The organism is Actinomadura violacea (assembly GCF_017573465.1).
Lineage (GTDB): Bacteria > Actinomycetota > Actinomycetes > Streptosporangiales > Streptosporangiaceae > Spirillospora > Spirillospora violacea.
In genome coordinates this window covers 167,622-266,773 of record NZ_JAGEPF010000016.1, presented here as the reverse complement: position 1 = coordinate 266,773, position 99,152 = coordinate 167,622, and the positions used below count along the sequence as shown (strand labels likewise).

General features: G+C 71.0%; 120 protein-coding genes (1 of these 120 only partly in view). 39 read left to right on the top strand and 81 right to left on the bottom strand.

What is annotated here, in order from left to right:
* On the top strand, positions 1–258 hold a 258-nt coding region (locus tag J4709_RS26865), incomplete at its 5' end, for a TetR-like C-terminal domain-containing protein (protein ID WP_208244573.1).
* Between the two features lie 299 nt (positions 259–557).
* On the opposite strand, the gene lepB is transcribed toward J4709_RS26865, so the two are convergent.
* From lepB to J4709_RS26835, 6 genes are all read right to left on the bottom strand, one after another.
* The gene (gene lepB, locus J4709_RS26860; protein WP_232384086.1) at positions 558–1,073 is read right to left on the bottom strand and encodes a signal peptidase I; all 516 of its coding nucleotides are present in this window, start codon (positions 1,071–1,073) and stop codon (positions 558–560) included.
* 321 nt (positions 1,074–1,394) lie between these two features.
* A complete protein-coding gene (locus tag J4709_RS26855; protein WP_208244572.1) occupies positions 1,395–3,419 on the bottom strand; it encodes a TniQ family protein in 2,025 nt (674 codons plus the stop codon).
* The gene (locus tag J4709_RS26850; protein WP_208244571.1) at positions 3,416–4,705 is read right to left on the bottom strand and encodes an AAA family ATPase; all 1,290 of its coding nucleotides are present in this window, start codon (positions 4,703–4,705) and stop codon (positions 3,416–3,418) included. The genes J4709_RS26855 and J4709_RS26850 overlap by 4 nt, the downstream gene beginning before the upstream one ends.
* Positions 4,702–7,110: a transposase gene (locus J4709_RS26845; RefSeq protein ID WP_208244570.1), complete on the bottom strand. Its 2,409-nt coding sequence runs from the start codon at positions 7,108–7,110 to the stop codon at positions 4,702–4,704. The genes J4709_RS26850 and J4709_RS26845 overlap by 4 nt, the downstream gene beginning before the upstream one ends.
* Positions 7,107–7,970, bottom strand: coding sequence for a TnsA-like heteromeric transposase endonuclease subunit (locus J4709_RS26840; protein WP_208244569.1), 864 nt, complete (start codon positions 7,968–7,970; stop codon positions 7,107–7,109). Before J4709_RS26840 ends, J4709_RS26845 begins: the two co-directional genes overlap by 4 nt.
* Positions 7,971–8,258: 288 nt before the next feature.
* Positions 8,259–9,617, bottom strand: coding sequence for an NsdA family TPR-like regulatory protein (locus tag J4709_RS26835; protein ID WP_208244568.1), 1,359 nt, complete (start codon positions 9,615–9,617; stop codon positions 8,259–8,261).
* A gap of 215 nt (positions 9,618–9,832) precedes the next feature.
* On the opposite strand from J4709_RS26835, the gene J4709_RS26830 reads away from it, so the two are divergent.
* The 4 genes from J4709_RS26830 to fxlM all read left to right on the top strand — a co-directional run bounded on the left by J4709_RS26830 (position 9,833) and on the right by fxlM (position 15,676).
* Positions 9,833–10,006 carry a hypothetical protein gene (locus J4709_RS26830; protein WP_208244567.1) on the top strand — a complete coding sequence of 58 codons (174 nt, stop codon included), beginning with the start codon at positions 9,833–9,835 and terminating at the stop codon, positions 10,004–10,006.
* Positions 10,007–10,084: 78 nt separating this feature from the next.
* A complete protein-coding gene (locus J4709_RS26825; protein ID WP_208244566.1) occupies positions 10,085–13,171 on the top strand; it encodes a lantibiotic dehydratase in 3,087 nt (1,028 codons plus the stop codon).
* Complete coding sequence (locus tag J4709_RS26820) at positions 13,168–14,403, top strand: lanthionine synthetase C family protein (RefSeq protein WP_208244565.1); 1,236 nt, start codon at positions 13,168–13,170, stop codon at positions 14,401–14,403. The genes J4709_RS26825 and J4709_RS26820 overlap by 4 nt, the downstream gene beginning before the upstream one ends.
* Positions 14,404–14,461: 58 nt before the next feature.
* Entirely contained in the window at positions 14,462–15,676 is a 1,215-nt protein-coding gene (gene fxlM, locus J4709_RS26815) for a methyltransferase, FxLD system (RefSeq protein WP_208244564.1), read from the top strand.
* A 186-nt stretch (positions 15,677–15,862) separates the two neighbouring features.
* Here the strand turns inward: fxlM and J4709_RS26810 are convergent, their stop codons facing one another.
* The 22 genes from J4709_RS26810 to J4709_RS26705 form a co-directional block, all read right to left on the bottom strand.
* The gene (locus J4709_RS26810) at positions 15,863–16,243 is read right to left on the bottom strand and encodes a hypothetical protein (RefSeq protein WP_208244563.1); all 381 of its coding nucleotides are present in this window, start codon (positions 16,241–16,243) and stop codon (positions 15,863–15,865) included.
* Between the two features lie 166 nt (positions 16,244–16,409).
* Positions 16,410–17,213 (bottom strand): C1 family peptidase, encoded by an 804-nt coding sequence (locus J4709_RS26805; protein ID WP_208244562.1) that lies wholly within the window; start codon positions 17,211–17,213, stop codon positions 16,410–16,412.
* A gap of 144 nt (positions 17,214–17,357) precedes the next feature.
* On the bottom strand, positions 17,358–18,395 hold the full coding sequence (locus J4709_RS26800) for a glycoside hydrolase domain-containing protein (RefSeq protein ID WP_208244561.1): 1,038 nt from the start codon (positions 18,393–18,395) through the stop codon (positions 17,358–17,360).
* 28 nt (positions 18,396–18,423) lie between these two features.
* Complete coding sequence (locus J4709_RS26795; protein ID WP_208244560.1) at positions 18,424–18,750, bottom strand: putative phage holin; 327 nt, start codon at positions 18,748–18,750, stop codon at positions 18,424–18,426.
* Entirely contained in the window at positions 18,747–18,950 is a 204-nt protein-coding gene (locus J4709_RS26790; protein ID WP_208244559.1) for a DUF7620 family protein, read from the bottom strand. The genes J4709_RS26795 and J4709_RS26790 overlap by 4 nt, the downstream gene beginning before the upstream one ends.
* Entirely contained in the window at positions 18,947–19,252 is a 306-nt protein-coding gene (locus J4709_RS26785; protein WP_208244558.1) for a hypothetical protein, read from the bottom strand. Before J4709_RS26785 ends, J4709_RS26790 begins: the two co-directional genes overlap by 4 nt.
* The gene (locus J4709_RS26780) at positions 19,249–20,424 is read right to left on the bottom strand and encodes a hypothetical protein (protein ID WP_208244557.1); all 1,176 of its coding nucleotides are present in this window, start codon (positions 20,422–20,424) and stop codon (positions 19,249–19,251) included. Before J4709_RS26780 ends, J4709_RS26785 begins: the two co-directional genes overlap by 4 nt.
* A gap of 9 nt (positions 20,425–20,433) precedes the next feature.
* Positions 20,434–21,324, bottom strand: a complete 891-nt coding sequence (locus J4709_RS26775; RefSeq protein ID WP_208244556.1) for a hypothetical protein — start codon at positions 21,322–21,324, stop codon at positions 20,434–20,436.
* Positions 21,324–21,698 carry a phage tail fiber protein gene (locus tag J4709_RS26770; RefSeq protein WP_208244555.1) on the bottom strand — a complete coding sequence of 125 codons (375 nt, stop codon included), beginning with the start codon at positions 21,696–21,698 and terminating at the stop codon, positions 21,324–21,326. The genes J4709_RS26775 and J4709_RS26770 overlap by 1 nt, the downstream gene beginning before the upstream one ends.
* A gap of 144 nt (positions 21,699–21,842) precedes the next feature.
* Positions 21,843–22,484, bottom strand: a complete 642-nt coding sequence (locus J4709_RS26765; RefSeq protein ID WP_208244554.1) for a hypothetical protein — start codon at positions 22,482–22,484, stop codon at positions 21,843–21,845.
* Between the two features lie 10 nt (positions 22,485–22,494).
* Positions 22,495–23,418, bottom strand: coding sequence for a hypothetical protein (locus tag J4709_RS26760; protein ID WP_208244553.1), 924 nt, complete (start codon positions 23,416–23,418; stop codon positions 22,495–22,497).
* Positions 23,415–24,575 carry a siphovirus ReqiPepy6 Gp37-like family protein gene (locus tag J4709_RS26755; protein WP_208244552.1) on the bottom strand — a complete coding sequence of 387 codons (1,161 nt, stop codon included), beginning with the start codon at positions 24,573–24,575 and terminating at the stop codon, positions 23,415–23,417. Before J4709_RS26755 ends, J4709_RS26760 begins: the two co-directional genes overlap by 4 nt.
* A gap of 54 nt (positions 24,576–24,629) precedes the next feature.
* Positions 24,630–25,562, bottom strand: coding sequence for a phage distal tail protein (locus J4709_RS26750; RefSeq protein ID WP_208244551.1), 933 nt, complete (start codon positions 25,560–25,562; stop codon positions 24,630–24,632).
* Positions 25,563–25,586: 24 nt separating this feature from the next.
* Positions 25,587–31,016, bottom strand: coding sequence for an aggregation-promoting factor C-terminal-like domain-containing protein (locus tag J4709_RS56200; RefSeq protein ID WP_372442152.1), 5,430 nt, complete (start codon positions 31,014–31,016; stop codon positions 25,587–25,589).
* 51 nt (positions 31,017–31,067) lie between these two features.
* Positions 31,068–31,445: a hypothetical protein gene (locus J4709_RS26740; RefSeq protein WP_208244550.1), complete on the bottom strand. Its 378-nt coding sequence runs from the start codon at positions 31,443–31,445 to the stop codon at positions 31,068–31,070.
* Between the two features lie 68 nt (positions 31,446–31,513).
* Positions 31,514–31,936 (bottom strand): hypothetical protein, encoded by a 423-nt coding sequence (locus tag J4709_RS26735; protein ID WP_208244549.1) that lies wholly within the window; start codon positions 31,934–31,936, stop codon positions 31,514–31,516.
* Between the two features lie 141 nt (positions 31,937–32,077).
* Complete coding sequence (locus tag J4709_RS26730; protein ID WP_208244548.1) at positions 32,078–32,656, bottom strand: phage tail tube protein; 579 nt, start codon at positions 32,654–32,656, stop codon at positions 32,078–32,080.
* Positions 32,657–32,750: 94 nt separating this feature from the next.
* The gene (locus tag J4709_RS26725; protein WP_208244547.1) at positions 32,751–33,164 is read right to left on the bottom strand and encodes a hypothetical protein; all 414 of its coding nucleotides are present in this window, start codon (positions 33,162–33,164) and stop codon (positions 32,751–32,753) included.
* Positions 33,165–33,203: 39 nt separating this feature from the next.
* A complete protein-coding gene (locus J4709_RS26720) occupies positions 33,204–33,749 on the bottom strand; it encodes a hypothetical protein (RefSeq protein ID WP_208244546.1) in 546 nt (181 codons plus the stop codon).
* Between the two features lie 29 nt (positions 33,750–33,778).
* Positions 33,779–34,111, bottom strand: a complete 333-nt coding sequence (locus tag J4709_RS26715) for a hypothetical protein (protein WP_208244545.1) — start codon at positions 34,109–34,111, stop codon at positions 33,779–33,781.
* Between the two features lie 6 nt (positions 34,112–34,117).
* Entirely contained in the window at positions 34,118–34,498 is a 381-nt protein-coding gene (locus tag J4709_RS26710) for a hypothetical protein (protein ID WP_208244544.1), read from the bottom strand.
* 2 nt (positions 34,499–34,500) lie between these two features.
* Positions 34,501–34,842 (bottom strand): phage head completion protein, encoded by a 342-nt coding sequence (locus tag J4709_RS26705; RefSeq protein WP_208244543.1) that lies wholly within the window; start codon positions 34,840–34,842, stop codon positions 34,501–34,503.
* Between the two features lie 74 nt (positions 34,843–34,916).
* Here J4709_RS26705 and J4709_RS26700 point away from each other — a divergent pair, with 74 nt between their 5' ends.
* On the top strand, positions 34,917–36,296 hold the full coding sequence (locus J4709_RS26700) for a PIN-like domain-containing protein (RefSeq protein ID WP_208244542.1): 1,380 nt from the start codon (positions 34,917–34,919) through the stop codon (positions 36,294–36,296).
* Here J4709_RS26700 and J4709_RS26695 read toward each other — a convergent pair.
* From J4709_RS26695 to J4709_RS26640, 12 genes are all read right to left on the bottom strand, one after another.
* Positions 36,290–36,688, bottom strand: coding sequence for a head-tail connector protein (locus J4709_RS26695; RefSeq protein ID WP_208244541.1), 399 nt, complete (start codon positions 36,686–36,688; stop codon positions 36,290–36,292). The genes J4709_RS26700 and J4709_RS26695 overlap by 7 nt on opposite strands.
* Positions 36,688–37,068, bottom strand: a complete 381-nt coding sequence (locus J4709_RS26690) for a hypothetical protein (protein WP_208244540.1) — start codon at positions 37,066–37,068, stop codon at positions 36,688–36,690. The genes J4709_RS26695 and J4709_RS26690 overlap by 1 nt, the downstream gene beginning before the upstream one ends.
* Complete coding sequence (locus tag J4709_RS26685) at positions 37,065–37,406, bottom strand: hypothetical protein (protein ID WP_208244539.1); 342 nt, start codon at positions 37,404–37,406, stop codon at positions 37,065–37,067. Before J4709_RS26685 ends, J4709_RS26690 begins: the two co-directional genes overlap by 4 nt.
* A gap of 141 nt (positions 37,407–37,547) precedes the next feature.
* On the bottom strand, positions 37,548–38,135 hold the full coding sequence (locus tag J4709_RS26680; RefSeq protein WP_208244538.1) for a hypothetical protein: 588 nt from the start codon (positions 38,133–38,135) through the stop codon (positions 37,548–37,550).
* Positions 38,132–38,668: a hypothetical protein gene (locus J4709_RS26675; RefSeq protein WP_208244537.1), complete on the bottom strand. Its 537-nt coding sequence runs from the start codon at positions 38,666–38,668 to the stop codon at positions 38,132–38,134. The genes J4709_RS26680 and J4709_RS26675 overlap by 4 nt, the downstream gene beginning before the upstream one ends.
* A gap of 1 nt (position 38,669) precedes the next feature.
* Positions 38,670–39,731, bottom strand: a complete 1,062-nt coding sequence (locus tag J4709_RS26670) for a major capsid protein (RefSeq protein ID WP_208244536.1) — start codon at positions 39,729–39,731, stop codon at positions 38,670–38,672.
* 48 nt (positions 39,732–39,779) lie between these two features.
* Positions 39,780–40,724: a hypothetical protein gene (locus J4709_RS26665; protein WP_208244535.1), complete on the bottom strand. Its 945-nt coding sequence runs from the start codon at positions 40,722–40,724 to the stop codon at positions 39,780–39,782.
* A 107-nt stretch (positions 40,725–40,831) separates the two neighbouring features.
* Positions 40,832–42,454, bottom strand: a complete 1,623-nt coding sequence (locus tag J4709_RS26660; RefSeq protein ID WP_208244534.1) for a phage portal protein — start codon at positions 42,452–42,454, stop codon at positions 40,832–40,834.
* Between the two features lie 46 nt (positions 42,455–42,500).
* Positions 42,501–42,869 carry a hypothetical protein gene (locus tag J4709_RS26655; protein WP_208244533.1) on the bottom strand — a complete coding sequence of 123 codons (369 nt, stop codon included), beginning with the start codon at positions 42,867–42,869 and terminating at the stop codon, positions 42,501–42,503.
* The gene (locus tag J4709_RS26650) at positions 42,866–43,912 is read right to left on the bottom strand and encodes a YaaC family protein (RefSeq protein WP_208244532.1); all 1,047 of its coding nucleotides are present in this window, start codon (positions 43,910–43,912) and stop codon (positions 42,866–42,868) included. The genes J4709_RS26655 and J4709_RS26650 overlap by 4 nt, the downstream gene beginning before the upstream one ends.
* A 150-nt stretch (positions 43,913–44,062) precedes the next feature.
* Positions 44,063–44,554, bottom strand: a complete 492-nt coding sequence (locus tag J4709_RS26645) for a hypothetical protein (protein ID WP_208244531.1) — start codon at positions 44,552–44,554, stop codon at positions 44,063–44,065.
* Between the two features lie 70 nt (positions 44,555–44,624).
* On the bottom strand, positions 44,625–45,908 hold the full coding sequence (locus J4709_RS26640; RefSeq protein WP_208244530.1) for a PBSX family phage terminase large subunit: 1,284 nt from the start codon (positions 45,906–45,908) through the stop codon (positions 44,625–44,627).
* A 205-nt stretch (positions 45,909–46,113) separates the two neighbouring features.
* On the opposite strand from J4709_RS26640, the gene J4709_RS26635 reads away from it, so the two are divergent.
* On the top strand, positions 46,114–46,344 hold the full coding sequence (locus J4709_RS26635; protein WP_208244529.1) for a hypothetical protein: 231 nt from the start codon (positions 46,114–46,116) through the stop codon (positions 46,342–46,344).
* An 89-nt stretch (positions 46,345–46,433) separates the two neighbouring features.
* On the opposite strand, the gene J4709_RS26630 is transcribed toward J4709_RS26635, so the two are convergent.
* The 4 genes from J4709_RS26630 to J4709_RS26615 form a co-directional block, all read right to left on the bottom strand.
* A complete protein-coding gene (locus J4709_RS26630) occupies positions 46,434–46,988 on the bottom strand; it encodes a helix-turn-helix domain-containing protein (protein ID WP_208244528.1) in 555 nt (184 codons plus the stop codon).
* Positions 46,989–46,994: 6 nt separating this feature from the next.
* Positions 46,995–47,444, bottom strand: coding sequence for a P27 family phage terminase small subunit (locus tag J4709_RS26625; protein ID WP_208244527.1), 450 nt, complete (start codon positions 47,442–47,444; stop codon positions 46,995–46,997).
* A gap of 130 nt (positions 47,445–47,574) precedes the next feature.
* A complete protein-coding gene (locus J4709_RS26620) occupies positions 47,575–48,291 on the bottom strand; it encodes a hypothetical protein (RefSeq protein WP_208244526.1) in 717 nt (238 codons plus the stop codon).
* Entirely contained in the window at positions 48,278–48,982 is a 705-nt protein-coding gene (locus J4709_RS26615; RefSeq protein ID WP_208244525.1) for an adenine nucleotide alpha hydrolase family protein, read from the bottom strand. The genes J4709_RS26620 and J4709_RS26615 overlap by 14 nt, the downstream gene beginning before the upstream one ends.
* 337 nt (positions 48,983–49,319) lie before the next feature.
* Here J4709_RS26615 and J4709_RS26610 point away from each other — a divergent pair, with 337 nt between their 5' ends.
* The 6 genes from J4709_RS26610 (at position 49,320) to J4709_RS26585 (ending at position 53,197) form a co-directional block, all read left to right on the top strand.
* Positions 49,320–50,066, top strand: a complete 747-nt coding sequence (locus J4709_RS26610) for a DUF2786 domain-containing protein (RefSeq protein ID WP_208244524.1) — start codon at positions 49,320–49,322, stop codon at positions 50,064–50,066.
* Between the two features lie 383 nt (positions 50,067–50,449).
* Positions 50,450–50,599 carry a hypothetical protein gene (locus J4709_RS26605; RefSeq protein WP_208244523.1) on the top strand — a complete coding sequence of 50 codons (150 nt, stop codon included), beginning with the start codon at positions 50,450–50,452 and terminating at the stop codon, positions 50,597–50,599.
* 24 nt (positions 50,600–50,623) lie between these two features.
* Complete coding sequence (locus J4709_RS26600) at positions 50,624–51,133, top strand: hypothetical protein (RefSeq protein ID WP_208244522.1); 510 nt, start codon at positions 50,624–50,626, stop codon at positions 51,131–51,133.
* Between the two features lie 65 nt (positions 51,134–51,198).
* The gene (locus J4709_RS26595) at positions 51,199–52,320 is read left to right on the top strand and encodes a DUF3560 domain-containing protein (protein ID WP_208244521.1); all 1,122 of its coding nucleotides are present in this window, start codon (positions 51,199–51,201) and stop codon (positions 52,318–52,320) included.
* Between the two features lie 149 nt (positions 52,321–52,469).
* Complete coding sequence (locus J4709_RS26590; protein ID WP_208244520.1) at positions 52,470–52,982, top strand: hypothetical protein; 513 nt, start codon at positions 52,470–52,472, stop codon at positions 52,980–52,982.
* A complete protein-coding gene (locus tag J4709_RS26585; protein ID WP_208244519.1) occupies positions 52,979–53,197 on the top strand; it encodes a hypothetical protein in 219 nt (72 codons plus the stop codon). The genes J4709_RS26590 and J4709_RS26585 overlap by 4 nt, the downstream gene beginning before the upstream one ends.
* Before the next feature lie 3 nt (positions 53,198–53,200).
* On the opposite strand, the gene J4709_RS26580 is transcribed toward J4709_RS26585, so the two are convergent.
* The 8 genes from J4709_RS26580 to J4709_RS26545 all read right to left on the bottom strand — a co-directional run bounded on the left by J4709_RS26580 (position 53,201) and on the right by J4709_RS26545 (position 56,903).
* Positions 53,201–53,470 (bottom strand): DUF2829 domain-containing protein, encoded by a 270-nt coding sequence (locus J4709_RS26580; RefSeq protein ID WP_208244518.1) that lies wholly within the window; start codon positions 53,468–53,470, stop codon positions 53,201–53,203.
* A 20-nt stretch (positions 53,471–53,490) separates the two neighbouring features.
* On the bottom strand, positions 53,491–54,108 hold the full coding sequence (locus J4709_RS26575; protein WP_208244517.1) for a hypothetical protein: 618 nt from the start codon (positions 54,106–54,108) through the stop codon (positions 53,491–53,493).
* Positions 54,074–54,544 (bottom strand): hypothetical protein, encoded by a 471-nt coding sequence (locus tag J4709_RS26570; protein WP_208244516.1) that lies wholly within the window; start codon positions 54,542–54,544, stop codon positions 54,074–54,076. Before J4709_RS26570 ends, J4709_RS26575 begins: the two co-directional genes overlap by 35 nt.
* A complete protein-coding gene (locus tag J4709_RS26565; RefSeq protein ID WP_208244515.1) occupies positions 54,544–54,984 on the bottom strand; it encodes a hypothetical protein in 441 nt (146 codons plus the stop codon). The genes J4709_RS26570 and J4709_RS26565 overlap by 1 nt, the downstream gene beginning before the upstream one ends.
* A complete protein-coding gene (locus tag J4709_RS26560) occupies positions 54,981–55,541 on the bottom strand; it encodes a 3'-5' exoribonuclease domain-containing protein (RefSeq protein WP_208244514.1) in 561 nt (186 codons plus the stop codon). Before J4709_RS26560 ends, J4709_RS26565 begins: the two co-directional genes overlap by 4 nt.
* A gap of 6 nt (positions 55,542–55,547) precedes the next feature.
* Entirely contained in the window at positions 55,548–56,003 is a 456-nt protein-coding gene (locus tag J4709_RS26555) for a hypothetical protein (RefSeq protein WP_208244513.1), read from the bottom strand.
* 163 nt (positions 56,004–56,166) lie between these two features.
* Positions 56,167–56,379 carry a hypothetical protein gene (locus J4709_RS26550; protein WP_208244512.1) on the bottom strand — a complete coding sequence of 71 codons (213 nt, stop codon included), beginning with the start codon at positions 56,377–56,379 and terminating at the stop codon, positions 56,167–56,169.
* A complete protein-coding gene (locus J4709_RS26545; RefSeq protein WP_208244511.1) occupies positions 56,376–56,903 on the bottom strand; it encodes a hypothetical protein in 528 nt (175 codons plus the stop codon). Before J4709_RS26545 ends, J4709_RS26550 begins: the two co-directional genes overlap by 4 nt.
* A 98-nt stretch (positions 56,904–57,001) precedes the next feature.
* On the opposite strand from J4709_RS26545, the gene J4709_RS26540 reads away from it, so the two are divergent.
* Positions 57,002–57,331: a hypothetical protein gene (locus J4709_RS26540; protein ID WP_208244510.1), complete on the top strand. Its 330-nt coding sequence runs from the start codon at positions 57,002–57,004 to the stop codon at positions 57,329–57,331.
* Positions 57,332–57,492: 161 nt separating this feature from the next.
* Here J4709_RS26540 and J4709_RS26535 read toward each other — a convergent pair whose 3' ends face one another.
* On the bottom strand, positions 57,493–57,735 hold the full coding sequence (locus J4709_RS26535) for a MerR family transcriptional regulator (RefSeq protein ID WP_307801573.1): 243 nt from the start codon (positions 57,733–57,735) through the stop codon (positions 57,493–57,495).
* A gap of 592 nt (positions 57,736–58,327) precedes the next feature.
* On the opposite strand from J4709_RS26535, the gene J4709_RS26530 reads away from it, so the two are divergent.
* The 3 genes from J4709_RS26530 to J4709_RS26520 are packed head-to-tail and all read left to right on the top strand — an operon-like array spanning position 58,328 to position 59,630.
* A complete protein-coding gene (locus J4709_RS26530) occupies positions 58,328–58,627 on the top strand; it encodes a hypothetical protein (RefSeq protein ID WP_208244508.1) in 300 nt (99 codons plus the stop codon).
* Complete coding sequence (locus J4709_RS26525; RefSeq protein WP_208244507.1) at positions 58,624–58,962, top strand: PadR family transcriptional regulator; 339 nt, start codon at positions 58,624–58,626, stop codon at positions 58,960–58,962. The genes J4709_RS26530 and J4709_RS26525 overlap by 4 nt, the downstream gene beginning before the upstream one ends.
* Positions 58,959–59,630, top strand: a complete 672-nt coding sequence (locus J4709_RS26520; RefSeq protein WP_208244506.1) for a hypothetical protein — start codon at positions 58,959–58,961, stop codon at positions 59,628–59,630. Before J4709_RS26525 ends, J4709_RS26520 begins: the two co-directional genes overlap by 4 nt.
* Positions 59,631–59,815: 185 nt before the next feature.
* Here J4709_RS26520 and J4709_RS26515 read toward each other — a convergent pair whose 3' ends face one another.
* From J4709_RS26515 to J4709_RS26420, 19 genes are all read right to left on the bottom strand, one after another.
* Positions 59,816–60,700, bottom strand: a complete 885-nt coding sequence (locus tag J4709_RS26515) for an IBR domain-containing protein (RefSeq protein ID WP_208244505.1) — start codon at positions 60,698–60,700, stop codon at positions 59,816–59,818.
* Positions 60,701–60,750: 50 nt separating this feature from the next.
* Entirely contained in the window at positions 60,751–61,179 is a 429-nt protein-coding gene (locus tag J4709_RS26510; RefSeq protein WP_208244504.1) for an Lsr2 family DNA-binding protein, read from the bottom strand.
* Positions 61,179–61,955: a phosphatase domain-containing protein gene (locus tag J4709_RS26505; RefSeq protein WP_208244503.1), complete on the bottom strand. Its 777-nt coding sequence runs from the start codon at positions 61,953–61,955 to the stop codon at positions 61,179–61,181. The genes J4709_RS26510 and J4709_RS26505 overlap by 1 nt, the downstream gene beginning before the upstream one ends.
* Positions 61,955–62,356 (bottom strand): DUF6283 family protein, encoded by a 402-nt coding sequence (locus tag J4709_RS26500; protein ID WP_208244502.1) that lies wholly within the window; start codon positions 62,354–62,356, stop codon positions 61,955–61,957. Before J4709_RS26500 ends, J4709_RS26505 begins: the two co-directional genes overlap by 1 nt.
* 104 nt (positions 62,357–62,460) lie before the next feature.
* On the bottom strand, positions 62,461–62,982 hold the full coding sequence (locus J4709_RS26495; RefSeq protein ID WP_208244501.1) for a hypothetical protein: 522 nt from the start codon (positions 62,980–62,982) through the stop codon (positions 62,461–62,463).
* Positions 62,979–63,248, bottom strand: coding sequence for a hypothetical protein (locus J4709_RS26490; protein ID WP_208244500.1), 270 nt, complete (start codon positions 63,246–63,248; stop codon positions 62,979–62,981). The genes J4709_RS26495 and J4709_RS26490 overlap by 4 nt, the downstream gene beginning before the upstream one ends.
* A complete protein-coding gene (locus tag J4709_RS26485; RefSeq protein WP_208244499.1) occupies positions 63,245–64,474 on the bottom strand; it encodes a hypothetical protein in 1,230 nt (409 codons plus the stop codon). The genes J4709_RS26490 and J4709_RS26485 overlap by 4 nt, the downstream gene beginning before the upstream one ends.
* Positions 64,475–64,559: 85 nt before the next feature.
* The gene (locus J4709_RS26480; protein ID WP_208244498.1) at positions 64,560–64,979 is read right to left on the bottom strand and encodes a hypothetical protein; all 420 of its coding nucleotides are present in this window, start codon (positions 64,977–64,979) and stop codon (positions 64,560–64,562) included.
* Between the two features lie 316 nt (positions 64,980–65,295).
* Positions 65,296–65,592 (bottom strand): hypothetical protein, encoded by a 297-nt coding sequence (locus tag J4709_RS26470; RefSeq protein ID WP_208244496.1) that lies wholly within the window; start codon positions 65,590–65,592, stop codon positions 65,296–65,298.
* Positions 65,589–66,080, bottom strand: coding sequence for a hypothetical protein (locus J4709_RS26465; RefSeq protein WP_208244495.1), 492 nt, complete (start codon positions 66,078–66,080; stop codon positions 65,589–65,591). Before J4709_RS26465 ends, J4709_RS26470 begins: the two co-directional genes overlap by 4 nt.
* Before the next feature lie 27 nt (positions 66,081–66,107).
* Positions 66,108–66,944, bottom strand: a complete 837-nt coding sequence (locus J4709_RS26460; protein WP_208244494.1) for a deazapurine DNA modification protein DpdA family protein — start codon at positions 66,942–66,944, stop codon at positions 66,108–66,110.
* 70 nt (positions 66,945–67,014) lie between these two features.
* A complete protein-coding gene (locus J4709_RS26455) occupies positions 67,015–67,305 on the bottom strand; it encodes a hypothetical protein (protein WP_208244493.1) in 291 nt (96 codons plus the stop codon).
* Entirely contained in the window at positions 67,302–67,853 is a 552-nt protein-coding gene (locus J4709_RS26450; RefSeq protein WP_208244492.1) for a hypothetical protein, read from the bottom strand. The genes J4709_RS26455 and J4709_RS26450 overlap by 4 nt, the downstream gene beginning before the upstream one ends.
* Positions 67,850–68,230: a hypothetical protein gene (locus J4709_RS26445; protein WP_208244491.1), complete on the bottom strand. Its 381-nt coding sequence runs from the start codon at positions 68,228–68,230 to the stop codon at positions 67,850–67,852. The genes J4709_RS26450 and J4709_RS26445 overlap by 4 nt, the downstream gene beginning before the upstream one ends.
* Positions 68,230–68,679, bottom strand: coding sequence for a hypothetical protein (locus J4709_RS26440; RefSeq protein ID WP_208244490.1), 450 nt, complete (start codon positions 68,677–68,679; stop codon positions 68,230–68,232). The genes J4709_RS26445 and J4709_RS26440 overlap by 1 nt, the downstream gene beginning before the upstream one ends.
* Positions 68,676–69,140: an HNH endonuclease signature motif containing protein gene (locus J4709_RS26435; RefSeq protein ID WP_208244489.1), complete on the bottom strand. Its 465-nt coding sequence runs from the start codon at positions 69,138–69,140 to the stop codon at positions 68,676–68,678. The genes J4709_RS26440 and J4709_RS26435 overlap by 4 nt, the downstream gene beginning before the upstream one ends.
* Positions 69,137–70,156 (bottom strand): RecT family recombinase, encoded by a 1,020-nt coding sequence (locus J4709_RS26430; RefSeq protein ID WP_208244488.1) that lies wholly within the window; start codon positions 70,154–70,156, stop codon positions 69,137–69,139. The genes J4709_RS26435 and J4709_RS26430 overlap by 4 nt, the downstream gene beginning before the upstream one ends.
* Positions 70,153–70,368, bottom strand: coding sequence for a hypothetical protein (locus tag J4709_RS26425; RefSeq protein ID WP_208244487.1), 216 nt, complete (start codon positions 70,366–70,368; stop codon positions 70,153–70,155). The genes J4709_RS26430 and J4709_RS26425 overlap by 4 nt, the downstream gene beginning before the upstream one ends.
* Positions 70,365–71,690, bottom strand: coding sequence for a YqaJ viral recombinase family nuclease (locus tag J4709_RS26420; RefSeq protein WP_208244486.1), 1,326 nt, complete (start codon positions 71,688–71,690; stop codon positions 70,365–70,367). The genes J4709_RS26425 and J4709_RS26420 overlap by 4 nt, the downstream gene beginning before the upstream one ends.
* Positions 71,691–71,900: 210 nt before the next feature.
* On the opposite strand from J4709_RS26420, the gene J4709_RS26415 reads away from it, so the two are divergent.
* Complete coding sequence (locus tag J4709_RS26415) at positions 71,901–72,134, top strand: helix-turn-helix domain-containing protein (RefSeq protein WP_208244485.1); 234 nt, start codon at positions 71,901–71,903, stop codon at positions 72,132–72,134.
* Positions 72,135–72,148: 14 nt separating this feature from the next.
* Here J4709_RS26415 and J4709_RS26410 read toward each other — a convergent pair whose 3' ends face one another.
* The 3 genes from J4709_RS26410 to J4709_RS26400 all read right to left on the bottom strand — a co-directional run bounded on the left by J4709_RS26410 (position 72,149) and on the right by J4709_RS26400 (position 73,790).
* Positions 72,149–73,009: a hypothetical protein gene (locus tag J4709_RS26410; protein ID WP_208244484.1), complete on the bottom strand. Its 861-nt coding sequence runs from the start codon at positions 73,007–73,009 to the stop codon at positions 72,149–72,151.
* 305 nt (positions 73,010–73,314) lie between these two features.
* A complete protein-coding gene (locus J4709_RS26405; RefSeq protein ID WP_208244483.1) occupies positions 73,315–73,521 on the bottom strand; it encodes a hypothetical protein in 207 nt (68 codons plus the stop codon).
* Positions 73,518–73,790 carry a hypothetical protein gene (locus J4709_RS26400; protein WP_208244482.1) on the bottom strand — a complete coding sequence of 91 codons (273 nt, stop codon included), beginning with the start codon at positions 73,788–73,790 and terminating at the stop codon, positions 73,518–73,520. The genes J4709_RS26405 and J4709_RS26400 overlap by 4 nt, the downstream gene beginning before the upstream one ends.
* Positions 73,791–74,048: 258 nt before the next feature.
* Between J4709_RS26400 and J4709_RS26395 the strand changes: the two genes are divergently transcribed.
* Together J4709_RS26395 and J4709_RS26390 are read left to right on the top strand one after the other, a co-directional pair.
* Complete coding sequence (locus J4709_RS26395; RefSeq protein ID WP_208244481.1) at positions 74,049–74,531, top strand: helix-turn-helix domain-containing protein; 483 nt, start codon at positions 74,049–74,051, stop codon at positions 74,529–74,531.
* Between the two features lie 220 nt (positions 74,532–74,751).
* Complete coding sequence (locus J4709_RS26390) at positions 74,752–74,952, top strand: hypothetical protein (protein ID WP_208244480.1); 201 nt, start codon at positions 74,752–74,754, stop codon at positions 74,950–74,952.
* Between the two features lie 72 nt (positions 74,953–75,024).
* Here J4709_RS26390 and J4709_RS26385 read toward each other — a convergent pair whose 3' ends face one another.
* Positions 75,025–76,785 carry a recombinase family protein gene (locus J4709_RS26385; protein WP_208244479.1) on the bottom strand — a complete coding sequence of 587 codons (1,761 nt, stop codon included), beginning with the start codon at positions 76,783–76,785 and terminating at the stop codon, positions 75,025–75,027.
* Positions 76,786–77,131: 346 nt separating this feature from the next.
* On the opposite strand from J4709_RS26385, the gene J4709_RS26380 reads away from it, so the two are divergent.
* The gene (locus J4709_RS26380) at positions 77,132–78,091 is read left to right on the top strand and encodes a DUF8094 domain-containing protein (protein WP_208244478.1); all 960 of its coding nucleotides are present in this window, start codon (positions 77,132–77,134) and stop codon (positions 78,089–78,091) included.
* A 33-nt stretch (positions 78,092–78,124) separates the two neighbouring features.
* Here the strand turns inward: J4709_RS26380 and J4709_RS26375 are convergent, their stop codons facing one another.
* From J4709_RS26375 to J4709_RS26355, 5 genes are all read right to left on the bottom strand, one after another.
* Positions 78,125–78,616, bottom strand: coding sequence for a flavin reductase family protein (locus J4709_RS26375; protein ID WP_307801569.1), 492 nt, complete (start codon positions 78,614–78,616; stop codon positions 78,125–78,127).
* 23 nt (positions 78,617–78,639) lie between these two features.
* Positions 78,640–79,206: a CGNR zinc finger domain-containing protein gene (locus tag J4709_RS26370; protein WP_208244477.1), complete on the bottom strand. Its 567-nt coding sequence runs from the start codon at positions 79,204–79,206 to the stop codon at positions 78,640–78,642.
* A gap of 24 nt (positions 79,207–79,230) precedes the next feature.
* Positions 79,231–80,247 (bottom strand): TrmB family transcriptional regulator, encoded by a 1,017-nt coding sequence (locus tag J4709_RS26365; RefSeq protein WP_269757422.1) that lies wholly within the window; start codon positions 80,245–80,247, stop codon positions 79,231–79,233.
* Between the two features lie 281 nt (positions 80,248–80,528).
* Positions 80,529–81,794: a TrpB-like pyridoxal phosphate-dependent enzyme gene (locus J4709_RS26360; RefSeq protein WP_208244475.1), complete on the bottom strand. Its 1,266-nt coding sequence runs from the start codon at positions 81,792–81,794 to the stop codon at positions 80,529–80,531.
* The gene (locus tag J4709_RS26355) at positions 81,791–82,300 is read right to left on the bottom strand and encodes a flavin reductase family protein (RefSeq protein ID WP_208244474.1); all 510 of its coding nucleotides are present in this window, start codon (positions 82,298–82,300) and stop codon (positions 81,791–81,793) included. The genes J4709_RS26360 and J4709_RS26355 overlap by 4 nt, the downstream gene beginning before the upstream one ends.
* A gap of 234 nt (positions 82,301–82,534) precedes the next feature.
* On the opposite strand from J4709_RS26355, the gene J4709_RS26350 reads away from it, so the two are divergent.
* The 18 genes from J4709_RS26350 to J4709_RS26265 all read left to right on the top strand — a co-directional run.
* Positions 82,535–83,437, top strand: a complete 903-nt coding sequence (locus J4709_RS26350) for a hypothetical protein (RefSeq protein ID WP_208244473.1) — start codon at positions 82,535–82,537, stop codon at positions 83,435–83,437.
* Positions 83,438–83,491: 54 nt separating this feature from the next.
* Positions 83,492–83,749, top strand: coding sequence for an acyl carrier protein (locus tag J4709_RS26345; RefSeq protein WP_208244472.1), 258 nt, complete (start codon positions 83,492–83,494; stop codon positions 83,747–83,749).
* Positions 83,750–83,752: 3 nt separating this feature from the next.
* A complete protein-coding gene (locus J4709_RS26340; protein ID WP_208244471.1) occupies positions 83,753–85,243 on the top strand; it encodes a class I adenylate-forming enzyme family protein in 1,491 nt (496 codons plus the stop codon).
* On the top strand, positions 85,236–86,510 hold the full coding sequence (locus J4709_RS26335) for a type III PLP-dependent enzyme domain-containing protein (RefSeq protein WP_208244470.1): 1,275 nt from the start codon (positions 85,236–85,238) through the stop codon (positions 86,508–86,510). The genes J4709_RS26340 and J4709_RS26335 overlap by 8 nt, the downstream gene beginning before the upstream one ends.
* 2 nt (positions 86,511–86,512) lie before the next feature.
* Positions 86,513–86,764 (top strand): acyl carrier protein, encoded by a 252-nt coding sequence (locus J4709_RS26330; protein WP_208244469.1) that lies wholly within the window; start codon positions 86,513–86,515, stop codon positions 86,762–86,764.
* A complete protein-coding gene (locus J4709_RS26325) occupies positions 86,761–87,936 on the top strand; it encodes an acyl-CoA dehydrogenase family protein (protein ID WP_208244468.1) in 1,176 nt (391 codons plus the stop codon). Before J4709_RS26330 ends, J4709_RS26325 begins: the two co-directional genes overlap by 4 nt.
* Entirely contained in the window at positions 87,929–89,023 is a 1,095-nt protein-coding gene (locus tag J4709_RS26320; protein WP_208244467.1) for an acyl-CoA dehydrogenase family protein, read from the top strand. The genes J4709_RS26325 and J4709_RS26320 overlap by 8 nt, the downstream gene beginning before the upstream one ends.
* On the top strand, positions 89,020–89,616 hold the full coding sequence (locus tag J4709_RS26315; RefSeq protein ID WP_208244466.1) for a 4'-phosphopantetheinyl transferase family protein: 597 nt from the start codon (positions 89,020–89,022) through the stop codon (positions 89,614–89,616). The genes J4709_RS26320 and J4709_RS26315 overlap by 4 nt, the downstream gene beginning before the upstream one ends.
* On the top strand, positions 89,613–90,557 hold the full coding sequence (locus J4709_RS26310) for a hypothetical protein (RefSeq protein WP_208244465.1): 945 nt from the start codon (positions 89,613–89,615) through the stop codon (positions 90,555–90,557). Before J4709_RS26315 ends, J4709_RS26310 begins: the two co-directional genes overlap by 4 nt.
* Positions 90,554–92,092 (top strand): amino acid adenylation domain-containing protein, encoded by a 1,539-nt coding sequence (locus tag J4709_RS26305; RefSeq protein WP_208244464.1) that lies wholly within the window; start codon positions 90,554–90,556, stop codon positions 92,090–92,092. The genes J4709_RS26310 and J4709_RS26305 overlap by 4 nt, the downstream gene beginning before the upstream one ends.
* Before the next feature lie 57 nt (positions 92,093–92,149).
* Entirely contained in the window at positions 92,150–93,142 is a 993-nt protein-coding gene (locus J4709_RS26300) for a DMT family transporter (protein ID WP_208244463.1), read from the top strand.
* Positions 93,139–94,422, top strand: coding sequence for a glutamate-5-semialdehyde dehydrogenase (locus J4709_RS26295; protein ID WP_208244462.1), 1,284 nt, complete (start codon positions 93,139–93,141; stop codon positions 94,420–94,422). Before J4709_RS26300 ends, J4709_RS26295 begins: the two co-directional genes overlap by 4 nt.
* A gap of 23 nt (positions 94,423–94,445) precedes the next feature.
* Positions 94,446–94,730 carry an acyl carrier protein gene (locus J4709_RS26290; RefSeq protein ID WP_208244461.1) on the top strand — a complete coding sequence of 95 codons (285 nt, stop codon included), beginning with the start codon at positions 94,446–94,448 and terminating at the stop codon, positions 94,728–94,730.
* Positions 94,727–95,035 carry an NIPSNAP family protein gene (locus J4709_RS26285; protein WP_208244460.1) on the top strand — a complete coding sequence of 103 codons (309 nt, stop codon included), beginning with the start codon at positions 94,727–94,729 and terminating at the stop codon, positions 95,033–95,035. The genes J4709_RS26290 and J4709_RS26285 overlap by 4 nt, the downstream gene beginning before the upstream one ends.
* A gap of 5 nt (positions 95,036–95,040) precedes the next feature.
* Positions 95,041–96,183, top strand: a complete 1,143-nt coding sequence (locus J4709_RS26280; RefSeq protein WP_208244459.1) for an amidase — start codon at positions 95,041–95,043, stop codon at positions 96,181–96,183.
* A gap of 414 nt (positions 96,184–96,597) precedes the next feature.
* A complete protein-coding gene (locus J4709_RS26275; protein ID WP_208244458.1) occupies positions 96,598–97,461 on the top strand; it encodes an SAM-dependent methyltransferase in 864 nt (287 codons plus the stop codon).
* Positions 97,462–97,565: 104 nt separating this feature from the next.
* Positions 97,566–98,891, top strand: a complete 1,326-nt coding sequence (locus tag J4709_RS26270) for an acyltransferase family protein (protein ID WP_208244457.1) — start codon at positions 97,566–97,568, stop codon at positions 98,889–98,891.
* A 169-nt stretch (positions 98,892–99,060) separates the two neighbouring features.
* Positions 99,061–99,152, top strand: the 5' portion of a protein-coding gene (locus tag J4709_RS26265; RefSeq protein ID WP_232384083.1) for a PucR family transcriptional regulator. The gene runs 1,117 nt beyond the window's last position; the window shows 92 of its 1,209 coding nt (coding positions 1–92); the start codon lies at positions 99,061–99,063; its stop codon lies off the right edge, out of view.

Below are 99,152 nucleotides of genomic sequence, written 5' to 3'. Positions count from 1 at the left end.
GTGCTGCGCCTGACCGTCGCCCTGTCGAACCGGGGCGAACGGGGTCTGCAGGCACGCGACGACTTTCTCGCCGAACGCACCCGGTTCGTGCAGGCCATGCTCGACCGCGCCGCCGGACGCGGCGAGCGTCCACCCGACGTGCTGGACGTGCTCGACCACGTCATGGCCCCGATGTACATCCGCGTCCTGTTCGGCGCGGGCCCGCTCACCCCGGACTACATCGCCGGGCTCGTCGACCGGCTGCTGGCGCAGCCCTGATCTCCACCTTGGCCCGCGGTGCGGTCACCGGTCATCCGACCGGGTGAGGCTAGGAGACCGGGGCGGACGAGCATCGCTGCGAGAAGTCGCGGAAAGCGGCCCGGAGCGTGTTCCTTGGCGTGACATTCCGCGCCGATGCGCGTGGGTGGGTGGAGGTTGATCTCGCTGCCGGCCAGGCGGAGGCATCGGCGCCGAATCATCACGCTATGTCACCGGCGGCGGGAACTCACAGCATGAGCCGAACGTGAATACCGCTGTCCGGTACCTCTGGGGCACCTCACTGGTCGAGAGTTTCGGGCCTACAGCGCCTTCCACCGGTCGAGTGGCCAGACGATCGCGAAGGCTTGGCCGACGACGCTACTGATCTTGATCGCGCCGCCTCCGGGGTCTTGGTTGTGGGCGCGTGAGTCGGCCGATGCGCTGGGTTGATCGCCCATCACCCAAAGCCGGTCTTTGGGGACGGTGATGTCGAAGGGCTGGTCGCAGGGGCTGTTGCCGGGGTAGAGGTAGGACTTCTCGTCGAGGAGCTTGCCGTTGACTCTGACGGGGGTGCCGGCGCCGACGCATTGGACGCGGTCGCCGGGCAGTCCGATGACGCGTTTGATGTAGTCGGTCTCGCCGGGCATGAGGCCGAACGCTCCGCCGATGGAGCGCAGAGCCTCGGAAAACGGGTTCGAGGGGGCTGGAGCGGTGGATTCCTTGGCCCAGGAGTCCTCGCCCTTGAACACCACGATGTCCCCGTATCGAACGTCGCGTGTGTGATAGACGATCTTGTTGACCAGGGCCCGGTCTCCGATGCCCAGGGTGTTCTGCATCGACCCCGACGGGATGGAAACCCCTGGACCGCGAACGTCTTGATGGCCAGGGCCAAGGCCAGGGCCACGAGGATCAGGATGGGCAGTTCCTTCCAGAAGGAACCGCTCGCCTTCTTGTTTCCGGTGGTCTGGGCGACGTCGCCGGCTCGGGGAGCGACGGGCTGTTCCGGGGCTTGGTCGTCGTCGAGCATCGGGTTCCTTGGAAGTGGAACGCTTGACTTGAGCACCGCAAGCTCGGCTGGTCACAGGATCCCGAAGGGGCCCGATCGGCTGAGGTCCCATTCGTGGGCCTCAGGGGGAGTTTCGTCAGCATCCTTATGCTCACTGGCCACTTCCGTGATCGATCTTTGCGGCGAGCTGCTGAGAATAGGGGGTCAGCAAGGAGATGAGGGCGGCGGTTGGGCTGGCGGGTTCACGGCGCGCCCGGTAACGCGCCTGCTGGAGGCCGAACACGAGCATGTTCGTTTTGCCTTGGTTGGCCCTGCGCTGTTCAGCCATGACGAGCGGGGCGAGGCGGTGGTCGCCTTGGGTGACGGCGGCCCAGACCAGCACGGAGGCCAGGCGGCGTTTGCGGTCCTGCCACCAGGAGATGTGGGTGTGCGGATGGGCCGCGAGGAGTCGGGAGAGTAAGTCGTGCCAGTCGTCTGGAGGGATTTCCCAGCCGTGGAGGGCGGCTCGCCGGTGACCGTAGTCGATCAGGTCGGTGGTGGTGTTGAGTGTGCGGGCGAAGGCGTCGATCGCGGCGGCGAGCCGGGCACCGTTATGGGGATCGTCAGTCCACGCCCGGACCGGAACGGTGGAGGACATGACGCGTCCAGGGGGGATGCCCAGCAGCCCGCCGGCCCGGAACTGTGAGCCGCCGGTGGACATCTGCACCAGCCTGATCGCGGCGGTGCGCCGCAGGTGGACCGCGCTGATCCCGGTCAGGTCAGGGAAGGACTCATCGAACCACTCGTCGGTCATGTGCTGGGGGATGTGCCGGTGGTCGAACCGGCAGTCGCCGGTCGGGACGATGACCAGGTGGCCCATGCGGCGGTGGTAGGCGCGCAGGGCGTCGGTGCCGTTCCGGCGGGCATTGTCGCTTTTGAGGTTGTGGCCTCGCGGCGTCGGCTGGTGCAGGGCCTCAAGCCGGGTTTGGATCGTGGCGCGCAGAGCCGGGGAGCAGGTCGCCGATGCGCGGTGGGCGAATGCGCGCCAGGCGGCGGTGTCGGCGGTGGCGGCCAGGAGCGGTTCCAGCCGGTCGGCGCAGGTGCCCGTTTCTCCGGTGAGGATGCCTACGGCGGCGGTGAACAGCCCGGCGCTGGCGAGGGGGTCGGTGGGCGGGGCGTCGTAGATGACAGCGAACGCCGTCCGGTGGTGGCCGTGGTCGCTTGGCCGGTACTGGCGGCGGCGGCGTTGCTCGACGTGGTCGGCGAGCGCGTCGGCGAGCGGGGCAGGGCCTGCTAGGGCGGCGGCCACGGGCCAGGTACAGCGGATCAGTCCGGCGACCAGCCGCAGATCCAGGACGTACTCGGCTACGGCTACGTGCACGCCCATGCTGTGCACCGTGGCCGGGCTGCCAGCCGACAGCAGTGCCAGGAGCCGCTGTTGAACAGCCAGGGCGTGGGTGAGCGGTGCGGCGTCGATGACCTGCGGGGCGGCGGTGTCGAGCCGGTGCCCACACGCCGGCGGTCGTGCTCGAGCAGCGTGTGCGGCGGCCGAGTCACCGGCGGGGGCCCGGCATTGGGCGGGATGCAGCACCTCGCAGGGCCGGCTGATGAGGCCGCCACCAGCGGCCCCGATCGGCTGCTGGCAGGCCGGGCACCGCGTGGTCAGCAGGCATCGGTGGAGGGGGCAGGCGAACACCAGCGGCAGCCGCCAGAGCTTCTTCCATGCTCCGCCGTGGCGCTGTTGCAGCTCGCTTGCGTCGCCGGCCAGGCACGCGGGGCAGTACCGGACCGGGCGGGTGAACACCCAGCGGTCCAGTGAGGCGATCTTGCCGGCCTGTTGCATCCACAAGCCGGATCTGCCGCCGGGCAGGGGATGCAGGACGACGTCGGCGGGTGGATAGCGGTCGGCCAGACTCGCCAGGCACAATGCCTGGGCTTCGCGGGGCGTCAGCGAGCACGCCCGCGCGAGGCGGGCGGTCTCTTCGGCGCTGGTGCGCAGCAGCATCCGAACCGGAATCGACGCCGCGCCGAAGGACTGCAGCCCGGTGAGCTCGGCCAACCGCTGCGGTGTCTGCTCTAGCCGGTGAGCCAGCCGCAGGAGATACCCGCTGATCTCTTCATCTGGGAGCGGAACGAGGCTGCGCGGCAGCGGTTGGGTGCTTACCTGGCCTGGGTGAGGGGTCGCCGCGGTCGTCATCGGCGCGTGGCCGCTGGTGTGCCGCCGTCGTCGAAGGAGGTGTTGCGGGGGCGTTTGCGGCGCGGGACGCGCGATGGCGGGGCGGGGATCGCGGGCACCTCGCCGGCGGCGGGGTCGCGGACCGGCAGGTGGTCCAGGCTGATCGTCACGCTGTCGAGCAGGCCTGTGGTGAGACGTTCCGCGCCGCTGTCGATGGCCTGGCTGCAGCCGTCCTCGATGAGGCGTTCCAGCAGCCCGACGATGCCGTCGGTGCGGCGGAACAGGTACTCGGGCATGCCGGCGCTGGTGAGCATGGCCGGCTCGGCCTTCAGCAGGCGGAGCTGGTCTTGGATGCCGGCCAGATGATGGACCCAGGCGTCGATCTGCGCGGCAGTGTCGTAGCGGAAGGGGCCCAGCTCGATCAGGTCGAAGCGCCGCTCGGTCTGGGTGCCGGCGGCGTCGTTGCGGCTGCGGAACCGGCCCGTCGCCGGCGGGAACACCCACTGGCCGCTGCGAGCGTCGTAGCGGGAATCGCGCAGCAGCCCGGACTGGGGAATGCCGACCCCGACCAGGACCAGGGTGACCGACATGCTCATCAGGCTGCGGATCAGGTCCAGCACGTCCTGGTCGGCCTCGCGGTGCATCTTCAGCCGGGTGATGTCGTCCAAGATCAGCGCTTTGGTGCCGTGCGCGTGCAGGGCCGCTTTCACGGTCCGCACCAGCTGCGGCAACGTCATGTTCTTGTGCGGCTCCCCGTAGAAGTCCAAGATCGCCTCGCAGGTGCTCTTGGGGGTGGCCGTTACCGGGGTCTGGACGTAGGCGACGGGGGCGTGCAGATCACGGGTGCCCGGCAGCGCGTCCGGGTTGAGCTGGTGATGCAACTCCAGCCACCATTCCTCGAACAAGGCCGCGACCTCGCAGACCGTCTCGGTCTTGCCCTGGTAGCCGCCGCCGTTGACCATCACCCCAGCGCGGGTGGACGGCTTGCGCTTGAGGGCGTTGGTGCGGATGCGGGAGGCCACCACCCGTGCCACCGCGGCGCTCATCGGTGTCTCCTGGACGGCCAGGTTGGCGTGGGTGGCGCACCGGTGCAGGTCGTAGAGGCCGCGGGTGCGAGGGCTGGCCGCTTGATACTGCGCAGGCGACCATCGTGGCGCGGGCGGCGCATCGTGGCGGGTCAGCCGCCACCGCCTCCAGCCATCGGCGCATTCGCGGTCGAGCAGCACCGCGGGCGGCAGGAACGAGGCCGCCGACCCGGCTGAGTCACCGCCGGCCGGTCCCGTGGGCCCGGCGCTGGAGTCGTTCATCGGGCTTGCCGCCCATCACCTCGGCCAGACTCTTGATCAACGGCACCATCGCCGCTCGGATCGCCGCCGCGGCTGACACCCGAACCGCTGCCGTCGTGCTCGCCGGTGCCGTGCTGGCCGGTGTCGTGCTCGCCGGCGGGCAACCGAAACGGGCTGGAGCGCCGCAGCGTCTCTCCCAGCCGGGGCGGCGGTGTCACCCTTCGACCCGCCATCACCTGCTCGCGCCGCCGCCTGCGGTCGGCGTCCACCGCCTCCACCGCCTGAACGTCCCGGCGGACACGCCGTATCTCCACAGCCCCGTCACCACCGGTCCGGTGACCATCAGGCCCGTCACCAGCAGCTCGGTCACCGGGCGAGACGTCGGCCAGTGTGGACGCGGCGGGCCGGTCGCTGTCGGCCGCTCGGCCCTGCGCTGCCTCGCGGGCGTGCGCTCGGCGTTGGTTCTTGGACATCTGGGTCGGCCACGACGCGACCGGAATGTGGCCACCGATCAACTCCAGCAGCAGCGGCAGCAGCTCGGCGTCCGAACGCGGCGCCAGCCCGCGTGCTTTGACAGCGCGCAGCAGGTCAACGACGCGGGCGTCGCCGAACGCGGGGACCTCGCCGTCCGGCGCGAGCCCGTTCCACCGCAGGGTGTGCCACTGCCCGGTCCCCGGATCCTGGAAATAGGCATAGCGGCGATCACGCGGATCCCGGCGCACCACCCAGCTCCCGCCGAACCGACCGCCCCGCTGCGACGGCCCGTCCCGGTAAGGATCAAGGGCCTGCCCGTCGTACCACAGCCCCTTCACCTTCACGCCGCGCCCGCCGTGGATCTTCAACCGGTGCGCCGGCAGCAGCTGGTAGAACAACTGCGGGTCGGGGATCTGCATGCTGAACCCGCCCTGGCCCATCGCGACGGCGAACAGCGTGTTCGGGCTGTTGCGCCCGCCCGGATCCCACGCCGGCGCATGCTCACCGAGCTCACGGTTCTGCCACACCTTCACGATCCATGTGGCGATCAGATGCTCCATCTCTGTGATGGTCAGCACCGCATCGCCTTCGGGGTCGGCGCCCCGGTCGGCGACGTCGACGCCCCGAAATCCCGGCAGCAGCTCTAGCAGCAGCGACTGGATCGCCGCGAACGCCCGCTCGCACGCGGCCTTGTCGACCGGCCGCAACACCCGCGCCGGAAGGATGTTGGCGCCCAACACCCGCTGAACCTCCACCAGCTGGTGGTTCTTGTACACCGCGCCGTGGTCGGTGGTCACCGTCTCGGGCGTGAAGAACGGCAAGCCGGCCACCCGGTGGCCGGCGAACTCGGCCACCACCGCCGCCGGAACGCCCGGATAGGGCCACTCCATCTCCTCTCCCCAGCCCTCCCGCAGCGGCAACGGCATCATCACATCGCGCAGCACCATCGCCACATCCGTCGCGGTATCCGACACCAGTGTCAGCCGGAACGCCACCAGCGAATGGGTGTACACGTCCAACGCCAGCGTCAACGTCACCGCGGCCGGCTCACCGAAGACCTCCTCACGCACCAGCACCGCCAGCTGCGTGGTGTCCAGCGCCACCACCTGACCCGGCCGGTGCACCACCACATGCTCACCGCAATAGCGCACCCGGGCCGCCGAGCGCTCATACCGCTGCCGGGCGCCGCCGCGCCCGAACCACTCCAGCCACACCAACCGCAGCGTCTCCGAACACGGCACCGCCACCTGCGGCCCGAACCGCTCCCGGACGTACTGGTGGATCAGCCGCTCCCGGGTCTTCATGCTGACCCGCGAGCGATGCAAGGTCTCCTGCCGGACTGCGAAGATCGCCTCCCGCACATCCTCGCCCACGCTCGGATGTCCGCCCCGCCGCCGCACCCAGCTGCCGTTCGCGCAGCCGAACACCCCCAGCCGCCGACACCGCGCCGCCCACCGCTCCAACGTCCGCAGCGACACCCGGTTCAACCCCAGATGAGCAGCCTCCTGCTCACCCAACCCCCTCAACTCGGCGACCTTGGCCCGGCGCCGATCCTGCAGCGTGCAGCATCCCGGGTCGAACCCGGGCCGCGGCTCACCCGGCAACGCCGCAAGCGCCGACCCGCTGCGATACCCGGTCTCCACCTCCATCAGATGCGCGAACCGCAACCGCACCACCGCACGCTGATGATCGGTCAAATCCTCCAACCCGGCCGGCTGCACACCCCGGCCCGCGTCCCACCCCGCCGAGGTCGGCGGACAGGCACGGCAGTCCGGATGATTGACCAGCGCCGCAACCGTCGTGGACATCTCCGCCGAACCCGCCCCGCCAAGACCACCATCCCGGCGGCGCAGCCGGACACGGCCCGTGTGCGGTTCCAACAGACTCACCACCCACTCCTGCCCAGCCACCACCACCACTGTGCCCTCGGCCAACTCCAACAGCCCGCTCACAACGAGCACCCGCCCGCTCGCCCGGCCCACACCAGCGCCCGGTCCCCCAACGGCCGGGCCAGGTCAGTCCCCAACCGGCGACGCCACAACAGATGCAACAGATGCGCCCGCCCCAGCGCCGGGTACCTCGCCGCCGTCACCACCTGAGCCAACGGCGCCGGACCATCCGCCACCGCCGCCAGCAGCTCCTCGGCGATCCCCAACGGATCGGTCAGCTCACGGCGCTGCGCCGACAACGCCTCCACCGACGCCCACACCTGCGGCCGCCACCCGCACACCACCACATACCGCCACCCGCAGACCAACGCCGCCTCCGCCGACGCGGCGAACCGAACCCGATCCCCCTCACCGACCCGGCCGACAGGACGCACATCGACCAGCCACACGACCTCGCGATCAGTCTCGCGGGCGACCACCAGGAAATCGGGAACATGCTCAGCGGAACCACCCGTACACAAGAACCGCAACCGCAACGGCTGAGACAGCACATCCACCACATCGGCGGCAAAATCCATCACCAGCAGCAACCGCTGCTCGGCGATGCTCTCGAAACCGTGGTGTCGACCGGTACTCACCAAGAATGCCAAGCCCGGCCGATGCCGCTGGGTAGTCCGCCAGGAGAACGCCCGCACCGGTTCGCACCCCGTCAACGGGAACCCGCCCATATCCTGCACCGGGCACACGACCTGCCCACCGGACACCCGCCACGTCACCAGCCACCGCCGAGCCCAGCCCGACCTCTGATCCAGCACCAGCCGGTCGCGATCCGCCACCACGTACTGATCAGCAAGCAGATCCGTCCAACGGCACTCATCCGAACGGATCACACCTGCACAACTCACCCCGTCAGCAGATGACATACCCAAGAAATACAACGCACAGTGACCATATGTAACTGAGCGGTCAAGATAGTGGTATGTCCCGCAGGCCGCAGAGATTCATCACGCCGGCCTCGCCAACGAACCCTGGGTGAACTCGCCAACGATCTCCGGAAACCCACGGGAAAGGCGAGCCCGTAGAAAGATCATCCGCCAACCATCGCTGGGCGTCACAAAACCGCTCGGCCTGGCCAAGTCGAGCACCTCAAGGCCGAAGGCAGCTGTATCCCCGCGCTGACCGCTCTACTGGCGGCAGCGCTCGAAGAACGCTTAGGCGGCGACGTAGTCCAGGAAGTTGCGGACGATGGGGATGTGCTTGTGCCCGCTCAGGCCCTCACGTAGATCATCGAGGGTGTCGGACGCTCGCGCGGAGTCGACCCCGCCCATCAGCTTGACGACTTTGTGTCCGACGTCGACTGCGGCGTCCACGTCATCGAGCAGGAGGTGCGCTTCGGCCTGCCGGGCGAGGTAGATCGCGGTGCCGCGGGTCTCTCGCTGGGTGTCGTACTGGTCGGTGTGGGTGACGGCCGCTGTGAAGTGTTCGAGCGCCCGCCGCGGCTCGTTCAAGCTGAGCGCGGAGCTGGCGGCGACCTGGTGCAGCTCACCGTGGGTGATCCACGTCATGGACGGCAGGTCCTCGTCCGACGGCGGAGCGGAGGCGTAGGCCGCGAAGGCGGCGTCGACCCGCCGCCATGCGCTGGTCGGTTCCTCTGCCTTGGAATGCGCGCGGGCCGCGCGGGCGTGCAGCATCGCTGTTACGCGCGGCGAGGTGATCTTTCGGTGGTCGTCGAGTGCGCTGTCGACCAGGTGGAGTGCGCCGCGCGCGTCGCCCTTGGCGTAGCGGAGGTTCGCCCAGAAGGCGAGGATGACGGCGCCGCTGGTGGGGTCGGCGGCCGAACCCGACGCCCGTAGGCCGGTCAGGAAATGCTGCTCGGCTTGGGCGATGCGGCCGGCGTCGTAGGCGCACCAGCCGGCCAGCCGGGCGGCTTCGGCGGCGCAGCTGAACAGCCGCCGGCCAACCTCCTCGGAGTAGGAGGCGTTGCGCAGCAGATCGGTGATCAGGCGGAGCTCGACCAACGCCGCGGTGTAGACCTGCCCTGCGCCCACGATGTCGTCCAGGTGCCGCAGCGCGTGCAGTCGAGCGTCGAACAGTTCAGGAGCTTCGGCTCCGACGCGTCGGCCCCGGTCGCCGACCGCGACTGCCGGCGCGGCCGTGACCCACTGCGCAACGGAGGCGGCCAGGGCGCTGGCGGTGACGACGAGAAAGCCTCGACGGTCCAGGTCCACAGACCCTCCCATATCGGTCAGCAGATGCAACGTACCCGCCGGAGTCCACTCCGACTCCAGCACAGCCCCGTCGCGAGGGAACGCCAGCATTAGGAAGTCGGGCCAGCCGAGCCGGTCGACCTCGACCGGCGGGATGCCGTGTAAGCGCGCGATGGCGAGCTGCGCGGGCCGTCCGGGCGGGTGCCGCTTCCACCTGGTCAGCTTCTCCTTTCGGACGGCCATCCCCCCATAACCGAGGGCGCGGTGCTGGTCGGCCACCCGCCGCAGGTAAGCGGCTGCGGTCAGGTTGTTGTGCGCCAGCAGCGCCGACAGCGGATGATCCCAGAGTGTCGCGGCCGTCATTGGACGCCTCCCGGATACCGGATGCCCGGACACTTCGAGTCTCCGAGAAACGGGCCCTGCCGCCAAGCCTGTCCTGCGAGAAGGCAACCCGAAGCAACCGGAAAGCAACTCGGGGCAACGCCTTAACCCTTGGCTGGCTCCTGCGCCGCGGTGACCGTGGAGGCACCCAGGCGAGGCCGAACCCGAGGCCCCGCCAGACCTGAGAGGAGACGCTGATGCGCCTCGACAGCACCCTCCCCGCCCGCCCCGCCGACGACGCCGCCGACGGCTTCATCCTGGACGTCCGCGTCGTCCAGGACGACGCGTCCCGGCCCGCCGGCCAGGTGCCGTGCGACACCAGCAACGGCTGCCCGGCCACCTGCGACAGCTCCTGCAACAGCGCGGTCTGATCGCACACCCTCCTGGGGGCGGGTCGGCATGGCCCGCCCCCAGGCCCGCCGCCGAGTCGCACCGATTGGGAGGACGGCATGACCAACCCCGACCCGCTGTACCGGCCCGCGCCCGGCGGGCTGCTCCGAGCGGTCCGCAGCCGCGCCCAGGCGTTGCCGCTCGGCTGGCCCGACCTGACCGGTGCCGCCGACCCGGACGGGTGGGCGGCGTGGCTGAGAAAGGCGTGGACGGGCGCCACCGCCGAGGCCATCGGCTGCGCCAGCCCATCGCTCACCCGGCGGGTCGAAGAGATCCTCGCCGGCAAGGAGGTGCCGCCCCGGCAGATCCGCCGCGCCGTGGTGTCGGTGACCCGGTACCTGCTGCGCGAGGCGTCGAGGCCGACACCGTTCGGGCTGTTCGCTGGCGTCGCCGACGTCGACTTTGGCCGGTGCGCCGACGTGCGGTGGGGCAGCGGGCACCGCGTGCTCGCCCGCCCCGACGCCGAGTGGCTCAACGACATCATCACCGGGCTGGAGCGGTGCCCGGCGCTGCTGGAGCGGCTGCCGGTCGTCATCAGCACGCTGCGCCAGGCCCACGGCGACCGGCTGTCGGTCCCCTCCGGCGCGGGCCGAGTCGAGATCCGCCATACCTGCGTCATCAGCGCCGTCGAGGCACTGGCCCGCACGCCCGTGCCGTTCGCCGACCTTGCCGCCCAGCTCTCCGAGGAGTTTCCGAGGGTCGCGCCGTCGACCGTGACCGGCATGCTGGCCGAGCTGGTCGAGCAGCGGGTGCTGGTGACGGCGCTGCGGCCACCCGCCACCGTCGCCGATCCGCTCGGTTATCTGGTCGCCCAGCTGCGCCGTGTGCACGCCGGCGATGTCGATGCCGTCGCCGGCGTCCTGGCCGAGATGGAGGAGATCGGCACCGACCTCGCCCGGCACAACGGCGCCGATCCGGCTGGACCGCGGGATGCGGGAGAGCGCGCCGCGATCGAGAAGCGGATCCGGGGCCTGTCGGCGGCGGGCCGGAGCCCGCTGATGGTGGAGCTGCGGTTGGACTGCCGTGTTCGGCTGCCCGACAGCATCTCCCGCGAGATGGCGGCCGCCGCGTCGGCGCTCATCCGTCTGACGCCTCAGCCCGGCGGGTTCGCAGCCTGGCGGCAGTACCACGAGGCGTTCCTCGACCACTACGGCACCGGCACGCTGGTGCCTCTCGCCGACGTCCTCGACCCGGGCACCGGCCTTGGTCTCCCCGGCGGGTACCCGGGCTCGCCGCTGCCCGAGCCGCCCGCATCCGTAGCGGCCCAGAGCCGGCCGGTCGGTCGCGACGCCGCACTGCTCGCCCTCGCTCACCGCGCGGTCATGGGCGGAACCGGCGAGGTGGTCCTGGACGACGCGGCGATCAGCGCGCTCGGCGCCGACATGGACCAGGTGCGGATCCCGGCGCACGTGGAGTTGACCGCCCGCATCCATGCGACCGGCCGCGCCGCGCTCGATCGCGGGGAGTACACCCTCACCGTCGCGCCAGCGCGCGCCGCCGGGACGATGACCGGCCGGTTCGTCCGCGCCGGCTCACCGCTGGGCGCGGTGTTCGCCGCCGTGCCCACCATGGTCGACGGCGCCATCGCCGCGCAGGTATCGACCCCGATGGCCTACCCGCACGCCGACAACATTGCCTCCACCAGCCAGTTCCTACCGCACCTGATCCCGCTCGGCGAGCACCGGCCCGACGCCGACGCCCGCATCCTCGGCGTTCAGGACCTGGCGGTCACCGCCGACTTCGACCAGCTGTACCTGGTCGCGCCGCGGCTGGGCAAGGTCGTCGAGCCGCACGTCTTCCACGCGCTGCGGCTGGACAAGCAGCCCCCACCGCTCGCGCGGTTCCTGGTCGCGCTGGTGCGCGGCCGCGCCGCCACCCTCACCGAGTTCGACTGGGGGCCTGCGGCCGAACTGCCCTACCTGCCGCGCGTCCGCTACCGCCGCAGCGTCCTGGCGGCCGCGCGGTGGCGCATCACCGCCGCCGACTTGCCCGCCCCCGACGCCGATTGGGAGGACTTCCGTGGGGCGCTGGAGCGGTGGCGGTGCCGCTGGCGGGCGCCGCAGACAGTGGAGCTCCGCGAGGACGATCGGGTGCTGCGCCTGGACCTGGACGAACCCACCCACACGGTGATCCTGCGCCGGGAACTCGCCCGGACCGGGCACGCGCAGCTGGTGGAGGCCGCGGATCCGGCCGGTGACGGGTGGCTTGACGGCCACCCCCACCAGGTCGCGGTCCCGATGCTGTCGACCCGCCCGCCGGCGCCGTCCCCACTGCGGCGCGGCCGGCTCGTTCCGCTCACCAACACCGCCGGGCAGCTCCCCGGCGCGGCGGGCACCCGGTGGCTGTCGGCGCGGCTGTACGTGCCGCCCGACCTGCAGACGGTCATCCTCGCCGAGCACCTTCCATGCCTCCTGACCGACCTGACCGACCTGGGCGAGTTGCGCGACGGTGAGCGCGAGGCGGTGCCGGTGTGGTGGCTGCGCTACCGCGACCCCGCCGACCCCGACCACCTCCGGATACGGGTCCGCGTCGGCGACCAGCGCGCCTACGGGGCAGCGGCCGCCGCGATCGGGTCATGGGCGGACGTGCTGCGCCGCCGCGGGCTGGCGCGGCGGCTGCAGCTGGACACCTACCAGCCCGAGGTCGGCCGGTACGGCGCCGGCCGGGCGATGGAGGCCGCCGAGCGGGTGTTCGTCGCCGACTCCGTCCTCGTCCAAGCCCAACTCGCCCTCCCGCCCGGAACGGCGGAACCGCCGGCGCTGGCCGCAGCGAACATCACGGCGATCGCCGCGGCGTTCACCGGCGACACCCAGTCCGGCATGAACTGGCTGATCAACCGCCCGACCGCCGCACCCGACGAACCCCCCGGAAGGGACACCCGCGCCGATGCCGTCGCCCTGGCGACCGGCGCCCGGCCGCTGCCCGCCGAGCAGACGGCGACACCGCTGTGGGAAGCGCGCCGCACCGCCCTCACCGCCTACCGCCGCGCCCTCCCCGCCGACACCGATCTGGACCAGGTGCTGGCGTCCCTGCTGCACATGCACCACATCCGCGCGATCGGACCCAACCGGCCCGCGGAACGGCAGGGCCTGCATCTCGCCCGCGCCGCCGCGCTGGCCTGGCGCGCCCGGACCCCGCAACCATGAGCCCGAACCCGCAAGGCACGGTGCTGGACGACCCGTGCGCCGTCCCCGTCGATCCGCCCGCCGATCCGCCCGAGGGCTGGTGCCACTCTCTCGGGCGAGGCGTGCCCGGCGTCCTGCTGCTGCACGCCGCCCGCGCCCGCGCCGGCACCGGCGCCTGGGAAACCGTGCACCGCTGGGCCGCCGCCGCGACCGCCACCCCGATCCAGGAGGCCGGCGGCGGCCTGTTCGCTGGAGCCGCGGCCGTCGCCTACGCCCTCGCCCACGCCAACCATCCCGGCTACACCGCGGCGCTGCGCATCCTGGACTCCCACATCACCGCCGTGGCCGCCGACCGCGTACGCGCCGCCCATGACCGCATCGACCGCAGCGAGTTGCCCGCGCTCGCCGAGTTCGACCTGATCAGCGGATTGACCGGCATCAGCTGCTACCTCCTGCACCGCGATCCCCACGGCGAACCGGTCCGCGCCGTCCTGCACTACCTGGTTCGGCTCACCCACCCGGTGAGGCCGCACGGGCTCGGCTCGGCGGTTCCGGGCTGGTGGACCCCCCACGACCTCACCGACCAGCCCTCACCCGCCATGCCCGGCGGGCACGCCAACCTCGGGATCGCGCACGGCATCACCGGGCCGCTGGCGCTGCTGGCCACAGCTCACCGGCGCGGCGTCACCGTCCCGGGCCAGACCGACGCGATAGACCGGATTTGCCGCTGGCTGGACACCTGGCAGCAGAGCTCCAGCACCACCGCGTGGTGGCCCGGCCACATCACCGCCGACGAGCACCGCACCGGCCGCGCCCGCCAAGACGGCCCCGCCCGGCCGAGCTGGTGCTACGGAACGCCCGGCATCGCCCGTGCCCTGCAGCTCGCCGCGCTTGCACTCGACGACCACGCCCGACGACGGACCGCCGAGGACGCCCTGTACGGCTGCGTCACCGACACCCGGCAGGTCGCCCAGCTCACCGACCCGTCGATCTGCCACGGCCGCGCCGGGCTCGTCCTCGCGGTGAACCGAGCCGCCGCCGACGCCGCCACCGACGCACTCGCCGCCCAGCTGCCGCGCCTACGAAGCCGCGCGATCACCCGGCCGATCACCGACCGGCCGCCCCGCGGCCGCTGCCAGCCGGGACTGCTGGACGGTGCCACTGGGACCGCTCTGACCTGCGACACGGGCCTTCATCAGGGCCTGCCGGAGGCGCCATGGCCGTGGGACGCGTGCCTGCTGATGCCCGGATGACCCGCCGCCCTGTCGAACCGCCCGTGATCACAACGTGCAGCGACCTACACTGCCAGCGATGAGCACCGACACCGTCAACCCCGACAGCGCCCGCGCCCGCCTGGTCAAACATCTCACCGGGGCAGGTGACCTGCGCACACCCGCCATCCGACACGCCTTCAGTGCCGTGCCCCGGCACCTGTTCGTGCCCGGGACCCCGCTCGCGGACGCCTACGCCGACAAGATCCTGGTGACCAAACGGGACGTCGACGGGACGGCGCTCAGCTCCGCGAGCCAGCCCAGCATCGTCGCGCACATGCTGGAGCAGGCCCAGCCCGCGCCCGGCGCACGGGTCCTGGAAATCGGCGCCGGCACCGGCTACAACGCCGCGCTCCTCCGCGAGCTCGTCGGAGAGCGCGGGCACATCACCACCATCGACGTGTTCACCGACGTCGCCGACGACGCCCGCCGCAACCTCACCGCCGCCGGATACGACGACGTCGACGTGCTCACCGGCGACGGCGCTGCCGGCGCCCCCGACACCGCCCCGTTCGACCTGATCGTGGTCACCGCCGGAGCATGGGACGTCCCCGCCGCCTGGTGGGCCCAGCTCGCCCCAGGCGGCCGCATCGTGGTGCCGCTGCGCTGGCGCGGCCTCACCCGCTCCCTCGCGCTCGACCACCAGCCCGCCGGGTCCGGCGGGCCCGCCCACCTGGTCTCCCGGTCTATGTACCTGTGCGGCTTCATTCCCATGTCCGGCACTAGCGACGGCGGCCGCACCGTCGCCCTCGCCGACAACGTCACGCTGCTCGCCGACCAGGACCAGCCGATCACCACCGATGCGCTGACCGGCGTCCTGGACACCCCGCGCAGCGAGACCTGGTCAGGCGTGGTGATCCCCGGAGACCAGAGCACGGAGGACATCTGGCTCCGCATGTCCATCACCGAACCCGGCACCTGCCGCATCCATGCCGACGGCAGCGCGATCGACAGTGGCCGGGTCACGCCGGCGACCAGGATCAACCCCGCTCTCGCCGACGGCGACTCGATCGCCTACCTGGCCTCCCGCCGCGTCGCGGACGGCCCGCCCTCCCGCTGGGAGCTCGGCGCCATCGGCCACGGGCCCCGCGGCGCGCAACTCGCCGACCGCATCGCCGCCACCGCCCGGGACTGGGACCGCGACCGCGACGCCCAGCCGCGCATCACCCTGTACCCGGCAGACACACCCGACGAGCAGATCCCCGCCGGCCTGGTCATCGACAAGCGCGACAGCCGGATGGTGTTCAGCTGGTGAGCACCACCGCCGCTCGACCAGACTGACCGGGGCGGGCGCCGCAGGCCCAACACGAACGCAACCGGTGGCCACGGGTCGAGGCTGGCCGCAGGCGGGCCCTGAAACGACGATGTGGCCCCCGTTTCGGTCCCGGATTGCTTCCGGGACCGAAACGGGGGCCATTGGCCGTGCACGAGATCGTAGAAGCTAGGCGGCGCGGCGGTACGGCAGCGCGCGCGGGACCCTGGAGTAGTCCGGTGCCACCAGGGCCGTGACGTTCGGGCGCACGCCGAACAGCGCGGCGCCGGCGGCCACGACCGCCATCACCATGGTCACCTGGTCGGCGGTCCAGCCGAGTCCGAACGCCAGCCCGATCGTGATCGCCGCCTGGATGAACCCGACGACGGCCGGGAGGATCTGGTCGCGGGCCACCATGCATGCGGTGACGATGCCGAGGATCGCCGCGGCGCCGGCGTTGACGGCGGCGGTCTGCTTGTCGGTCCAGTCGAGGCCGAAGGCGACGAGCATCTGGATGATGGCGGAGACGAGGCCGAGGATGGTCGCGGGGTCGCGTCCGAGGATCTTCACTGTTCCTCCTGGAGGGGGCGGGCGGTTGCTGCCGCCCGTGTCTGTGCAGCTCGCACAGAGGTCTGTATGGCTGCCACAGCGGCCTGTGCTGATCACAGACGGCTGCGGGGGGTTGGCGCGTGACGCGCCGAGCTTGCGGGTTGCGGTAGCGGTGCGGGCGCCGGGCTCACAGGCCCGTGGCCGCCAGCCACTTCTTCATCGCGGCCGCCAGCTCCGCATCGCTCGGATCCACGTCCGGGCCCGGAGCAGGCGCCGGGCCGGGAGGGACGGGCGTGGGGTCGGGTGCGGGAAAGGGGTTGGGGTCACCGGTGAGGGCGTGCAGTTCCTCACCGAGCCCGTACAGGTCCACGCCCAGGGGGTCGACGCCGTTGGCGTCGAGCCATTCGGGGAGGATCGCGACCCACGCTTCGTCGACGACGCGGCGGAACACTGGCCACGTCATCTTGATGACCTTGCCCCAGGTGACGATCCAGACGCCGGTGTCGTCGTAGCCGACGATCACCACGGCGTGGCCGCCGAGGCTGCGGCCGCCAGCGCGCGTCCAGTCCTTGCCGTTGTCGAAGTCGGTCATCATCTGGGCGGTGACGTCGATGCCGAGTCCCACCGTCCCGAGCAGATAGACGGCGGTCTTGACCTCGTCCAGGTCGGACGGCTCGACCTCGGCGAACGCGAGCGCCTTGTGTCCGGCGATGCCGGTGCGGCGCCAGTCGGCGTAGACGTCCTGCAGGATGCAGCCGATGTCGCTGCTCGGGTCGTCGGGGTTGTAGCCGCTGACGCGCTCGTACACGGGCAGCACGTCGTCGTCGGAGACGGTGACCGTGAAGCCGGACCCGTAGGTGGAGGTCGCCTGGAGGGCGTGGGCCTCCATCGCGATGGCGCAGTCGCCGATGCGGTCGTTGAGGTACATCGGCCAGAGCCCGATGTGCTCGAACCAGTTGACCGAAGCGGGCGCCGGCGTTGTGACGCTCATGTGGGGGCGAAGCTTGACGCGGGCCTTGGTGCGAGCGGCCGGGCGCCGACCGGGCCGGAAGGTGATGGGCAAGGGTCCTCCGTGCATGAAGACGGCCCCCGGCGAGTGCCGGAGGCCGTAGAGGATGAAGGGGGTAGGTGGTGGTCAGCGCCAGAAGAAGACCTTCGCGCTTCCGCCGGTGTTGACCACCGCGTCGGCGCTGCCGTGCTGGACGAGCTGGAACCGCACGCGGTGGTCCTTGCCGATGGTGTCGGCGCCCAGCGAGTACACGATGTGGGTCTGCTCGCCGGCCGATACGTAGTCCTGGACGGGCCCCGCCTCGAACTTGCTGTCGTCCTTGGCGTCGATCTCGACCACGCGGCCCTGGATCAGCGTGCCCGCGGGCACACCGGAGACCGTCACCGCGACCGTCATCGAGTAGCGGGCTGAGCCCCAGAGGATGCTCGGGCCGCCGCTGTCGGCGTGCTGGTGCTTGCTGTCGGCGTAGTCGTGCTGCCAGCTCACGTTCGTCCACTTGCCGGGCGCGAGCTTCTGGGGCTTGGTGGTGCCTACCGACACGTACTCCGGCATGGGGTCCTGGTCCTCCTTGGCGGGCGAGACGCCGACGCGCCACTGCCCGTAGTCGTCCTTGACGGCGCGGTCGTAGTCGAGGCCGACGCCGTTGATCGTGTGGTCGTTGGAGTACTGCTGGAGCTGGGCGCGCGCGTCCCACCGGCCGCCGGACCAGGCGTAGGTCTGCCAGCCGTAGGCGATCTTCCCGGCGTCGAACGCCCGGTCGATCGGCCCGTACCCGGCGTACAGCCCGACGCGGTCGCGGCCGAGGACGGACGCGGCGCCGTCCAGGTAGGCGTTGATCGCGCCCTGCTGCGAGGCGGAGGCGTCCCAGTCGACCGCGAAGTAGATCGGCCGGTCGTCGGGCATGCCGCATGCCTCGGCCTGCGCGGCGGCGGCCTGCGCGTCCGCCGTGCCCGCGGCCCTGCCGTCCAGCGCCCGGTTCGCGGCGGTCTCCCACACCACCACCAGCCACAAGCCCGCGGCCGAGAGTTCGCTCGCTTCGGCGCGGGTCAGGTTCTTGCCGGTGGTGTCGTGCGAGAGGTAGCGGCACGCGAACTTCGCCCCGGCGCGTTTCAGCGCGGCCGCGCCGGGGCGGCCCCACGCGTAATCGACCCCGAAGGTGCTCATGGTGTCCTCTCTGGTCAGGATCGGCATGTCAGTTGTCGGTTCCGTCGCGGTGGAAGGCGCGGCGGATCTGCCGGCGCCACAGCAGGCCCAGCCGCCAGATCATCAGGGCGGCGACGACGCTGTAGACGACGGTTCGGCCCACCTCTTCGCCCGTCGTGGGCGGCGGTGGCGCGGCCATCGACCGGTAGGCCAGCCAGCCGAGGATCAGGGCGACGGTGGCGGTGAACGACATCAGGTGCCGGCCCTCTCCGTTTCTCCACCAGGCGGCGGTCAGGTGGTAGGCGATGCAGAACCCCGTGGAGGTGGCCAGGCCCAGCCACAGCGCCACGGTCCCGGCCACGTGCACGGCGCTCATCGACGTCCCTCCTCGAAAGCCCGCTCGATCGCCTCCGACAGGTGATTGCGCTGCCGGATATCCCGGATCCGTTCCGCGAGCCGGTGCCCGGCCTCGTCACGGCGGCGGGTCTCTTCCAGCCGCTCCGCAGTTCGCTCCAGTGCCTCGTCGGCGCGGGACCGCTCCCCCTCGTCGGGTCGTTGCTTCCACGGCCACCTCATCGCCGCGCCCGATTCACCAGGGACTGCAAGAGCTGCGCGTTCAGGTCCGTGCCTTCGGCGATCGCCGACAGCCGCCCATCGAGCGCGTCGATCCTGGCTTCCGACTCCTTCCACGCCGCCTCCCACTTGTCCGCGCGTTCTTTCTCGTCCTGGAGCACGCTGCGAGGGACCAGCTGGCCGGTGAGGATCGCTCGGAACACCAGCCCGGCGCCCATGAGCAGCCCGCCGACGAGACCGCCGGCGAGGAGGGTCGGCCAAGGCACAGCCGTCGCAGCGGTTGCCAATGCCTGCAGCGCGGTCATCCGACCTGCACAGTGATGTCGGGGTCGGTGGTGATGGTGCCGGCGGACACCGAGGACGCCCTCTTGATCGTGGGGGTGTCGCTCGCCTGAACGTCGCGGATCCGGATGTTGGAGCCGCCGCCGATGTAGATATGCGGCGCGCCGGCCGCGGTCTTGTTCGGTTGCGAGCCGTCGCCGTCGCTGAACATCGGGCCGTCGACCAGGATGTTGGTTCCGCCTGTGATCGTGAGGATGCCCTTGTCGTAGGCGGGGTTGGTGTGGCCGGTCGAGTTCGGCTGCGACATGCCGCCGTAGAACCAGCAGTCGCGGACCCGGACGAACTTCCCGCCGGTTATGAGCAATTGCGAACCCCACGTGGGATTGCCGGCTTGGGCTTGAGCGTCGAACCTGATGCCGTCCATAACCACGCCTCGTCCGCCGTCGAGACGAAGCCCGCAAATGTTCGATTTAGCGGTGATGAAGATGGGGCCGACGACGGTCTTGCTCATGTTTGGCAGCCACACGTGATACCGGTTACCGCCCCCCATGTTCGGGGAGTCGATCAGCATCCCGTCCGTCCAGTACGTGTTGTCGCTGCCCCACAATTTAAACGGGGTGTCGTAGCTGTTGTTGACGTCCCAGAACCCCGAGAACGTGACGGCCGTGTGCGCACCCCACATCACGTGTTTGAACAGGTTGAACGCGAGGTTCTCGAAATGCGACGCCCACAGCACGGGACCCGCATTGTCGTGATCCACAAAAAACGTCGTGCCTGAGTCTCCTTCAAAACTCAGGTTGCCGATGTAGAGGCCCTTGGTTTGACCCGAGGGAAGGTCGAGCCATCCGGATCCTGGCACGCTTATTCGGACGCGCTGGTTGTAGCGGAACTCGTTGCCTGTGAGTGGGCCCGTGAACGCCAAGCCGTTGAACGCCTGGCGAGTCTGTTTGAACTCCATGGACCGCTGCCCGAGCACGATCGCGGGCTTGTACGTCTGCTGCGCCACATACGACAGCGCCTGGGTCAGTTTGGCGTCGTCGGTGGCGCCCGCGAAAGCGTCCAGGGGGACGCCGCGCGCGGCGGCCTCGGTGTTGATGCGGGCCTTGATGGCGCCCAACGCGTTGTTGATCGCCGAGCCCCAGGCGTCGGTGCTGCCGCCGGGGACGGGCAGGGTGATGTCGAACGGGACGGCCACGTGTCTCCTCTAAGCCAGGCGCCAAGCGCCGCCGGTCATCTCCCGGACGTCGGCGGGCCGCCACTCCCCGCCTGCTTGGACGTAGAGCGGCGAGATGCCGGTGTCGATGGTCAGGGCCGCCTCGATGGCCCAGTTCGCGGCTGCGCGCCGGCGGGTGCGGGGGGCGGCTTGCATCTCGGCCTCGGCGTCCCACGTCCCGGTCGCGTGGTGGCGGGCATGCGGGTCTGCGGTGAGGGATGCGTCGACGGCCCACATGCCGGAGGCGGCATGGCTGCGCGCCCCGATCGGGGTGGCCGTGTTCGCGACGGCCAAGGCTCCGTAGTGGAGTGTCGGCCAGGTCGGTGCGGTGTTGGGGCTGCCGAACCGGATCGCGTCGATGGTTGCCCCGACCGTGCCGGCCAGCGACACCAGGGGCTCGCTTTCGTCGTCGCCGGCGTGGACGGTCACTTGGGCGTCGGTGCCGTCGACGACGATCTCCGGGCGTAGTTCCTCGCCTGCTGGGAGCGCAGTGGTAGCGGTCGCGATGATGGTGTTGCTCGCGTCGCGGAGTCGGAGGATGCCCGCCAGGGTGATGTCGACGCGCCAGCGCAGAGCGGTGTTGCCACTGCCGTATGCCTGGCAGAGCGGCGCGCCGGCCGATGGCCAGGCGTTCATCTCCAGGTAGGTGCGAATGGCGTAGGCATCGAGGGTGCCGATGGTGGCGGAGGACCACACGAGTTGCGCCGGGCCGGAGGGTTGCTGGTCCAGGCGTATCCGGGGAGGGTGCAGGCCGGAGGCGTCGACGTGCGCGGCTCCGGCCGTCGCGGTGTCGAAGTGGGTGTCGCCGGGTCCCGCGGTGGTGGTGTCGAGGGCTATCCCATCGGCCAGGCCGTGCCCGTACCAGCGTGCGATGAGACTCATCAGGCGATGGTCAGGGCGAGGGCGCCGACGTCGAAGGGGATGTCGTCGCCGTCGTTGCAGTTGATGATCTTGGAGAAAGGGCCGTAGAGCATGCGCAGGCCTGAGTCGTCGTAGAGCTCGCCGCCAACCACGCTGATCTCCGGCATCGCGGTGAAGCCGAAGGCCGCGTTGTTGCGGGCGACCTTGTTCGCCTGGGGCCCGAAGGTGACGACTTGGCGGCCGTAGCCGCCGCCGGCGACCTCGATGCCGGGCGTGGCGTCGTCGCCGAGTTCGGTCACGAGCGCCAGGTGGAGCGGGAGCTGCGGGGCGAACGCGGCGTTGCCGGTGATGAGGTCCAGGAGCTTCCCGGACAGGGTGACGGTGAGGCTCGACATCTGTCGTCTCCTGGGGCTAGTTGCCGTAGGGGCCCGAGCCGTAGGGGCCCGCTCCGTACGGGTGGGGGTTGGGAGGCGGCGGAGGCGTGACCGGTGGGCGCCCGGCCGCTCGCCAGACGCCGTCTTTGAGGACGTAGATGACGATCACGCGACGGCCACCCACAGGTCGGTGTCGAGGGCGTAGGCGCCACCGTTCGGCGGTGCCGGAGAGGCCCCGATCCACATGGCTGGCCGGTCTCTGTCCGGCGCGGTGCTCGCGCGAGTCGGCCACCCGTCCGCGGCCTTGAGCACGAATTGCAGGCCAGGTGCGGGTAGTTCGCTGAGGTCGAGGTACCGGCCAGTGGTGGCGACGCGCGCCAGGACCGGCGCGCCGGACAGGTCGCTGTACAGGCCGCTGCTGGCTACCTGGGCGAGCGCGGCCAATGCCTCTTGAGCGGCTGCGGCGGCCGCGGCCGCGTCAGCGACTTTGGCGAGGGTGTCGCCGAGGTCGGTTGCCACAAGCGCGAAGCGGACGCCGGCGCCGCCGTCGATCCACACGAGCCAGACGCCGGGCGGGCCCTGGAATCGTGGGATGGCGCCGGGGGGCAGCTCGCCGAGTCCTGTGGCGGACCGGATTGTCGTGGTGGCTGCCCCGTCCTCGTCAAGGAGGTCGTCATAGGGGGCGCCACCGGCGGCTTGCGACCAGCAGGTCAGGGGCTTGTCGGGGTCGAGCAGGACGGCGTTGTCGGCGCCGAGCTTGAACGCGTAGTCGCTCGGGGTCTGCCCGAACCAGTGTCTGTCTGCCACGTCTCCCCCGTCAGTCGAGGAACCAGGAAAGGACCGCCTGCACGGTGCGTGAGGCGGGGAGGTCGTTGACCAGGGGCCGGACGCGGACGTCGCCGCCGGTCTCGACGTTGACCGCGAGGGGGGACTGTCGGGCGACCTTGCCGTAGCCGAAGCCGAGCACCTCCAGAGGCGGCCGGTACTGCGCGGCGAGGTTGAACACGCAGGAGCCGTCGTCGTCGGCGACGCCGAGGCCATTGGTGGCCCACCGCTTCACCGACAGCCGGAGCTCCACCCGCTTGTCGCGGGTCCGGATCCGGGACACGCCGGATGGCGCCCAGGCTTCGGCGTTGCTGCCGTTGGGCGCCAAGTTCACCCAGCCGGTGTCGGCGAACGGGTCGTAGACCTTCCAGCCGGTCCCGGTGCCAGCGAGGATGACGCCGTTCTCGCAGATCAGCCGGTCCCGCCATGGCGTGGGCCGGTACCCGGGCAAGGAAGGGGCAACGGGCCAGCCGGTGAACCACCTCGCGTCGACCATGTCCTCGGGCTGGACGCCGGCGGCGCCGGCCTTGACCTTGCCCGCGCCGATCGGGATCTCCCACACGTCGGTCCAGGACTGCACGAGGGGCGGCAGGCTGGTCCCGCCGGGCTTGTACTCGGCGGTGATCCGGTCGTTGGCCGGGTCGTTGCGCAGGACGACGTAGTCCAGACGGGTCGCGCCGGTGTTGTTCGGCGGGACGGTGAGGAGCTTGTCGGCGTCGTTGAGGTACTTCTGGCCTCGGACGAACGCCTCACCCGGCGGAACGGTGACGGTGCCCGAGCCGTTGGCGGTGGGCCGCAGCGCTGGGCTGCCCCAGGACGCGCACACTCCGTCCGGCGCGGCCCACATCATCATGCGCGAGAACTCGTCCTCGGTGTTGATCTTGCTGGAGCCGTAGGGATAGGAGAACTCAGTCACTTCGGCACTCGCGTTTCGATGAGGCGGAGCTTGCGGTTGATCGCGGCCAGCAGCTTCATCAGCGCGCTGTTGGGCTTCTGGGAGTCGGCGGCGTCGGCGGTGCCGATCACGGGCCGGACGGTGTCGCCGGTCGAGGTGTCGGAGTTGAGGGTGACCTCGCGGACGGTGTCGGTGATCAGCTCGCCGCGGACCATCACCGACCCCTGGTCGCCGACGCCGTAGTCGATGCCGTACCGGTAGCCGTCGATGTCGATCGGAGACAGCGCGAGGGAGGCTTGCCGCGCTCCAGCGGTGAGGGCTTCTTCGGCGGCTTGGTCCATCTGCGCGGCCAGGTCCACCGACCCGGTGTCGACGTCGGTCTTGTCGACGAACTGCTCGATCCGCAGGCCCGGCACGAGCGGGTCCGCGCGGGTGTACTCCTTCACCACCCGCGGGGAGCTGGTGCCGCCGGCGACCACGATCGCGCAGGTGCAGGTCGGCGGCGTCTTGGTGTAGGAGACCTCCGACAGGTTCCCCCGACCGAAGCTCCAGGTGAGCCCGGAAGCGCGTGGCTGGTAGACCTCGAAGCGGCGCTGTGGGCCGACCTGCACGATCCGGAACCCGAGGCCGGCGGAGTTGCCGATGTCGGCGAGGACGTCCAGGAGGTTGGCGAACTGGTTGATCTGCTTGGTGACGGTCGGGCCGCGGCCGAGGTCGTCGGCCAGGACGAGCCCGGCGACGCGGCGGGCGGGGCGGGCGGCGGGGCCGATGTTGACGTTGACGAGCTGGCGCATCACTGTCTCGGCGGGTCCGGACACCTTGTAGGTGCCGTCGGTCTGGTGCGCGTCGTCCTGGGCGGGGTTGGGCCACACCGTGGCCTGTTTGAGGAGCTGGTTGTCGTCGACTCCCGACACCTTCAGCGTCCCGGCGTCGCCGTCGTCGCTGGTCTGGGTGGAGTCGACCGATTGGATGTCGCCGGACATGATCCGGGCGCCGTTGAACCGGATGATCAGCCCGTTGCCCTCGATGAGGTGGACGGCTTTGTCGCTGGCGGCGGAGATCGACAGGGTCCAGGCGCCGACGGCGTTGTGCCGCGGGATGGCCTGCATGGTGACGTAGTCGCTGAGGGCTCCGAGCGGCGCGAGGTCGTCGGCGCGGCGGATCTTCAGGGCGAACACCGGCCGCACCACCTCCTTCCGGTGGTCGTGCGGTCTGGTGCGTGCTGGCGCGGGTCAGGCCGATAGGTAGCGCGGCTGGAGCCGGACCTTCACCGTGGTGGCGCTGGTGGAGCCGGCCACGACGAGGTCGACGGTGTTGCTGCCGCGGAGCAGCGGCCACAGCACGGCGGCCTCGTCGATGTTCGGCCAGAGGTTCTCGGTGCCGTTCAAGATCGCGGTCTCGATGCGTTCGCGGCAGTCGATGACCGCGACGTCGGCCGCGGACAGGTTCCGGGTGAGGGTCCAGGACCCGCCGGTCGGGTGGCGGAACGTGGCGGCGCTGATCGGCCCGGAGATCGTCCAGACCGGGAAGGCCGGGACGTCACCGGGGTTGGTGATCTTCACGCCGGTCCCGAGGACCTGGGAGTCGCTGACGACCCACGGGACACCAGAGGGGAAGAACGGGGTGTCGTCGCCGACGCCTCGGAAGGTGCGGGTGAACTCAGGTCCGAGCCAGAACGGCGACTCGCACGTCCAGGTGAGGCCGTAGGTGATCCAGCGGCGCCCGGCCGAGTCGGCGTCTTCGGCGCCCTCGGCTCCGGAGGCGTAGATCGCGGTGATCGACCGGGACGACCCGTCGGCCTCGGTGAGGGTCAGGGTGCCCCGGCCGTCACCGTCCAGCGGTGATAGATCCCGCAGCAGCCGGCGCTTGCGCTCCAGGAACGCGGGCCGGCCGTCGTCGGCGTAGATCGCGATCGGAATCATGATCTCGCGGGCGTTGGCCTTGGTGTCGCGGCGCCGGTTCCCGTGGATGCCCGGCGACTCGTCCTCATACGCCTTGAAGGTCGGCATGTCCAAGCCTCGGGCGCCCGGCTGCACCAGGTACCCCGATGGCCAGTCCGACAGGATCGTGACTTGCCCGAGGGGACTCTCCCAGGCCACGGTCGTCAGTTCAGGGGGCGGGCCATGCGTTCCGATGTCGGTGATCTGCTGGGTGTAGATCGGCATGCGGCCCGCCTCCCTTCGTGCGGGTCACAGCAGTGACCTGTGCAGGACGTAGACGTCGTGGAGCGCGTCGGTGACGGCCTGCTTGGTCGCCTTGTCGGTGACCTCGTGGATGTGGAGCTGCTCGATGGCGATGCCGCCCCGCCGGCTTCCGTCTCCCGGCGTGGCCGAGGCCGGGACCGCCGAGACGGTTGCCGGTACGATCAGGCCGCTCATCCGCTCGGCGGCCGTCTTCACCTCCACTAGGGAGGAGTCGATGCCGACCGCCAGGCCCGCGCCGACCTGCTCGCCGAGGTCGGCCATCACCTGCGACGGCGAGTGGATCTTCAGCTCCTTCTTGATCTTGTTTTGGATGGACTTGGCGAGCTTGGCCATGGCCTTCTCGATGGCCTTCTGCTGCGCGGTCAGGCCGGCGAGGAACCCCTTGCCGGCTTGGGCGCCCGCGTCGTACATCGCGTCCGCCGCGGACTGTCCGACCGCTGTGGACTCCTTCCCGATCGCTGCCTGCGCCGAGTTCAGCTGCTTGACCTGCGTGGGAGTTGCGGAGGCCAGCGCCTGGGCGTAGGCGGCGCCCCGGTCGGGACCCGCGGCGATGATCTGGGAGATCAGGTCCTTGGACACCCCGAGCTTGGCGAGCTTGTCCAGGTTGGCCTTGTACGCCTTCAGCTGCGTCAGGCGGGTCTGGAGCCCGCCGATGATGCCTTGCGCGTTGAACACGTCCCCGGTGGCATACAGGCCGGTCGAGTCCTGCTGTAGGCCGGTGGGTAGCCCGGTGAGGCCGGCGAACTCCAGCGCGTTCTTGCCGGTGTCGGTCGCGAACTGCTTGGCGGTCTTGATCGTCGCGGCCAGCTTGTCGCGCTGCTTGGCGTAGGTCTGCAGGGCCTTGCTCGCCTTGCCGAGATACGACACCAGCCGGTCATCGACCGACGAGCGGATCCCCTTGAACGCCTTCTTGATGTCGGCCGCCAGATCCGCCAGCACCGACTTGATCTTGCTGACGCTGCCAGCCAGGTCGGAGGTGATGTGCTTCAGGTCCGACCGGACGGGCTTGAGGCGGCTGCTGGTCGTGCCGGAGGCGTACCCGCCCGTGATCTGCGCGCCGATCCGCATCGACTCCTCATGCGGATAGACCGTCTCCCCGCCGCTGAACCGGACGAGCTCGGGGCCCTCCTCTCCGACCCAGGCCAGGCCCGGCGCGGCGCCGGTCGTGCCCTTGGCGTACCAGCCCGTGGCCTGCGAATGGCCCCACGCTCCGGCTGGTGACCCGTACCGGCCCGCGATATAGCCCAGGCCCCAGTTGATCTGCGTCGCCCAGTTCGTCCGCCAGTCCCGGCCGGCGGACGCCATCTTGCTCGGCGGCAACGCCTGCGGGATGCCGTATGCCCCGCTGCTGGGGTTGGTCGCGTTCCATCTCCAGCCGGACTCCCGCTCCCACAACTTGTCGAGCGGCGCCCACTGGCTGCCGCCCCACCCGAACTCGCCGAACTGGGCCCTGGCGTATGCCTTCGGAGTCCCGCCGCCGTACCCGGTAGGTGCTCCGGAACCGATGTGGCGGTACACACCGCCCGGCCTCCAGGACGCGAACCGCACCACGTCCCCTGTGTGCGGGGCGTGGATCAGCGCTTTCGAGCCTCCCTGGCCGGTGACCATCATGACGTGGCCCCTGTGCGGGAAGTACAGGTCGCCGGCGACGGCGGCTTCCTTGGTGGTCGGCGTCCCCGAAGCGATCTGGTCGTAGGTGACGCGCGGGATCGAGACCCCGGCCGCCCGCCATGCTGCCTGGGTGAGGCCCGAGCAGTCCCAGGTGTCAGGGCCGGTCGCACCCCACCGGTACGGCTCACCAAGCTGCTGCTCGGCGAACTGGACAGCCTTGAATCCCGAACCGCCGGCGAGCGCCTGCTGAATCAGGGTCGCCGCGATCGCGGTCTGCCCGCCGGCGTAGGTGACCGCGCCGGCCAGCATCGACTGGTTGGCCTTGCGTGCCTTGGCGAGTGCTTCGTCGGCCTCGTCGTTGTAGTGGTAGCTGCGCCGATACGGCGAGGTGATCAGCCCGTTCGGGGCGCCGCCGCCCGCATACCCCGGAATCCAGGACTCTGCGCCAGCCGGCAACGTCCATTTGGGCGCGACCGGCTTGGGGATCCCACCGCCGGCGTACCCCTTCCCTTGGAAGACGGTGCCTTTGTTGCCTTCGTCGTTCCACGCCGCGAGGGTCGGGAGATGCTTGGCGGTCGCGGCGGCGTTGATCACCATCTCGCCCGGTGAGATCCGGGTCAGCAGCCCGTCTCCGCGCGGGTCACCTGAGCCGGTGACCAGGCCGCCGCCCGCGTTCCCTACGAGCCCTCTGAGGAGGTCGCCCACGACCGGGGCGTTGATCAGCCCTTCGAGGCCCTTCATCGACAGCTTGCCCTTGGCGTTCACTGTCACGTCAGTGCCGGTGGTCTTCGGGATGCTCACCAGCTGGTCGACGTACTTGGCGGCCTCCTTGCGGGAGAGCCCGAAGTGGGTGGCCATCTCCACCAGGCCGTCGCGTTGCTTCTTCAGCACCGCGACGTTCTTCGCCGACACCTGGTTGGTCGACACCAGGTCATCGGCGAACCGCTGGATCACCTGCGCGGCGTTGATGATCTGCTGCCGGTTGTCCAAGGCCGCCGCGCTGTTGCCGTAGAACGCGCGGCCGTTGCGGTCCAGTGCTTCCCGGCCGGAGTTCAGGGCGTTGCGGTAGTCGATCGCTTCCTGCTCGCTGGACATGAACGCGTGCGCGTTGTCGGCGAGCTGCTGGTTCTGCTGTCGCAGCTTCTCGGTGAACTGCTGTGTCTGGAAGGCACTCGACCCGACCAGCGACGTGTACTGCGGGAACAGGCTCTTGACCCTGTCGATGCTGAGACCGCCCTGCTGGAGCAGCGTCGACATATGCCCGAACGCGGCCGCGGCCGCATCGACTTGCCCGCCCTGCACCATGGTCTTCAGCGCAGTGTCGATCCCCTTGACGTCGTTCTTGTACTTCGACAGGGCGGTGTCGTAGCCGCCGAGGGTGATCGCATGGGTGAGGTCCGCGAACGGATGGTCGAGGAACTTCTGCTTGAAGGTCGGGTCGGCGATCTCCTGCGCGGCCCGCTGGAACTCCTCGATGGAGTCGCGGCCGGTCAGCATGGATCCCTTGAATTGCTTCGCCCATGCGCCGGTGTACTGCCCGGTCCGCGCCAGCGTCTCCAGCGACTTGACCATGTCGTCTGTGGACTGGGTGGTGCCCATCAGCTTGTTCTGCAGGGCGTTGACGCCGTACCCGACGGCGGCGACGGTCCCGATGATGGCGCCGAGGCGGGTGAGGCCGAGCAGCGCGATCCGGGTGGTGACGGCTTCGCCGCGCACGCCCATCATCGCGGCGCCCAGGATCCGCAGTGCCGCACCGAGCCGTCCCATCCCGCCGGCCGCTGCGCCGGCCGCGGCCCCGCTGCCCAGCAGGCCCGTGACCAGGGAGGTGATTCCGAGCATCCGTGACGCTTTCGCGGCGATCAGGAGCGCCGCGCCGAGCTGGAACAGCCCTGGCGCGTCTCGCGCGATCGACGCGACGCCCTCGGCGAGCGGCTTGATCCCGGCCAGGTACAGGGTCGTGACCGGGGCGACGTCCTTCCCGACCTCCAGCAGCGCCTTCCCGATCGCCTCGATGTCGCCTTCGACGATGCGGCCGTTGGTCTTGGCGTACTCGATGAACTGGGTGAAGCCGTTGGAGCCGATGAGGGACTTGCCCCAGTCCTCGAACTTCTGGGCGCCGTGGTCGAGGTGGTCGAGGACGGCTTGGATCTCGGGCTCGAACGCCATCAAAACGGCGGCCATGCCGGTGATGGTGTGCCCGAAGATCGTCCCGAACCGGGTGATCGCGACGGGCGCCTCGATCCCGAGGCTGCGGAAGAACTCGGTGTAGAACGGGCCGTCGAGCGCCTGCTCGGCCTTCTTCTCCAGCAGCGTGAAGCCCTGGGCGGCACCGGTCACCAGCGGCTTGGCGCGGTCGAGGTTGTCGCTGACCAGCCCGATGCCGCGCGACAGGACCGGCAGGACGTCCGGCTCCAGCTCGCGGACCCAGTCCTTGTAGACCTTCGTGAAGGCTTCCCAGTCCTTCATCAGGGTCCGCTCGGCCGGCGACAGCTGCCCCATGACCTTGGCGAGCTTGGTCTGCGCCGTCGAGGTGGCGTTGGTCGCGGCGGCGGCCTGCTGCTGCGCCATGCGGTCCTGGATCCGCTGCGCGGTGATCTGCCGCTGCGCCGCCGCGACCTGCTGGAGCGCCTGGGTAAGCTGCTGCTGCGCGGTCTTGACCTGCTGGCTGCCGTTGATCCCGGCGCGGTCCGCGGCGGCCTTGTCCTGCCGGAGCCGCTTGGTCGCCAGCCGCTGCTCGTCGAGCTGCTGGAGCGCCTCGTCCACTGCGAGCCGCGCCTGCTCGCGCTGAAGCTCGGTCGCCTTGGGGTCGGCGAGGGTCTTGCTGAGGTTCTGGCGTGCCTCCTGAAGCGACAGGGCCGCGCGCCGTTCCGATAGGGCCCCGTCTGTCACCTGGTTGTTGAGGTCTTCCATGGCGCGGCGGGCGTCCATCCGCGCCTGGGTGAGCGCCTCCTCGGCCTGCCGCGCCTGCGCCTTGGCGTTGGTGAGCTGCTGCTCGGCGCCGACCATCTGCAAGGCGCGCAGCCGCGCCTGGTCGGCGGTGTTCAGGCCGGTCGAGGTGGAGGTGTTGACGGCGTCCTGCGCGGCCTTCTGCGCTTGGAGCGCCTCCCCCACGTGTTTGACGGCGGGGATCGCGACGGCCGCGAACCCGGCGGTGCCCGCTCCGGCGGCGAGCGCCGCGGAAGCGACCGCACCGAGACCGGCGGCCAGTGCCGTACCGACCGGGATCGCGGCCAGCGCCGCGAGCTGCATCCCGAGGCCGGAGATCGCCGAGGAGGCGGCGCCGGTGTTGACGCCCGCGTTGATCTGGATGCCGCGGCCGAACAGCCGGTCCGCCTCGGCGTGCAGCGCCGCCAACCGAGCGAGCGCCGCAGCGGTGTCAAGGTCGACGTTGACATGGACGGTGACCGGGCCCAGGCTCGCGAGCCGCGCCCGCACCTCCTCGAAGGAGGCTTCGTCGAGCTCCAGCCGCACCCGGACGGTCGCCTCCGGGATCCGGAGGGTCTGGAGCCGCGCCTCGAGTTCCGCCTTGAGGTTCCGCGCCAGCTCCCGCCCGGCGGCGCGACCGACCTTGCCGGCCTCGTCGGTGACGCGCTGCTGGGCGTCGCGGACGGCCTGGACGACGTCACCGACGACGAACCCGGCCTTGGCTCCCTGGGACATGGCCTTGCCGAGCTTGCGGCCGAGCTGCGCCCCGACCTCGGCGACCTTGGAGTCCAGGCGGTCCTTGATCTGCCGCCCGAACTCGGTCGGGTTGACCTCCGGGAGGATCTGCATCCGTACCCGGCCGCCGTCGTGATCGGCCATGCCCGCGCCACCCCCTTCCCGGTCTGTTGGGTGGTGGCGCCCGCGAGCGGGCTAGTGCCCGAAGCGAAGGTTGTGGGCGCCGGGCGGGGGCCGCAGCTGACGCAGGTAGTCCATGCGGGCCGCCTGCATCCTCTCGGCGTCGGCGTCCTCGCGGGCCTTCAGCCGTTCGGCGGTGACGTCGGCACGAGTGCGGGGCGTCTTCACCGGCGGGAAGGTCGGTAGGTCGTCTGGGAGCCGGAAGCCGACCCATGCAATCTTCAGGAGGGTTTGCAGGTAGGTCGTCTGCGTGGCCTGCAACATCTCCATGTCGCCCCAGCGGCGGTCGTCGACAACGCCGGCGAGGCGAGTCTTCACGGCGGAGGTGGGCGGCAGCCACGCCCACATGCCGTACAGCTCGATCAGCGGTATCTTCTGCTGCCGCCACTCCACCAGGACGTCTCTGCCTGGGAAGTAGTGGGCGAAGTCGGCGTGCAGTAGCGCGCCGTGCTCCTCGACGGCTAGGAGGAGCTGCGCGACTTTCCCGCCGCGGTCGGCTTCTTGGTCGCCGCGGCGGCCGGCGAACTGTCCTCGCCCTCGTCCTGGTCCTCGTCGTCGGGCGCCTGGGCGGGCTCGACCGCCAGGACTTCCTGGATGATCTCGCGGATGTCGCCGGTCTGGAGCTTGAGGCCGGCCAGCGCGGCCAGGCGCTCGTCGGCCTCGTTCGGCCACGTCTCGGCGACCGCCATGCGGAGCACCTCTCCGTCGCCGGGGTATTCGTCGTCGAACACCTTCTTCGTGAGGTCCTCCGACCAGAACGCCATGAGCGGGATCTCGACGATCTCGCCGTCGAGGCCCTCGATCGGGTAGGTCTCGCCGCCGAAGGCCTCGGCGCGCTCGCGGCGCCGCTCGGCGAGCTTGTAGGACTTGCGGGGCTTGGGCATGGTGCTCCTCGCGGGTTGCGGGCGGGCGCGGACGGTGCCGGCGCGGATTCGAGGGTTCGCGGGTTCTGGGTTGGTAGTGGTGCAGTGGCCGGAGGCGCCACCCGCGAAAGGACGCCTCCGGCCACTGGTCTCGGGCCGGGGCTAGGCCGGGATGGGGACCTTGGAGATCATGCGGCGCACCGGGCTGCCGCCGGAGACGGGGACCATCGCCGTGAAGGTGAGGCCGTAGGAGTGCAGGTTGTCGGCGTTGTCGGAGATGTTGTCGCGGTCGGACACTTCGGCCTTCGGCACGATGTACCTGAAGTGCCTGCCGCTCTGGGAGTCGATGACGTCCAGTCCGAGCGCGATGGAGACGATCGAGGCGGTCTCGGGGTCGTCGAACGCGACGCCGGCTTCGTCGCCGGCGCCGATGACCTCCATGTCCGCCACCGGGACGCTGTAGTAGAGCGACAGGGCCATGGCGGTGGTCTCGGTCAGCACGAGCTTGAAGGTGGTGGTGCGGTCCTTGGGCTCGCGGCGGATCGGGCCGGAGATGCCCCATCCCATGTGCGTGACCATCTCCTGCGCGAGGGCTTCGGTGAGGCCCTCGTCGGTGATGATGCCGGCGTCGCCCCAACCGGCCGGCCACGCGGACGTCAGGTCGGTGGGGGCGGTGGTGCCGATCGCGGCGAAGTAGGCGAAGCCTTTCGACCCCACGGTGACGTTGCTGGTGTTTCCCATCCGCTCCTCCAGGTTGCGGGCATGAAAAAACCCGCCGTGAGCGGCGGGATCGGTGGTGCTCGCGGGTTGGCCAGGGTTCGCGGGTTAGGCCAGGTCAGGTCAGGCGCAGCGGCAACGTGGCGGTGACGCCGAGCCTGATGATGTTCTGGGACACTTCGGGGCGCGGCCGGGGGCCGGTGATGTCCTTGACGCGGCCTGCGGCGGCTCCGTGCGCGCGGTAGCCGCGCATCGCGGCGAGCGCGGCGACCGACCGGGCGGCGGTGGTCGCGCCGGACTCGGGGGTGGCCGCCCAGATGTCGAGGTCAATTGTCGGCTCATCGATGAGGTATCCGTCGGACCAGGTGTCGGCGGTGCGGAGACCGCCGATGCGGGTCACATCGATGATCGGTAGCCGGGCGTTGAACTCCTCGACGGGCGGGAGGCTGTTGCAGGACCACACGCCGTCCAGGACCTCGGTGAAGTAGTCGATGACGATCAGCTCGGCGTCGGGCCACACGGTCAGGTCCACGCCGCGTCTCCTCTCCTGGGCGGCAGGTCGAACGTCCCGCTACTCGGCTGTGTCGTCGGTCTCGGTGAACCGCCAGAGCCAGAGCGTCTTGGGCCCTCGCGCCGGGTGGTGCCGGTCGCGGACCTTGGACCAGGTCGCGGTTGCGCTGGTCTCGTTGCCGCATTTGGTCGAGACCTTCGTCCACCCGTCGAAGCGGTAGATGTCCCCGCCGTGGCGAGCATTCTGCGAGTAGGACACTGCTGCGGCCACGTGCCAGTACGGCCATCGCGTGGCCGCCACCTCCCGCCATAGCCGCAGGGCGACCCGGGTCGCCCAGCGGGCGTCCGGGGCCGAGCAGAGGCGGGCGAGCTCCACGACCTGGTTGCGGCGGAAGCTGTGGACGGTCGGTGACACGATCGAGCACGAGACAGCGACGGCGGCCGGCGTGCCTCCTACGTCGAGCAGCCAGGCTTGTGAGCCGAAGGGGCGCCGGACCGGGCCGAGGCTGTGCCGCCAGGCGGTGAGAAGGGTGTTCGCCTGCTCAAGCGGAATGGTGGCCCATCCCGCGACGTGCAGGGGGAACGTCCCCTGGGTGAAGGTGGTCATGCCGCCCTCGATGGTTCGTCGCCGACGCGCTACGGGCTGTCGGGGGCGAAGCGGGCGATCAGGTTGGCCCTGGACAGGCTGTGGGCTTCGTCCTCGGGCATGCCCTGGCCGACGGCGTATCGTGCCCAGTCGCCTTTCGAGGCTCCGCGGTCCGGGAGAGGGATGCTGTCCGGGCCGGGCTCGGCCGCGGCCGGCGGGGACGCCGCGGCTGCGGCTTCGGCGTCGGCGTTGTCCCATGGACGGCACAGGCCGTCGCGGATGAGCTGGGCGGCGTGGGCGTCGTCGTCGATGGTGACCTCGTCGCCGGGGAGATAGCGGGTGCCGTCGATCGTGCACCAGAACGCGACGCGCAACTGCATCATCAGGGATCAGGCTCCTATCGCTGCTTGGAAGGCGGCGCCGGTGATGACGCGGAACGCCGGGGTGCCGGGATGGTGGACGCGGGCGACCGGGTGGTCGGCGCCAAGCCAGTACAGGGCCGCCTTTGTGCTCGGCGTGATGATGTGCGGGCGGGTGCCCCACTCGATGTAGGGGGCGTAGCGGGCATCGGTGTCGTTGCCGTACTGCACCCACCGGCCGGCGCCGTCCCGCTCGATGCTGATGGTGGCGACGAGCCGGCCCCAGTTCACCGGGCAGGCCTTCACCGCGGCGGCCTCCGCGGCCTCGGCGACGCTGTCCACGGCAGCCTGGACGCCCTCAGCGAAGATCAGCCCGGCAATCGCGGCCTCGTCGAACTCCCAATCCGGCACGGTCAGCCTCCGGCCGTGTAGGTGGCGGTCAGCTCGATGTGGTGCTCTCCACCGCTGGTCGGGTCGGGCCAGCGCTGCGGCTCGCCGTCGATCTCGTAGGTGTGGTCGTTCCACTCGATGCGGTCGGTCGCGGTGACGTCGGTGCCGGGGTGCAGGTACACGCGGATGTGGGTGACGACGGTGTCGCGGCCGCCGGTGGTCTCACCGGAGCCGTTCGGCTGGACGCACGCCTCCACCGTGACCCGCGACGCGCCGGCGCCCCAGTCGTAGGTGACGGCGTTGCCGTACCCGGTGACCAGAAGCCCGCGGACGATGGTGACCAGGTCCGTGACGATGGGAAGCATCCCGGCCCCTCCCGGCGCTTCGCGCCCCCGAAAAACCGAGGCGGGCGGTTAGTACAGCGCTCTACGCTCGCTATGTGACTGACGAGGCTTCTGACGACGGCGCGCAGACCGCCGATGCGTCATCTCTCCGCGGCCTGTTCCCCTGGCACTTCGGTCCGCCTGCCGGGGCCGAGCTCGAACGGTTCTTGACGCAGGGGCTGGTGGTGTTCGACACCAACGCCCTGTTCGACGCCTACCGGCTGAATCCGCAGGGACGCGAGGAGTTCCTACGCACCCTCGACCTGCTCGGCAACCAGCTCTGGGTGCCGCATCGTGTCGCGGAGGAGTTTATGAAGAACCGTCTCGGCGTCATCAGTGAATGCGCCGGCGCCGTCGGCAAGCTCGCCCAGGAACTCAAAGGCTCGTTTAACAAGATCAAGGACGAGCTCGATAACTTCCGAGGCCGGCGCGGTCTGGAAAAGGCCCTTGTCGATGATCTAGTGAAGCAGCTCGGCGAGGTCCAGCAGCAGATCGTCGAGAAGATCGGCGAGTACTACCGGTTCGACCTCAAGGCGGCTGACTGCCTGGCCGAGGACCCGATCCTCTCGGAGATCGAGAAGCTGCTGGAGGGACGCATCGGGCCGCCGGTCAAGAACATGCAGCAGGTGCGAGAGGACGCCGCCTACAGGTATGCGCGGCGCATCCCTCCCGGCTACGCCGACGCGGAGAAGCCTCCCGAGCAAGCCATTGGCGACTACGTGCTCTGGGTCCAACTTCTTCAGGAGGTCGAGCGACTTCCCCGTCCAGTCCTGTTCGTAACCAACGAGAAGAAGAAGGCCGAGGACTGGGCCGTCAAACAGCCGGGTGGCCGATCGCCGCTTCCTCGCCCGGAACTCTCAGCTGAGGTGTGGCAAAGGGCCGGCCAACCCTTCCATATCGTCGACGTGCGGTCGTTCCTCGAACTCGCTAACGAGTTCTTGGACGCACATGTCAGCGACGAAACGATCACGCAGGCCGAGGAGATGGGCGACGAAGCCGAGGAAGAGGCCGAGGTATCCAGTCCTCTTGAGGAGCAGCTCGCGTTCGTGCTGGCCGAAGAAGAAGGCCACCAGGTTATCCGCCTGCCTTCCTTCGACTTCGTGGAGGCCGCTAACCGCCAGGTGCGCCAGATTGGCACCTCGGCTGCGTTCGAACGTGCCCTACAGCGACACCTCAACTCCCGGACAGCGGTGGAACGCGCACTGCAGAAGCACCTCGACTCTCGGGCCGCGGTCGAACGCGCCGTACAGCGCCAGCTCGACTCTCGGGCCGCAGCCGAACGCGCCGTACAGCGCCAGCTTGACGCCACGGAGGCGATCGAACGCGGGTTGGGTCGGCTCGGGAAGCTCAATCAGGGGCGTCCGGCAGAGCAGCCCGACTCTACGCTGGAGCACGCCGAGGAGGAGTCAGAGCCGCCAGAGGATGAGCCTCAGTAGGTGCGTGGGCTCACGGGGAGGAGCCGCTCGGTCTTGAGGATCGTCAACGCCCGGTCAGCGTACTTGGAAGATGTCCGCGCCTTGGACTCGCTGATGAGCCGGTTGCGGGAGTAGCTGATCGACCCGACGCTGACGTTGGTGAACTGGGCCTTGCCGCCGGTTTCGTCGCCGCGCTCTCGGATGTAGTGGGCTTGGGCGCAGGTGGCGCGTTTGATGGCGTCGGCGATCCGCGGGTCGGTCGGCAGGTGGTCGTCGTCGACGTCGTAGACGGCTCCGATGAGGAGTTCGTCGATGTCCTCGGACGCCTGCTGAAGGTGTCGGTCCGCGCCGGGCCATACCGGGATCGTGACGAGGTAGTTCTCAAGATCGCTGATGGTTGCGTAGACAACCATCAGCGGCCTGTCAGGATCGGGGGCCGCATCGGTACGGGCGGCTGCTCCGTGTTCGGCAGGGCCGAGCCCGACGGGCGGGCGAAGGGGGCGGCCTGCGCGGCGCGCGCGGCCGCGAGGTTGCCGAGGGCTCGGCGGATGATGTGGGCGAGCTGCTCGGGGGCGGGGTGCAGGTCTGGGGTGATGATCGGGTCGTGGTGCAGCCACTCCCCCAGGGCGAGGGACTGCACCGACAGGGAGATCCACAGCATGGGCGTCGGCTGGGCGGCTCGGGTCTGCTGGTGGATGATCTGGACCTGGTGGTCAACCTCGCAGCCGGCCAGCTCTGTGTGCGCGGCGATCGCGGCGACGACGACCTGTTCGACGCGGTCGGTGAGCCTCACAGCGGCATCTCCAGCAGCGCCACCTTGACGTCGGCGACGGCCGACAGGTTGACGTACATGAGGTCTTTGCCGCCGGGCTGCTCGTAGTCGTCGTCGAACGGCCCGAAGAACGCCGTCGTGCCGGCGGCGACCGGTTCGGGCGGGGACGTGACCGACTGCCCCTTGACCTGGCGGCCGATCACGGGGGTGACGTCGATCGACGCGGCGGCGCCGTTGACGACCATCAGGAAGCATCGGCCGGTGTTGCGGAACGAGACACCGGCAGCGTCCGGGGTGACCGGGGCGGGTGCGGCGCCGGTCGCGGTGAGCCGGGTGGCGACGAGGGACGTACGGGCCATGGGTGTGCCTCCTGGAGGCGGTCGTGACCAGAGAAGAAAGGGGGTGCCGGGCCCAGCCGGCGGGCACGAGGCCGGCGCGGCTCGGGGGTTCCGGTGAGGCGCAGCCCGCAGCGCGGGCCCGGCACGACAGGGGGCGGGCCGTCAGGAGACGACCACGAGCGGAACCTTCGCGGCCGTGGTCTGCGCACCGGTGGCCGCGGGGGCGGCGGCGCCCAGCCCGGCCCCGAACGTGAACCCGGCCGCCTTGGAGCCGATGTGGACGGTGGCGGTCGAGGCGAGCGGCGCGGCGCCGGTGAGGGTCTGGACGGTCGCCGCGGCGGACATGGTCGCGGCGATGTACCAGCCCGCCGACTTGATCGGCACCGGCTTGGCGAGCGCGAGCCTCTTGGTGGTGTCGGCCGCCCAACCGGCCGCGGCCTGGTCGGCGGTCTGCGCGAGGAGCTTGCCGTCCGGGTCGTACAGGGCGTGCCACCAGTGCGTGTAGGTCACGCCGGCGGTGTCGCCGGAGGTGAACGCCAGGTTGGTGACCAGGTCGCCGCGTGCCAGCCAGATCCGGGCCCCGATCGCGACGCCTGAGGCGGGGGCGGCGAGGTCGGCGGACGCGGCCCACACGGGGATGTTGGTGCGGACGAACGCGGCGTCGCGGTCGACGCCGGGCAGGGCGTTGAACGGGTCGTCGAACGCCGGGGAGTCGGCCAGGACTCCGGTGTAGCGGCCGTGGACCGTCACTGGCCGGCCTCCTTCTTCTCGTGCTGGTCGACGAGCTCGACGAGCTCGTTCTTGGTCTTGCCGCCGAGCTCGTCGTCGGTGATGCCGAGCTGCTTGGCGTAGGCGGTCCACGCGGCGACGGGCGCGTTCTTCGCCGGCTTGCGGAGCTGCTCCGCCGCGTCCCCCGCACCATCACCCGTGCTGCCGGAGGCGGCGGCCGCCTTGAGGGCGTCGGTGAGGGAGGAGGAGTCGAAGCCCTCGGCGGTGTCCTCCGTCGGGTCGGGACGCTCACTGGTGCTCGGCGCCTCGCCGTCCTGGGTGGGCTGCTCGGCCTCGGGGCCGGCCTCGCTGCTCGGCTCGGCCGGGGCGGTGACGCTGTCGGCGTCGTCGGTGCCGGCCCGCTCCCGCACGGGGGTGATCTTGTAGTTGTGGCGGCGGAAGTACGCCAGCTCCGCCTTCTGGGTGTCGTCCACGCGGGCACGGCCGTCGACGAAGGTGACGCCGCCGACCGTGCCCTTGTAGCCCGCCAGGGGCGTTTCGATGTCGAAGCGCATGTCAGACCTTCACGTTCCGGAAGACGCCGCAGGCCTTGGTGTTCTTCAGGACCGGCGCGACGGGGCCCATTTCGACCTCGCCGGACTTGACGGCGCCGGAGGTGGTGTAGTCGGGCAGCCAGGTCTCCACCAGGGGCACGCCCGCCATGGACGCGCCGTGGAAGGAGTCCATGCCGAAGCAGACGGCATAGATGTCGGTCAGGCCCGTGACGGTGGCGCCGCCGCCGGCGCCGTCGGGGTCGCGGGCCTCGATCGGGATGATCGGCGCCGCGCCGTCGAGGCGGTCGCCGATGTCGACCAGCGTCCACGGCCCGTACCGCTCGATCTGCCGGCCGAGGTCGTCGCGGGTGGCGGTGAACTGGCCGGCGCGCCGCGCCATGCTCTTGAGGCGCGTGATGGAGCGGGTGTTGCCGAGGATCGCGCGGACGCCGGGCGGGAGTGCGCCGGGCGCCCCCAGGTCGATCGAGCCGACCGTGGACGGGACGAGGCGGGACAGGAAGTCGTCGAACTCGTCCAGCCGCGTGAGGGCCTTGTCGGCGGTGTCCACGCTCGCCGACGTCCAGTCGGTGTACATGGGGTCGCCGCCCGGGAAGTACTCGGTGGCGGTGCCGGTGAGGGCGAGGTCGAGGCCCTCGAAGCCGTCCTGGTCCTCCTCGGTGGCCGGGTCGCCGAGGATCAGCGCCTGCTGGAATCGGCCGCGGACCGATGCCATCAGCTGCTGCATCTGGAAGTTGACTTCCGTGGTGGCGGGGTTGCCGAGGCGGGCGATGACCCGGTCGATCGTGACCGCGCCGCCGAGCGGCTTGAGGTCCACGCTGTAGCGCTGGCGCTTGGCCTGGCCGGGCGTGTACTCGGTGTTCAGCCGCCGGAAGTTGGCCTGCGCGGCCTCGATCAGCCGCGTGTAGGCGTAGGTGAGGCTGGACCCGCCGCCGGTGCCGGGGGTGACGACGTCGTCCCAGACCATCTGGTCCAGCAGCCAGCTGTAGCGCCGGAAGTTGTCGATGACCATGTAGTTGACGTCGTCGTCCGCGTTCACCTGCGCCTGGGCGAGGGTTACGGGCACGTTGTTCTCCTTCGGTTCGCAGGCCGGCGCGGCGCCCCTAGGTGTGGGCTACCTGGCCTGGTCGTAGTGCTTCTTGACGGCCTCGTTGAGAGAGGCGGGCCGCTTGCGCTGCGGCTTGTTGCCGGTGTTCATCTCGCCGCCGGACCGCTCGGCGGCGCGGGGCTTGGCCTTGCGGAGCCGCTCGTTCTTCTCGACGGCCGTGTCGATCGCGTCGGCGATCTTGCTGCTGAAGTCGTCGGCGTCCGGGTCCAGCCCGGCGACGGACTTCAGGAAGCGAGCGCTGTCCAGCAGCGCGCGCGGGTTGGCGTCGTGGTCGTCGGCCGCGAGATACACCGCGAGCTGGACGGCGGCCTCGCGGTAGTTGGCGTGTGCGGTGTCGGCGCGCTTGCGTTCGGTCTCGGTCTCGGCCTCCGCCGCCTGGAGCTTGCTGCCGAGGTTCTTGGCGACCTCCTCGGGCGACGGCGGTGTGTCGTCCTTCTTCAGCCCGAGGGCTTTGGCCAGCGCATCCATCTGCTTGGTCTGCGTGGCCTGCATGTCGTCGAGCTGCTTTTGCAGCGCGGCGGTGGCCTTCTCCGCGGCCTGCCGCTTGGACCGCTCGTCCTTGAAGTCGTCACGGATCGCGGCGATGGTGCGTTCGGTCTTGTCGTCCCCGGCACGGGCGCGGCGGTCGCGGGTGCGGCGCGGCTTGTCCTTGCCGGCCTTGCCGTCCCCACCGTCCCCGCCGTCGTCGTTGTCGGTGTCGTCGTCCTGGCCGTTGCCGTCATCGTCGTCGTCCTGGCCGGCGCCACTGCCGCCGCCCTGGCCGCCGCCGGTGTCCCGGTCGTCCTGGCCGCCGTCCTGGTCGTCGGTGTCGTCGTCCGCACCACCCATGACCGGCCACACGATCCGGCCGGAGGGCAGCACGCCGATGGCGCGGAGCCCGGTGCGGTCGTGGATGGGCAGGGTCGACACGTCCGGCAGGTTCAGCGCCGGAGTCGCCTTCGTGGTGTTCATGCAGGATGCCTCCAGGGCATGCGAGACGCCGGCCCGCGCCAGTCGGGCCGGTCTCTTGATGGGTGGCGGGGGCGGCGCCAGGCGGCCCCCGACGGTTACGAGGTGGTTCAGGTACGGGGTGAGCCGGCGGGCTCCGCGGCGCGTTCGCTGTCGCGGTTGATCGGCCGCGCCTCCCCCAGCGGGGAGAAGCCGGGCCGGCCAGCGCCGGCGGCGGGAATCTGGTCGAGCGGGGAGGGCTCCTCGGCCTTGATCCGCTCGACCTCCTGCAGTACGCGGGGCTCGTCCCAGTCGGGATGGACCATCTCCACGCGGGTTTGCAGCGACACGGCGCGGGCGGACACCAGCAGCGACACGGTCTGTGCGGTGTCGGCGGGGTCGGGGGTGATGCCGGGCGCCCATTCGATGTCGGGTGGCTGGGGCCGCAGTCCGCGCCGCTCGAACGCGGCCTCCTCGATGGCCAGGAGCGCGTGGTTCATGTGGGCGAGGACGGGCCGCACATAGTTGATCTTGTGGGCCTTCGTTTGGAAGCTCTGCTCTTTGCGGGCCTGCACTTCGGTCGCGGTGAGCGCGGTGTCGGCGACCAGCCCGAAGCTTTGCGCGGAGTATCCGGATGAGCGGACGATCGTTTCCAGCAGCGCCTGCGTGGTGTCCTGGTGCTCCTGCACGCGGATCGAGAACTGGATCTCGTTGATGAGCGACTGGCCGGACATCGGGTTGATCTCGACCGGCGTGAACACCTCACGGTCGAGGTCGAGGTAGGCGCCTTGCCCGCGGCCCTCGGACTCCAGCATCGCCCGGTCGGCGAGAATGCGGGCCTTGCCGAGCCTGATGTCCCGCATCCAGCTGGTCCAGGTCTCGTCCAGCGAGTCCATGAACGCCTCGACGCCCTGGTAGTCGGACCGGCCGAGGTTCACGCCCTCCGGCAGGTTCCGCCAGATCCGGTTCGGGCGGATGTTCGGGATGTAGCCGGCCGTCAGCAGGTCGATGCCGGTGGGGATCTCATCGCCGTTCTCGACGATGCGGGCGAATGGTTCGGTGTCCTCGAAGTCGCCGAGCGGCGCGAGCTGGCCGAGCGAGGTGGGGGTGCCGACGAACACCTGGTGGCGGATCACGCCGGGCTTGTGGGTCTCCAGGTGACGGACGACGGTCTGCTGCCCGTCGTCCTCGATCACCGTCCAGAACATGACCTCGCGGAGTCTCCCGTACCGGAAGGTCGGGATCGCGCAGTCGGGCTGCACCACCGACAGCCACGGCCGGTCGGCGATGTCCTTGTCCCAGGAGGTGCGCAGGTAGACGCCGCCGAGCGCCGACGCGGTCTCGGCCGCCTCCCGCAAGGTGGCCTGCATTCCGTCGTCCTGGAGCTCCTGAAGCCGGTCCGTGGTCGCCTTGTGCGGGGTCTTGAAGGTGAGCGGGTCGGCGAACAGCAGGTTCGCCGACACCACGGAGATGTCCGAGGCGATCGGCATGTGGATCTTCGACCGCAGCTCGCCCTCGGGGGTGGGCCGGCCCCAGAACATCCGGGCGAGCGCACCGACGATCCCGCCCCGGTACTGGGACGGCCGGTTCAGGGGGCGGCGGCGCGGCCAGTTCGGCGGCCGGACCGCGGCCACCCCGTCCCCGCCGTACACGTATTCGAGTTCGTCGGGCTCACCGGTCCACCACGCGGACCAGACGGCCATGCGGTCGTGGATGGGCGCCAGCTCGGGAGGCGGCCACACATCATTGGCCATGCGGAACCAGGCCCCCTTTCGTAGCTCGGGGCCTGGTCAGGCCGATTCAGCCGGTGCCGTGTTCCGCAGATGGCAACTGCGCAGCCGGCGGGGACGCGAGGTAGGGCCTCAGCGTCGCGGCGGTGATGTGCGGCGGAAGCGCGCTGATGATGCGCTCCTCGATGACCGCCCACCGCACGGCTGCCTCGGCCGGGTTCAGGCGGTTCTCATTGCGGTACACACGCCACAGCCGCCACCCTTCGAGGTAGTCCTCGACGGTCGGGTAGGCGTACCGGTGCGGACACTCCTCCCGGCCAGCGAGCTGCTCGGGCGTGTAGGGGTGGTGCTGGTCGGTGTGCGCCTCGTCGTAGCCCCACGGGATGGAGCAGCCGGTGCCATGGACGCGGCACCCCGCGGCCGCCAGGCGGTCATTCACGTGTTCGGCTCTGCAACGTGCTCGATGGTCTCGGCGATGAGGATCGGAACGGTCGTGCGCGCTTCCCATAGAAGCTGCTCGATCGCGACCGCCCGGGAGCCGTCCTCGTCCACGTTGATCTCGGCCATCCACTGGTCGGGCTGGTAGCGGGCCAGCATCGACAGCGCGTGCAAGACCGCCCACCACGCCATGAGGGGGTGAACGCTGCGGCCGGCCCCTCCGACCTCGGGGAAGAACCACCATCCGCCGGCGTAGGGACGCACCATCGTCTTCAAGTACCCGAGGCGCTCTTCCACCGTGCTGGATTGTTCGCTCGGCATCAACCAGTGCATGAGGAGCTCGCCCCAGCCACCGGGGGTACGGAGCACGAAGTCCGGGTCACCTTCCGGGTCGTTGCTCGTCTTCAGGAAATCGGTGTAGTGGTGAACATCGGGGAACGCCGAGAGGTAGTCGTCCAGGGCCTGGCGAGGTTGCGAAGAAGCGACGACCCACGGCGGAAAGTCCACTACGCGGACGCTCAGCAAAGGGTGCGGATCTGCGTGCAAGCTCTGGCTGACGAACAGCGGCATGCGCCTGTGCTGCTCGTCATCGCTGAGCGGCCGTTCGTTGTTGCCCGGTATGCAGTCCCAAAGGTCTTCGAGACGAACCTCAGCCGATTCCGGGAGCAGCGGGGAGTCGAGGATCTCCGAGAGCCGCACGAAGCTGCTCGGCTTCCCCGCCTTGCCGCTCACGACCCGAATGTCACGCAAGGGCCCATCCAGGCCATTCGCTTGGATGCCATGGCTCCGGAGCTGCCATCCCTCGCCGTTCGCGATCGATGATGCCGATGCGGCGGCGATGGCGCGGCCGGCCTGGCTGAGCCCGTAGAAGATCAGAAGGGGCTGTGTCTCCGGCCCGACCGCCTCTGCGGCGTGGAACATCTGCTGGGCTTGTTCCAGTGCGGTGCCGTACGTGCGGCGCCTCTCGGGTGTGCTCTTGGCGGGGGTTGGTGGGTTGGCGCGCGTCGCGCGGATTCGCCCCCAGGTCTTCTCGGCATCCGGCATGTCCGTCATCGTCTCACCGCCCGGCCGGTCGCTGCCGGTCTTCGACGACGGTCGAGGCGGCTGCACGATCGGCCTGTCCTCCGCCGCTCCCGGAGAATCCGAACGGCGGCGGGAGGCTGCCGACGAGGGCGTCCCGGCCGGCGTCGACTTCTACGGCCAGGACCTCGCGGCCGAGGAGCGGCCGCGGCGGTGTTCGGCCTCGTCTGCGGCGGCGAGAAGCTGCGCGGCGTACTGGCGGGCGTGGGTGGGGCTGGAGTCGCCGGCCTCGCGGCGGATCATCCCTTCGTCGCGGACGCGGGGGCCGACCGGCATGTCCGTGTGCGGGGTGCGCGGCACGATCCAGGAGCCGTTGTAGGCGCGGTCGAACCGGGACCGGCTGTAGGGGTTGAATCGGGGTCGGCGGCCGTGGACGCGCCAGCCGTGGGCGTCGGCGTGGGTGAGGAGCCCGAGGATGGTGTCGGTGGCTTCGACGTCCTGGTGGTCGTAGCCGCCAAGGCCGCCATCCAAGTAGGCCAGTGGCAGGCCTCCACGGTCGCAGTCGAGGCAGTGAAGGGCGACGCCGCAGTTCTCGTCTCCGACGAGCCGGAACCGTTCGGGGTCGTCGCTGGGCGCAGGGTTCGGCGGCGAGTCGGGGTTGGCCATGGGCGTCCTTGTCTGGTCACGGGTTTCCGCAGGTGACTTGATTGCGACCTGCGGAAACGCGGCACCTTGGTTAGGCGGCGAGGGCGAGGTGAGGGCGCCACAGGAACTCGGTCGTCTTCAGCCCGTACCGGCCGGCGTCCAACGAGTGATCGTCGGTCTTGACGGGCTCGTCGATGCCTTTCTCGGCCTGGTCGGGGTCCCACGTATAGCCGGGGACCTCCTCGATCCAGCCGGTGCACGACTCGTGGACGCGGAGCCGGTCGGTGGCCAGGAGCGACGACACGAGCCGGATCCCGTCGAGCACCGCATTGTCGGCGAGGGTCGGGGTCACCTTGTCGCGGTACAGCTGCGTGATGAACGACGCGGCGGACGGGTCGACCACCCAGTAGCGAGGCTGGACACCGCGCGCGGACAAGCCGGGGACGCGGATGTGCGCGGCCCAGTCCCGGAGCCGCGCGGAGTACTCGGGGTCGGTCAGCTGCCGGCGCGTGACCTTCGCCTCGTACCGCCACTCGTTGGTCAGGTAGAGGCGCCCGTCGGCGCCGAGCCCGACCATCTCCGCCGAGAAAGGATTGCTGGTGCCGTAGTCGATGCCGCACGCCGGCCACATCACGATCTCCGGCAGTGCGGAGACGATGTGGCGGTCCTCGTCCCACATGTCGTAGACGCTGCCCTCGGCGAGGCACCATTCGCCCTGAATGAAGCGGCGGTACCAGAGCCCGACGTACTCGTTGCGCAGGTCCTGCTTGAAGGACTCTTCAAGGAACGGGTTGTCGTCCAGCACGAAGTGCCAGGACCGCAGGTTCAGCCGGCCCTCGCGCAGCAGGAACTTCTTGCGCAGCCAGTGCGAGGGCCCGTCCGGGTTCGTCGTCGCGATCAAGCGGGCGCCCGGCACGCGGATACGCGACAGGCACATCGTCCAGAAGCCCTCGGGGATCAGCGTGGCCTCGTCGATGTAGATCAGGGACGCGGTGGCGCCGCGAATGCGACCTTCGGCGCGGACGTCGCTCGCGCCGACCAGGTGCACGGTCCGCCCGAAGATCGTGGCGACGTTCGAGCCGCGGGTGTGCTCGACGTACTTCGCGAGCGGCCCGAACGGCCCGAGGGGCTGCATCAGCACCTCGATGATGTTCCGCTCCACCGTCTGGAGCGTCCGGCCGACGCAGAAGATCAGGCCGTTCTCCGGGGCCTGCGCCACGGCGATGAGGAACGCGACGAGGCTGGCGATGGTCTTCCCGCTGGAGACCGCGCCCTCCCACAGCGAGATCTTCACCCGCTCGGACTCGACGATCGAGCGGATCTGCTTGCGGGACATCACGCTCGTGACCCGCTCCAGGTCGACTGCCGGGGGCACAACCACCCCCTCAGCCACGCAACCGCCAGCCGCAGCCGGCCGACGGGTTAGAGGAAACGCCTGCGGCCGTGAGGCGGACGCTGCCAAGGTGAAGGCGCGAGAGATTATCTGTCGTGGCCATCTATTGACCGGTCGCCGTGGCTTGGACGCCTGCCCTTCCCAGGAGGGGCGCCGCCCTGGCCCGACGGTGAGGAGGCCGGACTAGATGAAGATGATCGCTCGGTATCCCGTCATGTTGATGACGGCGGCCACCGCGAAGGACTACGTATTCGTCCTCCTCGTACTCAGCATCTTCGTCGTACTGGTTGGCGTGCTACTGCCTGCGGTGTGGTCGGCGAAGCCGAGCAGGCGTCGAGACGCGCGGGCCGTCCTTGAGGTCGTGCTCCAGTGGAGCCTCGACCTGCTCGCGCCGGGCGGCAGGCGGGGCCGGCGCTGATGCGGTGGGCTTCTCCCCGCTCCCCGCCGCATTGTGCCGTGTTTCCGCAGGTCGCTTGTATGCCACCTGCGGAAACACGGCACCCGCCGTCATTCGGCCGGGGGTGCCTCATAGCCGGCGTCCTGCACCGCCTGCGCTTCCTGAGCCTCGATCGCGTCGTAGGCCAGGCCGAGCGCGGCGCGCAGGTCGCCGATCATCGTCTTGCCCTGCTCGGCGCCGTCGCCGGTGTTGACCGACTCGATCTTCAGGGCCTTGTCGAGGGCGATGGCCATCGCGGTGTAGGCGGCCTGCTGGTCGCGGATCGGCGGGAGCTTGGTCGTGACGAGCTCGGTGCCGAGTGGCCCGGTGACGATCTGGGTGTAAGGCGACCAGGCTCGTTCCCGGAACCGTTGGGCGTCGCCGTACAGGTCGACGAGGAGCTTGGCGCGGGCGGCCAGCGCGTCGAACTTGCGGGCCTGTGTCGCGCGCGCGGTTTTGCTCTTTGACCGGTCAAACGCAGACGTCAGGTTGGCGGCTTTGGCGATGTTGGTGACGGTGCCGACGCTGACGCCGTACTTCCGGGCTATGGCGTTGCGGGAGAGTTTCCCGGCCTTGATGGCCTTGAGGATCTTGGCCCGGGTTTCGTCGTCGATGCGTGGGGGCACACGTGGTCACCCGCCTTCTACCAGGTGGGGCAGCGTGCGGGGCCGTTGGGTGGTCGCTGGTGCTGCGGTGTGGGGGTCGGGGATGAGGCCGAAGTGTCGGGCCCATTTGCCGACGGTGGCGTCTGCGCGTTCGCGGATGGCGAGGGCTGGGTTGGGGGCGAGGCCCTGGCCTTCGGCGATGAGGACGCCGGCGGTTTGGACCATCTGGTCGGCGTCGACGTAGGTGGCGAGGGCGTTGCACAGGAATGCGAAGGCGGGGGCGGTGCCTTCGGTGAGTGTGCCGGGGGCGGTGTGGGGGGCGAGGGTGTGCCAGAGGGTGGTGGCTTCGTCGGAGAGCCAGTCCGGCGGGTCGACGGGGGCGGGGACGGTGGTGTCCCCTCCCCCGTCGAGCAGCTGGAGCGCGGCTGACTCGGGAGCCTTCTCAGTGGCCGGCTGTCGGGTGCCGCGCTTGGGCATCGGATCAGGTGCCGGAGTTGCGCGCCCGGCTGGGCGACGCGGCGCGGCGGGCCGGCGGCGGGGTGCTCTCCCCGCGGCCGCGGCGGCGGGAGCCGCCGAACAGGTTGCCGAGACGTCGACGCATGGTGCCTCACTTCCCTAGTCGGATCTTCATGGTGCTCGCGGCCTGGTGGCCGTCGAGGTACTTGTCGCCGAGGACGTCCAGGCCGGTGTCGGCGAGGAAGGCGTCCTTGGCTTCGCGGTGTGGGAACACCACGACAATCCAGTGCGGGGAGTCCAGAACGTTGGCGGGGTGCGGGTCGGGGGGTGCGGTGAAGGCGGAGGCGAGGGCGGCGAGTTCCTCGGCGCACTCGCGCTCGAAGCCACCGGTGCCGGTGAGGCCGGCGAGCGGGTCGGGCGGCAGGGTCGAGGTGAGGCGGTCGGTGACGGACTCGCCGTCCGTACCGGTGAGGGCGCGGGAGGACAGGAGCGCCTTGGCTCGGTCGCGGGCGTTCTGCACGGCGGTCTTGCCGACCGCGGCGGCGAGGTCGGGGCCGTGGATGTAGTGGCCGTGCAGGGTGATGCGGGCGGCCTTGCAGAATCGGGCGGGGTCTTCGGGGTCGCGGAAGCACAGCGCGAGCCAGTACTCGGAGTCGGTCGCGCGGCGGAATCGTTCGTCTTCGCGGCGGGCGCGCTCCCGGAACCCGAGGCGCTTTTCGAGTTCCTCGGGGCTGGCGTCCTCGTCGCCGGGGCGTAGCCGCGGCTTGTCGGGGTCGTCGGGCGGGGCCTCGGGCGGCGGCTCGCCGGGCTTGATGCCGCGGCCGGCCATGGCCTCCAGGCGGCGGCGCACCTCGTCAGAGATCGGCACGGAACAGCTCCATGTCCGCGAGCGGGAACCAGTCCAGGACCCGCTGGTAGTCGTCGGGGGCGTACGTCTTGAGTTGGGCGAGGAACCGGTGGTCGAGGCCGTCGAACGAGCGTCCGAACCACAGGTAGTCGGGGGGCAGTTGGACGCCGGCCCGTTCGATGGCGCCCATGACGTCGGCCTTGCGCCAGTCCCACACGACTTTCTGGGTCCGGGCGGTGTTGTTGATGGGGCCGTGTGACTTCAGGGCCATGCGGCGGTTCGGGGAGTCCGCGGCGCGGACGCCGTCGCATACCCACGCCTCGGGCATGTCGTAGTGCTCGCGGACCAGGTCGTTGAGTTCGGTGTAGGTGAACTGGGGCAGGGTCGCGGCCTCGATGAGCGCGCAGCGTTCGGGCGGCTGGTAGACGAGGGCGGTGAGCCACCGGTACAGCGAGGGGTGCGGCAGGTTCAGGATCGGGCCGCAGCCGAAGAACTCGCCCATGTAGGCGAGCGACTCCTCGACGAAGCGCAGGCCGGGCACCAGGTACAGGTGGTACGGGATCACCTCGACGTCGGCGTCTCGGAGTGCGAGCCAGGCCGCGAGGCTGTCTTTCCCGCGGCTGAAGCTGAGTAGGACCGGCTTGCCGGCCTCTGCCAGCTCCTTGCGGAGTGTGGCGGAGGGAGGGACTCCCTCAATCTCAATCACTGGCATACCAATATTCTTATCATGGTCGGCTTGTGGCGGGCAGGTCATGGCCGGATCCTGTCACCGGCTCGGCAGTGAGTACGGCAGACATGGGGCCGGAGTGGCCTACGGGTGTCTGTAGGTACGGGCGGGCATTCACGGGGGCACACGGTCACCCCCGGGGCGGCCCTCATGCCCTCGGAGACGGCAGGGGCGGGCGGCGGGCAGGGTGACGGATGGCGGGGATCTTGGCAGGTCAGAGTCTACATTCCAAGATGACTTGACATGATTATTGGATTGCCATAGTGTTCTGGTCATCGGCAGGGACACACGGTCCCGGCCACCACTACCCGGAGGTCCTGAGATGGCCATGGACTACGTCGGCAAGATCCAGGCGCTGCTCAACAAGGCGGAGCACCCCAACACCCCGCCGGCGGAGGCGGAGGCGGCCGCCGCGATGGCGGCCAAGCTGATGAAGGCCAAGGGGATCGAGGAGGCCCAGATCCGCAGCTCCAAGGGGCAGGACCCCGAGGAGATCACCCTGATGGTCATGGAGATGCCCATCGAGCACGGGACGGTGTACTACGAGGCGGTGTACCCGCTGATCGTGGCGATGGGCGGCGAGGCCCTCGCCGACACCCACAAGGGCGAGATGACGATCGTCGGCACCAGCAGCCTGCTGGACAGCCTCACCGTCCTGCTCACCAGCCTGTCGCTGCAGATGAACTCGGCGTTCAACGCCGCCGGCGACAAGCGGGAGGCCGAGCTCCGCAAGCTGCACCCGGGCTGGGACGACCAGCAGGTCTGGGACGCCGTCGACCAGTGGTGCTGGGACTACATCCGGGGCTGGGGCGCGGGCGTCGCGGAGAAGATCCGGGCGCGGGTCGGTGAGCTGGCCGACGAGGCGCCGGGCAACGCCCTGGTCCTGCAGACCGAGGCCGACCGGATCCGGGCCGCGTACCGGAAGATGTTCCCGCACACGGTCAAGCTGACGGGCGCCCGCAAGCAGCACTACCTCGCGACGGCGCAGGGTCGCCAGGACGGCCGTAACGCCGACATCGGTGACGCCCGAGTGGACGGGGGCGGCAAGGCCACCCGCGCGATCGGCTGAGCCACCGGCTCCAACCCCCGGCAGGGTCCCCCTGCCGGGGGTTTCCGCATGCCATCACAGGGCCCGCCGTAGCCGGCCACCGGTCAAGAGCTGGGAACGGTGCCCGGACCGGACGGGCCGGACAGTGCCCGGACCGGGCGGGAGCGGTGCGGCGGGCGGGCAGCCTACGGGCGGCCCTGCAGCGGCCTACGGGCGGCCCTGTAGTGGCCTGTGAGGGGACTGCAGGGCTTCCCCTGTAGGGGAAGTGGCCGGAGCCGGAATGACCCCTCACAGGCCATTCTGTGACCATTCAATTTTCCCTGCCTGTCTACTTGACTTGATTATTGGATTGCCATAGGTTCGGAGTGTCGGAACCAACCAGGAACGGACCAGGGAGAAACCAGATGGGTGACGCGAAGTGCGACGCCGGCAAGAACTGGCTGGACATGGGGGCCCGCGACTTCGACACCGAGGCCGGCCCGGAGGCGGAGTACCGGCAGGAGGCGATGTTCCCCGAGCCGGACCCGTGCGGCACCGCTGACCTGCTCTCGTAACCCCCCGACCCGAAGGGTTTGATCATGCTCAAGGTCAAGCTGACCGCGCTGGCCCACTCGTTCAACCCCGCCCGCCGCGCCGTGCGCCCCGAGCGGCTCATCAAGCTCACCGACGACGAGCTGGCGATGCTGCTGCGGCGGTGGGACTGGAGGCCGTACGTCGTGCAGGCGGTCGAGGCGGAGGCGACGCGCCGCGACCGGGTGGATGAGAAGGCGCGCCGTAAGGCGGCCCGGCTGGAGCGGCGGAAGGCCAAGGAGCGGCGGCTCCGCTCGGACTACCAGGACTACATCGAGGCGTCCTACCTCGCGGCTGAGGCGGAGACGCGGGGACAGGTGTTGAACGCGGCCGGCTGGGCGGCGGGTGTGGACCCCAAGAGCCTGTTCTCCGGGCAGTGGTCACGGGCCCGCAAGTACGCCAGCGAGGAGCTGCTCAACTTCTGGGCTGAGCACGGGCGGATCACCTACTCGGAGTTCAAGCGGCAGTCCCGCGAGCAGCGGCCGGAGGAGCCGGAGCGGGAGAAGGTCCCCGCCTGACTTCGCGCCGGGGCCCGGCCACCGCGCCGGGCCCCTCCCCCTTCTAACGAACAGGAGATCGCCGGATGGCGACCATCAAGATCACGCATACCCTCCCGGAGGGCACGCTCGTCCACGGCACGGAGCGGGGAGACGGGACCGGGACGATCCTCGGCGGCCGCGGCGGCTGCGGGTTCCGGTTCTCCAGGGACCTGGGTTGCTGGTACCTCCCGCACTCGCGCGACAAGGTGTCCAAGACCTGGGCGATCGGGGAGGCGAAGCGTCGGCTCACCGAGGCCGGCCACACGGTGGTGGTGGAGATCGACGACGCCTCCCCGGGCCGGGACTTCGGCAAGGCGGAGGCCGAGCGGAACGAGCGGGCGGAAGACCGGGCGGAACGGTACGGGGTCCGGGGGCATCGGGCGTTGCGGGCGGGGCTGTCCAGGTGGCAGCACAACCGGGAGCGGATGTCGCACATCCCCATGGGGCAGCCCATCCTCGTCGGGCACTACAGCGAGCGGCGGCACCGCAACTTCCTGGACAAGATGCACCGCAGCGACGGGATCGCGGTGAAGGACATGGAGCGCGGCGAGTACTGGGCGGCGCGGGCTGCGGCGGCGGAGAAGTACCGGCAGCACCGCGAGAACCTGCCGACCACGCTTCGGCGGATCGAGCGGCTGGAGGCCGAGCTTCGCAGGATGGACCGGCACCTGGAGTCCATGCGGGTCAAGGCGGAGGCGGAGGCGGCGGCGAAGAGGGCCGCCGTCCGAGGGGCCGTGCTGCGCGAATGGTTCCGGAAGCTGCTGCGGCGCCCGCATGCACCGGTGCCGGCGAGCCCGGGAATGATCCGGATGACCACGACCCGTGAGCAGACGGCCGGGGAACTGGCCTACTGGCAGGAGCATGTCGAGAAGCTGAAGGCCGAAGGCCTGAAGGTGTGGGGCCCCGGTGACTTCGCCAAGGGAGACTTCGCGCTGCACCGCGGCCGGTGGTTCGAGGTGATCCGGGTCAACCCTAAGACCCTCACGGTGCCGTGGCAGCACCTTGGCGACCACCGGGCGGTGCTCACGGTCGAGGCGGCCACCAAGGCCCAGCTGACCGGCGGGCGGCTGCACACCGACCGGTTCGGCTACGACGACATTCAGGGTCGGATGTCGGCTGAGGAGATGGCCGTCAAGCTGGCGCAGCCGGCCCCCCAGGACAGTTAGCCCCTCGGGGCGGTGGGTCCTCCCCTGGTGGGGAGGGCCTGCCGCGTTGTGTGGGCTGTGAGGAGGACAGCGCGATGCCCCTGCTGATGACCCGACCGGAACTGGTCCGGCGGAGCGATGCCCGCTTGGCGGCGCACTATTCTGCCCTCATGGAACTTGACGGGATTATTGTCTTGCAGGACCCGGCGGAGCTCCCCGCCGACCGGGACGCCATCCCCGACGAGGCTCTCATCAATGTCGATGTGTGGGCCGCGTTGCAGGGGGTGAAGAAGACGACCGTCGAGGCCAACCGGTCCCGGCACAACGCTCGCCGGGGCACTCCTCAGGCGAAGGCCGGCGACATGCCGGAGGAGTCAACCACCCTCGGCAGGGTGCCGTTCTGGCGGATGGCGGCCTACCGGGCGTGGGAGACCAACAGGCCCGGTAAGGGTGCCGGTGCGGGCCGTCCCGCCGGAACCGGTGGGGCGTACTCGCCCCGCGCTCCTCGCACCCTTCAACTGCCGGGCGACTGCCCGCACTGCGGTCAGACGGTCCGGCGGAAGGACCTGCCCGAGGGCGCGAACGTCAGGAGCCGGCGGAGCCTGGAGTTGCCCTCGCTGTGCCCGCATTGCAGCCGCGAGATCCGCGGGGAGGACCTCCTCGCCGTCCAGGAGGCGAAGTGACCGACGACCGCCAGGACGAGCAGCACACGGCGGTGTACTACCGGCGGCTGCGCCCGGACTCTCCCACCGGGCCGGTGCCGGATCCGGAGGTCTCCCCCGCCGACCGGATGCTCGACGCGATGCTCGCCGGTGAGGTGGACGCGGTCATCGCCATCGACCGGGAGACCGACGAGCCGCGCGTGTTCCCTGTCTCCTCGCCTCGGGACAGCCGGTAGGGGTCAGGTGGTGGACCAGTCGGTGGCGAGCAGGTCGGTTTGGGAGGCCACCCAGGGGACGAAGTCGCCGTCGACGGTCCGCATCATCAGGTAGGGCCGGAACTTGCAGACCGTGCCCTGCTCGATGCCGGTCGCCTGTGCGGTGTTGGCGTTGATGGCGATGCCGTCCGGGTAGCCGGCCTGGAGCACGATGAACATGCCCCTGCCGTTCCAGCCGTCGCGGGTGAGCCTGTCGCCGGCGCGGAGTGCTGCTAGCGCTTCTCCGAAGTCCATGCGTGGTTCCCTTCCAGGGGTTAGGTCAGGAGCCGTGTGCCCCAGGGGCGTACCGAGCGGCACCGGCAGTGTGGGTGGACCGCGCCCGGCAGGCCCATCCTGGGAGGGCGGCTGACGAGGTAGTCGCGGCCGTGGGCGTGGCGGCATTCGCTGGTGGTGGAACCGTCCTGAGCCGACCACCAGCCGAGCCGGTCACCGTAGATCGCGGCCATCCGGTCGGCGTCGGCGGCGGCGCGGCGGCGGTTCTGCTGGGCTGCCAGATGCTGCCGCAGATACCGCATCTCCGGTCGCAGTGCATTGCGGACCGCGGCGGCAACGGTCTCGTTCTCGCCGCGGGCTCTGATCGCGGTGTGGATGCGGCGAGCCGCGTTCACCAGGTACCACGCCCGGTAGTGGTGGGAGTCCCGCCGGTTCTGCTGCGCCGTGGGACCGGCGGCGCGGGGCCGCCGGTCGGCGGGGATGCGGCGGGCAAGGTCGGCGGCGGCGCGGATCGCCGCGGCGGCCAGGCGGAGCGGCTTGAGGGCCCGGCGGAGCGCGGCGGCCGCCGCAGCGGCGGTCAGACCGGCGGCCAGGACCGACGCGGCGGCTTCGACGACCTTCCGGTCACGGCGAGACGGCTCGGGGTTCTGGTGTTCCATCACCGCCCCCGGCCATGCTCGCGTTGCGGATGGTGTGCCGTTCGATGAGGTCGCCGGCGACGGCGGCTGCTGCGGCCAGCGGCACCATCGGAGGGTTGCCAGTCGCGAACGGATCCAGCAGCCGGGCCAGAGCTTCGACGGCCGCCGGCGCGACGTCCGCCCGATATAGGACGGTGAACGGCGGCGGACAGAACGGCAGGACCGGGCCGCCCACTGGCCCTGAGCGGCTGCACTCGGCGCGGTGCCGCAGCACCTGCCACACCTCGACCGCGTCGCGGCGGCTGGTGAACCCCTCGACTACCAGGACGCTGAACCCGAGGAGGCCCCTCAGCCTGTGCACACCGCTCGCCATGATCATGTCGTCGGGAGCGACGCCGTGGCTTCGCGCCTCCGTGACCGCCTGGCGGTGTCCCGGCGCGCAGATCACCGTGCGCATCAGGACTCGCCGGCGTGGGCCCGTTCGAGTGCGCTCTCGTAGGCCGCCTGCGTCCTTTCCAGGACGACCGCGAAGGTGCGGGCGGCGTCGGCCACGCTCACCGTGTGGCCCCCGTCGTCGGCGAACGGCTCGATCAGGGCGCTGAGGGTTTCGACGGTGCGCGGGTCGATGTCGGTGGTGTAGAGGGCGTTGATCAGCGGCGGGTGCGTCGGCAGGATCGGCGGGGCGTCCATCTGCTCGACGGCCGTGCGGACCAGTTGCCAGGTCTCGAATGCGTCGGGGCGGCGCGCGAACCCGCTGGTGACGGTCACGTCGCAGGTGTCGGCGCCGGTGATGCGGCTGAGCTGGTGGGTGTGGACGCGGTCGCCGGACTCGACTGCGAGGGCGGCGGCGGCTTCGTCGGCGTCGGCGGCGTTCAGCGCGCAGATGATCGTCTTCACTTCGCGGGCTCCAGTTCGGCGCGCAGCCGATCGAGGGTCTCGGCGCGGACCTTGTTGTGGCGGGCGTCGGCCAGCGCGTTGTGGAGTCCGGCCGGCTGGTCGGGGAGCCGCGGGCCGCCGAGCCTTTGCGCTTCCTGCTTGAGGTCGTTGGTCCACATCGGGACGCCGGGCGGCAGATCGTTCATCGAGCCCCACAGCTGGCACAGCACCACGTGGTCGTAGGCGCCGTACCACGCCCACAGCTCCGGGGCGGGCGTCGCGGCGATGAAGGTGTGGACCGCGCGAGCGATCTGCGCGCGGGGTCGGACGTCGGGGTGGTCGAAGTCGAGGTGCCCGTGGATGCAGCGGCAGCGGACGCCGGGCGGGTCCTGGCGCTGCGGCAGCGACGGCCACACGTTGTCGACCAGCCAGTCGGACGCGAAGAACTTGCGGGTGTCGAAGTCGGAGGAGACGGCGTAGAACTCGCGGCCGTCGTCGGCGGCCATGCCGATACTGACCAGTTCGACGGGGTGGTCCGGGCCGGCCTCGATGAACTCGCAGTCGTAGAAGATCCGCATGCGGGGTTACGCCTTCCAGGCTTCGGGGTCGTTGCGGCGGTCCCGCTCGGGCATCAGGTAGGGGGTGGCGGAGTAGGCGTAGCCGAGGTGGTCGCCGGTCTGCAGGTGGGGGTTGCCGAGGGAGATTCCGCCCTCGCAGCCGCCCTGGTAGGTGCCGGGTCCGGTCCAGCCGATGCAGGTGTCGCCCTCGTGGCGGCCGTGCGGGCAGCGGTCGAGGTCGGCGACGATCTGGGCGAGGCTGCGCAGCTCGGATTCGTTGGGGGGTTGTGTGGTGAGGAACTCGCGGAGCTTGGCGGCGCCCTGGCTGGCGCGGTGCACGGCCACGGTGAGCGGCGTGTGCAGGACCTCGGCGGCTAGGTGCCGGGACGCGTTCGACTCGTCCAGGCGGGTGAGGTGGCTGCTCGCCCACTTCAGGGCGTGGATGATCTTGTCGAGTTCGCGGGTGGCGTCGTCGTGCTGCATCGGTGCGGGTTCCTTCGCGGGGTTGCGGGAGGAGCCGAATCGTCCCGGTACCGGGCGGCGCAGAAGGGGATGCCGCTTCTCGACCGATCCGGGCCGTGCCAGCTTGGGTGATGAAGGGTGGTGTTTCGGGGGCGCGCCGTCAGCGCCGGGGCGCTGTGCGCGGTCAGGCTTGGAGCGCGTCGGCGAGCTTGCGGAGGGCGTCGGCAACGTTGTCGGCGAGAACGGAGCCCGCGATGGTCGCCTTCACGCGCTGGACCGGGGGCGCGGTGCCCGAGTCGCGGGTTTCCCACTCGGTGGTGATCTCGTAGGGGACGGCAACCTCGGCGATGGTCAGGTCGTCGAGGACGACTTTCAGTGGCAGGGAGGCGAAGCTCATGCCGGCTGCTCGTGGCCGATGGTGACGCGGCGGGCGAAGAGGGTGAGGGTGACCTGCACCAGCTCGTCGTGGTTCATCGTGATGTCGTGGACGCGTACCGGTGCGTCGGAGGGAGCTAGGACGGAACGGCCGTTGATCCGGATGTCGTCCGGCAGGATCACCCGCGGGTCTACCTGTCCGGCGGCGCGCTCGATGATCTCGATATCCGCGCCCTTGACGACCGTGTCGGTGTCGTAGAGCCGCTCGAAGTCTGCGGCCGGGAAGGCTTGGATGTGGTTGTCGACGTCGCGGACGAACACGGTTCCTGGCTCCGCTGCCGTGAGCCCGCCCGGCGACGCATATGACAGGAACCGCAGTCCGTTGATCTCCGCTACGCCGTCGTAGGAATCGCCGAGGAACTGGACCACCTCGTCGGTGTTCTCGCCGGTCCACAGCTGGTAGGTGACCGTGATGGGTCGGGGCAGAGCCGTGGGCCAGGGGCGCGGAGCCTGGCCGTCGCCGGCAGTGGTCGGGGTGTCGTGCATCGCGGGGTTCCTTCTCATCTCGCCGCAGTGACCGGATCAGGCCGCGGATTGCTGTATCCGCCGCTGGGGCGGTGTCAGATTGGGGTGGGATTGCAGGTATGCATCGCTTGTTGCCGCTGGGCATCCTGCTGGTATTCGCGGCCTCCTGGGTCGGGTTCGTTCCCGTATCCACTGGCGGGTTCGAGTGCGGGTCGCTTTACTCCCCGAAGTCCCTCAGCACGGACTTCCCCGACGACTTCCCTATTGAGGTGTTGGGGCAGGCGCAGGACGCATTCGGTTCGGTGAACGAGGCGTGCTCGGAGCAGCGGACGCGGATGCTGGTGCTCCCGATGGCGGGCATCGTCGTGGCGGGGATCGCCGCCGGGGTGGCAGGTGGCCTGGCGTGGCGGCGGCGGCTGGGTGCGGCGCGTGCTGCGACCGCAGAGTGAAGGTGCGGCCCTTCGTCCCCTGACCCCCCGCTAGAGCCTGAGGTCGAAGGGCCGCACGAATCTCCGGGTGTTCCCGCCTCGCGCGAAGGGGCGGGCCCGGAGTGCGCACTCTGCCCAGGTCTTGAAGCCCCGGGGGTGCGCGGTCTGGAGGGTTGCCGGGGTCAGCCGGCGAGTGCGGCCCGCGAGGTGCGTTTCGCGCTGCCGCTGGTGCGTAGCGCGGCCTGGTAGGCGGCCTTCTCGGCCTGGACGACGTCCGCGCGGCGGTAGATAGGACGCCGCGGCGGTGATCCCTCCACGGGATCCATGTACCCGCGTGTCCGCCAGGTGCTGATCGTGGATGGTGACACACCTAGCGCGGCGGCCGCCTGCGCGGTCGTCCAGTACTCCTCGGCGTCGGGGCCGATCAGATGATCACCCCCTGAGCGCGCGAATGCCCCCAGCCGGCGTTCCGGGCTGAGGGCATGGGTGTTGCAGGTGATCTTTAGTTTGGACCGCAGGTCAGGGCGTTGTCAACGCGGCGTGGCCTGCGGTTCCGGGTGCGACAGATCCGGAGTCGAGGGCAGATGAACGGCGCAGGCTTGGCCGGCATGCGCGGGGCGTACGCACACCCAGCCGTCGGCGGCGGGGCTGACGATGTGCATCGCGGGAAGCAGTGGCCGAAGGGACGGACCGTCGACGAACAGCCCGTCCTCAGCGCTAGGCGGGTGCGAACGTGCAGCAGTCGACAGCATGGCTCCTCAGCGAGACGAGGCCTTCCGGGTGGGTAGCTCCTATTGTCACTGCTGGGCCCGACAGAACGCGACTCCACCGCTATGCTCGCCGCGAGCCGGATGATCCGGACAAAGACGAGTAGCGGACTTCCCTAAGCCTCGTCTGTCAACAATTCTTTGGATACGTTTCTGGAGCCGTCCCAGGCCGGCGGCCGGACCTGGTCAGATGGCCGCCCTCTTGCCGATATCTCGCGCATTGCCGGTGTTCGTATGTAGAGTACGAGCTATGGGCTATGTAGAGTACGAGCCACCAGAACGGCCGCCGGGCATCTTCGTGCCTCGGGACGTGCTGCGGGGCGCCGCGATCGTGATCGCCGGCGTTGTGGTGGCGGTGCTGGTCTGGCTGGTACCGGTGGTCGGAGTACCGATCGGGGTCGGCACTGGAGTGGCCGGACTGCTGTTCACCTTGTGGTCGCACCGCGATCGCAGCATCCCTCCCACCGAGCCCCCCGCTATCCCCCAGGCCGGAGCAGGCACGACACCGAAGGGAAAGGAGACGCGGCAATGGGCCAAGCACCGCGGATGACATTGCAGACGCAGATGGTACTGCGCCAAGCCCTCGTCGAGCCGACGCGCGAGTGGTATGGCCTTGAGATGGTGCTCGCCACCGGCTTGCCGACCGGAACCGTGTACCCGATCATCGCCCGGCTGGAACAGGCAGGCTGGATTACCTCCCGCTGGGAAAACGTCAGCGAACAGGCCACCGAGGCTCGCCCTCGGCGCCGCTACTACCAGTTCACTGCTGACGGCACCGAGGAAGCGCGTCTCGCTCTTGCCAAGGCCCACGCCAACCGCGTGACCACACCCGTGTCCTGGAGCAGTCTGGGTACCCACCCTGATGCTGGCGGTGCCGGCGCATGATTCAGCTGCCCAGCCCCGACGACCAGGCGCGGGAGGCCGAGCGTATCGCCGCCGCCGCAGCCCGCATCCGCATCATCTGGAGCGAGGCCGTCGCAGAGGAGCAGGCTGCAGTCCGTGCCCGGAGGTACTACGCAGCGACCGCGGTGGCCGCGGCCAGCAGTTCTGTGCTGAAGGCAGCTCGATGTGCCGCGCAAGGTGAGTATGCCGCGGACGAATCCGCGACTGCGGCGCTACGCACCCGCCTCGCAGCCAGGCTCATCGCCGAGTCCGCCCGAAGTGCAGGGAACGACACCGACGCAGCGATTGCTGAGGCTGTCGCTGCTCAGGTGTACACCGTCGTGGAGGAATCAAATGTGGCGGACGCGCTTGATGTGACGGCGGACATGCTCGCAGTCATTGCCCCGATCTTCAATCGCCTCCAGCCTGTGCGACATCCGAACGGCACGTCGCGCCCTCCGAGCAGGATGGTGAGAGCGCTGGTAGGTGCTGGTGCCGCACTACTACCGCCTGTGCACCGCGCCCGCTACGGCGAGGAGTGGCTGAGCCTGTTCGCCGAGCTTCCTACCCGCCGGGCCCGCATCCGGCATCTGTGGTCGGTGTTGGCGGGTGCGCCCCGCCTCAGCTATGCGCTGCGGCGTCCCCTCCCACAACATCGGCGTCGCGCTTGACGTTCTGCCTGTTGGCGCTCTTCAGCATCGTCCTGAGTCCGGTCCCCAGGTGCTCGCGAGAACACGAAGCTTCAATGCGCGGTTGCCTCCTCTCCGCATCAGGGGCAACGGCTCCCGCCGAAACTCGGCGGCCGTGGCGAGCGAGGTAGTCACGTACACGGCGAAGGCGAAGAGGGCGACGAAGGTCATCGCGCTGCGGCCTGTCTGGTGCTGTTCTTCTTGGTGCGGGCGGCGTTCCATGCGGCCACGTCCTTCATCACGTCGGTGAACGCGGGGTCGCCAGGGGTGTCCTCGTAGCGGTGACCGCAGGACCGGCAGACCACGTAGTCCTCCAGGCCGACAGCGCCGTCCGGGCGCACCATGTGGCCGCGTTCCCCGCAGTCGGGCTGTGTGCATGGGACGGGAATGTCAACGTCCGAGCCGGTCAGGCCGAGCCGGCGCCGGCATCGCATGGCCAGGTCGAGGAGTTCGTTGCCGGCGTCGCCGCCGTCCAGAGCTGGATAGGAGGCCGCGTAGCCGGCAGCGTAGTGGCGGCGGACCATTACCTCGTCAGGGAGTTCGTCGGCCTCGGCGAGGGTGATGTAGCGGACCATCACGTCCCGTCCGAGGGCCAGCAGCGCGTCGACCCGCTCGGCGAGGGACCATGCCATCACCTGAATGCCGACCTGCTGATGGACCCGCCTGGTCTGCGCGGTGGTGTAGCCGCGGCCGCCGTCTACGGCGTCGACCCGTTCGTACCAGGACGCCACCACGTCGTAGACGCGGCGCATCAACTCGTCCATGCCGGTGTTGATCAGGATCGGTGGCGCCGGGCGGCCGGTGGGGCGCGAGTCGGCGCCGCGTTGGGGCTTGGATTGGTCACCCAGCATCGCGGTGGCGATGCCGTGCAGGCCAGGAAGCGCGGTTATCGCGAGCTGGAGCGCGGCCCGGTCGGCGTCGCAGAACGTCCGGTAGCCGAGCGCCGGCTCGCGCATGGTGCGGCCGGCCTCCCGGACGATCGACGCCGAGCTGCAGCGGGTCCCCCGCGCGCACGGGCGCCGATCGTCATCGGTGTAGTCGCCGTTGCCCATGTTCCCCCTCATCGTGGTGTGTCTGTGGTGGTCGAGCGTGCTTGTGAGCCTCAGGGGGTGGCGGTGCGGATTGCGCGCCGGTCGTGCTGTTGGCGTCGTCGTTGGGCGAGGGTGTCCGCCTCGTATTGGGAGCGGACGTGGGAGGGGATCGGGCCTCGGGCCGGACATGGGATGCCGTGCTCGGCGGCCCACGCCCGGATGTCGCGCGGTAGCGGGGTCGGGTAGATCGGGCAGGTGCGCGCGCGGAGGTCGTCGACTCTGATCTGGCCGAGGGCAGCGGCGATAGCTACGGCGTGGATCGTCTCTGCCGCGCCGAGCTTGCGGGCGGCGCCGGCCAGGACGCGGCGAAAGGGGCGGTCGGCCATGCCGACGTGCCGCGCCGCCACCTCGTGCGGCAGGCCGATCGCCACGGCTGTGAGCGCCGCCCGTTCCCGTTCGGTCAGCTCCGCGGCTGATGCGGTCGATGTGGGAGTCGTCATCAGAAGTCGCCGTCCGCGCACTGGAGCACGGTCAGGCCGAGGGCGCGCCACATCTGGACCACTGATGCGCGGTCCTCCAGGACGGCCGTGACCGGCTCCGCCACGAACTGGTCGTACAGCTCTCGTTTGACGATCGTGTCGGGCCGCATGTCACCGGCGGTCCGCATCAGCAGTGCCTCCCCCGGCACGCCGACGTGCATGGCCAGCCACGCGCCGGTGGCGACGCGGCACACCGAGGATCTGCCGGTCACGTAGATGATGCGGTGCCCCGCCGCGTCGATCGCCTGGACGACCGAGACGACCGGCGTGTTCGGGAGGTCCTCGCCAACACGGTGCCAATCGAAGTGGTGACGGACATCGGCGCGGTCCTGGTCGCGGAGCGCGACGGTGCCGTCGATGTCGACGAGGTACAGCTGTCCGGGGGCGGCGTGGTCGGCGAGCTGGATGCCGAGAGCTTCGCTCATGAGCCGGGTCACGGAGTCGCGCGGCATGACGCGAGGGGTGGCCAGGGCGGTGACGTCGAGCGGCGCGGGTTCGAGGCCGAGGGCCTGGTGCGCGTTCCGCAGTCCGGCCGGGGTGAGCCGGTAGTAGCGGACGCCGTCGCGCCTGTTCCCCTCCGCGAGGTCTTCGATCTCTAGCCGCGTCATGGCGTCGCTGACGATGCCCGCGGACAGCCCGGTGACATGGGCCATGCGCTCGGTGTCTAGGTTGCCCGCGCCGCTCATCAGCGCCAGCTTGATACGCCGGACGAACTCGTGGTCGTGGTGGTCGGACATCAGAAGGTCTCCGTGGAGGTCAGGGCGTGGTGGTGGGCGGCTTCCATCGCCGAGTAGGTGGGGAACAGGGCCGGCCAGTCGCGGCCCGGTGTCAACGCGGCTGCGGGAAGCGCACCGAGCGCGACCGCATACCGGACGGTGAGGTGGTCTCGGCCGACGACAGCGAGCCATCCGGCGCACAGCCAGCCCGGCTCCGCCTTGACCGCGTGGCAGCCGAACAAGAGGGCTCCGAGGGGCGCTTCCTCCCCTGGGCGGCCGATGGTGCCGGCCGCGTACTCGGCGATGTTCGGGAAGCGGATGCGGCCGATGGTGTCTACTCGCCAGGGACATGCGCGGCACGGGCGGGTGCAGCGCGGCAGGGGCGGCGGGGCGCCGTGGTCGCTGGCCGCGGGGGGCTTCATCCGATGCCCCAGTGCTGGACGCCGACGCGGGCTCGGTGGGCGGCCCTGTGCGCAGAGGGCCGCGGAGTCGGGTGGCTCATTGGGTTCCTTCGCTGGTCCGGGGGTCATATCAAGGCGGTCTGTATCGGGCCGGGCGAGGCAGGTTCAGCGGCCTTGTGCTCGCGCCGGGCCGCGGGGCGCGGAACGGGGCGGCGTGCGGGAGCAAGGGCACCGGCGCGGGAAGCCTGTAGGGCGGTTCGTTCGGCCTGGCGCTGCTCGCGGGGCTGAGCACAGATCTCGCGCAGGATCCGCTTGGAGGCGTTCTCGGCCTTGCCCTCGTAGCGGCAGGCACCGCACCGGCCGACCTCGGAGTCGTGACGGCACAGCGTGGCCATGTTGGGGTCGGCGGCGGCGCGGGCGTTGTGGTTGTTGAGGCGGGCCTGAAGCGACGCGGGCCGTTGGCCTGCGGGGATGGTGAAAGGGTCCGCTTCCTGTACAGCGTAGATTCGCAGCGCCTCGACCTTTTGAGGGCCGAGCTTTCTCGCACAGTCGTCGCCGACGAACCATTCCTGGCTGGCGTAGATGCCTCTGCCGCACTTCAGGCAGACGTGGGTGTCGGTCGCGGCTAGGCGCGGACGGCGGGTCACTGATCCCCCCACATGATGCGGGCGGCGGTCGCGGGCTCCCCGTGCTTGCGGGTCAGGTCGGCGAGACGGGCGAGGCCGGCGGCGAGTTCGCGGCGGTCGCGACGGCTCAATTCCGCCGACTCGACCGGGATCTTGGGGGCTGGCTGCGTGGCGCCGTGTTCGTTGCTGACGGCCGCCCGTGGAGTGCAGCAACCCAGGAGCCGAAGCCCGGCTACCGACATCGAGGCACCGATTTTGGAGGCGCCGAGCAGTGGCTTGGGGGTCATCCGTGCCTCCTGCGGGACGTGCGGGCCTGGTTCACGCGGTCCATCGCGGTGCGCGCCTGACGACGGTCGTCGGCCGCGGGCAAGCCCTCCTCTTCGCCGTCCCGCTCGTGCACGCTGTTGAGGATCGGCAGTTGAGAGGCGTGGCCGGGCGGCCGGTGATCGCAGCGGCGAGGCCTGTCCTCGTCCTCGTTGTTCATGCCGTTGTGGTCGCAGCGCGGGCAGGCGTCGATCGCAGCGCGTCGGTCGCGGCCCGGGACGAGACGCAGCCCGGAGTGCGTCTCGGCCTCGCCTTCTTCGGCGGCGGTGCCGTGGACGGCGTCCTCAAGGTCCATGGCGGCGTTCAGGACGTCGGCGAGGTCACCCTCGGCCCAGGACTCCAGGTAGCGGCGCAGGTTCCGGACGGGCTGGCCGGCGGCCGCGGCGCGCTCGGACGCAACGGCGAAGGTGCGGGCGATCACGCCGTCGGTCGTTCCGGGGTAGCGGTTCCGCAGCCACCGGGCTGCGTCCTTCTCCTGGGCGGCACGGCTGACTTTCCGGGCCGTGCCGGTGGACACGGGCTCGACGGGTGAGGTGTTACGGGTAACGCCGGATTGGGTGCCTCCCCCCGCACCCCCCACCAGACCGGACGGACTGATCTCGTCGTCGCTGCTGTTGGTGTCTTCGTTGCTCTCGACGCGGCTGCTTGAGGATCTATCTAGTCCCGTCCCGGGGTTACGCGTAACGCCGCGCGTAACAGGTGGGCCGTTCTCGGGCGGAGCGTCGGGACAGCGCTTCGGCAGGCACAGGTGGTGTTCGCCCTTGTCGTGGGCTCTTTTCCGCTGCATCCGCAGCTTGGAGTTCGGGGCGTTGTCGCGGATAGACGGCGGCGGGATGTGGTCGTCGATCATCGTCACGGTGACGGTTACGGCGTCACATGTGACGGTCGATGTGACGTCACTGTTACGCGTAACGGATGCGGCGGCGGCGGAGTTATCCACAGGGCCTCCGTTACGCGGGTTGTTACGCGCAACGGAGACGAAGCCGGCCTTCTCCAACTCGGCGATGCACCGGTCCGGATCGGGCACATCCGATGCGCGGCGGGCCTGCTCGATCGTCAGACGGCCGTTCCAACGGCGTCCTAGGGAGCAGCGCTCAACCATCGCCTTGTAGTGCCAGCGCGCCTCATAGCTCACCGAGTCCCATTCACGCTGCTGCGTGAAGGTGTCGGAATAGCGCAGCCAGGCCATGGAGGCTCCTACGTCAACGAATCTCAGCGGGGTCATCGGGGAATCAGGACGCCAGGTCTCCCGGCCTACGGCGCTCTGATGGCCGTCATCCGCTGGCCCTGCGTTGAGCGCGGTGGCGGCAGATGCCTTGCTCGCGGTAGGTGCGCATGCAGTCGATGCACCGGTAGGACCGCTCCAACGGCTTGCTGCGGTCCCGCCAGAACGCGGCAAGCGACAGCTCGAACCCGCAGCATGAGCAGCGGCGCCGCATCGGCACCACGCACCCGCCGCGCGGCGCCGGCTTCGCCCACGTCCACGCCAGCAGGTCGTTGATCGGCTGGTCGTCGGGCACCATCGCGGCCAGCAGCACGATCAGTTCCTGCGCTGTCCGGTCGGTGATGCCTTGCTGCTGGCACCACGTCGCGACGCCGTGCGGGTCCAGGTCGCGGACGAAACAGATGATCTCTGCTGCGGCGGGGAGATGAGCGTTCAACCGGACGTCGCGCTCGTCGACGACTTCGCTCACCGGTCGTGGCCTTCCCGGCTACGGCCGCGCTGGTGCCTGGCTGCGGCACTGTCGTTGCGACGGATCGCTGCGCGCGTCTCGGCGGTCATCGCGGCGACGACACCCCCGCCGTCCTGCGCCTCGGTGAGCCCCAGGACCCACGTGTGGCACGACCGCAGGATTGAGCAGCCGCGGCAGCCGGCCATCGCTTCGGCTTCTCGGCCTTGGGCGCGCCAGGTTTCGGGGGCGAGGCTGCACGGGGTCGGCGGGTCGTCGGGCCCTGGCCGCGGCTGAGGCCTCGCGGTCCGGTAGTGGGTCCGGTCCAAGACAGGGATCGTCATTCGTGCCATCCGAGTTCGTCGAGGGCCTGGGCGATTCCGGCGTCGCGGAGAAGCCGGTCACCGATCACGCCGAAGGTGCGTTCCTCGACGGGGTCCGGCAGTACGTTGATGCGCTCGGGGTGGCCAGGCATGTCCTCGATGTCCACGCCCCCGGCTGTCCTGCAGCGGCGGCAGGCGCTGTCGCGGAGGCGGAGTGCGAGCCAGACGACGATGGTCAGCGTCGCGGCCATGAAGGCGACCAGGACGCTCCAAGCGGCCAGCTCAGTGCCGGTGATCACAAAGAGGTCGTTCACTGGTCGTGCGTCTGGAGGTCGGCGGTGTGCTCGGTGGCCGGCTGGTCCGCGCGGGCCTGAAGGCGGACCACTCCCGCGATCTCGGCCAGCGGCACGAGCGCCCGGCCGGCCTCCAGCTTCTCGACGGTCGCGTGCTGGGCGGTGACCGCATCCAAGACGCCGCGGGCGAGGACCGTCCGGTCCTGGCTGCGCAGCTCCAGACGGTGCCCGCGGTGCGGCTCCAAGAGCTCGGCCCGGTCCTTGATGGCCTTGGCGGTGGCCTCGTTGGGCGTGTGGGGGGCCGGGTCCTGGGACCGCTGCCACGCGACAGCGGCGTCCAGCGTCAACAGGGCCTTGGCGAGGTTCTCGTTCAGGGCGGCGGCGGCGAGCGCGGCGGTGAAGTGCGCTGCCGCCAACTGGGAGCGTGCGATCACCCACTCCGGGGCGTCTTCGCTTTCGGCGTCGGCCAGGATGCGCTCGCCCTCGGCGAAGTGTTGGGGGCCGTTCAAGAGGAATCTCCTGTGTTCGTCGCGGCGTCAGACCGCCAGGTCGAAGGTGCTGGCGGGGAAGATGGATCGCTGGATCGGGTCGGGGAGGTAGGCCAGGGACTCGGTGACGCGCGCGTACCAGGCGAGGGCGTAGTGCAGGCAGTTCGCGCAGCTGCGCTTGGCGCATGCGGGGTCGGGCCGGTATCGGCCGCCGATGGACCAGGCGCCCGAGTCGCAGGAGTCGATGAGGTCGGCGTACTTGCGGACGCCGGTGGTCTTGAACCCGAAGGCGTGGATGGGTAGTTCGGGGTCGAGGTCGCGGAGGGCGAGCAGGATCTCCCCGACTTCGTCGGTGCGTTCCCGGCGGCATACCGACCCCAGGCCGACGACGGCCTGCCATGTCAGGTCCACTCCGGCCTCGCCGTACATGTCCCAGCAGGTGAGGTAGTCCGCAAGCGTCTGCCCCTGGAGGGTCAGCATGAACGGGCATTCCTCGTCGGAGACGTCCGCCCACAACCGGGTCAGTTCAACGAAATTGGAGACGGTGCGGGCCTGGTGGTCGCGGACGGTCAGCCCGGTCTTGGCGAGCATCTGCCGCTCACACATCCAGTCCTGGGACGCTGCCCATCCGAGCTGCCCGATCTCGGTGTCGTAGCGGAGGACGGCGGCGACGTACTCGGCCGGGCTCGTCCGCCAACCCCCGTACAGGTCGAGCTCGGAGAACCCGCCGGAGTCCAGCGCCCACCAGTTGACCGCGGGACGCAGCGGGCGACCCGACGCGAGCCGGCGCGCGAGCCTGCGGTGGCTCACGAACAGCGGCGGCATGTCCGGGTGATCCAGGTGGAGCCACTCGTCCATGTGGGTGGTGAGGTTCACGGTGAGCACGTCGTGCCGGTCCTTAGCTCGGTGGGGTCTGGCCCGCCCCGGAGCAGGGAGAGCGGGGCGGGCCAGACAGTCAGCGGCGCCGCGGGCGCGGGAGGCGATAGCAGCGGCAGCCTGCCGCGACTCGGCGGAAGTGCATTCGGGTCGCGGCTTGGGAGGCCCAGACGATCGAGGACACAGCCGCCGGGGTCCACAGCGCGGCGATGATGACCGTCTCGATCGGGCTGACGAGTTGCCGGGCCAGCGCCACGATCGCCGAGAGCGCAGCAGCGACACCGAGGACGGCGCCGCCCAGCACGGCGCGGTGCAGGCACCGGGCCGTGCGGGGCCCCTTGTGGCGGGGGCGTGGCGCGGCGATCGTCACTGCCTGGCCCCGTTGGTCGCCGACAGTGCGCCCCGGAGCCGGGCGAAGGATCCGGACTGGCTGCCGTCTGCCGGCCGCGGCTCCTCCTGCTGCTGCCCGCTGGGCGGCGCGGCGGCGTGGGGGCTGGCCGGCGCCTGCCCGGGAGGGAAGGGCGGGTGCGTGAACTGGTCGGCGATGGTCTGCCGGTTGGCCTCCTCGAACCGGCCCTTGGGGTGGGGGCGGCCGGTCTCTTTGACGATCCTGGCGACGTTCCCCGCGTGCATCTCCGCCTTGCGGCGGGCCTTGTCCGCCTGGAGGTTCAGGTCGCCGAGGCTGGCGGCGACCGTGCGGAGCATCGCCTCCTGCGAGGAGATGTCCCGCTCGATCGCCTCCCGGCGGCGGTGGAGCTCCTCCAGGTCGTGGGTGCGCTTCTGGTGGTCGCTCTGCAGCGGGAGGGCTTCGTCGCGGATTCTCTTCTGCTCGTCCTCGGCGCGCAGGTGCATAGCCCAGTACTCGCTGAGGACGTCGTCGATGGCCTGGGCGTTGTTCTGGTCGCTGTTGAGCGTCACGGGTTCGGCCTTTCTCCGGTGCGGCTGCGGGAGGGCCGCTGTTTGGTCTTGCGGATGCGTGCGGTCCTGCGGGGCTCGTAGGGGGTCACGGTGTGCGTGGGTTCGAGGGCGGGCGACGGCGGGGGCAGGACGACCAGCCGGTACGAGGCGGACCCGAAGGCGTGGCGCAAGACCTTGCCGCCGGCGGGGGTCTTCGCGGTTCGCAGTCCGGTGGTCGACGCCGCGCGGGTCATGACGGCGTTCGCTGACGTCGGGGTCATGTGCAGGACGGCGGCCAGGTTCAGGTCCGGCAGCGGCACCGCCGGGTTGTTCTCCAACCAGTCGAGAAGGAGCCGTGCATCACGGATCTGCTGGTCGCGGGACGTCTGCTGAGCCATCAGAGCCCCAGGGCGATGGCGGTGGGGGTGGCGGAGTTCCGCAGGTCGGCGGCCAGCTCGCGGACGGAGGCGGCCCACCATCGGGCGCCACCGTAGGTTCCGTCGAGGACCGCGGTGAGGTCCCGGTGCAGGTCCGTGAGGGTCTCGATGTGGTTGTCGGCGAGGTCGCGGACCTCCGACCCGCAGCCGGCGGGGTTCCAGCCGGTGAACACCAGCGGGCCCGCCAGGGGACGGAACACCGCGCCGAGGCGGATCGCCATCAGGGCGCCGATGAGGTTTCGGGGGCACCGGTCGGGGAGCGAGAACCCGCAGTCGTTGACGAATCCGGCCATGCCGGTGCCGGGGTGCAGCGGGACGTGGTCGGCTCCCTCAGGGCCGAGTTCGGGCCTCCACTCCCCTCTGCGGATGTGGAGCTTCTGCTCGTTGTCGATCAACGCGTAGACGGTCATGTCCCTGTCCTGTCGTTGGTGGTCGTGCGGCCTCGGTCTCCGGCGTCCCAGGAGTGACGTAGGAGCCCGAGGTCGTACGCCCAGGCCGGTTCGGTGCCGAGTTCGTCGTGGCAGGGGCGGCACAGCAGCACGACGTTGTCCGGGTCGGTGATCGAGCCGCCTCGCGCTCGGGTGAGGGGCTCGTGGCCGTCGGCGGCGAACCGGTTGCAGCCGGGCCGGACGCAGTAGGGGTGCATGTCGGCGAGGGCCCTGAGCATCGGCCGCCGCACCCGGTAGGCGGCTTCGGCCTTCCGGGAACGAGGCCGAAGCCGACGCTTCGGCCGGGACGCCGGCAGCCCGGATTCGTCCAGGTCGGCCTGGTCGGGGCCGGGCTCGGTGGGCTTGTCCTGGGCGGTGCCCCGCTCCAGCGGCTTGCTGCGCTGGAGCGGGCTGCTGCGGCGGGGCATCGGGGACCGCTTCACGACGGCTCCCCCGCCTCGCGGGCAGCCTCCTTGGCAGCCTGGTAGGCGGCCTGGTGTGCGTCGGCGGCCAGGTCATCGGCGTTGGTGGCGGCCCACGCTTCACGGGGCAGGTTCACCACGCTGGGCGGCACGCGGTTGCCGCGGCCGGCCTGGTCTTCGTAGTCCATGAGCTGCCGCATCTCCGGGGAGGTCGGCAGGGACCTTGCGGCCTGGCGCACGACGGTCTTGAGCCACATGTCGTTGAACCGGGTGTGCCACAGCGAGTCGTAGGTCTGGTTGGCTTCGGCGCGCTTGTAGTCTTCGGACCATTCGTCGCGGATGGCCTCGGCGCGGGCTCGGTCACAGAAGTGGATCTGGGATCGGACGTTGCCGGGCAGCCACGCGAAGAAGTACGCCACCAGGGGCGTGCCGGGGCTGATGATGTTCTTCTGGTGGGTGAAGTCGTCGGGGGCGGGTTTGCCCTGGTCCAGACGCCAGGTGTCGCCGTGCCGGATGTGGTCGAACACTGGGGACTTCACCAGCCCGGACCGGTACATCAGCTCCAGGTAGCCCCCGTACATCGGGATGAATTCGGCGTGCTGGCCGCGCGCCACGATCACCGCGTGCTTGCCGTCCGGGAGGAGCCCGAAGTAGGCGGACTGCACCAGCGCCATCAACACGCTCTGTGGGTGGCAGCGCTGCAGGCGGGTGTCGTTGTAGAGGGCGGTGAGGGCAGCGGCCGCGAACGCACCGGGCTTCACACAGTCCGGGAGGGACTCGGCCCAGAACGGGGCGTGCGCGTCGATCCATCCCTTCAGGACGTCGCGGGTCGCCAGGTTCACCAGGCCGCCGCCGGCGTGCTGGTCGGCGTGCCCGAGTAGCCCTTCCGGCTGGTCTCCGGCCTGCCCAGGGGGGTTGAACGGGTTCACGGTCGGGGCGGCCCCCGCCCCCTTGCGGGGGTCGGGGGTGTCGCCGTGGGCGTCGTGGCCCTGGCCGGGGATGACCAGGCGGCGGACTCGGTCTTTCAGCGCGCTCATGCTCGTGTCTTCCTGTGGAACCGGGCCAGCCCGGCTCGGAACCGCGCCTCTGCGGCGTTCAGGGCGGCGGCCCTGGCGAGCGCGTTGGCCTCCACCGGGGAAGATCCCTTCCACCTGGCCGGCTTTCCGGGGACGGCCTCGTGGATGTCCCAGCGCGTGTAGCCGCCTGCGGCGGTGAACCTGCGGACGAAGAAGGGGCCGGTGCTGCTCATGCCGGAGATCCCGTCTTCGCTTGGGTGGCGCGGGTACGGGGCTTCTTGGCCTTGGGCTTGGGCGGCTTGTGGGTGCGCAGCACGCGGGCCCGGTACTGGCCGTACAGGTCCGGCCGTTCCTCCTTGAACCGGTCGAGGTCGAACACTTCCGCGGTGGTGACGTACTCGGCGGCCAAGTCGGGGTGGTCCTCGGCGAACCGGGTCCGGTTGAAGGTTCCGTTCGCGCACCACGACACGGCCTTGTGCCCGTCGACCATCCCGATCTCGGCGTCACCCATCGCGCGTCGGAGCCGGTTCTCGACTTCGCGGAGGTTCTCCTCCTCGGCCTTGATCCGGTCCTTGATGGCGTCCTTGGCGGCCTGGAGCCGTTTGGTCTCCTGCGCGTCGAGCAGGGTCACGGTGCCGGGCTTGACCCGCCACAGGTGGTTGAGGAGTTCGGTGGTGGCTTTGGATCCGTCCACGTCGGGCTCGACACCGCCGATGACGTGGGTGTCGTACCAGCCCTTGGCCCACTCGACGAGGTTGGCGAGGAACTCCTCGTCCCGCTCGATCCGGTACCACTTCAGGTGGTTGCCGCCGAGGAGGACGGCGACGTAGCCGGCTTCCAGCCCGGACACGGCCAGGCCCCAGTGGACCTGAAGCGCCACCGAGTCGGGGATGGAGTCCTCGTCGTCCCCCCATTCGTGGTCCTGGTAGGCCGACCTCTGCTTGCATTCCAGGAACGCGGTCGGCTTCGGCGGGGCCACCTGGTGGCGGCGGAGCTTGGAGCGGCGGCGGCGGCCGCGAGCCAGGCTCGGGCAGGTCGGGCAGTGGTCGCAGCACGCTTCGCAGGTCTCGGGGTCGCAGCACGGCGCTACGTCGCCCGTGTCGGTGGGCATTCCCGGCTGGTGGTTTCCGCAGCCGCAGCCTTGCACCACCAGGAAGTCGAGGTTGGCGCCCATCCAGTCGGCGTCGGCGTGGACCAGCATGCCGGGGTTGGGGCGGATGCCGTGGTGGGACTCCTCGGCGAAGGCCTCGGCGATCACGGGCTCCATGCGCTGTCCCCAGCGGGCGGCCTCCCGAACGCGGGCGGGCTTGGTGTTGGGCCGGGTGCCGCGCATCTCGTGCCAGACGGCCAGCGGGGAGGAGTACTCCCCCTTCTCCAAGCCCATGCAGGCGGCGATTCTGGAGGCGGTCATCCGCTGCGCGCGGGCGGCGTCCCAGTCGGCTTTGCGGGGGCGGGGCGGCAGCAGCAGCCTGCCGGTGGGGGTGGCCATGACCGTCGAGCGGGGCCGGTTGACGTGGCCGGCCAGGCTGCGGCGGGCCAGCTCCATGACGGACATTTCCCGGTGGGGGGAGGTCGGCCAGGGGGGTTGGGACAAGGTTGCTACCTCAGTTCCAGAATGGGGGCATGCTTTGACCTGCATGTCTATGGGTATGGCCATAACCATAATGGGAGCACCCATAGAACACAAGGGGTTTATGGGTGCTCCCATAACTCCGCCCGCCCGAGCCGCTTCGGGAAGGTATGGGCATGGCCATAGACTTGGCGCATGACCGACAGGACATGGTGGGAGTACGTGGTCCGGACTGCCGGCACCGACAATCAGTCGGAGATCGCCCGCAAGATCGGCCGCGACCAGTCCTCCCTGAACAAGTGGCCGCAGGGAGCGAAGCCGCGCGTCGAGTCGGTCCGCGCCTTCGCCGACGGCTACGGCCGGCCGATCCTTGAGGCGATGGTCGCTGCCGGCATCCTCACCGAGGAGGAGGCGCGGCAGGGGCTGTGACCCCCGCCGCGCGGTCACTCCCCACCGACCAGCGCCCGGACCTCATCCCAGCGCTGGGACACCAGTCCCAGGACTGCCTTCTCCCGCTCCATCCGCTCGGTCGCCGCACTCCACAACTGGTCGTCACGACACGCACTGATCTCGTCCTCAATCAGGGCGCTCATCGTGGCGGGGTCCAGCGCGTCCAACTCCCAGCTCGACCAGCCGTGCTCGCGGATGTAGCCGCGGGCGCGCGAGTCGGTCAATTTCGCCGGGTTCGGCGGCGGCCGGTGCTGGTCCACCTGGTCGCGGTTCAGCGCGATCCGTCGAACCTCGGTGTCCTCGGCACCGAAGAGAGCGAGCCGGTCGGAGATGTCGCGGGACATGTCGATCCCACTGGGGTCGTGGTCGCCCAGGTGAAGTACCACGGTGCCCTGTCCGGCGTCGGCGTAGCGGGACAGCCGGCGGGCCGCGCTCCACAGCTCCGACTGGCTGGTGTAGCCGCGGCAGGAGAAGTAGGGGATGTCGTTGCGGTTGCAGACCCTCTGGATCACGCCGACCAGGGCGTCCTTCTCGATCCACACTTCGACCCTGTTGGGCTGGTCGGCCCAGCGGTCGGTGAGGTACTGCGCGGCGACCGCGTCGATGATCTGCCGGGGGCCGTCCCAGTGCGCGAGCCCCCGCAGGTTGCGGGTGCGGTCGACGATGTAATGCCAGTCGATCAGGCCGGCCAGGCGGGCGTCGGACATGATCTCGCCGAGCCGCTTGTACTCGGACTGCCGGTTGGGGATCCAGTCGCGGGAGACGAACTGGTAGTAGAGCTGCCTCAACGTGAGGTCGTAGCCCTGGTTGGCGTAGTCGGCGCAGATCTCGTTCGCGCGGCGGATGATCGCCATTCGGTCTGTGGAGAACTGGCGGGGCACATACTCGATCCGCGGCATCTCAGTGGGTCCGCGTCCCGTGGGAGCAGCCAGTAGCGGCGCACCGCGCGATGACGTCGTCGGGAAGCCGCTCGCGATGGTCGGCCAGACGCTTGTAGGTAGCGTCGGAATGGGCCGCGGCCCACAAGCGCTTCCTTGATCGTGCGCGCTTCGGGTTGGCCGTCGGCTGCTGCATACTCTTCTTCACGACCCGTTGTCTCCTGTCTGCGGGTCACGGCCTGGGACGGCCCCCGGATTCACGGTCTGGGGGCCGTTCGCCGTTAAGCCGCTGTTGTGTGCTCCGGCTCGATCTGGGCGTGCCGAGCGATGATGTGCCTGGCCTCGCCGGCGAAGAGCGGGGCGAGCCGGGCTATGTGTTGCGGGGTGGGAGCAGGCGCGTTCTCGGCGACCTCGCGGTGCGCGGCCTGCCGGATCGCCGCACGCTTCTCGGCAGGCACCGAGGCGCGCAGTTCGGCGAGGGTGCTCACAGAGCCGCCCTGGTGGCCTCACGGCGAGCCCGCCGGGCGGCGGCGGAAAGCTTGCCCAGCCTCTTGTAGAACTGCCGCTTGGCTTCGTTCGCCCGACGGAGGCGCTCGTCCTCGGGCAGAACCCGGTCAGGATCGACCTGGTTCTCGAACCGCTTGAGGGCCGCGGCTCGGGCGGGTTCCGTGCGGGCGGCCGGATCCTCGGTCTTCTGCCACGAGACCTGTACTGCCTGCCTCGCCCGATCCCGCCGCTGCTCCGGGGTCAATTCCACTAACACCCCCGTTCGTCTCTGCGTGTGGACAGAGGCTAGAACAGCGCTCCGCCTTTGCGCAAGATCGGAGAAGCGTTCGTCATCGACACTCTGCGCAGAGGCAGATAGGGAGTCGTGGCGCGTAGGTAAGACGTGCCGTTTCGAGCAGCGAAAACCGCCCGCGTTCTGCGGCGGCGCTAGCATCCAGGGCGTTCCAACGCTGTACTAAGGCGATACCGTCTGCATCAGCGCGGACTGAGACCTCAGAGGGTGGAGCAGATGTCCGATCGAGATCGCATGCTGGAGGCCCGCCGGCGCCGAGAGGAGGCCAAGGTCGAGGCCGCTCGGCGCTTCGGAGAGTGGCTGGAGGGGGAGATGACCGCGCGCGGCATGTCCAACGTCGACCTTCAGGGCGAGATCGGCATCAACAACAGCACGATCGGGTTCTGGCGACGCGGGGTCCGAATGCCCGACGACTGGGCAACGTTGCGGATGCTCGCCGACGTCATGGAGACGCCGGCGCCCCAGCTTGCCGTGCTGATCGGCTTCTTTCGCCCAGAGGAGCTGGGAGGCATTCAGCCGCCCGTCAGCTCCCGGACGCTCGCGTTGCAGTGGGTGCGCACCCACCCAGAGGAGTCCCTTGAAGCGCTGCACGATTGGATCCAGCGGGAGCCGCAGGCGGCGATGGCCAAGGTCATGCTGCCCATCGCGGAGTCATCAGCGGCCCGCCGGCAGCTCGGCATCCGCGGCTCTGATCGTTGACAGGCCCTTGACGCGCCGTCGCTAATTACGTCATGTGACAATATTGTCGCATTACGCGTCCGTAATGTTTCAGTTGAATCACGTACAGACCGGGCGGTATCCAATCGTGGGCAGGTGGGCGTCCTCTTCATGAACCAGCCGGGGGTAGGGCGATGTCGGAGGACGTATTTGGGAGACAGGGTTGCGAAAACTTCTACTCCTCGGCAGCGGGGCCGCTGCCATGGCCGTGTGGATCGCGCTCCCGGACCTGCCTGAGCGAGTTCGGTTCCCGATGCTCGCGTGGGCCAGCATCACCGCCACGGTGCTACTGCTCAAGGCGATCGAGCGACCACCACAGCCCGCCGAGCCCGCCTACCAGGCCGGCTTCGTGGACGGATATGACGCTGCCGCAACCACCGGACGCAAGGCTCAACAGAGCTAACGGCGCCCCACGTAACGGACCGCAGAAGGAGGCCCCGGCCCGCCACGAGCGCGCCGGGGCCTCGCCATGTCATCAGGCTGCCTTGTCGAACTCCCGCCACGTGACCTTGATGCTGTCTTCGATCGGTATATAGCGCCGGCCGCGCCCCACCTTTTGGAGCTCCAGCCGCGTGAAAAGGGTCCTGATGACCTCACGACGACGCGGCAGGTTGTCGGCGAGCCGATCCCAGGCAGCCTCCACATCAGCCCGGTCAGGCTTCACCAGGTCGCGCAACACCGGGAAGCGCTGCCCAGCCTTGATCTGGTCAGAGATCGAGTCGAGTTGCGCCTTCAGGTTCCGTTCGGTCGCTGCGAGCAGCTCGTCGGACATCCCGTTCAAGCCAGCGTTCTCGTACAGCTGATCCAGCCGGGTAGTCAGGTCCTCTTGCCGATCCATGAGGTTGCGCAGGTCCACCGCAGACCGCGTATCCACCATCATGACCTCGGCAGCCTCAGGCGACGACAGCCACTCGATGACCAGTTCGGTGACGTACAGGTCGATCTCCGCCAAGGGACGCGCGGTGCAGTGGCTGCGGCCGGGAAGTCTGCCTCTGCCGATGCATGTGTAGTAGCGGCGCCGGCGCTCGCCTGTGCCGGTCCACGCGGTGTTGCATGGACCTTCGCACACTCCGCACGTGAGCAGGCCGCTGAGCAGGTATTTGACCGTGTGCTCACGGCTCACCGCCGACGGCTTCTTCCCCTCCCAGGTCCCCCGCCCGTACTTGCCTGCCAGCGCCTGGTGGTCCTCCAGCGTGACCAGCGGGGCCCACTTGGCCGGGTACAGCTGACCTCGATATCTCCGGTACCCGGCGTAGGTCGGATTCGCCAGGAGATATCGCAGGGTTACCGGCTCCCAACCCGACAGTGCAGAGGTCAGAATCCCCCGCTCGGTGAGCTCCCGGCAGATCGCGAACTCAGGATCGCCGGCGAGGGAACGGGGCACCACCACATCGGTGACGATGTCGGCTCTGGTGTACCACTCGATCCGGTGATTATCGGGCGTGAAGAGGGGGCCGAGAGCCCACCATGGCGGCCTGCGCTTCCTCTGGGGCATAGCCGTACCCGCCGCATCCCAGACCCGGTAGCCCAACGCCCACCGCCCAAGAGGCGTACACCACTGATCGGGGTGGCCTACGACCGCCAGCCACAGCACGAAGTTCACGCCCCACACGTTCAGCCGGCGACGATAGTCGGGTACCTGCTTGATCAGGTTGCCGGTCGTCTCCTCGTACAGCCGGTAGTAGCCGTAGGCGATCCCACCGTGCGGGTGCCCCTTCTCGGCCTGGGCCTTGGTGTCGCGCATGACTCGCTTGCGAGTGACTCCGACCTCGCGGGTCGCCAGCGCGAAGTACAGGTCGAGTTGGAAGGCATCGTCCGGGTCGGACAGGTCGTACAGACGACCCGACGCCGCGATCTTCACGCCTTCCCGCTCGCAGATCGCAGCGAGCGTCGCCCACACCAGCCGGTCACGGGTCAGCCGCGACGGCTCCCACACCACAAGGACATCGACCTCGCCCGCAGCGACCTGATCTTTCAGATCTTCCCAGTGCTCCCGTTTCCCCTTGGACCATTGGGAGGCTCCCCGGTCGTTGTCGACCCAGACACCCACCAGGTCCCACGACTCACGCGCGACGTGCGCGCGGCCCTCCACCTCCTGCTGAGCCACAGACCTGCCGTTGCGCATGTCCTTCGACACTCGCGCGTAGATCGCTGCTCGGAGCCTCACGTCACCCGCTGCCCGCACCGCCGCATCGGCGGTCGACTCCTCTGCGCGGTGTCGGCTTCTTGCTGTCATGCGGCGAACGCTAGCCGAAGAACCCTTGACAGAACAGAAGTAGGAACGTGCCGTACTACGAGCGGTTCGGGTTCCGGGTGACGCGGGAGTTGGCCATGCCCGGCAAGGGGTGCCCGCCGGTGTGGCTGATGTGGCGGGCCCCGGACGGCGGCTGACCGCTCTCCGACACGCGGGCGGCCGGGGACGCGGTCGCCCTACGCCGCCACATGCAGGCGGCCTGGTTGCGACCTGCTCCAACTCGCGCACTGTCATCTCCGGAGGCCGTCGACCACGTACGGCCGGGCAAGACGGGAGCACGAGGGTGCCAGACACGAAGCGGCCGCCGAGAGTTCGACTCCATGTCGTGATGGGGGCCGCCGTCCTCGGAACGCTCGCCGCCGGATGCGGCACCAGTGCCGCCGACGGACACAAGGACACGACCGGTCCCCGCACCTCGCCGAGCCGGCCGCCCGCGGTCACGCCGGTGACCGAAGCGCAGGCCAAGGCCGTTTTCGCCAACTACCAGAAGGTCAACAACCGAGCGAACGCGCAGGTCTCCGACGCGCTGCTGCGCTCCAACGAGACCGGCCCCATGCTGGAAGTCGACCTGGCGGGCAACAAGCGCATCCGCGCCAAGCAGGAGAAGAAGATCTCCGCCTTCTTCTACCGGGATGCTCAGTTCTACATCCCGCGCACCACGGGTCCCGCGTGGTTCGCCGTTACGGCGACGTCGACCGATGGCGGGGAGACCGAGATGCTCGTGTTCCTGGACACCGGAGGCGGCTCCTACAAGGCGACCGCCGGCCCATGGCTGGCGAAGGGCCAGAAGTTCCCGGCGATCGCCCGCAACTCCGACGGCTCGGCGACGGCCATCACGACCGGAGCCGCCCTCGGCGTCGGCACCAGGCTCTCCGACTACCTGAGTGCGGCGGCGGCCGGCAAGCGCCCCGCCGCCGGGTTCGCCCCGGGCCCGCTCACGTCGCAGCTCGGCAAGAGCTGGGCCAAGTCGGTGAACAGGACCAACGGCGGGCACCGGTGGTCGGGGGGCACGAACTGGAAGGCCCGGCCCCAACCGGTCTACGCGCTCAAGACGACCGACGGCGGAGCCCTGGTCGTGAGCGTCGCCACCCAGTCGGAGACCTACACGGCGATACGCCCCGACGTCTGGTTCCGGCCCGACCAGGTCTTCTTCGGGCTGGGCCCCGAGCGTTACTACACCCGTTTCTCGGGTGACCGCCTGTGGGAGTTCGCCACCCATGTCCCGCCCACCGGCCCGGCGGCCGTCCTCGCCAGCGCCACCCACTCGATATTGGCGACCGGTAGCTGACGGCGGCGCTTCCGGCCGTGCCAGGCCGGCGGGTCAGCCTGCCTGGTGGCCCGGTTGCAGGTCCGGCAGTGTGCGGAAGGTGAGCGGGGCGGCCCCGCCGTCCCCCGCCACCTCGATCGGGTCCAGCAGGAAACCGACGTGGTCTCCGGGGTCGACGCGCTCCAGGACGCGTCCGACCAGGTGGCGGCGGGCCGCGGAGAGCAGGGGTACGCCTTCGGGTCCCGGACGCCAGGAGCACCGGGCGAACTTGTCGACGTCGTCACCGGTCCGCGCACCGAACAGGGCGGCCAGTTCCCGCTGGCCTTCGTCCCGGCCGAGGACGTGCACGGCGAGGACCGTCGCCGCCGTGGCCGTCCTGTAGGTGCGGTTGCGCCGGGACAGGCACACCAGGAACCTGAACGGGTCGATGCTGGTCTGCGTAGCGAACCCGACCAGGCACCCGGCCCGCTCCCCCGTGCCCGGATCGGCCGCCGTCACCACGAACATCGGGTAATCGAACCCGGCGACGAACTCATCGCTGTCCACCCCGCCAGCCTATGCGGGCACGGTCACCCCGCGGCGCGGCGCCGGCGGTGCTCGCGGACGCGGTGGCGGACGCCGCAGATCTCGGCGGCGCACCAGACGCGCCGGCCGGTCGGGTCCAGGAACAGCATCCCGCAGTCGCGGGCGGGACAGGCGCCCAGCATTCCGGCCTCGGGCCCGGTGAGGTGCCTGGCCGCCTGGCGGGCGACGCGGCCGAGCGCCGCCCGGGTGGTCGCCGGCGGGCGGGTCCGCGGCCCGGACGGCCCGTCGCGGAGTTCGAGGGGCTCGTCGGCGCGGAGGTGCTCGTTGACGCGGGCGACGTCGCCGGGCGGCCAAGCGTTCCCCCGCAGGGTGGCGAGCGCCAGGACACGCAGGGATTCGCGCAGCTCGCGCGCCCGGACGAGGTCGTCCTCACCCGGCGCGTGCTCCGGGAGGAGGCCTTCGGCGTCGAGCCACTCGCGGAGCCTCGCCACGTCGCGGAGGCGTTCCACCGGCGTCTCGCCGTAGGCGTCGCCGACGGTGGCGACGAGGTCGAGCCACGTCGCCCCGGTGTCGAAGCGCAGCCGTTGGATGCGCGTGCCCGCGGACGCCACCCTGCCATGATACGCCTTGACACGTTACGTGCCATGTCCGGTCCATCCCCGCCGCTCGGCGAGCACGCCGCCCTGGAAGCGGCTGGTGGCGTTCATCATCCGCAGGAGCTCGGAGACCCGGCGCCGCACGGTCCGGACCGAGACGCCCAGGCGCCGCGCCACCAGCTCGTCCTTGGCCCCTCCGCCCAGCAGCGTGAGCATGGCGCGGTCCGTGGCGGCGAGCCGGAGCGGATCCCCGGCGGCGCGCTCCTCCGCCCCGTCCAGGAGGTGGTCGATGCAGCTCGCCTGCGACCAGCAGTTCTGGAAGAGGGCGTCGAGCGCCTCGACCAGCCCGCGGCCCCGGACGATCAGCGTCGCGTGGCCGCTGGGGCCGGTCCCGGTCTCGGTGAGGACGACCGCCTGCCGGTCCAGGAGCAGCAGGTCGACGGGCGGTTCGGGCAGCATCCGCACCTGGCCGCCCTCGTTCAGCCGGGGCCGCACCGTGTCGCGCAGCCGGTCGTCGGCGAAGAAGCCGTTGGGATAGACCAGGCGGAGGCGGACCCCGCGGCGCAGCGCGGCGAGCTCCGCCGGCTCGTGGTCGAGGTGCGTCCGGTCCGGCGCGCCCGGTCCGCCGGCCGGGGTGATCCGCGCGACCTCCCGGCGTGCCGCGCCGAGCAGCTCGGTGACCTGCAGCCGGGCGGCCTCCGGGTCCCCGATCCGGTCCACGGTGGGGGCGAGCCCGACCGAGCCGAGCACGGGATGCCGTTCCAGGAGCCCCGCCAGCTCACCGTAGAGCGTGGTGATGCTGCTGCGCTTGCGCGCGTACTCGGCGTCCACCTGGGCGCGCAGCCGGTCGGCGGCGACCATCGGGCCGTTCGCCGTCGGGCGCAGTCTGCCGACCTGCTCGGTGCAGACGAGCCCCGCGCGGATGAGCCGCGCGATGCTGTCGCCCACCTGGCGGGAAGGAAGCCCGAGCGCCTTTGCGATCTGTTCCGCCGTGCAATCGAAACGGTGGACGATGTGCCCGTAGACGATATTGTCCACTTCCTCCAGACCGAGCATATCCAGCATGTGAGAGTACACCCCTGGTCGCGAAGTCCGGCCCGCGCTTCCCTGGCCGGGCACCCAGGTCTTCGTAGCACCCGAGAGGAGAGATAAACGCACGAGACCCGGGCGCCCGGAGTATTCCCACGTAATCGAGGGGGTTTTCGAACTTCGAAATAGCGGACCACCGAACGTCCCGCCGAAACGGCCGCTCTGGATCGTTCGTTTCGGGGCATCCTCGTTAACGCACCGTCACTTCGGGGGCGCGCTCCGGAACCGGCCGCCCTCCGTCGGCGCGCCTAGGCGATCTCGGAGTCCTCCGGCGACCGTCCGGCGAGCTGCGCGTCGAGGTAGGCGCGGTAGGCGTCGCCGTCGTAGTGGCCGTGGTCGGAGAGGCAGAACACCAGCGGCCGTCCGGCGTTCTCGGGCCTGCCCGCCATCTCGCACGCCGCGTGCACGGCATAGGCGGCCTCGGCCGACGGCAGGTGCCCCTCGGTGCGCAGGAGCAGCCGGGCGCTGTCGAACACGGGCTTCTCGTCGTAGGCCTCCGGACGGACCATCTCGCGCGCCCGCAGCTCGCTGAAGAGCTTGGGAGCGGCGTGGTAGCGCATCCCCTCGGCCTGGATCGGGGCACCGGCATAGCCGCTGCCGAGCGTGAACATCTTCGCCTGCGAGCCGTGGCCTGCGCGGTCGCGCGCGTCGTAGCGGTACACGCCGCGCGTCAGCACGGGGTAGGAGCTCGACTCGACCGGCACGATGGCGGCCTCGCCGCCGTCCGCGAGGAAGGGCAGGCCGAGCCCGCCGACGTTCTTGCCGCCGCCCAGGTAGCCGATCAGGACCGGCTCGCCGTCCTCGTCCAGCCCGGCGAGCTGCTCGCGCGTCTCCGCGCCGATCACCGTGGAGTGCAGGATCGCGAACGGTTCGCTGCCGCCCAGGATCCAGCGCCCGCCCTCGGTCTCCCCCGCGCGCTTCATCGCCTCGCTCATCACGTCGCTGAGCGCGGTGCCGCGCCCGCCGCCCGGCGCCGACTCCGCGCCGCGCAGCACCTCGGCGCCGAGCAGCTCCATCGCCGCGCGGCGCCCGGGCTTGCGATCGAAGCTGCCCGGGACCATGTGCACGACGCACCGCAGGTCGAAGCGGGCGGCCGCGGCGGCCACCGCCGTCCCCCACTGCCCGGCGGCCGAGCTCGTCACCAGCGTGCGCACGCCGGCCTCGGCGTAGTAGTACGCCTGGGCCAGGGCCGTGAGGTACTTGTGCGAGCCCGCCACGTTGCCGGCCTCGTACTTCATGTAGAGCCGGGCCTCGGTACCGAGAGCAGCCTCCAGGCGGCGGAGCCGGACGAGCGGCGTCGGCCGCCACTCCATGTATGCCTCCCGCACCGGCTCGGGGATCTCCACCCACGGCCGCAGCGGCATGTTCTGCCGGACGAGCGCCTTCGGGACGGCCGCCGACAGCCCGCCGCCCCCGGCCGGGGACGGATCCGCCGCCCGCTCCGGGGGCAGCTCGATGCCGCGCTCGGCCAGGACGTTGTACCAGTGCGTGGGAACCTCGACGCCGCCGGTCACCGGTAACCCCCCTGGTAGAACGCGAGCGGTTCCTTGTCGTCGCACAGCCGGCCGGCCGACAGGACGCGGCCGAGCAGGATGCGGTGGTCGCCGGCGGTCGCGGCGCCGTCCAGCTCGCAGTCGACGTAGGCGAGGGCGTCGTGCAGGATCGGCGCGCCGGTGGCGGCCGAGGCGACCTCGACCCCGCTGAAGCGGTCGCAGCCCGACGTGCAGAACCGGTCGGACAGCTCCTTCTGGTGGCGGCCGAGGATGTTGACCGCGAACGCCCCCGATCCCTCGATCCGGGTCGCCGTCGCCGAGCCCAGATCCGCGCAGAACAGCACGATCGGTGGGGTCAGGGAGACGCTGGTGAAGGAGTTGACCGTGAACCCGGCGAAGCCGTCACCGGTCGCGGCGGTCACCACGGTCACGCCGGTCACGAACGAGCCGAACACGTCCCGCAGATACCGCTCGCTCACCTCCTTGTTCTTCTCCGCGTACCTGTTCTCGATGATCTCCGCAGACACCTGGAACCGTCCCTTCGATCGGCGGTGAATTGCCCGTTGACCAATGTGAATCGAACGCACGCATCCTGTCGCGTGCCGCATTTCCCTCAGTGTCGGCCGGGGGCGTGCGCGGAACACCGAATGTCAGGTTGATGTCAGCGGCGCCCTGGCATGAACCTGTCGCCGGGCGGCGGGACGGCCCGCACGGCTATTTCCTGGAAATCGATCGACTGAATCGACCGATCAGGAGCAACCGTGATCGAGGACCAGACACAGACGGTGCCCCGGGACGCGGGGGGCGTGCACGCCTCCGTGATGGACTGCATCCAGGTGAACCTGGGCGTGCTCGCCGACCGGTTCCACGGGACGGACACCCATCTGCGGCTCGGCGCGCCGCTCCGGTTCGACGTCCGGCCGCTGGACTCCTCGCCCGGGGCGCTGCCCACGGTCGAGCCGGAGCTCGACGAACGCCTCGCGGCGGCCGCCCGGCTGCTCGGGCTCGCGACGAGCGAACGGGGCGCCGGCGACCTCACCGGCGGCCCGCTCTACGCGGTGGCCGACGCGTTCGCCCTGCCGTGGGGACCCTACTTCGAGCGGCAGCACATGGAGCACAGCTTCCTCGTTCTGGACGAGGAGGACCCGGACCGCGCCACGGTCGTCGACGCCTACCACAACGACACCGAGTGGGGGCCCGCCCGGCCGGGATGGCACTCCTACCCGCGCGACGAGCTGGACGCGCACCTCGCCGGCGCCGGGCTGCGGCTCTTCGACGTCGAGCCGTGCACGCCAGGCGTCCCGCCGGCCCCGGAGACCAACCGGGAGCACCTCACCGCGGCCGAGACGCACGCCGCGCGCGACCGGTACGTGGAGGCGTACCGGGAGCACCCCGACCCGAAGGTCTCCGTCGAGCGGCTGACGCTCGAGACCTGGCTGCTGGCCCGCGACCGGGCGCTGCACGCGGCCTGGCAGTGCGCCGACCCCCAGGCGAAGGCGGCCGACCGGGCGCGCGACCACGCGCAGGCGTGGGCCGGCTTCGCCGAGCAGGTGTACGTGGGGCTGCGCAGGGTGCGCCGGGACCGTCCCGCGCCCGACCTGTACGGCCCGCTCGCCGACCTGCTGGCCGAGGACGCCGAGCTGGCGGAGCGCTCCGCCGCCTGAACCGGCCCGTCCCGCCCCGAACGCCCCCGACCCACCCGATGACGAGGAGGCCCGATGCCCACCGTCCATGACGAAGTGATCGACACCGCCGCCGAGGTGCTCGCGGTCGACCGGCAGAGCCTGGTCGCCGCGGACCCGCTGACCGAGCTGCCCACCTTCAGCTCCTTCCGCGTGGTCGACATCGTCGAGCGGCTCGAGGAGAGGCTCGGCGTGGAGATCGCCCCCGCCGACCTGCGCCCGGAGAACCTGCATCACCTCGACGCCCTGTGCGAGCTGTTCGCCCGCTCGGCGGCCGGCGCGAAGGCGGTGTGACCGATGAGCGAGCTGCTGCACCACCTGCTTGACCAGGCCGCGGACCGCGACGGCGAGGCCGCCGCGGTCACCCAGGCCGACACCACGCTGACCTACGCCGGACTGCGGGACGCCGCCCGCCGCGTCGCCGCCGGGCTGTCCGAAAGGGGCCTGCGGCGCGGCGACCGGATGGTGGTCACCGCGATGCCCGACGCGCGTCTCGCGGCGCTGCTGTACGGTGCCGCCCGCATCGGCGTCGTCTTCTCCGTCGTGCACGAGCAGGTGCGCGGGTACGTGCTGCGGCACATCCTGGGCGACTGCGAGCCGGCGCTGCTCGTCGCCGACGACCCTGAAGCCGCGGAGACCGCCGCCGAATGCGGGGTCGCCGTCGCGGGACTCGCCGACGCCGTCCCCGGCCCCGGCGCGCACGGACCGGTGACCGAGGACGAGCCGCTGGCCAACGACCCGGCCTGCCTCATCTACACCTCCGGCACGACCGCGCTTCCCAAGGCCGTCGTCTCCACCCACGCGCAGATGGTCTTCGCCGCCCGCGCGATCCAGGACCGGCTGCGCTACCGCGCCGACGACACCGTGTACTGCCCGCTGCCGCTCTCCTTCGACTACGGGCTCTACCAGCTCTTCCTCGGCGCGATCGCCGGCTCCCACGTCTGGCTGGGCAGCGCCGCCGAGGCGGGCCCGAGCCTGCTGGCGAACCTGCTGCGCAGCCGCGCCACCGTGCTGCCCGCCGTGCCGCCGGTCGCCGACGGCCTGCTGCGGATGCTGCGCCGCGGCGCCGACCGGCTCCCGCCGCTGCGGCTGATGACCAACACCGGCGCCGCGATGCCCCGGCGCGTCCTGGACGGGCTGCGCGAGGTGCTGCCGGACCTGCGCGTCCAGCTGATGTTCGGGCTCACCGAGTGCAAGCGCGTCTCGATCATGGAGCCGGACGAGGACCTGCGCCGCCCCGGCGCGCTGGGCAGGCCGCTCGCCGGCACCGAGGCGTTCACCGTCGACGAGCACGGCCGCCGGCTGCCGCCCGGCGAGACGGGCGAGCTGGTCGTACGCGGGCCGCACGTGATGGCGGGCTACTGGCGGCGCCCCGAGCTCAACGAGCAGCGCTTCCCGCGCCGCGAGGGGCTCTTCCCCGAGCTGCGGACCGGCGACTACGGGATGGTCGACGAGGACGGCTACCTGCACTTCCGGGGACGGCGCGACGACGTCTACAAGCAGCAGGGGTTCCGGGTGAGCGCGGTGGAGGTCGAGGCCGCGGCCCGGCGGCTGCCCGGCGTGGACGGCGCCGCCGTACTGCCCCCGGAGGGCGACCGCGCGGAGGCCGTCCTGTTCGTCACCGGCGGCGCCGAGCCCGCGGAGGTCCAGCGGCGGCTGCGCGACGACCTGGAGACCTTCAAGGTCCCGCAGCGCTGCCACGCGGTGGCCGAACTGCCGGTGAACGCCAACGGCAAGACCGACAAGAAGGCCCTGCGGGCCCGGCTGGAGGAGGGCGTCCATGCCTGAGCCGCCCGTCGACCGGATCGCTGCGGACGGGACCCCGGCCTACGTCTACGACCTGGCCGAGCTCGACGCCGCGCACGCCCAGCTCACCTCGTTCCTGCCGCAGCCCAGCGACCTGTACTACTCGCTCAAGGCCAACCCGCACCCGGCGATCGTCCGGCGCCTGCACGCTCTCGGCTGCGAGGCCGAGGTGACGTCCGAGGGCGAACTCGCCGCCGCGTCCGAGGCCGGCGTCCCGCCTGAGCGGATCTTGTACACCGGCCCCGGGAAGCGGGACCGGGACGTCCACCGGGCCCTGGACGGCGGTGTGCGGCGGTTCTCCGTCGACTCCGCCGAGGCCATGAGGCAGCTCGACGACATCGCCCGGAGCCGGGACGTGCGGGTGAGCGCGCTGCTGCGGGTCAACCCCGAGCAGCCGATCCCCGGCGTGGGGCTGGCGATGACCGGGGCGCCGTCGCAGTTCGGCGCCGACCTGCGCTGGATCGAGGCCGAACCCGAGCACTTCAGCGGCTACGAAGCCGTCGACGTCGAGGGCGTCCACCTCTACCTGGCCACCAACCTCGCCGACGAGGACACCCTCGCCGACCAGTTCGCGGTGGCGGTCGACGCCGCCGCCCGCGTCCAGCGGCGGCTCGGGTTCCCGCTCCGCACGCTCGACCTCGGCGGCGGGTTCGGCGCCCCCTACGCCCGCGACGGCGCCCTTCCCGACTTCCCGGGCCTGGCGGCGCGGCTCAAGGAGTTGCTCGCGGACGCCTTCCCCGGCTGGCAGGAGGGGCGGCCGCGCGTCGCGTTCGAGTCGGGCCGGTACCTGACCGCCACCTGCGGGCGCCTTGTCACCCGCGTGCTGGACGTCAAGGAGTCGCAGGGCCGCCGGATCGTCGTGTGCGAGTCCGGCATCAACCACCTCGGCGGCATGGCCGGCCTGCGCCGCGTCCCGCCGATCCTGCCCGACCTCACCACACCCGATGGCGCCGCCGCAGCGGACGCGTCCGAGCAGCCGGAGGAGGTGAGCGAGGCCATGGTCAGCGGCCCCCTCTGCACGCCCCTGGACACCTGGACGCGCCGCGGCGAGGCGCCGGCCGAGCTGAGCCGCGGCGACGTGGCCGTGGTGCCGAACGTCGGCGCCTACGGGCTGTCGGCCAGCCTCGCGCTGTTCCTCGGCCACCCGCTGCCCGACGAGGTCGTCGTCGACGGCGCCGGCGTGCTCGAACGCGGCCGCCTGGAGATCCACCGCACCACCGACCCGATCACCCCGACACCGAGGAGGTAGTCATGGAAGACCAGTTCGCCACCCTGCTGCGCCCGTACCTGCGGTTCCTGCCCGAGGGCGAGGAGGTCCGGCCCGACGCGCGGCTGCGCGACCTCGGCCTGGACTCGATGCAGGCCATCGAGCTGCTGTTCGACATCGAGGACAGCTACCAGGTGACGCTGCCGGACGAGCGCCTGAACGACCGGACGTTCGAGACCGCCGACAGCCTCTGGCAGGCGGTCGACGAGGAGCGCGACTCGGGAGGCCGGTCATGAGCGTCACCGGCGCGCCGGACGTGCGGCAGCTGCTGCCGGACGTCCTGGAGGTCGTGCGCGAGCACGCCGCCGAGACCGACGAGAACGCGCGGTTCCCCACCGAGGCCCTGGACTCCCTGCGCCGCAGCGGGCTGCTGGGCCTGCTCGTCCCGGCGGAGCACGGCGGTCTCGGCGGCACCGTCCGGGACATGCTGGAGATCAGCGACCGGCTCTCCCGCGAATGCATGTCCGTCGGGATGATCTTCGCGATGCACTGCCAGCAGGTCGCCACGCTCGCCGAGTACGCGGGCGAGGAGCTGCGCGCGTCGCTGCTGCCGCGGATCGCGCGCGGCGAGGTGTACATCGCGTCGGTGACCACCGAGCCCGGCAAGGGCGGCCACCTGCTGACCTCGCAGTCGCCGCTGGCGGGCGACGGCGAGTGGCTGCACCTGGACCGGATGGCGCCCGTGGTGACCGGCGGCGCGCACGCCGACGGGTTCCTGATCACCATGCTGGCGCCGGACGCCGAGTCGCCCGGCCAGGTGTCGCTGGTGTACGCCGACCGCGACCAGCTCGACCTCGATCAGGTCGGCGGCTGGAACCCGCTCGGCATGCGCGCCACGCACAGCGTCCCGATGAAGATCGTCGGTGACGTCCCGGCGGCGCAGGTCGTCGGCCGGCACGGCGAGTTCCGCGAGATGAGCACGCGCGTGTTCGCGCCGCTGGCGCACCTCGGCTGGGCGACCTGCTGGCTGGGCGCCGCCGCCGGCGCGCTGAGCCGGACGCTGCGGATGTTCCGCGAGCCGGACGAGCGCAAGAAGCGCGACCTGCGGTCGGAGCTGCTGCTCACCCGGCTGTCGGGGATCCGCCAGCGGCTCGACACGGTGCACGCGCTCATCGAGCACGGCCTCGTCCGGTACACGAGCCAGGCCGAGGGCGCGGACCTGTCGGCCCCGTCGGTGCAGCTGCTGCTCAACGCGGTGAAGCTCACCGCGTCCGAGCAGTGCCACGCGGCCGTGGACGAGCTGGTCGAGCTGACCGGCATGCGGCACGGCTACCTGCGCGGCTCCAAGCTCGCGCTGGAGCGGACGCTGCGCGACCTGCGGTCCGCCTCGCTGAACTACGCCAACGACCGGCTGCACCAGGCCGACGGGGCGCTGACGCTGATGGACGCGGAGGTGCGCTTTGCCTGACACCACCGCTGCACCCGAAGCAACCGCCGTACCCGACAGCACCGCGCTGTGGAGGAAGCTCGGCGACGAGGGCGCGCTGCAGGACCTGTACGAGGGGCCGGGCACCGACCCGGGCCTCGGGCTCGACCCGTTCGCGCTGCGCGACCTGCTCGCATCACTGGACGCCGGGCACGATCTCGGCACCACGCTCGCCGTCTGCGTGCAGGCCGCCAGCGCCCTCCCGATCCTGCTCGGACGGCGCGACCGGGACGGCGGGACCGTCGCGCGCGTCGCCGAGCAAGCCGTGGCGGGCCGCGCGGTGGTGGCGCTCGCCGCCACCGACGCGGGCGCCGCGGGGTCGGACCTCACGGCCCTGACCACCCGGGTGGAGCTGGACGGCGACGAGGTGCGGCTGGACGGCGGCAAGCAGTGGATCGTCAACGCCACCACCGCCGACCACGCGCTCGTCCTCGCCCGGCACCGTCCCGGCGACCACTTCACCAGCTTCACCCTGCTGCTGGTCCCGGCCGACCGCGACGGCGTCGGCCGGGCCGCCGCCCCGACCCGCTTCTTCGCGGGATCGGGGCTCGGCGAGCTGACGTTCGACGGCGTGCGGCTGGACCGGTCGCACGTGATCGGGCGCCCCGGCCAGGGCTTGGCCGAGTTCGCCCGGCGGATGGCGGCCGAGCGCCTCGCCAGCGCCCTGTGGGCGTCGGCGCTGTGCCGCCGCGTCCTGGCTGGCCTGCACGAACGGCTCACCGCGCGCACGATGCGGGACCGTCCGCTGTGGGAGATCGGCTCGGTGCGGCAGCGGTTCGCCCGCGCGCTGCTGGAGCAGCGGCGCCTGGACGCGCTGTGCGACGGCGCCTGCCGGCAGGGCCGTGCGTCCCCGGCGCAGGCCATGCTGCTCAAGGCGGCCGGGGGCGAGACGGTCCGGCTGGTGCTGGACGAGGCCGCGCATCTGCACGGCGCCGACGGCTTCGCGGTCGGCGGCCTCCAGGAGCTGCGGGCCGAGGCGGCCATGTTCGGCATCGCGGGCGGGACGACGGAGACGATGCTCGAAGGCATCGCCGACCACACGCCCGAACTGCTGGAGAAGGCGTCATGAGCGGCCCTGTCCTGAACGGCGCCGTCGTCGACATCGCCGAGGGGGTGGCGATCGTGTTCGCGCGCGTCGCCGACGTCCTGCCGGACGGTGCGGCCGACGAGCACCGCGCGGGCCGTGTGCTGCTGGACGGCCTGCTGACCCGTTCGGCGGGCCCCGCCCTCGCGGGCGCCCGGGTCGCGAAGGGGCGCAACGGTCGGCCGTACCTGCCCGCCCACCCTCGTATCGGGGTGAACGTGTCGCACAGCGGCGGGTACGTGGCCGCCGGTGTCGGCCTCGGCCACCGCGTCGGCGTGGACGCCGAGGTCCCCGCGCCGGTCTCCCCCGGCCTGCGGGAACGCTGCTGCTCCCGCACCGCGCTCGGCGCGCTCCGCCGGCTCCCGCCGGAGCGGGGACGGCGCGAGTTCGTCCGGATCTGGACGGTCCAGGAGGCGTGTGTGAAGGCCGCCGGTCTGGGGCTGGCGGGTGCTCCGTGGCGGATCCCCGTCGAGGTCGGGCAGCACCGCGGCCACTGGAACGGCTTCACCTGGCGCAGCCTGCCGGACCGCTTTCCGGTCCCCGTGTCCTGCGCCTACGCAACGGAAGGATTCTCATGAGCGACGGACTCAGCTGCTACACCGGCAATCTCGTCGCCTACCTCGAACGGCACGAGACCGATCCGGCCGACCGGGTGGCCCGCTCCATCCGCGTGGCCGTCCGCACCGACCTGCCCGACGGATCGCTCGCGATCTCGCATCACGCGATGCCGCTGCACCGGCTGCCGGACGGCGGCGAACTGCGGTACCGCTCAGCACGCGACCGCGACACGGCGCTCCGCGAGATCAGGGCGGAGCTGGAGGCGCAGGGGCAGGTCCTCGTGGTCGCCGACAGCTCGCTGCTGCCGTGGTCACCCGGCGCCGACGCGGGCGCGCCGCACTACCTCCTGGTGACCGGCTTCGAGGACGGTCACTGGCACATCGTCGACCGGTTCTCCGCACTGCTGCCCGGTGGCGGCGAGCAACTGCCGTTCGACGGCCGGCTGGGCGGGGAGGAGTTCGCCGGGCTGCTGCGGCCCCGCGACCCGCTCCCGGCGGAGCAGCGGCGGCGCAACGAGCACGCGTTCGGGTTCCCGGTGCCGGTGCCCCCGGACGGCGACCACCAGTGGCTGGCGCTTGGCCCCGACGAGTCCGGAGACGGCACCGTCCTGCCCGGGCAGTGGATCACCGATCCGGCGCGGGCGCTCGACCGGCTCGCCGAGCACTTCGCTTCGGGGCCCGCCAGCGGACGGCTACTGGAGGACGTCTGGGCCGTGGCCCGCCACCACACCTTCCGCTACGAGCGTCTGCGGGACCGGCTCGACGGCGCGGACGAGGCGTACGCGGCCTGGAACGAGCTGCCGCGGGCCGTCCGCTTCGCGCACGAATCGGCGCAGCGAGGCCGCGCCCGCCCGTCGCTCATCACGACCGCGTTCGGCAAGTTGAGCCGGATCGAGGACGAACTGCGCGAGCCGCTGGCCGCGCAGGGCTACGGAGTGGAGATGGAAGGAGCGAAGACATGACCGAGCGGACCCTGTACGAGTGGTTCGCGGACGCGGCGTCCCGGCATCCGGAGGAGACGGCACTCGAGGCGGGCGGCGAGGAGCTGACCTATCGCGAGCTGGCCCGGGCGGGCGAACGGGTGGCGGCGGCGCTGGCCGCGGCGCGCGGACCTCGCCCGAGGCGCGTGGGTCTCGCCGCCGAGCGGACCCCGCTGACCTACGCCGGCTACCTCGCCGCGCTGCGGCTCGGCGCGACCGTCGTCCCGCTCAACCCCGTCTTCCCCCCGGAGCGCAACGAGACGATCGCCCGGTCGGCGGACGTCGACGTCGTGATCACGGGAGAGGAGCCGTCCGGGCCGCTGCGCGAAGGACCGTGGGCCATCGTGCGCGGCGACGCCCTGCGGCAGGGAGCGGACGGACGGGCCGGGGCACCGGCCGTGGCCGACGATCCCGAGCCGGTCGCCTACATCCTGTTCACCTCTGGTTCGACGGGCGCGCCCAAGGGGGTGCCGATCGAGCACCGCAACGTCTCCCCCTACCTGGCGTACAACATCGAGCGGTACGGGGCCGGGCCGGGCTGCCGGTTCTCGCAGACGTTCGACCTGACCTTCGACCCGTCGGTGTTCGACATGTTCGTGGCCTGGGGGTCGGGCGCCACGCTCGTCGTCCCGGCCAAGGACGAGGTGAGCGACCCGGCGGGCTTCGTCCGGGACCGGGGCATCACGCACTGGTTCTCGGTGCCGTCGGTGGTCTCGCTCGCCCGGCGGATGCGCCGCCTGCCGCCCGGGAGCATGCCGGACCTGCGCTGGAGCCTGTTCGCCGGCGAGCAGCTCACGACCCGGCAGGCCGCCGCGTGGCACGAGGCCGCGCCCGCGAGCACGCTGGAGAACCTCTACGGCCCCACCGAGCTGACGATCACCTGCACCGGCCACCGGCTGCCCGCGGACCCGGCGTCGTGGCCCGCCACCCGCAACGGGACCGTGCCGATCGGCGAGGTGCACCCGTCGCTGGAGTCGGTGATCCTGGACGAGGACGGGCGGCCCGCCGAGGAGGGCGAGCTGTGCGTCCGCGGCGTCCAGCGCTTCCCCGGCTACTTCGATCCCGCCGACAACGCGGGCCGGTTCGTCTCGTACGAGCCGGGCGGCGGCCCGGCCGTGTCCTACGACGGCTCCGAACCCCTCACCGGCCGGCACTGGTACCGGACGGGCGACCGGGTGGAGCGGGGACCGGACGGCGCGCTGGTGCACCTCGGCCGCCTCGACGGCCAGGTCAAGATCCACGGCTACCGCGTCGAGCTCGGCGAGATCGAGGCGGTCCTGCGCGGCCACCGGTCCGTCGAGGACGCGGTGGCGCTCGTGGCCGGCGAGGGCGACGCCGCCGATCTGCGCGTCGCCTACACCGGCGACGAGGTCCCGGCGGGGGAGCTGAGGGAGCACGCCGGGCGGAGTCTGCCCTGGTACATGGTGCCGCGGGCGTTCACCCGGATGCCCGGGTTCCCGCTCAATCCGAACGGCAAGATCGACCGCCGCCGGATCGAGGCGCTGGCGGGCGCATAACTCCCGCCGCCCGGGCAAGTCCCTATGTAACGGCATGACCTGTTACGAGGAGGAGCAGTGACCGCCAAGATCCGATCCGCGGCCGGCCTCGCGCTCCCGGTCGTCTTCGTGCTGATCTGGAGCAGCGGCTACCTGGTCGGCTCGATCGGCGCGCACGCCGGGCCGCCGCTGGGCCTGCTGGCGTGGCGGTTCGTCATCGCCTTCGCCGTGCTCGCGACGATCTCGCTGGCGACCCGCGCGCCCTGGCCGTCCGCACCGCGCACCTATCTGCATCTGCTGGCGATCGGGATCCTGCTGCAGACGGTCCAGTTCGCCACGCTCTACCTGGCGCTCGGCATGGGCGTCCCGGCGGGGCTGTCGTCGCTGATCCTCAGCGCGTGCCCGCTGGTGGTCGGCGCCGCCGCGGTCCCGCTGTTCGGCGAGCGGCTGGCCGGGGCCCAGTGGCTCGGGCTGGCGCTCGGCCTCGCCGGGGTCGGCATCTCGCTCACGGAGAAGCTCGCGGGCGGCGGGAAGCTCGCCGGGTACGCGCTCGTCGCGCTGGCGCTGGCCGGCTTCGCGGCGGGCACGCTCTACCAGAAGGCCGCCGGCCTGAAGGTGGACCTGCGCACCGGCACCACCGTCCAGCTGTTCGGCGCGATGGTGACCACCATCCCGCTCGCCCTGCTGCACGGCGGGATGCATCTCCCGCTGACGTTCCCCGCGCTCGGCTCGCTGGTCTGGCTCGCGACGGTGAACTCGATCGGCAGCTTCACCCTCCTGTTCATCCTGCTGCGGATGCGGGGCGGAGGCGCCGCGACCAGCCTGCTGTACCTGGTCCCGCCGGTGACGGCGCTGCTCGGCGTCCCGATCCTCGGCCAGAGCGTCGGGTGGAGCGTCTTCGCCGGGATGGCGGTGTCGGGCGTCGGCGTGGTGCTCGTGCTGCGCGGCGGACGCCGTACCCAGGAGGAACGCACAACAGATGAAGAGGACGCGGCGCGCACCGCGGAGCCGGCCCGGAGCCGAGCCCGCGACGTCCCCGTCCGCCACTACGCCAGGAGCGCGAACCGATGACCGACGACATCCTGCGCCGCGCCCGTGAGGCGCAACGCGCCGCACCCCCGGTGGGCGACGACGCCTACCCCTCGTTCATCCAGGCGGCCCGCAAGCGCATGGCGGCCCACTGGCCCGAACTCACCGGCGCCGGCGACCGCGACATCGAGCGGGCCCGCGAGAAGGGCCTGCCGGAGGCCATGCTCGAACGGCTGCGGCTGGCGGACCGCCACCGCGACGCCCTGGACACCGCCTTCGACGGACTCGAACGGGCGCTCCCCCGCACCGCACAGGCCGGCGAGAGCGTGCAGGGCATGGGCGAGGTGCGCGCGCACCGCGTGCTGCGCCCGCTGGGCGTGATCCTCATGGTCTTCGAGGCGCGCGCCGAGATCACCCTGCGCAGCGCCGTCATGTGCGCCGCGACCGGCAACGCCGTGCTGCTGCGCGGCGGCTCGGAGGTCGCCGAGACCAACGCGGCGGTGGGCGGCGTGCTGCGCGCCGCGCTCGCCGACGCCGGCCTCCCCGAGGGGCTGGTGACCATCCTGGACAGCGGCGACCGCAAGCAGCTGCGCGCCCTGCTCAAGCGGGACGACGCGATCGACGTGATCATCCCGCGCGGCGGCCCGAGCCTCATCGAGACCTGCCGGACCGCGTCCCGCATCCCGTTGATCACCGGCGGGGGCGGAGCCAACCACCTGTACGTGCACCGCAGCGCCGACCCGCGCACGGCCGCCGCCCTCACCTTGGACGGCAAGCTGCCCGATCCCGCGGCCTGCACCGCGCTGGAAACCGTGCTGGTGGACGAGGAACTGGCCGGCGCCTACCTGGCGGCCCTCGCCGAGGCGGCGAAGGCCCCCGACGCCGGAGGGCTGGTCCTGCGCGTCACCGACGAGGTGGCGGCGCGCATCCCCGCCGGACTCGCCGGCCACCTGGACCCGGCCCGGCTCGGGCCGCACGACGACGGCCGCGAGTACCTCGACCAGACGCTCGCGGTCCGCACCGTCTCCGGTCCGCAGGCCGCGATCGCGCACATCGGCCGCCACGGGTCGGGGCACACCGAAGGCGTGCTCACCGGTGACGACGCGGTCGCCGAGGAGTTCTGCCGGCGGGTGGACGCGGCGGCCGTCGTGGTCAACGGGTCGCTGCGCCTCAACGACGCGCCCGCGATGGGCCTGGGCGCCGCCCTGGCCATCAGCACCGGCAGGCTGCACGCCCGCGGCCCGGTGACGCTCGACCGCCTCTACACCCATTCCTGGATCATCGACGGGGCGAACGCGTCCCGCTTCCGCACCGCGGCGTGAACCGCACGAAGGAGGACACCGCCATGACCACCGACGACCAGACCGCGCCCTCGTCCGGCGAGGTCGCCACGGCCGTGAAGCGGATGCTGATCGCCGAGTCCCGGCTCAGCATGGACCCGGCCGAGCTGGCCGGCGACGAACCGCTCAAGGGCGACGTGCTCAACGTCAGCTCGCTCGGATTCGTCGGCATGTTCGTCCGGCTGGAGGACGAGCTCGACGTCGAGCTGCCCGACGACCTGTTCAACGGCCGCACCTTCACCACCGTCGACGACATGGTCGAGGTCGTCGCGGCGGCAGCGGGGCGGTGACCGCCGTGCTGACCTGCCGCATCGACTACACCATCGACCCGCGCAAGGCCGGGGAGTTCGCCCGCTACGCCGCCGCCTGGCCGCCGATCATCGAGCGCTGCGGCGGCCGGCTGGTCGGCTACTTCCTGCCGGGCGACGGTGCGAACAACCAGGCGATGGCGCTGCTGGACTTCGAGTCGCTCACCGAGTACGAGGCGTTCCGCGGGCGGCTCGCGGCCGACGAGGACGCCAAGGCGACCAAGGCCGAGGCCGACGCCAACGGGTGCGTGCTCGTGGAGTCCCGGACCTTCCTCCGGAGGGCCTGAGGATCATGGACGCCCTGCACGCCTGGGCCCGGCGGCCGGACCGCCCGGTGCCAGCGACGGCGGACGGCCCGCTGACCGGGTTCGTGCTGGGCGTCAAGGACGTCATCGACGTCGCGGGCATGCCCACCCGGTGCGGGTCACCGCTCACCGCCCCCGATCCGGCCGCGGCGGACGCCCCGGCCGTCGCGCGGCTGCGCGGCGCCGGGGCCGTGATCGCGGGCAAGACGCGGTGCACCGAGTGGGCGCTGAACGACCCGGCCCCGACCGTCAGCCCGTGGGACGCGGATCGCACGCCGGGCGGGTCGAGCGCGGGTTCGGCGGTCGCCGTCGCGACCGGCGGCTGCATCGCCACCGTGGACACCCAGACCGCCGGCGACGTGGTGCGGCCCGCCGCCTACAACGGCGTCGTCGGCCTGAAGCCGACGGCGGGGTGGGCGCCGACCGCGGGCGGCCGGGCGGTGGCGCCGAGCATCGACACGTTCGGCGTCCTCGCCCGGCGCGTTGGGGACGCCGCCGCCGTGGCGGCCGCGATCGCCGACCGCCCCGCCCGCTTCGCACCGCCGGGGCGGGCGGCGGCGCCCCGGATCGGCGTGCTGCGCGACCCGTTCACCGACCGGGTCGGAGACGCCGTCCGCGCGTGCCTCACCGGTGCGGTCCGCGCGTTCTCCGCTGCGGGCGCCGACGTGCACGACGTCTCGACCGGCGTCGATCTCGCCGCCGTGCACGCCGCGCATCGCGTCATCACGTTCGCCGAATGCGCGTCCCTGCATCGCCGCCGCTACCGCGACCACGCCGACCGTTACGGTCCGCGCGCCCGGGAACTGATCGAGCGGGGCCTGAACACGCCGATGCGCGACCGCCGGGAGGCCGACGCCGTCCGCCGGGACGCCACCGAACGGCTCGGCGCCCTGCTGGAGGGCCTCGACGCGCTCCTCGTCCCGGCGGTGCCCGAACCCGCGCCGCCACGAGCGACGACGGGAGACTCCCGCCTTCAGATCCCGTGGACCCTGTGCGGCCTGCCCTCGCTCGCGCTTCCCGCCGGCACGGCCGGGCCCCTCCCCCTCGGCGTCCAGCTCGTCGCCGCCGAGAACGCCGAGCCGGAGCTGATCGCGGCGGCCGCCTGGTGCGAGCAGGTGATCGGGGACTGAGGCGGCAAGCCCCCGGCACGACCGCTCTCCGACAGGCGGGCGCACCTTCGGTTAAGCCGCTGTCATGTCCGGAAGCGGCCATCTCCCGGAGGGCGGCCGACGCGCGGGCGGCGCCCGGTGACGCTCCGGCGCCGCGCGGCGTTCCTGCTGCCCGTCGCCCCGCCGCCGGAAGGCCGAGATCACCGCCAAACGCGGTTGACCCGATGCGGCCATGCCCGCGGCGGGTTTCGGCCGGACCGGCCGGCGCCGCCGCCGCACGGGCGCCCGCGCGGCCTACCGTCGATAGGGCAACCACTCCACGATTGGTGAAGCGCCCATGACGACGTCCCGCCCGCCGTCCCGCACCCGCCGCCGCGCCGCTCCCGTCCGGTCCGGGCACGAGACCGGGACGGCGCGCTCATGAGCCTCCACGCCGTGGGCACCGGAACCTCCGCCCGCTCCGGCACCGCCTCCCCGGCCGCCGCGCCCGCACGGCGGGCCGGGAGTGCGTCCGCCGCGCCGCCCGTCCGGACCCCGCTCGCCCTGCACCGGCCCGCCTCCGCCCGCGTGCACGACCACCTCCTCGGCGGCAAGGACAACTACGCCGCCGACCGCGACCTCGCCCGGCAGGTGCTGGACGTCCTGCCGCAGGCCGCGGACGCCGCGCGGGATGGCCGGGCGTTCCTCGCCCGCGCGGTCCGCGCCTGCGCCGAGCGCGGCATCCGGCAGTTCCTCGACCTCGGCTGCGGGCTGCCCGCCGCCGACAACCTGCACCGGATCGCCGCGCGGCACGCCGCCGGGACCCGCGTCGTCTACGTCGACGCCGACCCGCTGGTCATCGCGCACGCCCGCGCCCTGCTGGTCGAGGGCGGCAACATCGCCGCCCTGCAGGCCGACCTGCGCGACCCGGCGGCGATCCTGGCCGCCCCGCAGGTGCGGCGGCTGATCGACCCGGCCGAGCCGGTCGCGCTGGTGTTCTCCTCCGTCCTGCACTTCCTGGCGGACCCGGGCGCCCCGGTGGCCGCGCTGGGCGCCGCGGCCGCGCCGGGCAGCGCGCTGGTGGTCTCGCACGCCACCGCCGACCACGCGCCGGCGGCGGTCGCCGAGGCGGCCCGGCGGTACGCGGCGGCGGGCGCGGGGCCGCTGCTGCCCCGCCGCGTCGGCGAGATCGAGCGGCTGTTCGGGCCGTTCACGCCGCTGTCCCCCGGCCTCGTGCCCGCCGGGAGCTGGCGGGCGTGCGGCGCGTTCCCGGCGCGCGGCGCGGCGGTCCTGTACGCGGGCGTCGGCGTCCGCTCCTAGCCCGGAAGGGGCGGTCTCTGCGACCGCTCCGCGACACGCCGTGTTCAGGTGATGTTCAGGGGGTCCGTGGAGAGCATGGAGGAACGGCCCCTAGGGTGGCCCGGATGCCGACGAACACTCTCACCACGGAAACGAAGGCGAACGGCGCGGCGGCGGCCACGGCGCACCGGATGGGCTGGCTCGACGCCCTGCGGGGCCTGGCCGCACTGGTGGTGGTGTTCGAGCATTCCCTTGACGTGCTGCTCCCCGAGGTCCGCCGGAACGTGAGCCCGTGGTTCGACTTCGGCCGGTACGGGGTCTTCCTGTTCTTCCTGATCAGCGGCTACGTCGTGCCGTTCTCGCTGGTCCGGCGGGGCAGCGTCCGCACGTTCTGGATCGGCCGGCTCTTCCGGCTCTACCCCGCCTGGTTCGTGTCCGTCGGGCTCATGCTCGCGCTCGGCGTCACCGGCGTGTCGTGGGGCCTGCCGGACGGCCTCGGCGACCGCCCGTGGATCTCCGCGCTCGCGCACCTGACGATGCTGCAGGACCTCCTCGGCGTGCCCAACGTCGTCAACGTCTTCTGGACGCTGTCCTACGAGATGGTGTTCTACCTCCTCATCACCGCGATGTTCATCGCGGGCGTGAAGGGCGCGAGCGCGCGGGTCTCGCTCGGCTTCGGCGTGGCCGCCGCGATGCTCGGCGTCTCGCTGCCGTCCGGGCTGCTGGCCACCCGGTGGCCCGGCGCGACCCCTGCGGTCGCGGCGCTCGCCCTCGCGGCCGGGATCGCGGCGATGGTCAGCGGGCGTCCGGCGGTGCGCCGCGCGGGCGTCGCGATCGTGGCGGCGCTCGCGCTGACGCTGCTCGTCCTGGACAGCCGGATCGGCGGCATCGAGAGCCTGTGCATCATCGCCACCATGTTCGCCGGGACGGCGGTGCGCGGCATCCAGGACGGCCGGCTGCGCGCGCGGCCCGCCGCCGCGATGGTCGCCCTCGTCCCCGTGCTGACGCTGCTGGCGGGGCTGCGCCCGCCGCCCACCTGGGCCTCGCCCGGCTACGCGCAGTCGCTCGGCGTCGACTGGTCGCTCGGCGTGGCCGCCGCGTGGCTGACCTTCCTCGGCGGCCTCGCCCTGCGCGACCGCCGCATGCCGGGCGCGCTGATGTGGCTCGGGCTCGTCAGCTACTCGGTCTACCTGCTGCACCCGATGATCATCCAGACGATCTGGCGAGTCGCCGGGGAGCGCGACGCGATGCCGCTGTGGGTGCGGCTGGCCTGGGAGGGCGTGCTGCTCGCCGCCGTCCTCGTCGCCGCCGGCCTCGCGCACCGCTACGTCGAGCGGCCCGCGCAGCGCCTCGGCCGCCGGCTGTCGCGGCGGGCGGCCCGCGCCCCGGAGCCGCCGGCCGAGCCGCCGATGGAGCCGCCCGCGCCGCGTCCCGAGCCCGCCGTCCCCTAGCCGCCGGGGGGACCGGCGGGGCCGCCGGGGCCCGTGATACCCATGACGGGAGGATTCCGGCGGACCTCCCGTCCGGACACCCGCCTTCACCGCGCGTGCACCGGATGGTGACAGCGATCACTTTCTTGCCTAGGGTGAGGCCGGTTCACCCCTCCCGGAGGGAGGCCCCATGGTCAGTCCCCTGCCGAACGGACACCGGATGGCACAAGGGTCCATGCCCGCGGAGCTGCCCGACCTGCTGCGCCAGCACCTGCAGGCGGC

What these genes read in the sequence shown, in the direction of transcription:
- J4709_RS26855 (WP_208244572.1), bottom strand. Translation starts at nt 3,419, where the DNA reads ATGACGACCGCGGCGACCCCTCACCCAGGCCAGGTAAGCACCCAACCG.
- J4709_RS26525 (WP_208244507.1), top strand. Translation starts at nt 58,624, where the DNA reads ATGACATTGCAGACGCAGATGGTACTGCGCCAAGCCCTCGTCGAGCCG.
- J4709_RS26750 (WP_208244551.1), bottom strand. Translation starts at nt 25,562, where the DNA reads ATGCCGATCTACACCCAGCAGATCACCGACATCGGAACGCATGGCCCG.
- J4709_RS26575 (WP_208244517.1), bottom strand. Translation starts at nt 54,108, where the DNA reads ATGGAACACCAGAACCCCGAGCCGTCTCGCCGTGACCGGAAGGTCGTC.
- J4709_RS26830 (WP_208244567.1), top strand. Translation starts at nt 9,833, where the DNA reads ATGCGCCTCGACAGCACCCTCCCCGCCCGCCCCGCCGACGACGCCGCC.
- J4709_RS26650 (WP_208244532.1), bottom strand. Translation starts at nt 43,912, where the DNA reads ATGCCGGATGCCGAGAAGACCTGGGGGCGAATCCGCGCGACGCGCGCC.
- J4709_RS26505 (WP_208244503.1), bottom strand. Translation starts at nt 61,955, where the DNA reads ATGTCCGACCACCACGACCACGAGTTCGTCCGGCGTATCAAGCTGGCG.
- J4709_RS26325 (WP_208244468.1), top strand. Translation starts at nt 86,761, where the DNA reads ATGAGCGTCACCGGCGCGCCGGACGTGCGGCAGCTGCTGCCGGACGTC.
- J4709_RS26705 (WP_208244543.1), bottom strand. Translation starts at nt 34,842, where the DNA reads ATGCTTCCCATCGTCACGGACCTGGTCACCATCGTCCGCGGGCTTCTG.
- J4709_RS26335 (WP_208244470.1), top strand. Translation starts at nt 85,236, where the DNA reads ATGCCTGAGCCGCCCGTCGACCGGATCGCTGCGGACGGGACCCCGGCC.
- J4709_RS26615 (WP_208244525.1), bottom strand. Translation starts at nt 48,982, where the DNA reads ATGCCAGTGATTGAGATTGAGGGAGTCCCTCCCTCCGCCACACTCCGC.
- J4709_RS26730 (WP_208244548.1), bottom strand. Translation starts at nt 32,656, where the DNA reads ATGGGAAACACCAGCAACGTCACCGTGGGGTCGAAAGGCTTCGCCTAC.
- J4709_RS26425 (WP_208244487.1), bottom strand. Translation starts at nt 70,368, where the DNA reads ATGAGCAGCACCGGCCCCTTCTTCGTCCGCAGGTTCACCGCCGCAGGC.
- lepB (WP_232384086.1), bottom strand. Translation starts at nt 1,073, where the DNA reads ATGCAGAACACCCTGGGCATCGGAGACCGGGCCCTGGTCAACAAGATC.
- J4709_RS26805 (WP_208244562.1), bottom strand. Translation starts at nt 17,213, where the DNA reads ATGAGCGTCACAACGCCGGCGCCCGCTTCGGTCAACTGGTTCGAGCAC.
- J4709_RS26500 (WP_208244502.1), bottom strand. Translation starts at nt 62,356, where the DNA reads ATGAAGCCCCCCGCGGCCAGCGACCACGGCGCCCCGCCGCCCCTGCCG.
- J4709_RS26665 (WP_208244535.1), bottom strand. Translation starts at nt 40,724, where the DNA reads ATGAACACCACGAAGGCGACTCCGGCGCTGAACCTGCCGGACGTGTCG.
- J4709_RS26840 (WP_208244569.1), bottom strand. Translation starts at nt 7,970, where the DNA reads ATGTCATCTGCTGACGGGGTGAGTTGTGCAGGTGTGATCCGTTCGGAT.
- J4709_RS26550 (WP_208244512.1), bottom strand. Translation starts at nt 56,379, where the DNA reads ATGAGCTTCGCCTCCCTGCCACTGAAAGTCGTCCTCGACGACCTGACC.
- J4709_RS26515 (WP_208244505.1), bottom strand. Translation starts at nt 60,700, where the DNA reads ATGGGCAACGGCGACTACACCGATGACGATCGGCGCCCGTGCGCGCGG.
- J4709_RS56200 (WP_372442152.1), bottom strand. Translation starts at nt 31,016, where the DNA reads ATGGCCGATCACGACGGCGGCCGGGTACGGATGCAGATCCTCCCGGAG.
- J4709_RS26685 (WP_208244539.1), bottom strand. Translation starts at nt 37,406, where the DNA reads ATGGCCCGTACGTCCCTCGTCGCCACCCGGCTCACCGCGACCGGCGCC.
- J4709_RS26390 (WP_208244480.1), top strand. Translation starts at nt 74,752, where the DNA reads ATGGCCGTGTGGATCGCGCTCCCGGACCTGCCTGAGCGAGTTCGGTTC.
- J4709_RS26395 (WP_208244481.1), top strand. Translation starts at nt 74,049, where the DNA reads ATGTCCGATCGAGATCGCATGCTGGAGGCCCGCCGGCGCCGAGAGGAG.
- J4709_RS26345 (WP_208244472.1), top strand. Translation starts at nt 83,492, where the DNA reads ATGCCCACCGTCCATGACGAAGTGATCGACACCGCCGCCGAGGTGCTC.
- J4709_RS26635 (WP_208244529.1), top strand. Translation starts at nt 46,114, where the DNA reads ATGAAGATGATCGCTCGGTATCCCGTCATGTTGATGACGGCGGCCACC.
- J4709_RS26280 (WP_208244459.1), top strand. Translation starts at nt 95,041, where the DNA reads ATGGACGCCCTGCACGCCTGGGCCCGGCGGCCGGACCGCCCGGTGCCA.
- J4709_RS26595 (WP_208244521.1), top strand. Translation starts at nt 51,199, where the DNA reads ATGGCGACCATCAAGATCACGCATACCCTCCCGGAGGGCACGCTCGTC.
- J4709_RS26330 (WP_208244469.1), top strand. Translation starts at nt 86,513, where the DNA reads ATGGAAGACCAGTTCGCCACCCTGCTGCGCCCGTACCTGCGGTTCCTG.
- J4709_RS26380 (WP_208244478.1), top strand. Translation starts at nt 77,132, where the DNA reads ATGGGGGCCGCCGTCCTCGGAACGCTCGCCGCCGGATGCGGCACCAGT.
- J4709_RS26560 (WP_208244514.1), bottom strand. Translation starts at nt 55,541, where the DNA reads ATGCGGATCTTCTACGACTGCGAGTTCATCGAGGCCGGCCCGGACCAC.
- J4709_RS26295 (WP_208244462.1), top strand. Translation starts at nt 93,139, where the DNA reads ATGACCGACGACATCCTGCGCCGCGCCCGTGAGGCGCAACGCGCCGCA.
- J4709_RS26795 (WP_208244560.1), bottom strand. Translation starts at nt 18,750, where the DNA reads ATGAGCGCCGTGCACGTGGCCGGGACCGTGGCGCTGTGGCTGGGCCTG.
- J4709_RS26570 (WP_208244516.1), bottom strand. Translation starts at nt 54,544, where the DNA reads ATGCGCACGGTGATCTGCGCGCCGGGACACCGCCAGGCGGTCACGGAG.
- J4709_RS26580 (WP_208244518.1), bottom strand. Translation starts at nt 53,470, where the DNA reads ATGGACTTCGGAGAAGCGCTAGCAGCACTCCGCGCCGGCGACAGGCTC.
- J4709_RS26715 (WP_208244545.1), bottom strand. Translation starts at nt 34,111, where the DNA reads ATGATGCAGTTGCGCGTCGCGTTCTGGTGCACGATCGACGGCACCCGC.
- J4709_RS26520 (WP_208244506.1), top strand. Translation starts at nt 58,959, where the DNA reads ATGATTCAGCTGCCCAGCCCCGACGACCAGGCGCGGGAGGCCGAGCGT.
- J4709_RS26660 (WP_208244534.1), bottom strand. Translation starts at nt 42,454, where the DNA reads ATGGCCAATGATGTGTGGCCGCCTCCCGAGCTGGCGCCCATCCACGAC.
- J4709_RS26490 (WP_208244500.1), bottom strand. Translation starts at nt 63,248, where the DNA reads ATGACCCCCAAGCCACTGCTCGGCGCCTCCAAAATCGGTGCCTCGATG.
- J4709_RS26785 (WP_208244558.1), bottom strand. Translation starts at nt 19,252, where the DNA reads ATGACCGCGCTGCAGGCATTGGCAACCGCTGCGACGGCTGTGCCTTGG.
- J4709_RS26605 (WP_208244523.1), top strand. Translation starts at nt 50,450, where the DNA reads ATGGGTGACGCGAAGTGCGACGCCGGCAAGAACTGGCTGGACATGGGG.
- J4709_RS26270 (WP_208244457.1), top strand. Translation starts at nt 97,566, where the DNA reads ATGCCGACGAACACTCTCACCACGGAAACGAAGGCGAACGGCGCGGCG.
- J4709_RS26675 (WP_208244537.1), bottom strand. Translation starts at nt 38,668, where the DNA reads ATGCGCTTCGACATCGAAACGCCCCTGGCGGGCTACAAGGGCACGGTC.
- J4709_RS26530 (WP_208244508.1), top strand. Translation starts at nt 58,328, where the DNA reads ATGGGCTATGTAGAGTACGAGCCACCAGAACGGCCGCCGGGCATCTTC.
- J4709_RS26600 (WP_208244522.1), top strand. Translation starts at nt 50,624, where the DNA reads ATGCTCAAGGTCAAGCTGACCGCGCTGGCCCACTCGTTCAACCCCGCC.
- J4709_RS26510 (WP_208244504.1), bottom strand. Translation starts at nt 61,179, where the DNA reads ATGACGACTCCCACATCGACCGCATCAGCCGCGGAGCTGACCGAACGG.
- J4709_RS26445 (WP_208244491.1), bottom strand. Translation starts at nt 68,230, where the DNA reads ATGGCTCAGCAGACGTCCCGCGACCAGCAGATCCGTGATGCACGGCTC.
- J4709_RS26790 (WP_208244559.1), bottom strand. Translation starts at nt 18,950, where the DNA reads ATGAGGTGGCCGTGGAAGCAACGACCCGACGAGGGGGAGCGGTCCCGC.
- J4709_RS26340 (WP_208244471.1), top strand. Translation starts at nt 83,753, where the DNA reads ATGAGCGAGCTGCTGCACCACCTGCTTGACCAGGCCGCGGACCGCGAC.
- J4709_RS26625 (WP_208244527.1), bottom strand. Translation starts at nt 47,444, where the DNA reads ATGCCCAAGCGCGGCACCCGACAGCCGGCCACTGAGAAGGCTCCCGAG.
- J4709_RS26410 (WP_208244484.1), bottom strand. Translation starts at nt 73,009, where the DNA reads ATGGCGATCATCCGCCGCGCGAACGAGATCTGCGCCGACTACGCCAAC.
- J4709_RS26825 (WP_208244566.1), top strand. Translation starts at nt 10,085, where the DNA reads ATGACCAACCCCGACCCGCTGTACCGGCCCGCGCCCGGCGGGCTGCTC.
- J4709_RS26835 (WP_208244568.1), bottom strand. Translation starts at nt 9,617, where the DNA reads ATGACGGCCGCGACACTCTGGGATCATCCGCTGTCGGCGCTGCTGGCG.
- J4709_RS26590 (WP_208244520.1), top strand. Translation starts at nt 52,470, where the DNA reads ATGGAACTTGACGGGATTATTGTCTTGCAGGACCCGGCGGAGCTCCCC.
- J4709_RS26800 (WP_208244561.1), bottom strand. Translation starts at nt 18,395, where the DNA reads ATGAGCACCTTCGGGGTCGATTACGCGTGGGGCCGCCCCGGCGCGGCC.
- J4709_RS26820 (WP_208244565.1), top strand. Translation starts at nt 13,168, where the DNA reads ATGAGCCCGAACCCGCAAGGCACGGTGCTGGACGACCCGTGCGCCGTC.
- J4709_RS26305 (WP_208244464.1), top strand. Translation starts at nt 90,554, where the DNA reads ATGACCGAGCGGACCCTGTACGAGTGGTTCGCGGACGCGGCGTCCCGG.
- J4709_RS26440 (WP_208244490.1), bottom strand. Translation starts at nt 68,679, where the DNA reads ATGACCGTCTACGCGTTGATCGACAACGAGCAGAAGCTCCACATCCGC.
- J4709_RS26420 (WP_208244486.1), bottom strand. Translation starts at nt 71,690, where the DNA reads ATGTCCGTCATGGAGCTGGCCCGCCGCAGCCTGGCCGGCCACGTCAAC.
- J4709_RS26315 (WP_208244466.1), top strand. Translation starts at nt 89,020, where the DNA reads ATGAGCGGCCCTGTCCTGAACGGCGCCGTCGTCGACATCGCCGAGGGG.
- J4709_RS26610 (WP_208244524.1), top strand. Translation starts at nt 49,320, where the DNA reads ATGGCCATGGACTACGTCGGCAAGATCCAGGCGCTGCTCAACAAGGCG.
- J4709_RS26365 (WP_269757422.1), bottom strand. Translation starts at nt 80,247, where the DNA reads ATGCTCGGTCTGGAGGAAGTGGACAATATCGTCTACGGGCACATCGTC.
- J4709_RS26770 (WP_208244555.1), bottom strand. Translation starts at nt 21,698, where the DNA reads ATGTCGAGCCTCACCGTCACCCTGTCCGGGAAGCTCCTGGACCTCATC.
- J4709_RS26485 (WP_208244499.1), bottom strand. Translation starts at nt 64,474, where the DNA reads ATGGCCTGGCTGCGCTATTCCGACACCTTCACGCAGCAGCGTGAATGG.
- J4709_RS26415 (WP_208244485.1), top strand. Translation starts at nt 71,901, where the DNA reads ATGACCGACAGGACATGGTGGGAGTACGTGGTCCGGACTGCCGGCACC.
- J4709_RS26850 (WP_208244571.1), bottom strand. Translation starts at nt 4,705, where the DNA reads ATGAACGACTCCAGCGCCGGGCCCACGGGACCGGCCGGCGGTGACTCA.
- J4709_RS26290 (WP_208244461.1), top strand. Translation starts at nt 94,446, where the DNA reads ATGACCACCGACGACCAGACCGCGCCCTCGTCCGGCGAGGTCGCCACG.
- J4709_RS26430 (WP_208244488.1), bottom strand. Translation starts at nt 70,156, where the DNA reads ATGAGCGCGCTGAAAGACCGAGTCCGCCGCCTGGTCATCCCCGGCCAG.
- J4709_RS26540 (WP_208244510.1), top strand. Translation starts at nt 57,002, where the DNA reads ATGCATCGCTTGTTGCCGCTGGGCATCCTGCTGGTATTCGCGGCCTCC.
- J4709_RS26645 (WP_208244531.1), bottom strand. Translation starts at nt 44,554, where the DNA reads ATGGCCAACCCCGACTCGCCGCCGAACCCTGCGCCCAGCGACGACCCC.
- J4709_RS26735 (WP_208244549.1), bottom strand. Translation starts at nt 31,936, where the DNA reads ATGCCCAAGCCCCGCAAGTCCTACAAGCTCGCCGAGCGGCGCCGCGAG.
- J4709_RS26545 (WP_208244511.1), bottom strand. Translation starts at nt 56,903, where the DNA reads ATGCACGACACCCCGACCACTGCCGGCGACGGCCAGGCTCCGCGCCCC.
- J4709_RS26310 (WP_208244465.1), top strand. Translation starts at nt 89,613, where the DNA reads ATGAGCGACGGACTCAGCTGCTACACCGGCAATCTCGTCGCCTACCTC.
- J4709_RS26775 (WP_208244556.1), bottom strand. Translation starts at nt 21,324, where the DNA reads ATGAGTCTCATCGCACGCTGGTACGGGCACGGCCTGGCCGATGGGATA.
- J4709_RS26555 (WP_208244513.1), bottom strand. Translation starts at nt 56,003, where the DNA reads ATGCAGCACGACGACGCCACCCGCGAACTCGACAAGATCATCCACGCC.
- J4709_RS26720 (WP_208244546.1), bottom strand. Translation starts at nt 33,749, where the DNA reads ATGACCACCTTCACCCAGGGGACGTTCCCCCTGCACGTCGCGGGATGG.
- J4709_RS26385 (WP_208244479.1), bottom strand. Translation starts at nt 76,785, where the DNA reads ATGACAGCAAGAAGCCGACACCGCGCAGAGGAGTCGACCGCCGATGCG.
- fxlM (WP_208244564.1), top strand. Translation starts at nt 14,462, where the DNA reads ATGAGCACCGACACCGTCAACCCCGACAGCGCCCGCGCCCGCCTGGTC.
- J4709_RS26695 (WP_208244541.1), bottom strand. Translation starts at nt 36,688, where the DNA reads ATGGTTGTCTACGCAACCATCAGCGATCTTGAGAACTACCTCGTCACG.